The organism is Lysobacter sp. Root604 (genome assembly GCF_001427505.1).
GTDB lineage: Bacteria > Pseudomonadota > Gammaproteobacteria > Xanthomonadales > Xanthomonadaceae > Lysobacter.
Genome location: NZ_LMGS01000011.1, coordinates 133,175 through 243,506 on the forward strand (window position 1 = coordinate 133,175; position 110,332 = coordinate 243,506).

Annotated in this window: 116 protein-coding genes and 4 tRNA genes (2 of these 120 cut by a window edge); 74 read left to right on the forward strand and 46 right to left on the reverse strand. The window is 67.6% G+C overall.

The genetic code is table 11. The features are described 5' to 3' along the window. From ASD69_RS17915 to ASD69_RS17945, 10 genes are all read right to left on the reverse strand, one after another. Positions 1-733, reverse strand: partial view of an SOS response-associated peptidase family protein gene (locus ASD69_RS17915; RefSeq protein ID WP_056181591.1) — the 5' portion only. Its footprint begins 218 nt before the window's first position; the window shows 733 of its 951 coding nt (coding positions 1-733); it begins with the start codon at positions 731-733; the stop codon falls past the left edge of the window. 89 nt (positions 734-822) lie between these two features. After that, positions 823-1,413: a hypothetical protein gene (locus tag ASD69_RS22085; protein ID WP_157499301.1), complete on the reverse strand. Its 591-nt coding sequence runs from the start codon at positions 1,411-1,413 to the stop codon at positions 823-825. 230 nt (positions 1,414-1,643) lie between these two features. Further along, entirely contained in the window at positions 1,644-1,946 is a 303-nt protein-coding gene (locus ASD69_RS17920; protein WP_056181594.1) for a hypothetical protein, read from the reverse strand. A gap of 339 nt (positions 1,947-2,285) precedes the next feature. Continuing rightward, complete coding sequence (locus ASD69_RS22090; protein ID WP_157499303.1) at positions 2,286-2,909, reverse strand: hypothetical protein; 624 nt, start codon at positions 2,907-2,909, stop codon at positions 2,286-2,288. 10 nt (positions 2,910-2,919) lie between these two features. After that, positions 2,920-3,960 (reverse strand): DUF262 domain-containing protein, encoded by a 1,041-nt coding sequence (locus ASD69_RS17925; protein WP_162250673.1) that lies wholly within the window; start codon positions 3,958-3,960, stop codon positions 2,920-2,922. Between the two features lie 1,326 nt (positions 3,961-5,286). Continuing rightward, positions 5,287-6,159 carry a hypothetical protein gene (locus tag ASD69_RS17930; protein ID WP_157499305.1) on the reverse strand — a complete coding sequence of 291 codons (873 nt, stop codon included), beginning with the start codon at positions 6,157-6,159 and terminating at the stop codon, positions 5,287-5,289. A 211-nt stretch (positions 6,160-6,370) separates the two neighbouring features. Beyond that, positions 6,371-7,072, reverse strand: a complete 702-nt coding sequence (locus tag ASD69_RS17935) for a site-specific DNA-methyltransferase (protein ID WP_056181603.1) — start codon at positions 7,070-7,072, stop codon at positions 6,371-6,373. Beyond that, positions 7,020-7,244, reverse strand: coding sequence for a Com family DNA-binding transcriptional regulator (locus tag ASD69_RS21390; RefSeq protein ID WP_343123763.1), 225 nt, complete (start codon positions 7,242-7,244; stop codon positions 7,020-7,022). Before ASD69_RS21390 ends, ASD69_RS17935 begins: the two co-directional genes overlap by 53 nt. 2 nt (positions 7,245-7,246) lie before the next feature. Then, entirely contained in the window at positions 7,247-8,257 is a 1,011-nt protein-coding gene (locus tag ASD69_RS17940) for a phage portal protein (protein ID WP_056181605.1), read from the reverse strand. Beyond that, entirely contained in the window at positions 8,257-10,020 is a 1,764-nt protein-coding gene (locus ASD69_RS17945) for a terminase ATPase subunit family protein (protein ID WP_056181607.1), read from the reverse strand. Before ASD69_RS17945 ends, ASD69_RS17940 begins: the two co-directional genes overlap by 1 nt. Before the next feature lie 157 nt (positions 10,021-10,177). Between ASD69_RS17945 and ASD69_RS17950 the strand changes: the two genes are divergently transcribed. The 26 genes from ASD69_RS17950 (at position 10,178) to ASD69_RS18070 (ending at position 29,264) form a co-directional block, all read left to right on the forward strand. Next, entirely contained in the window at positions 10,178-11,056 is an 879-nt protein-coding gene (locus tag ASD69_RS17950) for a GPO family capsid scaffolding protein (RefSeq protein ID WP_056181946.1), read from the forward strand. A gap of 52 nt (positions 11,057-11,108) precedes the next feature. Next, positions 11,109-12,128, forward strand: a complete 1,020-nt coding sequence (locus ASD69_RS17955) for a phage major capsid protein, P2 family (RefSeq protein ID WP_056181610.1) — start codon at positions 11,109-11,111, stop codon at positions 12,126-12,128. Positions 12,129-12,141: 13 nt separating this feature from the next. Next, positions 12,142-12,864 (forward strand): phage terminase small subunit, encoded by a 723-nt coding sequence (gene gpM / locus ASD69_RS17960; RefSeq protein WP_056181613.1) that lies wholly within the window; start codon positions 12,142-12,144, stop codon positions 12,862-12,864. A gap of 99 nt (positions 12,865-12,963) precedes the next feature. Next, positions 12,964-13,428 (forward strand): head completion/stabilization protein, encoded by a 465-nt coding sequence (locus ASD69_RS17965; protein ID WP_056181617.1) that lies wholly within the window; start codon positions 12,964-12,966, stop codon positions 13,426-13,428. Beyond that, a complete protein-coding gene (locus ASD69_RS17970; protein ID WP_056181620.1) occupies positions 13,428-13,640 on the forward strand; it encodes a tail protein X in 213 nt (70 codons plus the stop codon). Before ASD69_RS17965 ends, ASD69_RS17970 begins: the two co-directional genes overlap by 1 nt. A gap of 3 nt (positions 13,641-13,643) precedes the next feature. Then, a complete protein-coding gene (locus tag ASD69_RS17975; protein WP_056181622.1) occupies positions 13,644-14,000 on the forward strand; it encodes a putative holin in 357 nt (118 codons plus the stop codon). Further along, complete coding sequence (locus tag ASD69_RS17980; RefSeq protein WP_056181625.1) at positions 13,993-14,268, forward strand: phage holin family protein; 276 nt, start codon at positions 13,993-13,995, stop codon at positions 14,266-14,268. The genes ASD69_RS17975 and ASD69_RS17980 overlap by 8 nt, the downstream gene beginning before the upstream one ends. Continuing rightward, entirely contained in the window at positions 14,268-14,903 is a 636-nt protein-coding gene (locus tag ASD69_RS17985) for a glycoside hydrolase family 19 protein (protein ID WP_056181627.1), read from the forward strand. The genes ASD69_RS17980 and ASD69_RS17985 overlap by 1 nt, the downstream gene beginning before the upstream one ends. A 1-nt stretch (position 14,904) precedes the next feature. Further along, complete coding sequence (locus ASD69_RS17990; RefSeq protein WP_056181630.1) at positions 14,905-15,423, forward strand: hypothetical protein; 519 nt, start codon at positions 14,905-14,907, stop codon at positions 15,421-15,423. A 160-nt stretch (positions 15,424-15,583) separates the two neighbouring features. After that, positions 15,584-16,078 carry a phage tail protein gene (locus ASD69_RS17995; protein ID WP_082576613.1) on the forward strand — a complete coding sequence of 165 codons (495 nt, stop codon included), beginning with the start codon at positions 15,584-15,586 and terminating at the stop codon, positions 16,076-16,078. A 2-nt stretch (positions 16,079-16,080) separates the two neighbouring features. After that, a complete protein-coding gene (locus tag ASD69_RS18000) occupies positions 16,081-16,527 on the forward strand; it encodes a phage virion morphogenesis protein (protein ID WP_056181634.1) in 447 nt (148 codons plus the stop codon). Between the two features lie 104 nt (positions 16,528-16,631). Continuing rightward, positions 16,632-17,630 (forward strand): baseplate J/gp47 family protein, encoded by a 999-nt coding sequence (locus ASD69_RS18005; RefSeq protein WP_056181637.1) that lies wholly within the window; start codon positions 16,632-16,634, stop codon positions 17,628-17,630. Continuing rightward, positions 17,623-18,171 (forward strand): phage tail protein I, encoded by a 549-nt coding sequence (locus tag ASD69_RS18010; RefSeq protein WP_056181640.1) that lies wholly within the window; start codon positions 17,623-17,625, stop codon positions 18,169-18,171. Before ASD69_RS18005 ends, ASD69_RS18010 begins: the two co-directional genes overlap by 8 nt. A gap of 8 nt (positions 18,172-18,179) precedes the next feature. Further along, a complete protein-coding gene (locus ASD69_RS22520; RefSeq protein ID WP_200944030.1) occupies positions 18,180-20,069 on the forward strand; it encodes a tail fiber domain-containing protein in 1,890 nt (629 codons plus the stop codon). Positions 20,070-20,071: 2 nt separating this feature from the next. Next, a complete protein-coding gene (locus ASD69_RS18020) occupies positions 20,072-20,749 on the forward strand; it encodes a hypothetical protein (RefSeq protein ID WP_056181643.1) in 678 nt (225 codons plus the stop codon). Between the two features lie 125 nt (positions 20,750-20,874). Beyond that, the gene (locus tag ASD69_RS18025; RefSeq protein ID WP_056181647.1) at positions 20,875-21,447 is read left to right on the forward strand and encodes a phage baseplate assembly protein V; all 573 of its coding nucleotides are present in this window, start codon (positions 20,875-20,877) and stop codon (positions 21,445-21,447) included. Then, entirely contained in the window at positions 21,444-21,803 is a 360-nt protein-coding gene (locus ASD69_RS18030; protein WP_056181649.1) for a GPW/gp25 family protein, read from the forward strand. The genes ASD69_RS18025 and ASD69_RS18030 overlap by 4 nt, the downstream gene beginning before the upstream one ends. Positions 21,804-21,819: 16 nt before the next feature. Further along, positions 21,820-22,989 carry a phage tail sheath protein gene (locus tag ASD69_RS18035; RefSeq protein WP_056181653.1) on the forward strand — a complete coding sequence of 390 codons (1,170 nt, stop codon included), beginning with the start codon at positions 21,820-21,822 and terminating at the stop codon, positions 22,987-22,989. Positions 22,990-23,019: 30 nt separating this feature from the next. Continuing rightward, positions 23,020-23,529, forward strand: a complete 510-nt coding sequence (locus tag ASD69_RS18040) for a phage major tail tube protein (RefSeq protein ID WP_056181655.1) — start codon at positions 23,020-23,022, stop codon at positions 23,527-23,529. A gap of 46 nt (positions 23,530-23,575) precedes the next feature. Then, positions 23,576-23,905 carry a phage tail assembly protein gene (locus ASD69_RS18045; RefSeq protein ID WP_056181658.1) on the forward strand — a complete coding sequence of 110 codons (330 nt, stop codon included), beginning with the start codon at positions 23,576-23,578 and terminating at the stop codon, positions 23,903-23,905. A gap of 8 nt (positions 23,906-23,913) precedes the next feature. Further along, complete coding sequence (locus ASD69_RS21395) at positions 23,914-24,027, forward strand: GpE family phage tail protein (protein WP_082576614.1); 114 nt, start codon at positions 23,914-23,916, stop codon at positions 24,025-24,027. Next, a complete protein-coding gene (locus ASD69_RS18050; protein WP_056181661.1) occupies positions 24,027-26,831 on the forward strand; it encodes a phage tail tape measure protein in 2,805 nt (934 codons plus the stop codon). Before ASD69_RS21395 ends, ASD69_RS18050 begins: the two co-directional genes overlap by 1 nt. Before the next feature lie 10 nt (positions 26,832-26,841). Then, positions 26,842-27,258, forward strand: coding sequence for a phage tail protein (locus ASD69_RS18055; protein ID WP_056181663.1), 417 nt, complete (start codon positions 26,842-26,844; stop codon positions 27,256-27,258). Further along, entirely contained in the window at positions 27,255-28,268 is a 1,014-nt protein-coding gene (locus tag ASD69_RS18060; RefSeq protein WP_056181667.1) for a phage late control D family protein, read from the forward strand. The genes ASD69_RS18055 and ASD69_RS18060 overlap by 4 nt, the downstream gene beginning before the upstream one ends. Positions 28,269-28,312: 44 nt before the next feature. Then, positions 28,313-28,567: a hypothetical protein gene (locus ASD69_RS18065; protein ID WP_056181670.1), complete on the forward strand. Its 255-nt coding sequence runs from the start codon at positions 28,313-28,315 to the stop codon at positions 28,565-28,567. 253 nt (positions 28,568-28,820) lie between these two features. Further along, positions 28,821-29,264, forward strand: coding sequence for a hypothetical protein (locus ASD69_RS18070; RefSeq protein WP_056181673.1), 444 nt, complete (start codon positions 28,821-28,823; stop codon positions 29,262-29,264). Here the strand turns inward: ASD69_RS18070 and ASD69_RS18075 are convergent. Both ASD69_RS18075 and ASD69_RS18080 read right to left on the reverse strand, forming a co-directional pair. Continuing rightward, positions 29,210-30,790, reverse strand: a complete 1,581-nt coding sequence (locus ASD69_RS18075; protein ID WP_056181678.1) for an MASE1 domain-containing protein — start codon at positions 30,788-30,790, stop codon at positions 29,210-29,212. The genes ASD69_RS18070 and ASD69_RS18075 overlap by 55 nt on opposite strands. 26 nt (positions 30,791-30,816) lie before the next feature. Continuing rightward, positions 30,817-31,431 carry a helix-turn-helix transcriptional regulator gene (locus ASD69_RS18080; RefSeq protein WP_082576624.1) on the reverse strand — a complete coding sequence of 205 codons (615 nt, stop codon included), beginning with the start codon at positions 31,429-31,431 and terminating at the stop codon, positions 30,817-30,819. A gap of 85 nt (positions 31,432-31,516) precedes the next feature. Between ASD69_RS18080 and ASD69_RS18085 the strand changes: the two genes are divergently transcribed. The 13 genes from ASD69_RS18085 to ASD69_RS18140 all read left to right on the forward strand — a co-directional run bounded on the left by ASD69_RS18085 (position 31,517) and on the right by ASD69_RS18140 (position 39,557). Next, positions 31,517-31,747: a DNA-binding protein gene (locus ASD69_RS18085; RefSeq protein WP_056181686.1), complete on the forward strand. Its 231-nt coding sequence runs from the start codon at positions 31,517-31,519 to the stop codon at positions 31,745-31,747. Then, complete coding sequence (locus ASD69_RS18090) at positions 31,747-32,073, forward strand: ogr/Delta-like zinc finger family protein (protein WP_056181689.1); 327 nt, start codon at positions 31,747-31,749, stop codon at positions 32,071-32,073. Before ASD69_RS18085 ends, ASD69_RS18090 begins: the two co-directional genes overlap by 1 nt. 9 nt (positions 32,074-32,082) lie before the next feature. Then, positions 32,083-32,370 carry a hypothetical protein gene (locus ASD69_RS22095; protein WP_157499307.1) on the forward strand — a complete coding sequence of 96 codons (288 nt, stop codon included), beginning with the start codon at positions 32,083-32,085 and terminating at the stop codon, positions 32,368-32,370. Then, positions 32,367-32,576 (forward strand): hypothetical protein, encoded by a 210-nt coding sequence (locus ASD69_RS22100; RefSeq protein WP_157499309.1) that lies wholly within the window; start codon positions 32,367-32,369, stop codon positions 32,574-32,576. The genes ASD69_RS22095 and ASD69_RS22100 overlap by 4 nt, the downstream gene beginning before the upstream one ends. Positions 32,577-32,580: 4 nt before the next feature. Beyond that, entirely contained in the window at positions 32,581-35,280 is a 2,700-nt protein-coding gene (locus ASD69_RS18100) for a toprim domain-containing protein (RefSeq protein WP_056181694.1), read from the forward strand. 314 nt (positions 35,281-35,594) lie between these two features. Beyond that, positions 35,595-35,816, forward strand: coding sequence for a hypothetical protein (locus tag ASD69_RS18105; RefSeq protein ID WP_056181697.1), 222 nt, complete (start codon positions 35,595-35,597; stop codon positions 35,814-35,816). Continuing rightward, positions 35,813-36,076 carry a hypothetical protein gene (locus ASD69_RS18110; RefSeq protein WP_056181700.1) on the forward strand — a complete coding sequence of 88 codons (264 nt, stop codon included), beginning with the start codon at positions 35,813-35,815 and terminating at the stop codon, positions 36,074-36,076. Before ASD69_RS18105 ends, ASD69_RS18110 begins: the two co-directional genes overlap by 4 nt. Positions 36,077-36,155: 79 nt before the next feature. Beyond that, positions 36,156-36,572, forward strand: coding sequence for a hypothetical protein (locus tag ASD69_RS21400; protein ID WP_056181703.1), 417 nt, complete (start codon positions 36,156-36,158; stop codon positions 36,570-36,572). Positions 36,573-36,733: 161 nt separating this feature from the next. Beyond that, positions 36,734-37,003 (forward strand): hypothetical protein, encoded by a 270-nt coding sequence (locus ASD69_RS21405; RefSeq protein ID WP_082576615.1) that lies wholly within the window; start codon positions 36,734-36,736, stop codon positions 37,001-37,003. Further along, positions 37,000-37,356 carry a hypothetical protein gene (locus tag ASD69_RS18120; protein ID WP_235567264.1) on the forward strand — a complete coding sequence of 119 codons (357 nt, stop codon included), beginning with the start codon at positions 37,000-37,002 and terminating at the stop codon, positions 37,354-37,356. Before ASD69_RS21405 ends, ASD69_RS18120 begins: the two co-directional genes overlap by 4 nt. Continuing rightward, on the forward strand, positions 37,349-37,729 hold the full coding sequence (locus tag ASD69_RS18125; protein ID WP_157499311.1) for a hypothetical protein: 381 nt from the start codon (positions 37,349-37,351) through the stop codon (positions 37,727-37,729). Before ASD69_RS18120 ends, ASD69_RS18125 begins: the two co-directional genes overlap by 8 nt. Positions 37,730-37,748: 19 nt before the next feature. After that, complete coding sequence (locus ASD69_RS18130) at positions 37,749-38,048, forward strand: hypothetical protein (protein WP_056181710.1); 300 nt, start codon at positions 37,749-37,751, stop codon at positions 38,046-38,048. A 510-nt stretch (positions 38,049-38,558) separates the two neighbouring features. Then, complete coding sequence (locus ASD69_RS18140) at positions 38,559-39,557, forward strand: tyrosine-type recombinase/integrase (RefSeq protein ID WP_056181714.1); 999 nt, start codon at positions 38,559-38,561, stop codon at positions 39,555-39,557. 69 nt (positions 39,558-39,626) lie between these two features. Here the strand turns inward: ASD69_RS18140 and ASD69_RS18145 are convergent. Both ASD69_RS18145 and ASD69_RS22105 read right to left on the reverse strand, forming a co-directional pair. Beyond that, a tRNA-Asn gene (locus ASD69_RS18145) sits at positions 39,627-39,703 on the reverse strand. 69 nt (positions 39,704-39,772) lie between these two features. Beyond that, the gene (locus ASD69_RS22105; protein WP_157499313.1) at positions 39,773-40,222 is read right to left on the reverse strand and encodes a hypothetical protein; all 450 of its coding nucleotides are present in this window, start codon (positions 40,220-40,222) and stop codon (positions 39,773-39,775) included. Positions 40,223-40,457: 235 nt separating this feature from the next. On the opposite strand from ASD69_RS22105, the gene uvrB reads away from it, so the two are divergent. From uvrB to ASD69_RS18215, 13 genes are all read left to right on the forward strand, one after another. After that, positions 40,458-42,491, forward strand: coding sequence for an excinuclease ABC subunit UvrB (gene uvrB, locus ASD69_RS18155; protein WP_056181952.1), 2,034 nt, complete (start codon positions 40,458-40,460; stop codon positions 42,489-42,491). 122 nt (positions 42,492-42,613) lie between these two features. Further along, positions 42,614-42,688: transfer RNA gene (locus ASD69_RS18160), tRNA-Val, on the forward strand. Positions 42,689-43,135: 447 nt separating this feature from the next. Beyond that, entirely contained in the window at positions 43,136-45,037 is a 1,902-nt protein-coding gene (gene thrS, locus ASD69_RS18165; RefSeq protein ID WP_056181721.1) for a threonine--tRNA ligase, read from the forward strand. Between the two features lie 102 nt (positions 45,038-45,139). Further along, the gene (gene infC / locus ASD69_RS18170; RefSeq protein ID WP_082576627.1) at positions 45,140-45,664 is read left to right on the forward strand and encodes a translation initiation factor IF-3; all 525 of its coding nucleotides are present in this window, start codon (positions 45,140-45,142) and stop codon (positions 45,662-45,664) included. A 341-nt stretch (positions 45,665-46,005) separates the two neighbouring features. Beyond that, positions 46,006-46,680 carry an ankyrin repeat domain-containing protein gene (locus ASD69_RS18175; RefSeq protein ID WP_056181956.1) on the forward strand — a complete coding sequence of 225 codons (675 nt, stop codon included), beginning with the start codon at positions 46,006-46,008 and terminating at the stop codon, positions 46,678-46,680. Positions 46,681-46,757: 77 nt separating this feature from the next. Next, positions 46,758-47,954 (forward strand): XVIPCD domain-containing protein, encoded by a 1,197-nt coding sequence (locus ASD69_RS18180; RefSeq protein WP_056181725.1) that lies wholly within the window; start codon positions 46,758-46,760, stop codon positions 47,952-47,954. 230 nt (positions 47,955-48,184) lie between these two features. Then, positions 48,185-48,382: a 50S ribosomal protein L35 gene (gene rpmI, locus ASD69_RS18185; protein ID WP_055902747.1), complete on the forward strand. Its 198-nt coding sequence runs from the start codon at positions 48,185-48,187 to the stop codon at positions 48,380-48,382. A 13-nt stretch (positions 48,383-48,395) separates the two neighbouring features. Next, entirely contained in the window at positions 48,396-48,755 is a 360-nt protein-coding gene (gene rplT / locus ASD69_RS18190) for a 50S ribosomal protein L20 (protein ID WP_056181730.1), read from the forward strand. Between the two features lie 157 nt (positions 48,756-48,912). After that, entirely contained in the window at positions 48,913-49,923 is a 1,011-nt protein-coding gene (pheS, locus tag ASD69_RS18195; protein ID WP_056181732.1) for a phenylalanine--tRNA ligase subunit alpha, read from the forward strand. Positions 49,924-50,018: 95 nt separating this feature from the next. Next, complete coding sequence (gene pheT / locus ASD69_RS18200) at positions 50,019-52,424, forward strand: phenylalanine--tRNA ligase subunit beta (protein ID WP_056181736.1); 2,406 nt, start codon at positions 50,019-50,021, stop codon at positions 52,422-52,424. A gap of 34 nt (positions 52,425-52,458) precedes the next feature. After that, positions 52,459-52,758 carry an integration host factor subunit alpha gene (ihfA, locus tag ASD69_RS18205; protein ID WP_055902738.1) on the forward strand — a complete coding sequence of 100 codons (300 nt, stop codon included), beginning with the start codon at positions 52,459-52,461 and terminating at the stop codon, positions 52,756-52,758. After that, the gene (locus ASD69_RS18210) at positions 52,739-53,095 is read left to right on the forward strand and encodes a MerR family transcriptional regulator (protein ID WP_055902735.1); all 357 of its coding nucleotides are present in this window, start codon (positions 52,739-52,741) and stop codon (positions 53,093-53,095) included. The genes ihfA and ASD69_RS18210 overlap by 20 nt, the downstream gene beginning before the upstream one ends. Before the next feature lie 147 nt (positions 53,096-53,242). Beyond that, a tRNA-Pro gene (locus ASD69_RS18215) sits at positions 53,243-53,319 on the forward strand. 59 nt (positions 53,320-53,378) lie between these two features. Here the strand turns inward: ASD69_RS18215 and ASD69_RS18220 are convergent. Then, positions 53,379-54,386 (reverse strand): TraB/GumN family protein, encoded by a 1,008-nt coding sequence (locus tag ASD69_RS18220; RefSeq protein WP_056181739.1) that lies wholly within the window; start codon positions 54,384-54,386, stop codon positions 53,379-53,381. Between the two features lie 222 nt (positions 54,387-54,608). On the opposite strand from ASD69_RS18220, the gene ASD69_RS18225 reads away from it, so the two are divergent. Genes ASD69_RS18225 through ASD69_RS18235 form a run of 3 tightly spaced genes read left to right on the forward strand, consistent with a single transcriptional unit; the run spans position 54,609 to position 56,853 of the window. After that, a complete protein-coding gene (locus tag ASD69_RS18225) occupies positions 54,609-54,944 on the forward strand; it encodes a hypothetical protein (protein ID WP_200944031.1) in 336 nt (111 codons plus the stop codon). A gap of 10 nt (positions 54,945-54,954) precedes the next feature. Continuing rightward, positions 54,955-56,514: a PepSY-associated TM helix domain-containing protein gene (locus tag ASD69_RS18230; RefSeq protein WP_056181742.1), complete on the forward strand. Its 1,560-nt coding sequence runs from the start codon at positions 54,955-54,957 to the stop codon at positions 56,512-56,514. A 9-nt stretch (positions 56,515-56,523) separates the two neighbouring features. Beyond that, positions 56,524-56,853 (forward strand): DUF3325 domain-containing protein, encoded by a 330-nt coding sequence (locus tag ASD69_RS18235; RefSeq protein WP_056181745.1) that lies wholly within the window; start codon positions 56,524-56,526, stop codon positions 56,851-56,853. A gap of 537 nt (positions 56,854-57,390) precedes the next feature. On the opposite strand, the gene dxs is transcribed toward ASD69_RS18235, so the two are convergent. From dxs to ASD69_RS18285, 10 genes are all read right to left on the reverse strand, one after another. Continuing rightward, complete coding sequence (dxs, locus tag ASD69_RS18240) at positions 57,391-59,298, reverse strand: 1-deoxy-D-xylulose-5-phosphate synthase (RefSeq protein ID WP_056181746.1); 1,908 nt, start codon at positions 59,296-59,298, stop codon at positions 57,391-57,393. 118 nt (positions 59,299-59,416) lie between these two features. Further along, positions 59,417-60,619, reverse strand: a complete 1,203-nt coding sequence (locus tag ASD69_RS22525; protein ID WP_200944032.1) for a hypothetical protein — start codon at positions 60,617-60,619, stop codon at positions 59,417-59,419. A 247-nt stretch (positions 60,620-60,866) separates the two neighbouring features. Then, positions 60,867-61,547, reverse strand: coding sequence for an HNH endonuclease (locus ASD69_RS18250; protein WP_235567265.1), 681 nt, complete (start codon positions 61,545-61,547; stop codon positions 60,867-60,869). Positions 61,548-61,684: 137 nt separating this feature from the next. After that, positions 61,685-63,475, reverse strand: coding sequence for an acyl-CoA dehydrogenase C-terminal domain-containing protein (locus ASD69_RS18255; RefSeq protein WP_056181751.1), 1,791 nt, complete (start codon positions 63,473-63,475; stop codon positions 61,685-61,687). 94 nt (positions 63,476-63,569) lie between these two features. Beyond that, positions 63,570-64,043, reverse strand: a complete 474-nt coding sequence (locus ASD69_RS18260) for an LEA type 2 family protein (protein WP_056181964.1) — start codon at positions 64,041-64,043, stop codon at positions 63,570-63,572. A gap of 278 nt (positions 64,044-64,321) precedes the next feature. Beyond that, positions 64,322-64,972 (reverse strand): response regulator transcription factor, encoded by a 651-nt coding sequence (locus ASD69_RS18265; RefSeq protein ID WP_056181754.1) that lies wholly within the window; start codon positions 64,970-64,972, stop codon positions 64,322-64,324. Positions 64,973-65,018: 46 nt separating this feature from the next. After that, complete coding sequence (locus ASD69_RS18270; protein ID WP_056181757.1) at positions 65,019-65,735, reverse strand: sensor histidine kinase; 717 nt, start codon at positions 65,733-65,735, stop codon at positions 65,019-65,021. A 9-nt stretch (positions 65,736-65,744) separates the two neighbouring features. After that, positions 65,745-69,056, reverse strand: a complete 3,312-nt coding sequence (locus tag ASD69_RS18275) for a serine/threonine-protein kinase (RefSeq protein ID WP_056181759.1) — start codon at positions 69,054-69,056, stop codon at positions 65,745-65,747. Continuing rightward, on the reverse strand, positions 69,053-69,931 hold the full coding sequence (locus ASD69_RS18280) for an FHA domain-containing protein (protein ID WP_157489539.1): 879 nt from the start codon (positions 69,929-69,931) through the stop codon (positions 69,053-69,055). The genes ASD69_RS18275 and ASD69_RS18280 overlap by 4 nt, the downstream gene beginning before the upstream one ends. A gap of 44 nt (positions 69,932-69,975) precedes the next feature. Then, positions 69,976-70,809, reverse strand: coding sequence for a DUF6689 family protein (locus ASD69_RS18285; protein WP_056181762.1), 834 nt, complete (start codon positions 70,807-70,809; stop codon positions 69,976-69,978). A gap of 227 nt (positions 70,810-71,036) precedes the next feature. On the opposite strand from ASD69_RS18285, the gene ASD69_RS18290 reads away from it, so the two are divergent. Then, a complete protein-coding gene (locus ASD69_RS18290) occupies positions 71,037-72,428 on the forward strand; it encodes a S8 family serine peptidase (RefSeq protein WP_056181971.1) in 1,392 nt (463 codons plus the stop codon). Positions 72,429-72,713: 285 nt separating this feature from the next. On the opposite strand, the gene ASD69_RS18295 is transcribed toward ASD69_RS18290, so the two are convergent. From ASD69_RS18295 to ASD69_RS18345, 11 genes are all read right to left on the reverse strand, one after another. Continuing rightward, on the reverse strand, positions 72,714-73,253 hold the full coding sequence (locus ASD69_RS18295; RefSeq protein ID WP_056181766.1) for a lipocalin family protein: 540 nt from the start codon (positions 73,251-73,253) through the stop codon (positions 72,714-72,716). Between the two features lie 20 nt (positions 73,254-73,273). After that, entirely contained in the window at positions 73,274-74,359 is a 1,086-nt protein-coding gene (locus tag ASD69_RS18300; RefSeq protein WP_056181769.1) for a cyclopropane-fatty-acyl-phospholipid synthase family protein, read from the reverse strand. Continuing rightward, complete coding sequence (locus ASD69_RS18305; protein ID WP_056181773.1) at positions 74,356-75,159, reverse strand: DUF1295 domain-containing protein; 804 nt, start codon at positions 75,157-75,159, stop codon at positions 74,356-74,358. Before ASD69_RS18305 ends, ASD69_RS18300 begins: the two co-directional genes overlap by 4 nt. Further along, entirely contained in the window at positions 75,156-75,713 is a 558-nt protein-coding gene (locus tag ASD69_RS18310) for a DUF2878 domain-containing protein (protein ID WP_056181775.1), read from the reverse strand. The genes ASD69_RS18305 and ASD69_RS18310 overlap by 4 nt, the downstream gene beginning before the upstream one ends. Then, complete coding sequence (locus tag ASD69_RS18315; protein WP_056181777.1) at positions 75,710-76,987, reverse strand: cyclopropane-fatty-acyl-phospholipid synthase family protein; 1,278 nt, start codon at positions 76,985-76,987, stop codon at positions 75,710-75,712. Before ASD69_RS18315 ends, ASD69_RS18310 begins: the two co-directional genes overlap by 4 nt. Then, on the reverse strand, positions 76,984-77,766 hold the full coding sequence (locus ASD69_RS18320; protein ID WP_235567266.1) for a DUF1365 domain-containing protein: 783 nt from the start codon (positions 77,764-77,766) through the stop codon (positions 76,984-76,986). The genes ASD69_RS18315 and ASD69_RS18320 overlap by 4 nt, the downstream gene beginning before the upstream one ends. Beyond that, positions 77,763-79,070, reverse strand: a complete 1,308-nt coding sequence (locus tag ASD69_RS18325) for an FAD-dependent oxidoreductase (protein ID WP_056181779.1) — start codon at positions 79,068-79,070, stop codon at positions 77,763-77,765. Before ASD69_RS18325 ends, ASD69_RS18320 begins: the two co-directional genes overlap by 4 nt. A 3-nt stretch (positions 79,071-79,073) precedes the next feature. Further along, on the reverse strand, positions 79,074-80,057 hold the full coding sequence (locus ASD69_RS18330) for an acyl-CoA desaturase (protein ID WP_056181782.1): 984 nt from the start codon (positions 80,055-80,057) through the stop codon (positions 79,074-79,076). 68 nt (positions 80,058-80,125) lie between these two features. Continuing rightward, positions 80,126-80,884 carry an anti-sigma factor gene (locus ASD69_RS18335; RefSeq protein ID WP_056181787.1) on the reverse strand — a complete coding sequence of 253 codons (759 nt, stop codon included), beginning with the start codon at positions 80,882-80,884 and terminating at the stop codon, positions 80,126-80,128. Then, positions 80,881-81,456, reverse strand: a complete 576-nt coding sequence (locus ASD69_RS18340) for a sigma-70 family RNA polymerase sigma factor (RefSeq protein ID WP_056181789.1) — start codon at positions 81,454-81,456, stop codon at positions 80,881-80,883. The genes ASD69_RS18335 and ASD69_RS18340 overlap by 4 nt, the downstream gene beginning before the upstream one ends. 167 nt (positions 81,457-81,623) lie before the next feature. Then, positions 81,624-82,436, reverse strand: coding sequence for a hypothetical protein (locus ASD69_RS18345; protein WP_235567267.1), 813 nt, complete (start codon positions 82,434-82,436; stop codon positions 81,624-81,626). 185 nt (positions 82,437-82,621) lie between these two features. On the opposite strand from ASD69_RS18345, the gene ASD69_RS18350 reads away from it, so the two are divergent. Then, positions 82,622-83,818, forward strand: coding sequence for an MBL fold metallo-hydrolase (locus ASD69_RS18350; RefSeq protein WP_162250676.1), 1,197 nt, complete (start codon positions 82,622-82,624; stop codon positions 83,816-83,818). Between the two features lie 186 nt (positions 83,819-84,004). On the opposite strand, the gene ASD69_RS18355 is transcribed toward ASD69_RS18350, so the two are convergent. Next, positions 84,005-84,080 (reverse strand) — tRNA-Phe (locus ASD69_RS18355). Positions 84,081-84,264: 184 nt separating this feature from the next. Between ASD69_RS18355 and ASD69_RS18360 the strand changes: the two genes are divergently transcribed. Then, positions 84,265-84,741 (forward strand): DUF6491 family protein, encoded by a 477-nt coding sequence (locus ASD69_RS18360; RefSeq protein ID WP_056181797.1) that lies wholly within the window; start codon positions 84,265-84,267, stop codon positions 84,739-84,741. An 18-nt stretch (positions 84,742-84,759) separates the two neighbouring features. Here ASD69_RS18360 and ASD69_RS18365 read toward each other — a convergent pair whose 3' ends face one another. The 4 genes from ASD69_RS18365 to ftsY form a co-directional block, all read right to left on the reverse strand. Next, entirely contained in the window at positions 84,760-85,032 is a 273-nt protein-coding gene (locus ASD69_RS18365) for an oxidative damage protection protein (RefSeq protein WP_056181800.1), read from the reverse strand. Between the two features lie 79 nt (positions 85,033-85,111). Beyond that, positions 85,112-86,224, reverse strand: coding sequence for an A/G-specific adenine glycosylase (mutY, locus tag ASD69_RS18370; RefSeq protein ID WP_056181804.1), 1,113 nt, complete (start codon positions 86,222-86,224; stop codon positions 85,112-85,114). Then, positions 86,221-87,507, reverse strand: a complete 1,287-nt coding sequence (locus tag ASD69_RS18375; protein WP_056181807.1) for a hypothetical protein — start codon at positions 87,505-87,507, stop codon at positions 86,221-86,223. Before ASD69_RS18375 ends, mutY begins: the two co-directional genes overlap by 4 nt. Positions 87,508-87,527: 20 nt before the next feature. Beyond that, positions 87,528-88,757 (reverse strand): signal recognition particle-docking protein FtsY, encoded by a 1,230-nt coding sequence (ftsY, locus tag ASD69_RS18380; protein ID WP_056181810.1) that lies wholly within the window; start codon positions 88,755-88,757, stop codon positions 87,528-87,530. 65 nt (positions 88,758-88,822) lie between these two features. Here ftsY and rsmD point away from each other — a divergent pair, with 65 nt between their 5' ends. The 8 genes from rsmD (at position 88,823) to ASD69_RS18420 (ending at position 95,305) form a co-directional block, all read left to right on the forward strand. Further along, complete coding sequence (rsmD, locus tag ASD69_RS18385; protein WP_056181813.1) at positions 88,823-89,419, forward strand: 16S rRNA (guanine(966)-N(2))-methyltransferase RsmD; 597 nt, start codon at positions 88,823-88,825, stop codon at positions 89,417-89,419. A gap of 188 nt (positions 89,420-89,607) precedes the next feature. Next, positions 89,608-90,114: a pantetheine-phosphate adenylyltransferase gene (gene coaD, locus ASD69_RS18390; protein ID WP_056181816.1), complete on the forward strand. Its 507-nt coding sequence runs from the start codon at positions 89,608-89,610 to the stop codon at positions 90,112-90,114. A 22-nt stretch (positions 90,115-90,136) separates the two neighbouring features. Next, positions 90,137-90,643, forward strand: coding sequence for a hypothetical protein (locus tag ASD69_RS18395; protein WP_056181819.1), 507 nt, complete (start codon positions 90,137-90,139; stop codon positions 90,641-90,643). Between the two features lie 164 nt (positions 90,644-90,807). Next, positions 90,808-91,056: a YfhL family 4Fe-4S dicluster ferredoxin gene (locus tag ASD69_RS18400; protein ID WP_056181822.1), complete on the forward strand. Its 249-nt coding sequence runs from the start codon at positions 90,808-90,810 to the stop codon at positions 91,054-91,056. 4 nt (positions 91,057-91,060) lie between these two features. After that, positions 91,061-92,785: a gamma-glutamyltransferase gene (ggt, locus tag ASD69_RS18405; RefSeq protein ID WP_056181825.1), complete on the forward strand. Its 1,725-nt coding sequence runs from the start codon at positions 91,061-91,063 to the stop codon at positions 92,783-92,785. Between the two features lie 104 nt (positions 92,786-92,889). Further along, positions 92,890-93,474 (forward strand): hypothetical protein, encoded by a 585-nt coding sequence (locus ASD69_RS18410; RefSeq protein ID WP_056181827.1) that lies wholly within the window; start codon positions 92,890-92,892, stop codon positions 93,472-93,474. A gap of 173 nt (positions 93,475-93,647) precedes the next feature. Then, the gene (locus tag ASD69_RS18415; protein WP_056181978.1) at positions 93,648-94,538 is read left to right on the forward strand and encodes an MBL fold metallo-hydrolase; all 891 of its coding nucleotides are present in this window, start codon (positions 93,648-93,650) and stop codon (positions 94,536-94,538) included. Continuing rightward, positions 94,535-95,305 (forward strand): TMEM43 family protein, encoded by a 771-nt coding sequence (locus tag ASD69_RS18420; RefSeq protein ID WP_056181829.1) that lies wholly within the window; start codon positions 94,535-94,537, stop codon positions 95,303-95,305. The genes ASD69_RS18415 and ASD69_RS18420 overlap by 4 nt, the downstream gene beginning before the upstream one ends. 120 nt (positions 95,306-95,425) lie before the next feature. Here the strand turns inward: ASD69_RS18420 and upp are convergent, their stop codons facing one another. The 4 genes from upp to ASD69_RS18440 all read right to left on the reverse strand — a co-directional run bounded on the left by upp (position 95,426) and on the right by ASD69_RS18440 (position 98,590). Next, entirely contained in the window at positions 95,426-96,061 is a 636-nt protein-coding gene (upp, locus tag ASD69_RS18425; RefSeq protein WP_056181832.1) for a uracil phosphoribosyltransferase, read from the reverse strand. 289 nt (positions 96,062-96,350) lie between these two features. Continuing rightward, a complete protein-coding gene (locus tag ASD69_RS18430; RefSeq protein ID WP_056181835.1) occupies positions 96,351-96,662 on the reverse strand; it encodes a hypothetical protein in 312 nt (103 codons plus the stop codon). A gap of 62 nt (positions 96,663-96,724) precedes the next feature. Continuing rightward, entirely contained in the window at positions 96,725-96,967 is a 243-nt protein-coding gene (locus tag ASD69_RS18435; protein ID WP_056181838.1) for a hypothetical protein, read from the reverse strand. A 126-nt stretch (positions 96,968-97,093) separates the two neighbouring features. Next, a complete protein-coding gene (locus ASD69_RS18440) occupies positions 97,094-98,590 on the reverse strand; it encodes an aminotransferase class III-fold pyridoxal phosphate-dependent enzyme (RefSeq protein ID WP_056181841.1) in 1,497 nt (498 codons plus the stop codon). Positions 98,591-98,982: 392 nt separating this feature from the next. Here ASD69_RS18440 and ASD69_RS18445 point away from each other — a divergent pair, with 392 nt between their 5' ends. The 8 genes from ASD69_RS18445 (at position 98,983) to secF (ending at position 109,415) form a co-directional block, all read left to right on the forward strand. Continuing rightward, positions 98,983-100,764, forward strand: coding sequence for a CIA30 family protein (locus tag ASD69_RS18445; protein ID WP_056181843.1), 1,782 nt, complete (start codon positions 98,983-98,985; stop codon positions 100,762-100,764). 135 nt (positions 100,765-100,899) lie between these two features. Then, positions 100,900-102,069 carry a sensor histidine kinase gene (locus ASD69_RS18450; RefSeq protein WP_056181848.1) on the forward strand — a complete coding sequence of 390 codons (1,170 nt, stop codon included), beginning with the start codon at positions 100,900-100,902 and terminating at the stop codon, positions 102,067-102,069. Continuing rightward, entirely contained in the window at positions 102,066-102,668 is a 603-nt protein-coding gene (locus ASD69_RS18455) for a response regulator transcription factor (RefSeq protein ID WP_056181851.1), read from the forward strand. The genes ASD69_RS18450 and ASD69_RS18455 overlap by 4 nt, the downstream gene beginning before the upstream one ends. A gap of 837 nt (positions 102,669-103,505) precedes the next feature. Beyond that, entirely contained in the window at positions 103,506-104,570 is a 1,065-nt protein-coding gene (queA, locus tag ASD69_RS18460; RefSeq protein ID WP_056181854.1) for a tRNA preQ1(34) S-adenosylmethionine ribosyltransferase-isomerase QueA, read from the forward strand. Between the two features lie 139 nt (positions 104,571-104,709). Further along, complete coding sequence (gene tgt, locus ASD69_RS18465; protein ID WP_056181857.1) at positions 104,710-105,816, forward strand: tRNA guanosine(34) transglycosylase Tgt; 1,107 nt, start codon at positions 104,710-104,712, stop codon at positions 105,814-105,816. A 349-nt stretch (positions 105,817-106,165) separates the two neighbouring features. Then, entirely contained in the window at positions 106,166-106,522 is a 357-nt protein-coding gene (gene yajC / locus ASD69_RS18470; protein WP_056181860.1) for a preprotein translocase subunit YajC, read from the forward strand. Between the two features lie 57 nt (positions 106,523-106,579). Beyond that, entirely contained in the window at positions 106,580-108,448 is a 1,869-nt protein-coding gene (secD, locus tag ASD69_RS18475) for a protein translocase subunit SecD (RefSeq protein WP_056181864.1), read from the forward strand. A 13-nt stretch (positions 108,449-108,461) separates the two neighbouring features. Beyond that, entirely contained in the window at positions 108,462-109,415 is a 954-nt protein-coding gene (gene secF / locus ASD69_RS18480) for a protein translocase subunit SecF (protein WP_056181866.1), read from the forward strand. 551 nt (positions 109,416-109,966) lie between these two features. On the opposite strand, the gene ASD69_RS18485 is transcribed toward secF, so the two are convergent. Then, a protein-coding gene (locus ASD69_RS18485; protein ID WP_056181868.1) for an inositol monophosphatase family protein crosses the window boundary here: on the reverse strand, positions 109,967-110,332 show its final stretch. Its footprint extends 453 nt past the window's final position; only the last 366 of its 819 coding nucleotides appear in the window; the start codon falls outside the window, past its right edge — the gene reads right to left on this strand; the stop codon is at positions 109,967-109,969.

The following is a 110,332-nucleotide window of genomic DNA, read 5'->3' on the forward strand; positions in this document are numbered from 1 at the left end:
CGCTCCAGTTCGCCCAGAGGCAGGCGACAAGCATTGGTTCGCCGGTGCGGGGCACGAACTGCAGGCGGATATTCTTGCCCTCTGGACCCTCCACGTTTTCCCAGAACGTGTCGACGATCATCAGTCCGTGCGTGTACCCGAACTGGTGTCGCCAGTAGCGATCGAGGTTGTCCCTTCGGGCGTTGTAGGTACCAGACAACCGCTTCCTGCCGGTCTTCTTGTCGACCACAAAGTCAGAACTCGCCGGAAGGCCAGGCTTGCGAAGCTGGTAGCGCATCGGGCGAATGACGTACTGGTCGCCGTCGCGCACGATCACGGGTGCCCACCACTGCGGGAAGAATTGCCAGTCGCGGTCGACCAGGTCGGTCCGCTTCACGTCGGCGATCCAGCGCTTGAGTTGATCGATTTTCCCGGTAGCGATGCGGACTTCACTCTCAGCGGTCTTCGTCGGCTTCGTGGCGAGCTTCCGCTCGTTGTCGGCCTTGCGCTTCGACTGTTTGAACAGCTCTTGCTGCCATGCCTGTTCGTCTTCGGCGAAGCGGGCATCCATCTCTGTCACGGCCTCGGCCGCGAGTTCCGATCGCAGGCCGTCGATCAGCGCCTTCGGGATCTTGTCCCGCTCCAGACCCTTCTCTCGCAACCACAATTTCGCGAATGCCTTGAGGTCCATGACGGGCCCCAGCTTGCGCAGCATCTTGCGATAGTCGGAGTGGATTCTGGCGGAGTAGCACATGGTCGGGGCCTCGACGGGGCTGGAAGAGATGATGGCTCCAGCGCCTGGTTGCGCGCTTTAGCGTAGTGCCATGCCCGCCTTTCGCATCATCACGAGTTTTTGCCTGTGACGTCTTCGATAAGGTCACCGTAAATCGAGACGTACGAGATGTGAAAGTCAAACATTCCAGGTATAGCAGCCAGCGGTGGCGACTTATCAGTTCTCTTTACGATATGCATTGAAAGCAATCTCGCAGTCTCGCCTGGAGCAATGGAAGTGCCAGATGCTAGCGCTGGGTAATGTCCCTTGGACTGGCAAACAATGTCCAGATCTCGGCAGATTGTTTCGAGGTTGACGGCATCGAGCGCCTTGTACGTAGCGCCCCCGAAAGTAGCCTCATACGACACAATCGTTGCAGGTCCGAGCCCTTCGTTCTTGACGATGAACTCGGCGTTGTCTTCGTCTTCGTCCAACATCCATGTCCCGAAGAGATTGGGCCGAGCTCTCAGGCGACGATCGCGATCAGCCTCGTCCCGTTCCTCGCGTCGCTGCGAATCGGCCGCCAAACGCTCAATGCGGCGTTCTCTCCGCGATCGCCTGCTTTCGGAAATAGTGAATGCGAGGGCCAGGAGCGCAACTAGCATCTGCGCCCATGCGGCCCATATTGACCAATCGAAACCACCGCTTCCCGGTGCGGCCATGTTCACTTCCTTCATCCCTGTGGATTACCGCAGGATAGCGCGAACGGACTTCGGGCGACCCCGAAGGTCCGACGCGGCAGGTGGCGGAGGGATGGTCAGCGTGCCGGCGTCGGCATCGATTGATCCAAACGCATTCAGCGACCGCTAGCTGCGCACCGTCGATCAGGTGCAGGCCAGCCGCGTTGACGGCCTGGATGGATTTTTCCAGTCCCTAAGTTGCCGGTTGAGAATCAATCTTGAGACGGTCGCCTGCCGCGCAACACGAACACTAGGACGAAGGCCGCCAAACCCAAAAGGATAGGAAAAGTAAACGGCCAGTGCGTGCCGGTTAGCGTAACGCTGCCCCAGCTCATCGTCGCGTTAAATGTTGAATCACCTAGGGCGCGTGCAATCTTCGAGGCGTCAGTCATGTCGACGGTGCCGCCCGCTGTGAAGTGACGAATCGTCGCGGAACCAACTAGGTAGAGACCAACCACCCACGCGGCCACAGCCGAGCCGATGGCCATGAGAAATGTCTTCGTGCCGCGAGTCATATTCGGGCTCCGTTGAATGTGAGCAGAATAGCGCCATGTCGCCCGCTAGTCGCGAAGCCGCGTTGCGATACATCACGGCCCGGGCCTGGAAGTACTCTACTTCATCAAAGACAAAAGGCAGCGTTTGATCGTGCTGGCGCCAGTCGCCGTCGCGATCGTGCTCCACTTCTTAAAAGGGTATCTGTATTGATAAGCACCGAGTTGTCGTAGCGCGCAACCTTCGCGACATCAACCAACCACGAAACCTTGCGATCACCTCACGCCGCCACTGCACTGGCGGCTTTTTTTGCCATGCGATCGCGCTTGCAGCAGGATGCGAGCGCCACCAGCGCTGACGGCTCAGCCTTGAGCGATTAGTACCGCGGCTGCCAAAATCTTGTCGCGCGCCCCAGAGTAAACGGTGCCTCCATCGGCTAGTCGCGGATCCAGGCTAGTCAGGAGCGTGTATAGCGTAATGCCCGGCTGGGGTGCGCCAAATATGCGTTGGGCTAGCCCTTCGAGTGCCGTCTGTGTTGTAGATGAAATGTGGGCCGACGCATTACGCATTGTTCGCATATCTGAAAGGTCGGAGCTAACGGAGTCGATATGCTGCTTGAATGGATATCCGCCCTCGAAGTAAATTCCAACCGCTTTCTTAATGTTCTCTTGATTCGAATAGTCAAAGTACTTATTGAGACCAATCACCATCTTCTTCGCTGCATCAATGCCGGGAGGGTTCGCATAACGAACTGGCGCCACGCCAGAGATGGTCGGGATGCCCAATAAAAAATGGGCGAATGTAGTTTCAACAAACTCTTCCCACGCGATGAAAAAATTGAGGAAAGCCGCAACCGTGATCTGCTCTCGATCGAGCGCCGAGAACAGTGGCGCGCCATCAGCATTCGCACGATGTCCGCTTGCTATTAAAGAATCGCATTGCGCAGCCTTAGCCTGAAAGACCGTGAGAGCAGTGGTGATGGGCACAGTCGATCACTCAATTCATCAGCTTCAATAGGAAAGCCGAACGTTGCACTCGAACCTTCTCGTCCGTGGTTGCGCGGCGCGAATCCTGTATAAAACCCTGCTCATCTTTAGTCAGGAACTTATCGTCTGGATCAGCAAATATGACCTCGACTCTCTCAAGCCCATTTCTGGCAACCTGCGGCGTCGAGTAACCAGGCGGTAGTGGAGGCGGTAAATTCGACACCCCAAACTCTCGGTGTGCTACGGCCACGAAGAGCGAATAGAAAAGGTGCGGCCGCCGAAACTCTGTATCGGACAAACCTTCAGGATAGATTTCGCCAATTGCGCCAATTATCCTGTCAAACCGAGCCTCCAGTTCATCAGCGTCGTGTTCGAACGTCGTTTCGTACTGATCGTAAAACTTCTTGACTTGCTTTTTTGATTTTATTCCTTCCAGCATTGCGATCAGCAAATCTGCAACCAAATTTACCTCCAACATGCGCATGATTTGATTGGAGGTTAATATCCCCTGATCGGTCCAATAGCTGTTGTACTTGTGGCCGATGCGGTCTGCTAGAACTTTGAACTGGCTGAAATGATCCGCGTTTATCTTTTCTTGCTCGTTTAACACTACGGCATATGAATTTAGACGGCTAAAAATATCTAGAATTTCGGGGTCAGGCAAGTTGATCAATAGATCCACAGATACTTCGTAAGCCAGAAGCTGCGCCTGTACTTCTTCATCGAGCTGGCTAAAGAGCAAGCCGCCATGCTCTGGATTCTGTCGCTTGCTTACTGTGAAGCCATCTTTCACGAATGAAAGAATCGTACGAAGACGCTGCTGGCCGTCAACCACTTCGCGGATGGACGTCTTGGTTGTGACGTTGATTTTCTGCCGAATGAAAACCTTGGGAATGGGCTTTCCGCGCAGAATCGTGTCCATCAGGAAACTCTTAGCTTTCGGCGTCCAAACTGGTCGCCGTTGAAATTTTGGATTCAGCTCTAGCTTTTTCTGAGTGTCCCATTCAACAAAGTCATTAATGCTGTATGTGCGCGAGTCATAGCTTTTCACAGACTTTCCTCTAAGGCGGTGGTGCGCATGGATCTGGACGGACCAGGTGCTGTCGAATTGATGTTACGCCGTAGATGAGCTGGATACTCCTTGGCGTTGCGATCGTAGCGGCCTAGGGTCCAGAGCGGTCGCGGCCGTCCAGGTGCTGAAGAGCGAACCTGATGCGGCCGCAATCGAAGTGGACGCACCTGCAGTGCCGTCGACCAGGTCCGGCTGGACTGCCTGCCGAGGTGCGATTGACCTGGCCAGGCCCTGCATGCGGCCGTTGCCGGCGACGTTGATCGCCGCGAGGGTTCGCATAGACCAAACGGAGACGGCTCCCTCACCCTTTATGACGATTTTTTCGGATGCCCACCGGAATCGGGTTACAAAGGTTATGGGGTGAAAATTGCGCCTATTTTTAGTTCTAAATCAATGATTTAGGCGGTAATTTTCAAGGTTACATTTGAGTAACGAAGAGGTAATTAGGTAACCTTTCTGAAGGGTTACATAGACGCATCAATAAAGCCTTTAATATCAAAGGCTTGAGTATCTATAACCTTTTGCGTAACCGTGGTGTTACCCCTGCGGGTTATCGGAAAATGGCTTTCAGATCAATCGGATAACCTTCAGTCGGCCAAGGTCGTAACCCATAACCGGGCTCCGATGGTCATCCGAAAAATTCGGCGCCGGCAGAGCAGCGTCGATCGCGCCTGTAGCGGCCGCAAAGGCGCGCCGACTTCGCAGGGTTCCGCAGGCCAGGCCAGCCCCGACGAACGCAACCAGCGGCCGCACAGGCACGGCATGACGGCATCCCGCAGAAGTGCGGAAAAAGAGGGGTACGTAGCCCGCAGGCGTGGTGGGGGGATGACTGCGCGCGCCAGGTCAAAGCCCAGGCCAGCCGGGTTGACCGATCTCGGGGTGATGGTCCGGGCCGTACGCCTCGCACGCGGCGCGCCAGCGGCCGTTCGGCGACCATCGCGGGGCGGGGCGGCAAAAAAAAGCCGCCCCTTGGGGCGGCTCAGCGGCGGGTTTAGCGATGGCGCGGATACAAGTCGGCCATGCGCTCGGGCGTTAGGACGGCGTGGTACTGGGTCAGCTCGCACCCGATCCAACCGTAGCGTTCAGCAGCGCGGAGACTAGCGTGGTGCCGGAGCCGGGGAGTGGGTCGAGGATCCGGCCGCCCTCTCCGAAGACCCTAATCTGTCACTACTCTCGCGGTGGGCGTCGTCGTGTGATGGCGATGATAACGGCGATCACGCCACCAATTGTGAGCAGGATCGACCAATGCCAAAGACTTAATCCCAACATGATCATGCCTCCCGAAGCCGCATTACGCGAAAAAACTCAGTGGTGAGAGCAGTCGAGCTTCTGACCATCCCACGTACAGTTGAGCCTGTTGGAGCCACTCGGAGCGCCAGTGATCGGGATGCCCGCCATCACGGCCGCATCCAACCACTTCTGCAGGCTGTCAGCATCGTCAAAATAAAACTGTCCCGCGAAAATGTCGCCGCCGTCCCCAGATGAAGCAGTAGAGTCAGGAATGGGATTGGTGTTGTCGTCCTTGCTCTCACCGGCAACGTACTTTGCCTGATTCGCACTTGAGGAGTCGATGGTCATCGAAGTCTTCGTTCCATCCCTCCAGGTAATTACGATCTTGTACCCGGTGGGGACTCCCATAGACATCATGAAGGAGTTCAGGGTCATGCCGAGGTTAGTCAAGACGCCGTTGCCGCTGCCGCCTGCGGACATCGCGCGGGCAATGTTCTCGCCTAATTGGTTCCGTACAGTTACCGACTTGACGACGTCATAGGCGCTGATGTTCGAGAAGCCTCCAAACGGATCATCGGTGAAGATCGTGCCGTTGTAGTTGTCGGGGCTAACATTCACCACAACCAGACTTTGGCCGCCCGCCTGCGCTTGCACGCTAACGTCTAGGAGATATAGGAATCGGTTGTAGGTTGCCGGGTCAACGGCTTCCTGGTCTGCGACCTTCATACGGAGTTCGCCGTCGTGCCTGACCTGCCAGAGGGTCAAGTTCGCGTTTGGATAGTCCACCAGATAGGTCCAACCTAACGGCGATGAAAGCGCTTTCGATCTTAGCTGCGCGGGGCTGCAATTATCACAGCGAAGAACGGTGTCGGCATGAGCGGCACCGATCATTCCAAGCTGCACAAGAATTGCTGCCGATCCTAGTAAAATTTTATTCTTCAGACTCATTCCTTTGGTCCTTAATAGATATTGATGGAAAGCTTGTTGCACTTAGAAACACAAGCCAGCGCATTCATTCAGCCGCTAGCAAACCTAGCATAAAGCTGCAGTTCAGGTTTACACAAGGCGCGAAACCGGTGAAAATCGGCACTTTAATCGAGCCTAGTACAAAAAAGCCGCCCCATGGGGCGGCTCAACATTGACTGCAACGACGGCGCGGCTACAACCCGGCCAGACGCTCGCGCGTCACGTCGGCGTAGTGCTGGGTCAGCTCGCACCCGATCCAGCTGTAACCCTCCAACTGCGCGGCGAGAAGGGTGGTGCCGGAGCCCGCGAAAGGGTCGAGGATCCGGCCGCCCTCTTCGCAGATCCGCACGATCTGGCGCATCAGGTCGGTGGGTTTGCCGGTCATGTGCAGCTTGTCATCCCTCCTGACCTTCGACCGGATCACACCGGGCAACACCGGCGCACGTCGCTTGAGCGGCATGGCGCCCTTGCTGCCCCAGACGATGTACTCGGCCTGTGAGCGGAAGCGGCCGAGCTGCGGCCGCACGCCTTCCGTCTTGTCCCAGACCGCCACGCCGCGCCAGGTGAAGCCAGCGGCCTGCAGCGCGTCGGTGGTGAGCGGCAACTGCCGCCAGTCGGTGAACAGGCACACCGGTGCGCCTTCCTTCAGCAGGCGAGAGCACTCCGACAACCACAGCACCATCCAGCGTAGATGCGATCGCTGATCGCGTTCGTCGCCGACGAACTCGGCGTGCAGTTTCGAGTTGACGTACTTCTCCGATGGTGCGCGCTGCCTCGCGCCGGCATGGACGCCGCCGCTTGCGTACGGCGGGTCGGTAATAACCGCGTCGAAGCTTCCCGCTTCAAGCGTCGGCAACAACTTGAGGGCGTCGCCCTGCAACAACTGGTTCTTCATCGATCGAGCCTTCTTCGAATCGCTCTTGGCGATCTGTCGGGAGGCTCGCGGCCTTCATATGATTGAGCGTGCCGCACCTTGGGCACTTGATCTGCAACTCTGCGTAACTCGCAGCCTTGGCCAGCAGGCGAGCGCACTCTCCGCAGCGAATTGGTAACAGGATCATCCGCATATTTATAGCGCCGGAGGTTCGTAGGGGCGGAAGCGGATCACTTCATCGCCGACCAGATTGTTCAACCGCTGCAGGCGGGCCTGCAACGGCTCCAACTCATTCGCCGCCCACACTACCGACGCGTCGCGGATCGACCCGAACCCGCCTGCATTCTGCGGAACGATGCCCATCAGCTGCGGCGGAACGCGGATCGACGCCAACATGTCGTCGCGCGTGATGTTTTTGATGCCGCCGAACTCGTCTTTCGCCGCCACCTCGCTGACCGGTATCAGCTGCAGGCCATCCTTCTTGCCGTTAGGCGAGTAGACGAACAGGTTGCGGAAGTTGCCCGGCCCCTTGGCCTGGCGCATCGCTTCGCGCAGCTTATCCACGTCGGTATCGGTAGCCTGCTGGTCCGTCAGATACAGGATGAAGCCGGCGTGCGAGCCGTTGTTGTAGTACTTCCGTCGGAACAGTGTCGCCGATTCGTTGAGCAACGCCGACTGCAGTGCCGCCAGCCATTCCGGGATGCCGTAGATCTCCTGATCGACGTCCGCTTCGCGCAGCTGGTACACCGTGCCCGGCTTGAACTCGTGCTCATCGCGCCAGCTGCGCACCATGTAGAACGATTCTAGGTCGACACCGCGGCGCATGTACTTCGCCAGGCACGGCTGCAGCGACATCGGTGAGCCGAGGACGGACTTTCGATTCTCGACGTAGCCCATGCCGAACGTGACCCAATCCAGCGCCAGCTGTTCGAACGCGTCCCGGGACAGCAGCCGATGCGGAACGAACGTGCGCGCCAGCATGTTCCGCTTGAAGGCCAAACCCGATTGCAGGTACACGTTGGAGCGCGTGGTGCGCGCAAGGCCGTCCAGCGATATCGGCGGCTCGTACCAGCGGCCGTTCTGCCAGCATTCCACGTAGTCGAGCAAGCCGCGCGAGTCGAGGACCGGCGTCGGATCGCCGAAGGTGAAGGCCTCGACGCGCGCAGGCGGTGCCGCGGCAACGGTGGTGGGTACGTCGTTCAACATCACATAATCTCCATGACGCCGGTATTGCGGCCGCTTTGGCCTTCCAGCGGTTCGTTGTGCAGGGCGTGAAAGAGTGCCCACGCCAGATCGGCGTGGCCGGTTTCATCGGTGCGGCCGGCGGTGTACGTCATCTGGCGCCCGCTCGCCGTCATCGTCTTGCGAATGGCCATCAGCGACTGGGCCACGTCGGTCCATCCGGCGTCGAACTCCAGGCGGCCGTTGTGGATCACGTCGAAGGCCTTCAGCACCAGGCGCGTTTTCACCTCCGGCGAGTAGCTGAAGGTGGTGAGGTTCGGGAAGAACTGTTTGACCAGCTGAGCGACGCCAGAGCCCATGCCGGTGGTGTCGATGCCGATGTAGGTCACCCAGTACCGCTGCGTGACCTTGCGGATCGTCTCGGCCTGGGCAGCGAAGTCCATCCCGCGGAACTGGTGCCGCTCCAGAAGCCGGAACTTTCCGCCCGGCACCAGCGGTGGCGCCACCACGACCATGCCGGCGGTGTCGCCGGTGTCCGCCGGGTCGTAGCCGATCCACACCGCCCGGTCGCCGTACGGGCGCTGCGCGAACGGCCGGTAGTCGTCAGCCCACTCGATCCAGCTGTCGACCATGCACGGCTGCAGCATCGTCAACGGGAAGATGCTGGCGCCGTCGTCCACAAACTCGCACATGAGCAAGTTCGCGAAAGCGTCGGCGCTGTACTCGCGGCGCAGCTCTTCGATGTCGAACAAGTCGCAGCCGCGACGCTCGGCATCCATGATCGTCACGATCTGGCGCCACAACCGGTCTTCGCAGAGCCGCCCGCTTGCGAGCGCGTCGTGGCTAACGTCGATCTTGAGATGCTGCGCGGTTGGCCTTCCCTTGTTGAACCGCTGACCGGTCCAGAAGGAATAGGCCTGGTGGGCCATGCTCGACGGCGTGCTGAAATAGGTCTTACGCCACTTCTTGTGCATCGCCATGCCCGAGGCGACTTTGTTCAGCTCATCGAACTTGCACGTCCAGAAGAACTCGTCAAAGTAGAAGTTGCCGTGATAGCCCTGCGCCGTGCGGGCATTGGTGCCCAGGAAGAATAGTTCGGCGCCGGTTGGCAACACGATGCTGTCGCCGCCGGAAAGATCCCTGTCCAACACCTCGCGCACGAACGATTGCATGTAGCCGCGAAACAAGAACGCCTGCGCTTTCGAGGCGCTTAAAAAAATCTGGTTGCGGCCCGTCTTCAGAGCATCGATTAGGGCCTCGCGCGCGAAATAGAACGTCGCGCCGATCTGACGTGACTTCAGGATCGCCCGAGTACGCTGGTTGCTCGCCCGGTACCAATCGCGCTGATAGTCGAAACAGCCGTCGATGAACGCCTGTTCGAGCCGTTCGACCTCGGCTTCGCTGAACTCATTGCGCTTGGGCTTCTTCTTCGGCGCGGCGTTCCGATTGGCGAGGTTCGGATTGAGGTCGGTTTCGGTGCCGCCGCCCTGGAAACGCTGGATCCGCGCTTGGCGCTCCAGCTGGCGATGCAGCAGGTCGATTTCCTTGTAGTCCCCACCGGACTTTCCGTCTTTCATGATGAGCAGGACCAGGCGCGCCTCCAGGGCGCCGCCGATCCGCTCAACGTTGTCAGCGCGGTCCCACTCGTCGCGGGCCTTCCAGCTGTGTAGAGTCTTGTCCTTCTCCCCGGTCGCGTCCGCGATCTCGCATATACGCCAGCCCATCCAGTACAGGAACTTGGCCTGTCGGCGCGTATCCATCGGGAGTTGGGCGGCAACGCTGTTCATGCGAACAGCGTGCCAACCGCCCCATCAACCAGACAGTTTTGGCCTGTGTATCGCCCGCGGCTACATGCTGGCCGCGTTGCTGCTGCTGTCGCTGCTGCCGACCATGAAACCTCTAGCGATGCATTCGCATCGAGCCCCGAAAAGCGCAGAGGACAGCATGTCGGACAAAGCCAAGAAGTTCCGTTCGAAGTGGTTTCGTGTCGCCGTCGAAGGCGCGACTTCCGACGGTCGGGTCATCGAACGCACGTGGCTGTCGGAGATCGCGAGCTCGTACGACCCGAACAAGTACGGCGCCCGCATCTTCATCGAGCACATCCGTGGCCTGAACCCCGACTGGGGCTTCCGCTGCCAGGGTGACGTGATCGCGGTCAAAACCGAGACCGTCAAGCTGGACGGCAAGGATTGCCTGGCTCTGTTCGCGCAGATCCAGCCGACCGACGAGCTGGTCGCGATGAACAAAGCCGGCCAGAAGATCTACTGCTCGATCGAGGTGGACCCCGATTTCGCCGGCAAAGGCTCCGCCTATCTCATCGGCCTCGGCGTGACCGACAGTCCGGCCAGCCTCGGCACCGAGATGCTGGAGTTCGCGGCCAAGAACCCCGACGCCAGCCCGCTGAAGGCGCGCAAGCAGAAGCCCACCAACGTGTTCAGCGTCGCGATCGAATCGGACATCGAGTTCGAGGAGTTCGAGGACAAGCCCAGCGTGGTCGAAGGCTTCTTCACGCGCCTGGAGAACCTGCTGAAGCCGAAGGCGCCGGAGTCCGCGCCGACGCCGGCGCCGACGCCGGCGCCGGGCGCATCCGTCGACTTCGCCCAGGTGGGGAGCGCCCTGACCGAGATCGCCAAGCACCTACGCGATCAGGAACAGCGCTTCGCAGTGTCCGAGCGCGAAAGAGTCGATCTCAAGAACGAACTGCAGAAGCTCGGCGGCGAGTTCAATTCGCTGAAATCCAAGCTGGAAGGCACCGCCGACCACAGCCAGGCGCGTCGCCCGGCGGCCACGGGCACGCAGTCGGCGCAACTGACCGACTGCTGAGCCACCGCTCCCCGCCCACTAACACATCCCGCCGAATTCCCCGGAGCACTCCATGCGTAACGACACGCGTCAGCAGTTCAATGCCTTCACCACCCAGATCGCACAGCTCAACGGCGTGGATTCGACCGCCGCGACCTTCGCCGTCGAGCCCTCGATCCAGCAGCGCCTGGAGACCCGCATCCAGGAATCCAGCGAGTTCCTGCGCCAGATCAACGTCCTTGGCGTGGACGAACTGCAGGGCCAGAAGGTCGGCCTGGGTGTGAGCGGCACCATCGCGGGACGGACCGACACCGACACCGGCGCGAAGCGTGAGCCGCGCAACGTGGCCGCGCTCGATGCGAATGGCTACCAGGCCGTTCACACCGACTTCGACACCGCGATTAAGTACGCGTTGCTCGACACTTGGTCGCGCTTTCCCGACTTCCAGAGCCGCCTGCGCGACGCGATCGCCATGCGCCAGGCGCTGGACCGCTTGATGATCGGCTTCAACGGCACCAGCGCCGCGGCCACCACCAATCGCGCCGCCAACCCGCTGCTGCAGGACGTGAACATCGGCTGGCTGCAGCAGTACCGCACGCACGCGCCGGCGCGGGTCATGAAGGACGCCGGCACCGTCGACAACAAGGTCACCATCGGCGCCGCTGGCGATTACAAGAACCTCGATGCGCTGGTGTACGACGCTGTCAGCTCGCTGATCGATCCGTGGCATCAGAAGGATCCGTCGCTGGTCGTGATCGTCGGTCGCCAGCTGGTGCACGACAAGTACTTCCCGCAGGTCAACAAGGACCAGCCGGCGACCGAGAAGCTGGCCACCGACATCATCCTGTCGCAGAACCGCGCGGGTGGCCTGCCGATGGCTGAGGTGCCGTACATCCCGAACGGTTCGATCCTGATCACCTCGCTCAAGAACCTGTCGATCTACTTCCAGATCGGCGGCCGCCGTCGCTACATCAAGGAAGAGCCCGAGGCCAATCGAATCGCGAACTACGAGTCGTCCAACGACGCGTACGTGATCGAGGACTACGGCCTCGGCTGCGTGGTCGAGAACATCGAAATCCTGCCCCAGCCGTAAGGACGGAACCGACATGGCCGATACCCCCGCCAAGCGTCATTTCAACCGCGTGCTGGCGGCCCAGGAGGCCGCCGGTAGGGCGCCGAACCAGTTGATGGCCGGCGCCACTGCCTACGAGCAGCATATGGCGATGCTGCAGCAAGACCGATTGCGCCTCAAGCAGGTGCAGTCGGACGAAGCGAAAGCGGAGCTCAAACGCCAAATGCTGCCCGCCTACGCCAGCTATGTCGGCGGCGTGATCGAGGGCGGACACGGCACGCCGGACGAAGTGGTCACCACGATGATGCTCTGGTGCATCGACGTGGCCGACTATCGGTCCGGGCTGGTCATCGCCGAGTACGTGCTGAAACACAACATGGCGATGCCCGACCGATTCGCGCGCACCACCGGCTGCCTGGTCGCCGAGGAGATCGCCGAGGCCGCGCTGAAGGCGCAACGGATCGGCGAGACCTTCGACGTGAGCGTGCTCGATCACGCCGCGACCTTGACCGTGGGCCAGGACATGCCCGACGAAGTCCGCGCCAAGCTGCGCCTGGCCCTGGGTCGAGCGCTGCTGGCCAACGGCACGGACGATGCGCCGCCGCCGGCCGCAGACCTGGCGGCCAGCATCGACCATCTGAAGCGGGCCATCGAGCTGCACGGCAGCTGCGGCGGCAAGAAGGATCTGGAGCGCGCCGAGCGCTTGCTGAAGAAACACGCTGCTGTGCCCCCGGCCAACGCCGGCGCCAGCAGCTAACCGAGCGTCCCCACGCACCCCGCCGGCTCGGGGCCGATCCGCACGGTTCTCTTTCCCGTGCGGTGACGCCCCGACCACCGGCGACCAACAGAGCATGCCATGAGCGGATTCATCGCCAACGGAAGCGCCAGCACCGAGGCTCCGATCGAGAACGACGGCTTCTGGCCGCCGATCGATCCGGTCGCGCTGCGCCAGCGGATCCGCCTGGACGGCAGCATCGCGTCCGAGCGCCTGCGCGCCGCTGTCGTCAACGCGGTGATCACGGTCAACGATGAACTGCCCGAGTGGAAGGCGAAGCAACTAGCCGGCGGCTACGCAGCGTTGCGGGACGTTCCTGCCCCTTCCATCGACGGCACATCGCGCTTGGTTCAACTGTACTTGCGCGCCGTGACGTGCGCAGCGGCCGCCGAAGTCGCCGAGCGCTATCGCTCTTACGACGCGACCGCGGCGGGGAACCAGCGTGCGGATGACCTGTCGCCGAGCATCGACGAGTTGCGCCGCGACATGCGCTGGGCCATCCGCGACTTGAAGGCCACGCCGCGCATGACCGTGGAGCTGATCTGATGCGCGTCCATGCGCGCCAGGGCGACACGCTGGACGCGCTGTGCTGGCGCCACCTGGGTCGCACTGCGGGTCTTGTCGAGCGCGCCCTGGAACTCAATCCCGGGCTGTGCGAGCACGGCCCGGTGCTGCCCCACGGCACCGCCGTGGATCTCCCCGAAATCACCACCACCGCCACGGCCGTCAACCGGCCGCTGGTCCAGCTATGGGACTGACTGATGGCCGAACCGACTTCCCTTTCCGGTGCCACTGCGCTGACCGCAGGTGTGGGCATCGCGGCGCTGTGGCCCGGCATCGACGGCAACGCGCTGATCGGTGCCTTCGCCGGCGCCACGCTCTTCGTCGTGTCCGCGAACTCGCTGCCGACCTGGAAGCGGGTCATCTACCTCTTGATCAGCGTCGTCGCGGGCTACCAAGCGGCGCCGGACATCGTGCGATGGATTCCGATTCGATCGACGGGCGTCGCCGCGTTCGTCGCGGCCGCGGTCGGCATCACGATCACGCTCGCCATCATCGAGAAGAGCCGCGCCTTCGATTGGAGCTGGCTGCGTCGCGGAGGGCCGCCCAATGCATAGCCTGGTTACGGCGCTGACGCTGATCGCCTGCGTCGCCATTTGCGTCCGCCTGCTGACCTACCAGCGCGGGCCGGACACCACGCACCGCCTGGGCGTCGGCCTGTGCGCCTGGCTCTTGATCGTGTGCACCGGTGGCCAGGCGATCCACATCGTCCTGGTCGGCGCCGCCGCTTGCTCCAGCCCGTGGCAGCTCGGCGTCCTCGCCGTGCTGGCCGTTCTCACCTACCGCGCTCGCGGCAATGTCGCGCGCATTCTGAGGGTCGATTGATGCTCACCGACGCACAACTGCAACAAGCTATGCGCTGCCCGGCCGCACGTGCAGCGCGCTGGAACCCCGCTTTGACCACGGCGCTGAACCGCTTCGGCATCACGACGCCGCGCCGTGTCGCCCATTTCATTGCGCAGGTGGGCCACGAAAGTCTCAGCCTGTCGCGCACCGAGGAGGGTCTGAGCTACAGCCTTCCGCGCCTGCTGGAGGTGTTCGGCAAGCGCATCCCGGCCGCCTCGGCGCAGCAGTACGTGCGCCAGCCCGAGAAGCTGGCCAACCTCGTCTATGCCAGCCGCAACGGCAACGGCAACGTAGCCAGCGGCGACGGCTATCGCTATCGGGGCCGCGGGCCGATGCAAACCACCGGACGCGGGAACTACCGGCGGGCGGGCGAGCTGATCGGCTTGCCGCTGGAAGAGCAGCCCACGCTGCTGCTGGAGGTCGAGGTCGGCGCGCTGGCGGCCGCCGCCTACTGGTTCGACAACGGGCTCAACAGCCTGGCCGACACCGGCGACGTGCTGACGGTCAGCCGCAAGATCAATCTCGGTTCGGCCACGTCCAAGCACACGCCCGAGGGCCTGCAGGACCGCATCGACCGCACCCATCGCGCCCTGGCGCTCCTGGGAGCCCGCTGACATGTCCCCCCGCGCCATCCTCGCCCTGATCTTCGTCGCGCTGCTGGCCGCCATCGGCTTCGGCGCCGCCTTCCAGCAGAGCCGTATTGCCGCCGCGAAGGCCGACACCGCCAAGGTGCAGCAGCAGCTGCTGGGCATGACCTCCGAGCGCGATACCGCGCTGCAGGAGCGCAACCATGCTCGGAGCAACGTCCTCGTCGTCACCAAGTTCGTCGACCGCGTGCAGAAGGTGCACGTCGCCGGCGCCACGATCACCAAGGAGATCCCGATCTATGTCACTCCGAAAGCTGACGCCGCTTGCACTCTTACTGCTGGCTTCGTGCGCATCCACGACGCCGCCGCCGGCAACGTCCCCCCGGACGCCTCCGCCGGAGATCCTGATGCGCCCGCCGCCGGCCTTACGCTCTCTGCCGTCGCAGACACCGTCGCCGGCAACTACACCGCCTGCCACGTCATCCGCGAGCAAGTGATCGGGCTGCAGGACTACGTGAATTCGCTACCCGCGAGCGCGCCGCAGTGACCGCCTTTGCGGTGGCCTGCTGCGTGTTGGTGGGCCTAATCGTCGGCATCGCCGTCGGCATGTTCATCGAAGCGCACAGCGGCGAGCCGCGGCCCGGGGGCGGATACCAGCCGCGCCCGGGCGCGAGCGGCGGGCAAGAGCTCCCACCGCCGAGGAAACCATGATCAAGCCCACCAGCCTCCGCGAGCACCTAACCGCGGCCATCCCGGAACTCGGCCGCGATCCCGATCGCCTGCTGGTGTTCATCAAGGACGGAAGCTTGGTAGGCACGTTTGCGCCCGGGCTGTCGTTTGAGTACCGATACACGCTGAATCTCATCATCACGGATTTCAGTGGCCACCCCGACGCGGTCATGGTGCCGCTGATGGTCTGGATCGAGCAGCAGCAGCCCGAGCTGCTGGCCAACCCGGCGCTACGCGAGCGCATCGCGTTCGACGCCGAGCTGCTGGCCAACGACAAGGTCGACCTGGAACTGAAGTTGCCATTGACCGAGCGTGTGGGCGTCCACGCCCGCGAGGCCGGCGGCTACGACGTGGTGCACTACCCCGAGCCCGAGCTGGAAACCGTGCTTCCGGGCGGCCGCTGGGACGTGTACCTCCAGGGCGAGTGGATCGGCGGCTGGGACGTGGTCGCGGCGGGCGGCGCGAAGACGTAGCCGTGGACGAGCTGCATCAGCTGGAAACCTGGGCCGCGCCCTTTCTGGCGAAGCTGAGCTCAGCCGAGCGGCGCGGGCTGGCGCGCCGGATCGGCACCACGCTGCGGCGCAGCCAAGCCCAACGCATCAAGGACCAACTGAACCCGGACGGCAGCGCCTACGCGCCGCGCAAGCGCGACCAGGCCGGAGAGATCAAGCGCCGCAAGGAAAGAATGTTCCAGCGCATCACGCAAGCGCGGCACTTGAGGGTGGAAGCAAGCGACCAGGCCGTGGCCGTGGGCTTCATGGGGCGCGTTGCACGCATCGCAATGGTGCACCAGGAAGGCCAGGCCGACCGCGTCACTCGCAAGGGCTCTTCGGTGCGATACGAGCGCCGGCAGCTGTTAGGATTCAGCGACGCAGAGCGGTCGACCATCCGCGACTTGATAGTCGAACACCTGGCCCAGTAGCCACGCCGTTCGCTGCGAATGTAGGCGTCCGCGATACAGAGCAACAGCATTGTTGCCCGCGACGGCCGAGGCGAACCTGACATAAGTCAGCGCCCGGCCAACCCATGCCTTCGTCCACCTATACCGCCGTCGACCTGTCGCGACTTCCGGCACCGGACATCGTCGAGACGATCGACTTCGAGGTCATCTTCGCGGCGATGCTCGCGGATCTCTATCGCTTCGCTCCGGAAGTCGATGCGCTGACGGAGTCGGACCCGCTGTACAAGGGCCTGCAGGTCGCCGCCTACCGAGAGATGCAGGTTCGGCAACGCGCAAACGAAGGCTGCCGCGCGATCATGCTGGCGTACGCCTCGCGCGCCGATCTCGACCAAATCGGCGTCATCGTGGGCGTGTCGCGCCTGCAGCTGGCGCCCGGCGACCCGGTCCAGGGCATCCCACCGACGATGGAGAGCGACGTTGAATTCCGGCGTCGCATTCAGCTGGCGCCGGAAGGATTCTCGGTTGCCGGCCCCGAGGGCGCCTACATCTTCCACGCGCTCAGCGCGGATCCACGTGTGCTGGATGCCAGCGCGACCAGCTCGGAACCCGATGACATTCGGGCCATCATTGCCGGTGTTCTCGCGGCGCACGGTGCGTCGCCGGCCCTGACGGACGCCATGGACGCCGCGCTCGATGCGGCGATCTGGCCGGGTGACGTGAAGGTGACCGTACTGGCGCGCGACGGCGACGGCTCGCCCGCGCCAGACCTAGTCACCGCGGTCTCGGGCGCGCTCGCCGATGACTCGGTACGTCCCCTGACCGACAACGTCGTGGTTCAGGGCGCGCAGATCGTGCCGTACGCCGTGCACGCGACCGTGTACACCTACGCCGGACCCGACGCCGCACTGGTACTGGCGGAATCGAGGCGGCGCCTGGAGCGGTACGTCGAGGAATCGCACCGCCTCGGCCGTGACGTGCCGCTGTCGGGCATTTACTCGGTGCTTCACTCCGAAGGCGTACAGCGGGTGGAGATCACTTCGCCAGCGGCCGGCCTGGTGATCGATCGCACCCAGGCGTCCTGGTGCACCGGGATTACCGTCGTCGCCGGCGGGGTCGATGAATAGCCTGCTGCCACCCAACGCGACCGCGCTGGAGCGCGCGTTCGAACGGGCAACTGCGCGCATCGGTGACGTGCCCACGCCGATGCGGGACTTGTGGAACGCCGACACCTGCCCAGAAGACCTGCTGCCGTGGCTGGCCTGGGCGCTGTCGCTCGACACCTGGCAGGCGTACTGGCCGGTGCACGTCAAACGGGCGCGGATTCGCGCCGCGCTGGACATACAGCGCCGCAAGGGCACCGCACAAAGCGTCCGCCAGGTCGTGGCGGCCTTCGGCGGCGCGGTGCAGTTGCGGGAGTGGTGGCAGATGGAACCACCCGGCAGGCCGCACACATTCGAAATGGTCCTGACCTTGTCCGGCGAGGGTGGAGAGACCGCCACCGCCCGCTACGTCGATGACGTAATCGGCGAGGTCGCGCGGACGAAACCGGTGCGATCGCACTTCACCTTCACGCAGGGCCTGCAGGCCATCGGCGGCATCGGCATCGGCACCGGCGCCCGAGCCGCGGTGTACCGGCGCATGCAGTTCCAAGCCATCGAACCCTAGGAGCGCCTGTGAGCGGACTTCCGATCAATGTCACCCCCGCCGGCCGCGCCGCTCTCGTCAATGCGGAGAATACGGGCACGGCGCCCGTACGAATCGCGCAGATCGGCGTGACCTCATCCGCCGCAGGGCTGGTCGCGGGCGCGCTCGCAGGCGAGCTGAAACGCCTTGTGACGTTTGCCGGCGCGGTGGTTGCGGCCGATACGATCCACGTCACGATCCGCGACGACAGCGCCGACGTGTACAGCATGCGCGGCTATGCACTTTACCTGGAGGACGGGACGCTGTTCGCCTGGTACGCGCAGCCCGGCGTGATCCTGGAAAAGTCGGCGCAGGCGATGATGTTGCTGTCTGCCGACGTGCGCTTCGTGGAGATTGACGCCACCAGCCTCACCTTCGGCGACACCAATTGGATCAATCCGCCCGCCACCACGACCGTTCAGGGTGTGGTCGAGCTGGCGGACAACCCCGAGTCCATCGCGGGCACGGACGGCACGCGAGCCATGACGCCCGCTGGCGCAAAGGCCCTGCTCGATGACCGACTCGGCGCCGGTGCGCCCAGCGCTTTCGTCAAGGGGCTGCTGGCCGTGGCCACGGCCGCAGCAATGCGGATCGCGATCGGCCTGGGTAACGTCGCTACGCGTAACGAGGGTCACAACAACGGCCTGGATGCAGACCTTCTCGACGGTCAACACGGTACCCACTACCTTGCCTGGGCGAACCTGACCGGAAAGCCGCTCACGTTCCCGCCGAGCGGGCACCAGCACACGTGGAGCGAGATCAACGACCCGCCGAGCACCGCGATCCGCTGGCCCGCATGGGGCGAGGTGACCGGCAAGCCGCTGACGTTCCCGCCGGGCGGGCACATCCATGCCGCCGCAGATATTCAGTCCGGCGTATTCGACGTGGAGCGGATTCCCGACCTCGCCATCGCCAAGGTCACCAACCTGACGACGGTACTCGCTGGCAAGGCCCCCCTCGCTAATCCGGGCTTCAGCGGAACAGCCACGGCGCCCGTGTTCACTGCGAACGCTGGCCACATGGTCGCGCAGGCCCTCCCCACCCAGAACGCGCACCTCTGGCTGCGCGACGAGACGGGTGTCAATCAGGGTCTGCTGATCTGGGATCGCGGCGATGGCGACGTTGTACGCCTCGCGCGCTACAACGCAGCCGGCACCGCGATCGAGGGGAGCCTCAGCATCTACGCCACGACCGTGACGTTCAACGGGTACGGGCTGTGGCACGCCGGAAATTTTGACCCAGGCAGCAAGGCCGCGGCGACGCACTACCACGACGAACGCTACACGCAGCTGTTTCCCGGCTACATCAGCGACGCAAACGGCGTCAATGGTTTCTGTTCGGCACCCACCTCCGAGCCCTCCACGAACACCCCGAATGGCAGCTGGAATCACCTGCTAAACCTCGGGGGTGGTGACTACGCCGCGCAGATTGCGAGCCCCTGGTTTGAGGACGCCTGGTACACGCGTTCGCGGCGGGCGGGATCGTGGGCGCCCTGGTACAAGCTGTGGAGTTCGTACAACTTCAATCCGGCAACGAAGGCGAACCTGTCTGGCGATACGTTCACCGGCAACGTCACGGCGCCGAAGTTCATCCGCTCGTCGAGCCTCCGCTACAAGCGCGGCATTCGCTCGATCAAGCCGAGCGAAGCGCTGCGCCTGCTGGCTTCAATCCGCTTTGTCGAGTACGTGATGCGTGCCGACGGCAGCCGATCCGCTGGCGTCATCGCCGAGGATCTTGCTGACGGTCCGCTGGACTTCGTAGTCCAGCGGACGGCCTCGGGCGCGCCGGAGGCCGTCGACTACGAACCCCTCTTCGTCATAGCGTGCAGCGCGCTGCAAGGCTTGGCGGAGGATGTGGCCGAGCTGAAGGCGAGGGCCTGACAATGCCCAGCGGATTCGCCAGCATAGTCGGCGGCGTCGAGAAGGACTTCGAGGACCTGTTCGATCCTGATATCGCCGGTGACGGCCCAGCGGCCCTGTGGCTGGAGAACGGCGGTGTCGCGCTCAAGTTCGCGGCCATCGCCTACGGCACGAAGGGACCAGACGTCGGTTACGACGATGGAGGCGTCGACGTGTCGAACCTGTGGGCGGCGAAGGGTACCGCGACGTACGTCATTGCCGGCCTGCAGGGTAAGGCGATGTTCTCCAGCGACGGCCCGTTCACCAACCAGCCGAGCGTAACCGCCACCGTCACGCTGACCCTGCTGACCAATGGCACCTGGACCGCGAGCGGCGGTAATAGTTTCGGTAACGTCGCCCAGCCGGCACCCACCTCGGGGACTTGGCTCACGCAGGGCGGTTCGGCGGGCGACTATGACGTGCGCTTTGACGTTGTGGACAGCGGTAACGCGAGCCGCCAGGTCATCAATGGCGCGCCGGACTGGACGTCTCTGGCCAACACGATAGCCGTCTCACTGCTGCTTCCAAGCGCACCCGCAAACAACGCAAACGAACGTGAGGCGAACGCGAATCTTCGAGTGCGCGTGCGCCGCCGCAGCTCCGGCCAGGTCGTGAGCGATACGACGTTGACCATGGGCGTCTGGACGACGGGCTGGCAGTGATGACGTTCGCGGGTGAGGATGGCAGCTCCGCATAGATTCATCGGACGCCACGTCGGTTGTTGTAGCCGTCGGCCATACAGTGCCAAGCCCATGCGCGCACGCGATCCCGCGCACACCATGGCAGCGTGGACTCCGTCTCCGAACTTCAGCGCCAGCTCGGCAACGCAATCCGCCTCGGCACCGTCGCCGAGGTGGATCTCGTCCTGGCGCGGTGTCGCATCGACACCGGCGAAGTCAAGACCGATTTCCTGCCCTGGTTCGTGCCGCGCGCCGGCGAGACGATTGAATGGTCGGCGCCAACGGTTGGTGAGCAGGGCGTGCTCCTGTGCCCGGGCGGCGACACCAACGGCGCAGTGTTCCTGCGCGGCATCTATTCCGATGCGTTCGCGGCGCCAGCCAACGCAGCAGGTCAACACTTGGTGCGCTTCCGCGATGGCGCACTGATCCAGTACGACGACGAATCGCACGCGCTTGCCGCCACGCTGCCCAGTGGCGGTACGGCGGAGATCACGGCGGACGGCGGCGTCACCATCAATGGCCCCCTGACGGTCAACGGCGACACCCAGATCAATGGAGATGCGTACGTGTCCGGCATGGCTACTGCGCAGACCGATGTGATCGGCGGCGGAAAGAGCCTCAAGAACCACCCCCACAAGAACGTGCAACCCGGCTCGGGCGTCTCGGGGCCGCCGGTATGAGGGGGATGGATGCCCGCACCGGTCGCGCGATCGATGGGATCGACCATCTTCGCCAGTCGATCGCCGACATCCTGACGACGCCCATCGGTTCCCGCGTCATGCGGCGCGACTACGGATCCCTGATTCCCGAGCTGATCGACCAACCATTCAACGGCGCGACCCGCGTAAAGCTCTATGGCGCTACGGCCACGGCGCTCATGCGTTGGGAGCCGCGAATTCGCCTGACCCGCATCGAGCTGAAGGCCGGCAGCGAGCCGGGCGCCTTCACGCTCGATCTCATTGGTCAGCGCACCGACGTGCCGCCGACCAACGACTACACCCGCCTGACCCTACCGCTCCGCACCCGCTTCGTCTGATTTCCAGGAGAGCACCATGCCCGACCTCTACCACCACGGCGTACGCGTCATCGAGATCAACAACGGCACCCGCAACATTCGCACCGTGTCGACGGCGGTGGTCGGTGTCGTTTGCACCTCCAACGATGCGGACGCCGCCGTGTTCCCGCTCAACAAGGGAGTGCTGCTGACCGATCTGCGCACCGCGATTGCCAAGGCCGGCACCAACGGCACCCTCAAAACGACCCTGCAGGCGATCGCCGACCAGTCCGATCCGTGGACCGTCGTGGTTCGCGTCGAGTCTGGCGCCGACGACAGCGCGACCACGTCCAACGTCATCGGCGCAAGCACGGGCGCCACCTACACCGGCATGCAGGCGCTGCTGGCGGCCCAGAGCCAGCTCGGCATCAAGCCGCGCATCCTGGGTTGTCCGGGCGTCGATACGCAGCCGGTGGCGGCCGCACTGGCCATCGTCGCCAAGAAGCTGCGCGGCATGGCCTATGTGAGCGCGGCCGCCAGCGCGGACAAGGAAGCGGCCGCGCTGTACCGCGAGAATTTCTCGGACCGCGAGCTGATGGTCATCTGGCCGGATTTCGTGGCCTGGGACACCACCACCAGCACCAGCAAACCGGCCTACGCCGTCGCCCGCGCGCTCGGTCTGCGCGCGAAGATCGACCAGGAACAGGGCTGGCACAAGACCCTCTCCAACGTCGCGGTCGCCGGTGTCACCGGCATCTCGCGCGACGTGCACTGGGATCTCCAGGATCCGACCACCGATGCGGGGTTCCTCAACGCCGCCGACGTGACCACGCTGGTGAACGCCAACGGGTTCCGTTTCTGGGGTTCGCGTACCTGCAGCGACGATCCGCTGTTCGCGTTCGAATCCTCCACCCGAACGGCGCAGATCCTGGCCGACACCATCGCCGACGCGCTGATGTGGGCGATCGACAAGCCGATGCACCCGTCGCTGATCAAGGACATCATCGAGTCGATCAACGCCAAGTTCCGCGAGATGAAGGCCAACGGCCTGATCATCGACGCGAACGCCTGGTACGACGAGACCGCGAACACGTCGGCCACGCTCGCCGGCGGGAAGCTGTTCATCGACTACGACTACACGCCGGTGCCGCCGCTGGAAGACCTCACCCTGCGCCAGCGCCACACCGACCGCTACTTGGCGGACTTCGCCAGTCGCGTCAACGGCTGATCACCCACCGCCTGAATCCCGGAGACGCACATGGCACTGCCCCGCAAACTCAAGAACCTCAACCTGTTCGGCGACGGCGAAAGCTTCCTCGGCCAGGTCGTGGAAGTGAAGCTGCCGACCCTGACCCGCTCGATGGAGGACTACCGCGGCGGCGGCATGAGCGGCCCGGTCAAAATCGACAACGGCAGCGAAGGCCTGGAGCTGGAATCGAAGTTCGGCGGCCTGATGCGGTCGATCCTTCGCCAGTACGGCCTAACTCGACACGACGCCGTGCAGCTGCGCTTCGCCGGCGCCTACCAGCGCGACGACACCGGCCAGGTCGACGCGGTCGAAGTCGTGGTCCGCGGCCGCCACTCGGAGATCGACATGGGCACGGCGAAAGCCGGCGACGACACCGAGTTCACCGTCAAGACCGCGTGCAGCTACTACAAGCTCACCATCAACGGCGTCGTGGTGATCGAAATCGACTTCGTGAACATGGTCGAGATCGTGGACGGCGTCGATCGCCTGGCCGACCAGCGCCGCGCAATCGGCGTCTGACCCTCTGGCCCGGCAACCCGCCGGGCCTACTTTCTGAGAGAGCGCTATGCCCAAGAATCCCGCCCCGTCGGTCGCTGCTCCGGTCCCTCCGACCACCATCCCCCTGGATTTCCCGATCGTTCGTGGCGAACAGACGATCAGTGCAGTGCAGCTGCGCAAGCCCGCCTCCGGCGAGCTGCGTGGCGTGGCCCTGTCGGACTTGCTCCAGATGGACGTCGTCGCGCTGCAGACCGTACTGCCGCGCATCACGTCGCCGACCCTGACCGCGCACGACGTGGCCCAGCTCGATCCCGCCGACCTGGTCGCACTGGCGGGAGGCGTCGTCCTTTTTTTGCTGCCGAAAGCGGCGCGGGAAGCGGCATCCCTCGACGCGTAGAAGACGCCATGGCCGACATCGCCGCGGTGTTCCACTGGACACCGCAGGCGATGGAGAACATGACGCTGAGCGAACTGATGGAGTGGCGCGAGCGCGCCCGGGAACGTAGCGGAGCGGAGTAATGGGTAACGATCTGAAGCTGCAGGTGCTGCTGAGCATGATCGACCGCGCAACCGGGCCGTTGCGCAAGGTCATGGGCGGCAGCAGCGCCACGGCCAAGGCACTGAAGGCGGCCAAGGACCAACTCCGCGAGCTGGATCGCGCGCAGAACCAGGTGCAAGGCTTCCGCCGCCTGAGTGCGCAGGCGTCCGAGAGCGGCATTGCGATGAAGGCCGCCTATCAGCACGTCGCCAAGCTCAAGGCGGAGATTGCCGGCACCGACCAGCCCACCCAGAAGATGGTGCGTGCCCTGGACCGCGCCGAGCGCGGGTCGGTCAAGCTGAAGAACGCTCACATCGGCAACCTGCGAGCGCTCAAGGAGGCAAAGGCCGGATTGTCGGCGGCTGGCATCGAGATCAAGAAGCTGGGCGACCACGAGCGCCGCCTGCGCACCGAGATGGCGCGCACCAGCGCCGTCATCGACAAGCAACAGCAGAAGCTGAAGCATTTGGCCACGCAGAGCGCGCGGGCGAGCGCCGCGCGCAGCCGGCTGGCCAAGGCCCAGGGCATGGCCGGCTCACTCGCCAGCGGCGGCGCCAGTCTGGCGGGCACGGCCATGGTCGCGGCCGCACCGGTGCTGGCGTCGGTCAAGGCCTACGCGAGCTGGGAGGACGCGATGCTCGGCGTCGCGCGCCAGGTGCAGGGCGCGCGCGACGGCGCGGGTAAGCTGACCCCGCTGTACTACGACCTGGGCGAATCGATCAAGCTCATGTCCGATCGGATCCCGATGGCGACGACGGAGATCGCCGCGCTGGTGGAAGCCGGTGCGCGCATGGGCATCCAGGGCAAAGAGAACCTGCTCGCGTTTGCGGAAACGACGGCCATCACCGCGTCGGCGTTCGATCTGCCCGTCGATGAAGTCGGCGAGAACATGGGCAAGCTGGCCGGCCTGTACAAGATCCCGATCAGCAGCATCAGCCAGCTTGGCGACGCGATTAACTGGCTCGACGACAATGCTCTGTCGAAGGGCGGCGACATCATCGACGTGATGCAGCGCCTGGGCGGCGTCGCCGACAAGCTGGATTTCCGCAAGGCGGCGGCGCTGGGCAGCACTTTCCTGTCGCTCGGTGCCGTACCAGAGGTGGCCGCCGCCGCGTCCAACGCGATGGTGCGCGAGCTGTCGGTCGCCACGATGCAGTCAAAGCGCTTCCGCGCTGGCCTGAAGTCGCTAGGCCTGGACGCGAAGCAACTGCAGCAGAGCATGGCCAAGGATGCGACGGGCACAATTATCTCGGTCCTGGACCAGATCAAGCGGCTGGCGCCCGATGACCAGATGACGGTTGCGACGCAACTGTTCGGCAAGGAGTTCGGCGACGACGCGGCGAAGCTGGCCAACAACCTCGGCGAGTACCGGCGCCAGCTGGCCCTGGTGAACCAGACCGAGGCGCGCGGCTCGATGCAGCGCGAATCGGCGGCCCGGCTGAAGAACCTCTCGGCCGGTTGGCAGATGCTCAAGAACAGCCTGTTCAACACCGCAGCCGACATGGGCGCCACGCTGGCGCCGGCCCTGGGCGAGATCATGGTGCGCGTGCGCAGCATGCTGTCGGTCGTCCGTGACTGGGTCCGCGCGAATCCCGAACTGGCGGGTGGCATCCTGAAGGCCGTCGCCGCCGGCGCCGCGCTGTTGGCCGTGGTGAGCGGCCTGGCGCTCGGCATTGCCGGCGTCCTCGGTCCGCTGGCGCTGGTGCGTTACTCCGCGACCACGCTCGGCCTGCAGCTACAGCCGGCCCTGGCGGCGATCCGTGCACTGGCGGCCCGTGCGCTGCCGCTGCTGGCGAACGGCGTGCGCATGCTCCTCCCGGTGCTAGGCGGGGTCAGCGCGCCCGTGCTCGCGATCATCGCGGTGGTGGCCGCGGCCGCGCTGCTGATCTGGAAGTACTGGCAGCCCATCAAGGCCTTCATGGTCGGGCTGTGGCAGGGCATCGCCGAGGCGGCCGCCCCGGTCGGCGCCATGCTGGCGCAGGCCTTCGCGCCGCTGCGACCGGTGTGGGATTGGTTCGTCGGCGTACTGGGCCGGGTCTGGAACTGGATCAAGGAGCTGCTAACGCCTCTCCAGGCCACCAACGCGCAGCTGCAGAACGCGACCAGCTATGGCCGCGCGTTCGGCCAGATCCTGGGGACCGTGGTCTTGACGCCGCTCCAGCTGACCATCACTGCGGTGCGCACCTTGTGGCAGTGGATGAAGACCGCTTTCGCGTGGACGCCGCTGGGGCTCATCGTGCGCAACTGGAACGCGATCACGGGCTTCCTCGGTGGATTGTGGGAGCGCTTCAAGGCCATCGGCGGCCAGCTAATGCAGGGCCTGGTGAGCGGCCTGCTGGGCGGCCTGAAGGCGGTGAGCGACACCATCGGCGGGATCGGATCCAAAGTCGTCGGGTGGATGAAGGAGAAACTCGGGATCCACAGTCCGTCGCGCGTGTTCGCCCAGCTCGGCGACTACACCATGCAGGGCCTGGCCGGCGGCCTCGATCGCAGCCAGGGCCTGCCGATCCGCTCGCTGACCTCGATCGCCGGCGCCATGCGCAAGGTCGGCGCCGGCATCGCGATCGGCGCCGCGGCGACGCCGGCGATCGCCATCGACAACCGGGCGCCGATCTCGCCGGCGACGGCGGGGCCGCTTGCGGCGGGAGCCACCTACCACATCACCATCAACGCCGCCGCCGGCGCGGCCGCGCAGGACATCGCGCAGCAGGTGCGCGCCGCGATCGAACAGTTCGAACGCGAGAAAGCCGCGCGCACGCGCTCCCGCCTCGGCGACTACGACTGAGCATGCCGCAATGATGATGGCCCTCGGAACCTTCGTTTTCTCTCTCCCCCAGCTCGCGTATCAGCAGCTGCAGCGCGCCGCGGCGTGGCGCCACAGCAGCAGCGAGCGTGTCGGTGCCCGCGCCGCCCACCAGTACCTCGGGCCCGGCGAGGAAACGATCGAGCTCAGCGGCTTGATCGCGCCGGAACTGACCGGAGATCCCGCATCGCTCGACACCCTACGCGACCTGGCCAATCAGGGTCGGCCGCTGTCGCTGGTCGACGGAACCGGGGCCGTTTACGGCGCGTTCGCGATCACGTCGATCAACGAGACCAAGACCCTGTTCTTCCCGGACGGCGCGGCGCGGCGGATCGAGTTCCAGCTCTCGCTGCTGCGGGTGGACGATGAGGACATGGCGGACGCCGCCGACCAGGGCGCCCAGCGGTGACCGAGAGCGCTAAGCCCTATCCGGTGCCCGCCTGGCGCGTGATCCTGGACGGCAAGGATCTGACCCAGCGCCTACGGCCGCGACTGCTGGATCTGACGCTCGCCGAGGCGCGCGGCGGCGAGGCTGATCAGCTCGACTTGGTCATCCACGACCACGATGGCCGAATGGCGTTGCCACGGCGTGGCGTAGAGCTGTCCGTCGCCCTGGGTTGGGAGGACGGCGGCCTCATCGAGAAGGGCACGTTCCGCGTCGACGAAGTCGAACACAGCGGGGCGCCGGACGTGATCACGGTCCGCGCACGCAGCGCCGACCTGAGCCGTCCCATGCGGACCCGGCGCGAGCGCAGCTGGCACCAGGTCACGCTGGGCGACGTGGTGCGCAGCCTGGCCGGCGAACATGGCCTCCAGGCGCGCATAGCGGCCTCCCTGGCGCGCGTCCCGATTGCCCACCTGGACCAGACTGGCGAGAGCGACGTGCACCTGCTGACGCGCCTGGGGACGCGCTACGACGCGGTCGCCACGGTCAAGGCCGGGAGTCTGCTGTTCATGCCGATCGGCAGCGGCACCACCGCGACGGGCCGGTCGTTGCCGACCGCGCAGATCACCCGCGCCGCCGGCGACAGGCACCGGTACGGGCTGGTCGACCGCGACACCTACAGCGGAGTGCGCGCGTACTGGAACAACAAGCCCGGGGCGAATCGGAAGTCCGTGCTGGTCGGCCAGAGCGGGAATGCCAAGCGCTTGCGCGACACCTACAACAGCGAGGCCGAAGCCCGAGAGCAGGCCAGCGCGGAGTGGAAGCGCATCCAACGCGGCGCCGCGAAGCTGGAGTACACGCTGGCGCTCGGCCGCGCTGACCTGTTTCCCGAACAGAAGATGCGCGTTCAAGGTTTCAAGCCGGAGATCGACGGCACCGCCTGGCTGATCGCGAAGACCACGCACACCATCACCGGCTCGGGTGGCTTCACCACGCAGCTGGAGTTAGAGACCGACGCTGGCGGCGGATCCTGATCCGTTGCCAGTTCCGCGGTGCCCACCCTCAGGAGGAAATCCACATGAAGTCCACGCTGTCCCTGCTGCTGTTCTTGATGCTGTCCCTGTTCACGTCGATCGCCCTGGCGTCCGGTTCGCCGACGGCCGGCGCCTCGGGTGGCGGCGCGCTGTTCGTGGTGTTGTTGCTGGTCGCCGGCGCGGCCTTCTACCTGTACCGTCGCCGGCGCAAGTTCAAGCCCGCCAGCGACGCCAGATTCGGCGGCGCCGGCGGGGGCCACGGCGGCACTGGCTCAAGGCCGCCGAACCAGCAGCAGTAACTTTACGCCGCACACGAATGACGACGGCCGCCGGCGCTTCCCGGCGGCCTTTTTCGTGCCGTGTCAGAATTTTCCTACGCGGACGCGCGGCGCTCTCCTACTCGGACGGCCCGGGTACCCTGCCGGTAGCCGCTCCCGTAACAAGCCGAGAGGCGGCGTGATCGTAATCACAGTACGGTACTGTCGTCGGGCAATATCCCGACCCGGGGAGGGGCCGGCAGGCTCATACCCCATTCAAGCCAAGGAGGAACGAATGCCCATCCGCTTCAAATTTGCCCTGGTCCTGGGCCTCGCGTTGATCGCGAGCCCGCTGGCCAGCTTCGCCTGCTGCCCTGGCGATGGAAACAGCCCGCAAAAGGCCGCCAGCGTCGGTCTCGGCGAAACGCACCCGATCGCTGTGGATCTCGCCGCGGACGCGACGTGGAGCGTCTACGAGTTCCAGCGCGACGGAATCCGCTACGTGCAGGCCAACGACAGCGCGGGCACGGTGAGGACCGCGATCGGCCGTATCGGCGACACGTTCTGGGTTCTGCCCGTCGGCACCGACGCCGATCGCGTGCAGGTGCCCGGCAACTCGACGGTGATTCCGGCCTACTGGAGCGCTCGACGGGTCTACGCCACCGATGCGCTCGAAGTGTGGGTCTATCGGACCGCCAGCGGCGACTGGTGGGCGGTGAAGGCAGCTTCCACGGAATGAGGCGCGCTGGTCGCGTCGATCGGCTCGACCAGCAGAAAGCTCACCTGGTTCACATGGCGGCGCTTCATCGCGCCGCCATGTGTTTTTACGCGGCCCTCAAGCTCCAACGCGGCCAGCATCGACGTCTGGTTCGGCTCCACGGCCTGGCCAGCCACCGCGATGACGGACACCACGATGCCGCGACGGCCGCCGCCGTTCCAAACGCGAGCACGTACAATCTGGCGGATCGGATCACCCTGGGAAAGCAGCGCCGCCGCGTTGCACGCGCAGCGATAGGCGGCCAGCTGCAGGTCGACCGAGAGCGAACGGGCCTTGCCGCGCAGCTTGAACCGCACGTCGCTACCGCCAGCCCATACGCTGGAAAACGCGACCGACTGCAGCACGTCGTATAGGCCTTGCTGCTCGATTCGAAGGGGATAGAGGGCAGCGGCGTGCTCATCGAACAGTTGCGCATCCTTAGTTCCGGCGCGCTTCAAGTCTTCCGCTGCAGCGCTGTGGCCCATGTCTTCCAGCCACTGGACCATCTGGTGCCGGGACTCGTCCCGATGCGACTGGATCTGCGCCATCGCCAACACGCGATCGCGCAAGTGCCGCTCGGTCGAAACGAAGCTGGTCTGGGCGATCCGCAATGCATGGTGCTCGGCGACGCCGAGCTTGCGAGCGCGGTCGAAGTGGGCAGAGATCACCGAGCCGAACACAAACAGCGCGGTAGCCGCCAATGCGAGCACCTGCTGCGCGACGAAGGCGACTGAGTCGTGCGCGCCGGCGGTGTCGAAAGCCGTCGTAGGAAGCCCGAAGGCAATGCTGGCCATGGCGATGCCGAGGGACGCACCGCGCCAGCCGTGTAGAAACGTCAGCACGATAGCGGGCACGATCATCAAGAGGAGCAACAGCTGGCGTAGGGCTGGCTCGCTTCCTCCCAGGTTCGCGGCGAAGTACGCAACGGCGGTCAGGCCTACGGCGATGCCCAGGTGCGCCAACAGGCGCCGAGGGTTGATCATCCCGTCGTTGCGGCGCATCCACACCATGAGCGCCGGAACGAAGATGAACATGCCGAGGTACTGGCCAACGCTGTAGCGCATGAAGTTTTCCAGCGTGTTGCTGGATGCCGGGCCGGATAGCCCGTAGTTCAACGACATGTTGACCAATGCCGTCCACACCGCGATCGACAGCGCGACGACGGGGAACCAGCGCTCGCGGCCGCCGATATCGCCAAGGTAGCGACGAAACAGCAGCGGCACCACGGAAATCAGGGGCGCGAGTAGGAACGGGCTCAAGTAGGCCCACTGTTCGCTGTATTGCTCGGCTTTAGGGCCGCGCAACACAAGGAAGGCGGCGGCGTCGCCGGTGAAGATGTAGGGCCAAAACCGTGTGGGTAGCAACAGCATCGCAGCTGCGCGAATGCCAGCCGGCAGGTACCACTGATCAACGGAAAGGCGCCATGCGCCAAGCATCAATGCGCCATAGACGACGCTAAAACCCAGGTCCTGAAGGATGGACCTAAAACGACTGCCAACAACTTCCATGCTGCCCCCTGTGTCCTTTCGTTTGATTACAGCACACCCACAACAGCACCGAAGATCTCCAAACTGCTTTGGTCATCTTTGTACACGTCCGTGGATTCGGCTCCTTTTCCGAATCCAACCACTGACCAATGGTCTCGCCGATGCAGCACGCGGCGGATGTCTGGCCGCCCCCACAGCGTGTACGCATACGTATTACCGTCGATTAAATCCGACAGCTGAGATTGCGTAACGTCCACCAGCACCAGTTGGTGTCGTTCGATCTCGGGCTCCATCGCACGCGACGGGTTGAAGGCCCAGCGAATGCTCGCGATCGAGGCCATGCCGATCTTTCGCTGCACCAGGAACTCCGGCAGCAAGATCGTCGTTGGGCCTTCGGTCGGCCCGAAGCCCGGCAGCGCCTCAAGCTCGATGTGCCCGGCGATCTCGCCGCCCTCGCGCTTGCCGCTGAACACGTACTGCACGTCCACGCCACGCGCGGAAACCAGCACCAAATAGGCCACGTCGGGTGCTGTCGCGCCGCTCTCGTAAGCGCTCTGCGTCTTTCGGCTGACTCCGCCGACCTCGGCGAAGTCCTGCTGGCTCATTCCGAGCCGGACGCGCTCTTCCCTGAGGCGTGCGCAGATTTGTGCCACGTCATCCATAAATATTCCCATCACCCTATTGACATGGGTAGTTTTCTACCCAATGATTCACCTAAGTTTCCCACTTCTTCACTTTATTTAACCAATGACCGACGCACAAGGGCCTGAATTGAAGACGCCAGAGGAAGCCCTGGCAGAGCTCGACCGGCACGGCACGTCGATCGCGGCGTTCGCCCGCATGCACGAGCTGAGCTACGCAACGGTCTACCAGGTGCTGCACGGCAAGAAGAAGGGGCTGCGCGGCGAGGCGCATCGCGCCGCGGTGCTGCTGGGCCTTAAGGCCGGCGTGATCGAAAGCCAGGGGAGAGCCGAGTAATGGGCGCCTTCAGTTCTACGAAGCGCGTGGTGTTCCGTTGTGAGGCGTGCGGTGGCGTGCTGATCAAGCGCACGAGCTACCTCTCGCACCATCACCTGCGCCACGACACCTACGTTTGCGATAACCCGGTCTGTTCGGCTAGCTACACCGGCCACACGGAGCTGACCGGCATCGCCAGCCCGAGCGGCATGCCCAATGCCCGACCGAGCGAATTGCCGGAAACGCCGGCCTACGCGCGCCACGTTGCGCTCCGGGCCTACCGAGAAGCCAACGCAGACCAGCAGCCCGACCTACTCGACAGCCTGCCGGCTACCGCCGACCACTGAGGCCCCCCAATGCTCCGTACGACCGAACTGGCGGCTCTGCCGTCGACGCTACAGCTTTGCCTGCAGTCAGCCGATCGCTGCGCCGGCCTGATCCAAACAGCCCATTTTCGGGCGTTTGTGCCGCGCAAGTTCCACGCCCAGGAAGTGGGCGCCAGCTACGCCCCTGCGAGCGTCAGCGCCCTGCTGCAGGTGGGGCTACTGGCTTGTAACGCGACCTTCAACAACATCGTCCACATCACCGACGACGGCGTCGAGATGCTGAATACCGGCTACTCCCACCGAGAGGTGATGCCATGAGGCCAGACACCGGTTGGTCCACCGTGCAGATGCCGGTCTACGTGTCCGTCAACCACCACCAGAAGCCGACCTACGTCGACCCCGTTCTGAAGGCGCAGGAAGCGGCCACGCTCCGCGCCCAGGTCGAGGCCTTCCTCAGCGCCGGCAACGAGATCGAGCAAGCGAGCACACCGCGTCCGTCAAAGCGCAACGGACGCAAGGCCTGATCACATGCAAGAGGATCTCCGCTCCCAGGTCCTGGACCGGCTGAAGCGCGACTACGGGCTCCAGCACCGACCCGGCACCGACTACATGCGCGGCGGGAAGTGCCCATCGTGCGGTAAGAAAGAGCTGTACACCGGCCACCTGAAGCCGTGGGTCGTGCGGTGCGGACGCCAATCCAAGTGCGGCCGCGAGCTGCACGTCAAGGATCTGTACGACGATCTGTTCGACGACTGGTCCAAGCGGTTCGCGCAGACGCCGGCAAGCCCTAACGCGGCCGCCGACGCCTATCTGGAGTTCAACCGCGGCTTCGCCCTGAAAGACCTGCGCGGGCTCTACACGCAGGAAACCTATTACGACCGCAAGCTGCAGGCCGGCACCGCGACTGTGCGATTCCCCCTGCAAAAGGGTGGCTATTGGGAGCGCCTGATCGACCGGCCGCATCGGTTCGGAAAGCAGAAGGCCCGCTTCAAGCCGGGCGAGAGCTACGCCGGGGTGTGGTGGGCGGTCCCGGCTGTCGATGTGCTGCTGGACACCGCCACAGAGGTCTGGATTGTCGAGGGCATCTTCGATTCGATCGCGCACATGCTGCACGGCAATGCCGCCGTGTCGGCTATGAGCAGCAACGCATTCCCAGAAGAGTCGCTGCGCGCCCTCGCCAAGCGTCGCGCCGGCAACCTGCCAACGCTTATCTGGGGCCTCGACAATGAGCCCGGCGCACGCGACTACATTCGCAAGCACGTCCGGCGCGCCGAAGCGCTTGGCTTCCGTTCACGCGCTGCGCAGATTCCGCAGCGCGATGGCAAGAAAACCGATTGGAACGACCTTCACCTGCGCGCCTGCGCAATCTCCGAAGCCGAAGGCGCGGCCAAGCAATGGGCCGGCGACATCGCCGAGGCGCGCTACCAGGGCGACGTGCTGCTGGCCAAGAGCGCGATCGAGAAGGGTCTGCTGATGTACGGCCACCATCAGCGCCCGGGCTTCCATCTGGAACATCGCTCGCGCCTGTACTGGTTCGAATTCGACAAGCTGCGCTACGAGAAGCTGCGGCGCGAATACTCGGCGGACAAGGGCGTCGAAGAGGACGAGCTGGAGGAGGACCAAGAGGACAAGTTGCGCCGTGCGGCGGCGACCGTGCACGAAATCGCCAACTGCTACCCCGAGGCACTGTACTTCCAGCGCAACGAGGTAACGGACGAGTCCTGGTACTTCTTCCGGGTCGATTTCCCGCACGACTCCCCAAGCGTAAAGGGCACCTTTACATCGTCCCAAACGCTCAACGGCCCCACGTTCCGGGACCGGCTGGCCAGCTTCGCGCCCGGCGCCGTGTTCGATGGCACCGCCGCGCAGTTGATCCACGTCATGAAGGATCAGCTGTTCAACATCAAGACCGTCGACGCGATCGACTTCATCGGCTACAGCAAGGAACACCGCGCCTATCTGCTAGGCGAACTGGCCGTGCGCGAGGGCGAACTGGTCCAGGTCAACGCCGAGGACTACTTCGACTTCGACAAGCTGCGGCTCAAGAGCACCCAGAAGTCCATCCGGCTGCGCCTGCAGCGCGACGCCGAGGCGTACCGCGAGGACTGGCTGCCGTGGCTGTGGCTTTGCTTTGGCACGCACGGCATCGTGGCATTGGCCTATTGGTTCGGGTCCCTGTTCGCCGAGCAGATCCGCGATGTGCACGAATCGTTCCCGTTCCTGGAGGCCACCGGTGAGGCCGGCGCCGGCAAGACCACCCTGCTGACCTTCCTGTGGAAGCTGCTGGGCCGCCAGGACTACGAGGGCTTCGACCCTGCGAAGTCATCGGTCGCCGGCCGTTCGCGCGCCATGGGCCAGATCGCCAACATGCCCGTCGTGCTGCTGGAAGCCGACCGCAGTCAGCCGGACAAGGCCCACGCCAAGAGCTTCGATTGGGACGAGCTGAAGGACTTTTTCGGCGGCGGCACCCTGCGCACGCGCGGCGTCCGCAACGGCGGCAACGAAACGTACGAGCCGCCGTTTCGCGGCACGATCGTCATCAGCCAGAACGCACCGGTCGACGCGTCCGAGGCGATCTTGACCCGTATCGTCAAGCTGCATTTCAAGCGCCCCAACGTCACCACCGAAAGCCGGGAAGCGGCCGACAACCTCAACGCGCTACCGGTCGACGCGCTGTCCCATTTCCTGCTGAAGGCCGTACGGGCGGAGGGCCAGGTCCTGGCCAAGTTCACCGAGCGCGTGCGCGTGTATGAGGCTGCGCTACGCGAGAAGAAAGACATCCGCATCGAGCGCGTGATCAAGAACCACGCGCAGATGCTGGCCCTGCTGGACTGCCTGCGGCTGGTTGTGGCGCTGCCGGCGGAAATGGTCGAGGCGACGCGCCAAGCGTTGGTCGATATGGCCCTGGACCGCCAGCGCGCCATCAGCGCCGACCATCCGCTGGTCGCTGAGTTCTGGGAGGTCTACGAGTTTCTGGAAGGCCTCACCGACAAGCCGGTGGTGAATCACTCGCGTGATCCGAACACCATCGCGATCAACCTGAATGAGTTCGCGGCAAAGGCCGCCTATCACTCGCAGCAACTGGCCGACCTGAAGGTCCTGCGCACGCTGCTGCGCGACTCACGGCGCCACAAGTGCCTGGATGCCAACGTAGCGGTGAACAGTCTGATACGCGCCGGAAACAATGGCGCCTCTAGCATCATCAAGTGCTGGACGTTCAAGAAATGAACGCCGGAATCGCGCTTGGCCGCGAGGACTTGACTACCGCCCCAGTTCGGAGCAACCTCTGGTCCGTTGCCGCCAAATCGGCGACCGGGCTTGGCAGCCCGAACACTCAGGCGCACCAGCGCCCATCGATCGATGACCGGCGCTTTTTTATTGCCCGCTGTGTCGTCGCGGGCGCATGCCAGCCAGCTCTACGGCGGGCGGTGTGCGGAGACCGTAAGGTCTGCCGGCTCCTGAGTCCGGTCTGCCAACCGCGCACCGTCCGTCACCTCGTTTGGCAGCGAGTGGGCGGACTCCAATCTACTCAGGAGCCCCGCATGTCGCACGACACCCCAGTTGCGTCCAGCAACCCGCGCCGCGAAATCGCCGCAGCGTTCGGCGAGATCGCCAACACCATCGACTGGAATCTCAACGCCTGGCTGGCGCTTATGGCGAAGCTGCAGGCGGTCGACAAACCCGTCCTGACGCTGACGCTGGCCGAGGTGGTCGCCGCAATCAACCAGATTCATGACCAACTCGGCCACGAGGTGCAGGGATGAGCGCGCGCAATCCGCCCTCACTGCCGGATGGCTTCAGTTACGTGTTCAGCGAGGAAGACATGAATCGCCTCTGGCGCGCCCAGCAGGCCACCACGCTACTCGCGGCCCTCTCCAACGAAGCTGTGCGCTTCGTCAACGTGAGCCGCGACAGTACGGCCGCCGTGGCCGAGTACATCGCACAGGACGTGATGGACGTTCTGAGCAAAGCGCAACGCATTGGCCCGATGCCACCACCACCCCGCGGCTCAGATTTGACCTGAGTCGAAACAGAGGGTCCGGCGGGCGGCGTTAGAGCGCCGCCCCTGGGCCTTCCCTCTACGAAGCCTAGGAGCTTTAGCCATGCAACAGCAGACCGAAGTTACGGCCGCCGCGACACAGTCGCAGGGGGCCGGCACCGGACCCGGCGCGGAGGCTACCACGCCCACCTTCATTGGCCACGAAGTCGCCCTGACCGGCGGCGAATGCTCGGTGGTGGTGATGCTGCAGATCCGCCGCAATCGCATCGCCCTGGTCGCCACGCTCGACATGGGCGGCCTGCGGACCGTGAGCCGCACCTGGTCGGCCGATGCCGACAGCGGCTGGCGCACGCGCGACCCGGAGTTCATCACGGCGGAAGACCGCATCGGCGTCGAGCTGGCCGAGTACCTGGACGGCCTGGAACTGCCGTCCCGGGTCGCGCAGATGCTGCCGAGGCCGCCAACCGCAGCCGGCGCCGCCGCCATGGCTGAGGCCGCCAAGGAGGTGCGTCGTGCTTGAGCTGGCCATCCTCTCGATCGCGCCGGCCGTAGGGGGCGCCTTGCTGTACCGGTTATGGATCCACCGCTCCCCACGCGCTGCCCACGTCGGCCTAGCCGTGGGCCAGATCCCCGTCGCCCTGCGTCGCCGACGCGTAATGGCCGTGCGCCGCGAGGTGACCCATGTCTAAGTCCATCGTCGTGTACGGCCCCATGGCCAGCGGTAAAACGCTGAACGCTACTGCGCTGTGCAAGGCCTACGGCCTGCGCCGCGTGGTTGAGCTGGACGACCGTCCGCTGGATGGAAAGCGGCAGCTCAGCGCCGAAGGCGTGCTGATGTTGACCTGCTCCCATTCACTTGCCGAGGAAACCGCACGCCGGCTCGGCGTAAAGCTGGTGAGCATCGCTGAAGCTCGCCAACGAGCGGGTAGCACGTGGAGGGCACCGCGATGAACACTCGCGTTCTGACTCGCGCAGAGCTGAAAGCTCTGTACCCTGCACCGGCGCCGCCGACACTCGATGAACTGGCCGCGATCGAACGGCTTCTCGCCATCGCCGAACGCGATACCGGTCAGTCACGCCGCGCCGCCAACTTCTTGTTGGCCTGGTGGAACGCGGACAGGGATGGAGGCTTCGATCTCACGGACCTATGGGCGGTCGACACCGCGCTCGCGCGCGACATGGTGACCGTCTTCGTCATGGTCGCGCGTGTCCATAGCTATCCCGACACGCTCGGCTACGGCTCTCGCTTTGAACCCCTGGTAGACGCCTGGCGCCCGAAGCGCGGCGGGGGTGACCGTGGCTGAGTCGATGATTCTTCAATCCCGCCAGATCGGTCGCTCCCATCGTGCCCGTGCCTTGGCCGCACGACGGAAGCTGCACGATGCTCAGCTCAAGCATGCGGACACGCTTACCGCCAGCGAAGTCGACCGCCAAGACCGCGAACTGTCGGACTGGATCAACCAATGCGAACAGGCTGGGGAAGAAAGCCTACGTTGGGCCGCTCGCTTCATCGGCGGTGCCGTCGATTCAGCGAGTAGCGGCTACGGCACTAGCAAGGCCGACACGCGCTACGTGGATCTCCGCATGCCCTTTTTAGAGTACGCGCGAGAAGCTCTGGGACGGCGGTTTCCGACCCCGCTGGAAAGCGAAGGGGAGCTAACCAATGACTGCTTCTGAGTCCGTTAGGGCGCCCCACATGCCTAAATGCGAGCCCCTCGACGCATGGGTGATTGTCGTCGGAGGAGGCTACGGCGCCTTCCTGTACCTCGGCACCGAAACTGAAGCCGAGGGCATGCGCGCCCACAAAGCCCGCTGGGAGCGCGCGATTGCGCGGAAACGACGAGCGACCGCCAGCGAAATTACAAGCGGCTGCGTGTCGCAGTGCCTGAATCATCCCGGCTTCAACAACCGCTCCGTCTACGACGACTGCCCCTGCCACGACGAATTCTGCGTTGCAGATGCCATAGCGCACATGAAACGCGAGGTGAAGCCGTGACTCAACGCCAGATCCAGCACGAGGACGCGCTGCCGGCCTGCAGGACCGGCCACGCCGCCCGCCACATCCTAGACTCGCGTCGGCCGGACGCCGGTGGTGGCCACTTGGTCGAGTGCCTCTGCAGCCAGACCCGCAAGCACGCCGACTTCGACGCCGCACTCGCGGAATGGAAGCGGGCTCACCAAATTCGCACGCCGCGGCCCCAGGTCCAACAGCCGACCACGAATCTTGTACAGCTGGGGCTGCGGCTCAGGGGAGGTCACGCGCGATGAGCAGCCAAAACGAATCGCCATGGCTTTCGGAGGCAGCTGTTGGCGAGCTGACCGGCCTGCAGCCGACCAGCTACAAGGCGCAATGCAAGAAGCTGGCGCGAATGAACATCAAGTTCGTTCCTAGCGCAACTGGGCGCCCGCTGGTCGAGCGGACGCAGTTGCTGGCAGGAAGTTCCACGCCAGCGGCACCGCGCGCTCGATCTAAGCCCAATTGGGGCGCGCTCAGGAGGGTTGGCTGATGGGGCGCCGCCGCAAGGTCAATGCGCATCTGCCGCTGGGGATTCGCCTTCGATTCGGAACGTACTGGTACGTGCGCGGGAGCGCGCCCTGGGTGAGGCTCGGCCGTGAGTATGGCCCGGCACTCGTCAAATATGCTGGCATTGTGGGCGCGAAGCCTGAGGTGCGCACGATCCAGCAGGCAGTCGCTCAGTACATGGAATGGGCGACCACGCGGAAGAAGAAGCCGTTGCGGGCTTCTACAGTAATTGGCTACAAGACCAGCGCTGCGAACTTGGCGCCGATCTTCGGGCACGTCGAGCTGCAGGATCTAGAAGCAAGCGATGTGTATCGGTACCTGATCGAGCGTGGTGACGTGCAAGCGAATCGCGATCGCGCCTTGCTGTCGGCGGCATACAGTCATGCGAGACGAATCGGCGCGTTTAAGGGTGAAGATCCCACCAAGAAGCTGCAGTTCCGCAACGAAGAGTTACCCAGAAAACGATACATCAACGACGGCGAACTGGCGGTGCTGCTGAGCACGGCGTCGCCTAAGCTCTCCTGCATCCTGCACTTTTCGTACCTGACCGGCCTGCGGCAGAGTGACGTAGTGCGTGTGAAGCTGAGTGATTTCGACGAGGTCGACGGCCTGCTCATAGAGACCGGCAAAACCGGTGCTGTGGTGCCGATCGGTTGGTCCGAGGACTTGCGTGCCTGTGTGGAAGAGGCAAGCCGTCTGTGGACCCGCAAGGAACGCCTCTACCTGTTCGAAAGCGCTCCGCGCGGCCGGCATGCGAAGCGTGGGGTCGGTCCTTACACCACAGGCGGCCTGAAGGCGCTATGGCGCGTTGCCAGGGCCAAGGCGGGCATTAAGGACGTGCGGCTCAACGATTTGCGCCGGAAGGCCGGCAGCGACAAGGACAGCGACGAGGACGCTCAGAATCTGTTGGGGCACGCCGACGTCAAGACGACCCGCCGTCACTACCGCGCGAAGCCCAAAAAAGCGACCCCAGCCCGGTGAAATTTGGGAGGATATGCCGAATTTGGGAGGAATGAAAAAGGCCGCGATTGCTCGCGGCCTCTTAAATTATGGCGCCCGAAGTTGGACTCGAACCAACGACCCCCTGATTAACAGTCAAGTGCTCTAACCGGCTGAGCTATTCGGGCGGGGACGCATATCCTAGGGGGAGGTCCCCGGAGGGTCAAGCCCTGGGCGCGCGTTCGCGCGCGGTGCGGTCACAGCGGGCAGCGATAGGGCTGTTGGGTCCGGGCGCGGCCAGCGGCGTCGATGCGCACTTCGGGCCGCAGGGTCTCGCCGAGACAGGCCGGCTGCCAATGGCTGCTGGCTGGATTCAGGCCGCTGTGGCCGAGCGCAGCGGGGTGGCCGCGAATGGAGCGAATACCCAGCGTGCGCCGCTCGTGGAAGGCCTCGCGCAATCTGGCGTCGGCAACGTCTGGGCGCCGATCACCGGCGCGGTCGGCGAAGGTCGGCCGGCACGAATCCCAGGGTTCATTCGACTGACAGTGTCGGTCGGCGGCGCGCAGGCGCCGCACGCCTTGAGTCCGGCGGGCGGCGGCCGCACTTCTTGCGTAGGCGGCGTCGGCGCCGAGCGCCTGCAGGGTGCAGGCCGGTTGCTGGCGCTCCAGCCTGCGCTCAGGCGTGTCGTCGATGGCCGCAGCGGCCAATCCAGGCCGCCGTTGAGCAGGCCCGGGACCCGCGGAAATTCCGTCGACGCGAGGCCGCGTGCGCGGCTTCGTTGCCCTGCATTCATCTCGCCCGATGCCATTCGGGCTGGACGCCAGCATCCATGCGGGCGTGATGCAGAACCATCGAAACGGCCCTCCGGGTCGTGCAGCAAAACCGCCCGATCGCGCTTCGCGCAGTCTGGGTACACTTGAGGATCGACCGCAGCCGATGACCATGAACGAGCTCATTCATCCCGCAGGTTTCCAACTGGTCGCGCCGTATTCGCCGGCCGGCGATCAACCGCTCGCGATCGACAGCCTGATCGCCGGTTTCGAGAACGGCCTGGCCCAGCAGACCCTGCTGGGCGTGACCGGTTCGGGCAAGACCTACACCATCGCCAACGTGATCCAGTCGGTGCAGAAGCCGACCCTGGTGATGGCGCCCAACAAGACCCTGGCCGCGCAGCTGTACGGCGAGTTCAAGGCCTTCTTCCCGCACAACGCGGTCGAGTACTTCGTCAGCTACTACGACTACTACCAGCCCGAGGCCTACGTTCCGTCCAGCGACACCTTCATCGAGAAGGACAGCTCGGTGAACGAGCACATCGAGCAGATGCGGCTGTCGGCGACCAAGGCCCTGCTGGAGCGTCGCGACACCATCATCGTGTGCACGGTGTCGGCGATCTACGGCCTGGGCGATCCCAACGAATACTTCCGTATGGTCCTGCACATGGTGCGCGGCGAGCGCATCGATCAGCGCGAGCTGATCCGCCGCCTGACCGAGATGCAGTACGCGCGCAACGATACCGAGCTGCGCCGCGGCACCTACCGGGTGCGCGGCGAGGTCATCGACGTGCATCCGGCTGAATCGGAGATGGAAGCGCTGCGCATCGAGCTGTTCGATGGCGAGATCGAGAACCTGACCGCGTTCGATCCGCTCACCGGCGAAACCCTGCGCAAGCTGCCGCGCTACACCATCTATCCCAAGTCGCATTACGTGACCACGCGCCGCACCGTGCTGGACGCGATCGACGCGATCAAGGATGAGTTGCGCCTGCGCCTGGAACAGCTCTATGCGCAGAACAAGTTGGTCGAGGCGCAGCGCCTGGCCCAGCGCACCCAGTTCGATCTGGAGATGCTGGCCGAGGTCGGTTACTGCAACGGCATCGAGAACTACTCGCGCCATCTGACCGGGCACATGCCGGGCGAGCCGCCGCCGTGCTTGTTCGACTATCTGGCGCCGGACGCGTTGCTGGTGGTGGACGAATCGCACGTGACCGTGCCGCAGATCGGCGCGATGTACAAAGGCGACCGTTCGCGCAAGGAAACCCTGGTCGAGTTCGGCTTCCGCCTGCCGTCGGCGCTGGACAACCGGCCGCTGAAGTTCGAGGAGTGGGAAGGCCGTTCGCCGCGCGCGATCTTCGTCTCGGCCACGCCCGGCCCCTACGAGCTGCAGAAGTCGGAAGGGCAGATCACCGAGCTGGTGGTGCGCCCGACCGGCCTGATCGATCCGGTGGTCGAGATCCGTCCGGTCGGCACCCAGGTCGACGACGTGCTCGGCGAGATCAACGAGCGCGTGGCCATGGGCGATCGCGTGCTGATCACCACCCTGACCAAGCGCATGGCCGAAAACCTCACCGAATACCTCGGCGAGCACGGCGTGCGCGTGCGCTATCTGCATTCAGACGTGGACACGGTCGAGCGCGTCGAGATCATCCGCGACCTGCGCCTGGGCAAGTTCGACGTATTGGTCGGCATCAACCTGCTGCGCGAGGGCCTGGACATGCCCGAGGTGTCGCTGGTGGCGATCCTGGACGCCGACAAGGAAGGCTTCCTGCGGTCGACCGGTTCGCTGATCCAGACCATCGGCCGCGCCGCGCGCAATCTGCGCGGCAAGGCGATCCTGTACGCCGACAAGGTCACCCGCTCGATGCAGGCGGCGATCGACGAGACCGACCGCCGCCGCGCGCGCCAGGTCGAGTACAACCTCGAGCACAACATCACCCCGAAGTCGGTGTCCAAGACCGTGGTGGACCTGTTCGAGGGCGCGCGCGCCGATCCGTCCGAGACCGCGCGCGGGCGCGGCAAGACCCGCAAGGTCGCCGAGTCCATGGCCGACTACGCCGCGCTCAGCCCGGCCCAGTTCTCGGCCAAGATCAAGGCGCTGGAGCAGCAGATGTACCAGCACGCCCGCGACCTGGAATTCGAGGAGGCCGCGGCCGTGCGCGACCAGCTGCGCAAGCTCAAGGACGCCGGTTTCGCGGCCTGAGCGCGGTGGTCGGGCCGGCACCCGCGCGCCGGTCGCGCGCGCGGCGCGGACGCTTGTCGGCCGCGCGCCGCTGGGCTACACTGCGCGCCCCTCGCCGGGGAGTTTCACGCAAGTTCGGCGACGGGCGATTAGCTCAGCGGTAGAGCACTACCTTGACATGGTAGGGGTCACAGGTTCGAACCCTGTATCGCCCACCAATTCGGTGACGAAAGGCCTGGCGCGAGCCGGGCCTTTCTGTTTCCGCGCTCCGGCAGGCTTCGGGCGCGCGGATGCGCTCCAGGGCCGGCCAGCGCCGCCGCCGGCGTCGCGCTCGTTGACTTGGCCCCCTTCCGTCCCCAACTATTAGCGGTATCGACGCGGCATCCGGCTGCGTCCCGCGAACAGGTGGCCCGCTTAACCGCCGGCCTAGCGTGCGACATGGACACTACCCGCGCCCATCGTTGAACCGCCCGAGGCAGCTGCGTACGCAGGCGCCCTCGCGGCGCTTTTTTCTTGCCGCCGCTCCCGAACCGCTTTGAACCGCCTTCCCTGAACGTCAGGGCGCCCGCGACCCGGGTCGCGCCCCCGCCGTCCAGGCGACGGCCCCCGCATCTCCCGGGCGCCACCGGCGCCGTTTCCCTACAAGAATCCAGATCCCGAACGCCATGATCGCCATTACCCTCCCCGACGGCAGCCGCCGCGAATTCGAACAGCCCGTATCCGTCATGGAGGTCGCCGCCTCGATCGGCGCCGGCCTGGCCAAGGCCACCGTCGCCGGCGAAGTCGACGGCAAGCTGGTCGACGCCAGCGACCGCATCGACCACGACGCCACGCTGCGCATCATCACGCCCAAGGATCCCGAAGGCGTCGAGATCATCCGCCACTCCTGCGCCCACCTGGTCGGCCACGCGGTCAAGCAGCTGTATCCGAGCGCGAAGATGGTGATCGGCCCGGTGATCGAGGAAGGCTTCTACTACGACATCTGGTACGAGCGCCCGTTCACGCCCGAGGACCTGGCCGCGATCGAAGCGCGCATGATCGAGCTGATCGACAAGGACTACGACGTGATCAAGAAGGTCACGCCGCGCGCGCAGGTGATCGACGTGTTCGCCTCGCGCGGAGAGGACTACAAGCTGCGCCTGGTCGAGGACATGCCCGACGAGCAGGCCATGGGCCTGTACTACCACGAGGAATACGTCGACATGTGCCGCGGCCCGCACGTGCCGAACACGCGCTTCCTCAAGGCCTTCAAGCTGACCCGCATCTCCGGCGCCTACTGGCGCGGCGATTCCAAGAACGAGCAGCTGCAGCGCGTCTACGGCACGGCCTGGGCCGACAAGAAGCAGCTGTCGGCCTATATCCAGCGCATCGAGGAAGCCGAGAAGCGCGACCACCGCCGCATCGGCAAGCAGCAGGACCTGTTCCACCTGCAGGAAGAGGCGCCCGGCCTGGTGTTCTGGCACCCCAAGGGCTGGTCGATCTGGCAGGTGGTGGAGCAGTACATGCGCCGCGTCTACCGCGAAAGCGGCTACGGCGAGGTGCGTTGTCCGCAGATCCTGGACGTGTCGCTGTGGCAGAAGTCCGGCCACTGGGACAACTACAAGGAGAACATGTTCTTCACCGAGTCGGAGAAGCGCACCTACGCGGTCAAGCCGATGAACTGCCCGGGCCACGTCCAGGTGTTCAACCAGGGCCTGCACAGCTACCGCGACCTGCCGATCCGCTACGGCGAGTTCGGTTCCTGCCACCGCAACGAGCCTTCCGGCGCGCTGCACGGCATCCTGCGCGTGCGCGGCTTCACCCAGGACGACGGCCACATCTTCTGCCTGGAGGACCAGATCGAGGCCGAAGTGACCGCCTTCCACCAGCAGGCGCTGGCGGTCTACGGCGATTTCGGCTTCGAGGACATCCAGATCAAGATCGCCCTGCGCCCGGACTCGCGCCTGGGCGACGACGCCACCTGGGACAAGGCCGAGGCCGCCCTGCGCAGCGCCCTGGGCGCCTGCGGGGTGGAATGGCAGGAGCTGCCCGGCGAGGGCGCCTTCTACGGCCCCAAGATCGAATACCACCTCAAGGACGCGATCGGCCGGACCTGGCAGCTGGGCACGATGCAGGTCGATTTCATGATGCCGGGCCGTCTGGGCGCCGAATACGTGGACGAGCACAGCCAGCGCCGGACCCCGGTCATGCTGCACCGGGCCATCGTGGGCTCGATGGAGCGGTTCATCGGCATCCTGATCGAGCACCACGCCGGCCAATTCCCGGCCTGGCTGGCCCCGATCCAGGCCACGGTGATGAACATTACCGACGCCCAGGCCGATTATGTGGATGAGGTCCGGAAACTCCTTGCAAATCAAGGGTTCCGGGTTCAGTCCGATTTGCGGAACGAAAAGATCGGCTATAAGATTCGCGAGCACACGCTGCAGCGCGTGCCGTACCTGCTCGTGGCCGGCGATCGCGAGAAGGAAAATGGCATGATTGCGGTACGCACTCGGGGAGGGGAGGACCTGGGGACGATGACCGTCGCCGAGTTCGCCTCGCGTTTGCACGACGAGAGCGTCGCTTAAGCGCGCAGCACCCAGTTTCAGACCAGCTTGTTCAGACTCCGTCCCGGTGTGATCCGGGACGGCCCGACACGGAAAGCCGTGTCTACATTGGAGATTGCAACAATCAGTACCCCCGAGAAGCCGAACCGTAAGAACCAGGAAATCCGCGTACCGCGCGTGCGCGTGATCGGCAGCGATGGCGAAATGATCGGCGTGCTCACGCGCGACGAAGCGTTGCGCCAGGCCGAAGAGGAAGGCCTGGATCTGGTCGAAATCCAGCCCAACGCCGATCCGCCGGTCTGCAAGATCATGGACTTCGGCAAGTTCCGCTTCGAGCAGCAGAAGAAGGCCAACGAGGCCAAGAAGAAGCAGAAGCAGGTCGAGATCAAGGAACTCAAGTTCCGTCCGGTGACCGACGAAGGCGACTACCAGATCAAGCTGCGCAACATGCGCCGGTTCCTGGAAGAAGGCGACAAGGTCAAGGTCAACATCCGCTTCCGTGGTCGCGAGATGAGCCATCAGGAGCTGGGTCGCGAGATGGCGGCCCGGATCGAGGCCGACCTGGGCGAGGACATCGTGATCGAGTCGCGTCCGCGCCTGGAAGGGCGGCAGATGGTCATGATGATCGCGCCAAAAAAGAAGACCTGATCCCCGGCCGTCGCCGGGTCGGTCCGAAAGCCCCCGCCTCGCGCGGGGGTTTTTGTTTGGCCCCGGCCCCTCCGTGCCGTCCGTCGCGCCGCGCGGCGAGACGGCAGGGGCAGGCCGCCGGAATTGTGATCGGCGGCGCAGTCGGCGCCCGCCGCCCCGGGCCACGACTTGTCCCGGTCATCCCTACACGGCACCATGCGGTGGGGTAGGTGCGCACTGCGCGCGCCACAGAGGTGCTGATGCGACTGGATCGCGCGAAGGCCCGAAGGATGGCGACGACCATCCTGCTGACGATCGCCGCATGCGCGGCATGTACGACTTGCGCCATGGAGAAGAACGCAATGCTCGCAACCCAAGCGCGCCCGCGCGCCCAAGACATCTTCGCCGACCCGGCGGTCGCGGCCCTGGCCGAAGCCGTCGCCGAGGGCGATACCGCGCGCGTCCGCACGCTGGCGCCCGGCGCCGACCTGTCCGCGCGCGGCGACAAGCAGGTGACCCTGCTGCAGTGGGCGCTGCTCAATCAGCGCCTGGACAGCCTGAAGGCGTTGCTGGACGCGGGCGCGGATCCCAAGCAGCCCGGCGTGGACGGCGACACCGTGGTGCACATGGCCGCGGCCGCCAACGATGCGTCTTATCTGACCGAGCTGCTCGCGCGCCGCGTCGATGCGAACGTGCGCAACCCCGAATCCGGCGCCGGCCCGCTGCGCTCGGCGCTGATGGGCGAGCGCGAGGTCCAGTTCCGCGCGCTGCTGGCCGCGGGCGCGGATCCGAACCTGGCCGACCGCGTTGGCAATACGCCGTTGCATATCGCCGGCCAGATCAACGATCCCGAGCGCGCGCTCGATCTGCTCCAGGCCGGTGCCGACGCGAACGCGCGCAACGCCCAGGGACAGACGTTCCAGCGCTATCTGTTCATGACCCGCGCCTCGCTGTTGAACGCGCCCACGCGCAAGCAGCGCGAGGCGGTCGAGGCCTGGCTGAGCGCGCATGGCATTGCATTGGAAGGCGCGCGCTGAGCGCGTGAGAGCAGGACAGGGCGTCGGCCGACCGCGGCCGGCCATATCCGGGGTGAGGGGTTAGGGGAGCGTCAAGGATGAATGCACAGATCGATCCGGACCGCGTGCGCGGACAGGCCCAGCGGCCTTCGTTCGCCGATGAGGTGCGCGGGCAGGGCGCGCTGCCGGTGGACATGACCCTGGCCAAGCTGATGCGCGACGTTTACGACTACGACCGCAGCGGTAGCCAGGAAGGTGTGGGCCCGTGGAAGCCGCTGGGCGAGGACGAGCTGCGCAAGGTCGGCATCGATCCGACCCTGCTGAAGAACCAGAGCAGCGGTTTCCTGGCTGTGGTCTACGGCGACGGCCAGGGCCGCCATGTACTGGCCTACAGCGGCACCGACGAGGCCAAGGACTGGCTGACCAACTTCGGCCAGGGCCTGGGCTTCGAGACTTCGCAGTACAACCAGGCGATGGCGCTCGCGCGCCAGGCCAAGGTGGCGTTCGGCCAGGACATGGTGATCACCGGCCACTCGCTGGGCGGAGGCCTCGCGGCCGCCGCAGCCGTGGCCACCGACACCCCGGCGGTGACCTTCAACGCCTCGGGCGTGCACGACAAGACCTTGGAGCGCGTGGGCCTGGACCCGGACGCGGTCAAGCGCGAAGCCGGGCAGGGGCTGATCCGCCGTTACGCGGTGGACAACGAGATCCTGACCGAGTTGCAGGAGAACAAGCCGATCATCCGCCACCTGATGCCGGACGCGCTCGGCCACAAGATCGAGTTGCCCGATCCGGATCCGCTGAGTTTCTGGCAGAAGCTCAACCCGGTGAAGTCGATCAAGCACGGCGTCGAGATGCACTACATCGACTCGGTGATCGAGGCCCAGGAGAAGGTGTTCGGCAAGGATTTCGAAACCCGCAACGCGCGCATGAACGATCCCGCGCATCCGGCCAATCCGCTGTATCGCCAGTCCTACGACGGCGTGCAGGGCCATGCCGCGGCGCGCGGCCTCAACGGCGCGCAGACCGAGCAGCTGGCCGGGGCGTTGGCGCTGGAAGCCCAGCGCGGCGGCCTCAACCGCGTCGACCAGGTGGTGTTCGGCGAGGACGGCCGGCGCGCATTCGCGGTCGAGGGCCAGCGCCCCGAATCGCAGCGGGTCGCCCACGTCGACGTCGCCAGCGGGCGCGAACAGCCGCTGGCCCAGAGCAGCGAGCAGTCCCTGCAGCTGGCGCAGCGCACGGCCGCGGCCGCGCCGGCCCTGGAACCCCAGCTCAGCGCCGCCCGCGGCCGCTGAGCCCGCGCCTGGGCGGGCCCCGCCCGGCGCCGACTAAACCGCTGATTTGCATCGGAATCCGCGGGTCTGCATAATGTGCGGCCCGGTTCGCCGGGTTTGTTGTGCGCAATACCCAGGACCTGTTGCTGATCTCGTTTCAGATCAATGACTTACAAGCCGGCAAGGGCAGGACGGAAAGAGTGGCCATGCCACCGCCCAGGCCAGTGACATAACTCCGAAAGGACATCGCAATGCCCAAGATCAAGACCAATCGGGCGGCAGCCAAGCGCTTCCGGAAGACCGCTTCCGGCAAGTTCAAGTGCGGCCACGCCAACAAGAGCCACATCCTCACCAAGAAGGCCACCAAGCGGAAGCGCAACCTGCGGCAGACGAACCATGTTCGTCCCGAGGACGCGGGCCGTCTGGTTCGCATGCTGCCGTATCTCTGAGGAGGACTGAACAATGGCACGAGTTAAGCGTGGTGTTACGGCGCGCCGCCGTCACAAGAAAATCCTGAAGCAGGCCAAGGGCTACTATCACGCCCGCCGCAAAGTCTTCCGCGTCGCCAAGCAGGCGGTCACGAAGGCGCTGCAGTACGCCTACATCGGTCGTAAGCAGAAGAAGCGCAATTTCCGTTCGCTGTGGATCACCCGCATCAACGCGGCGGCCCGCATCAATGGTCTGAGCTACAGCCGTTTCATGAACGGCCTGCTCAAGTCCGGCATCACCCTGGACCGCAAGGTGCTGGCGGACATCGCCGTGCACGATGCGACGGGTTTTGCGGCGCTGGCTGAAAAGGCGAAGAGCGCGCTCGCGGCGTAACCTGTTTCCATCCCCGTCCCGAGCCACGTGCCCCGCACTGGTTCGGTGCGAGGGACAACGTGGTTAAGGCATGGGGAAGGGCGCAAGTCCTTCCCCATTGCCGTTTTTGGGCTCCCGTAATCCGTTGCTGCGTAAGCGAACCAGGAAGCAGACCCCCATGGGTGAAATCGAGCAACTCAGCCAGCACTCGCTCGCGCAGATCGCGGCGGCCACCAGTTCCGACGCGGTCGAGGCCTTGCGCATCGCCCTGCTGGGCAAGTCCGGCAGCATCACCGCGCAGCTCAAGCAGCTGGGCGCGCTGCCGCCGGAGCAACGCAAGACCGCGGGCGAGGCGATCAACCGCGCGCGCGACGAACTGACCGCCGCGCTCAACGAGCGCAAGCAGGCCCTGGACAACGCCGCGCTCGACGCGCGCCTGGCCTCCGAATCGATCGACGTGACCCTGCCGGGCCTGGACGCCAGCGTCGGCGGCCTGCACCCGGTCAGCCGCACCATGGAGCGCATCGCCGACATCTTCGGCCGGCTCGGTTTCGCGCTCAGCGACGGCCCCGAGATCGAGGACGACTGGCACAACTTCGAGGCGCTGAATTTCCCGCCGCACCATCCGGCGCGTGCGATGCACGACACCTTCTATTTCCCGCCCGACCAGGCCGGCGTGGCGCGTCTGCTGCGTACCCACACCTCGGGCGTGCAGGTGCGCTACATGCTGCAGCACCAACCGCCGCTGCGCATGATCGCGCTGGGCAAGGTCTACCGCAGCGACAGCGACCAGACCCATACCCCGATGTTCCACCAGTGCGAAGGTCTGCTGGTGGACGAGCACGCCAGCTTCGCCGACCTCAAGGGCACGCTGAGCGAATTCGTGCGCGCATTCTTCGAGCGCGATTTCGAGATGCGCTTCCGGCCCAGCTATTTCCCCTTCACCGAGCCCTCGGCCGAGGTCGACATCGCCTGGCAGCAGCCGGACGGTTCGACGCGTTGGCTGGAAGTGCTGGGCTGCGGCATGGTCCACCCCAGCGTGCTGCGCAACGTCGGTATCGATCCGGAGAAGTACACCGGCTACGCCTTCGGCCTGGGCGTGGAGCGCTTCGCGATGCTGCGCTACGGCGTCGACGACCTGCGCAGCTTCTTCGACAACGATGTGCGGTTCCTCAAGCAGTTCGCTTGAGGAACGGGATTCGTGATTCGGGATTCGAGATTCGCAAAAGCGATCCGGCCCGCTCTACGAATCCCTAATCCCGAATCCCTAATCCCGGAATTTCAATGAAATTCAGCGAAAACTGGCTGCGCCAGCACGTGCCGACCGACGCCAGCCGCGAACAGCTGGCGGCGACGCTGACCGCGATCGGCCTGGAAGTCGAGGAAGTGACCGCCCTGGGCGACGGCCTGGATGGTGTGGTCGTGGCGCGTATCGTCAGCGCGCAGAAGCATCCCGAGGCCGACCGCCTGCAGGTCTGCCAGGTCGAGATCGGCGAAGGCGCCACGGTCCAGATCGTGTGCGGCGCGCCGAATGCGCGCGCCGGACTGAAGGCGCCGTTGGCGACCGTCGGCGCGAACCTGCCCGGCGGCATCGCGATCAAGGCCGCCAAGCTGCGCGGCGTGGAATCCTTCGGCATGCTGTGCTCGGCCAAGGAACTGGGCGTGGATCCCGACGCCTCCGGCCTGCTCGAATTGCCGGCCGACGCGCCGGTGGGCGCGCCGCTGGCGCAGTACCTGGGCCTGCCAGACGCCAGCATCGAAATCAAACTGACCCCGAACCGCGCCGACTGCTTCAGCGTACGCGGCATCGCCTACGACGTCGCCGCCGCCTGCGGTTCGCAAGTGGTGGCGTTCGACGCCACGCCGATGCCGGCCCTGATCGGCACCGAACTGGCGGTCGAACTGGACGCCGACGCCAAGGTGCCGCGCTTCGTCGGCCGCGTGATCGAAGGCGTGAACGCCGGCGCGGTCACGCCGGTGTGGATGGTCGAGCGCCTGCGCCGCAGCGGCGTGCGCCCGATCAGCTTCCTGGTCGACGTAACCCAGTACGTGATGCTGGAACTCGGCCAGCCCATGCACGCCTTCGACCGCGACACGCTGACCGAACCGGTGGTGGTGCGTCCCGCGCGCGCGGGCGAGGAAACCAAGCTGCTCGACGGCCGCACGGTCGCGCTGGATCCGGACTTCCTGGTGGTGTCCGACAGCCAGGGCGGTCGCGGCGCGCGCGCCGTCGCCCTGGGCGGCATCATGGGCGGCTACGACACCCGCGTCACCGACGCCACCCGCAACGTCTTCCTCGAGGCTGCGCACTGGATTCCGTCGGCGATCATCGGGCGCGGCCGCAAGCTGGGCCTGCACACCGACGCCGGCCACCGCTTCGAGCGCGGCGTCGATCCGGAACTGCCGCGCCAGGCCGTGGAAGTCGCGACCCGTCTGATCGTCGAGATCGCCGGCGGCGCGCCCGGCCCGGTCACCGAGGCCGTGCTGCCGCAGCACCTGTCGCAGCCGCAGCCGGTGCACCTGCGCCGCGATCGTCTGGCGCGTGTGCTCGGCCTGCGTATCGCCGATAGCGAAGTCGAACGCATCCTCACGGCACTGGGCCTGGCGGTGACCGCCGCCGCCGACGGCTGGAGCGTGACCGCGCCCAGCCGCCGCTTCGACATCGCGATCGAAGAGGACCTGATCGAAGAGATCGCACGCATCCACGGCTACGACGCCATCCCGACCACGCTGCCGGGCGGCAACACGCGTCTGATCGCGCCCAGCGAAACCCGCGTCGAGGCCGGTGTGCTGCGCCGCCAGCTGGCCGCCCGCGACTACCTGGAAACGGTCAACTACGCCTTCGTCGACGCCGATCTGCTCGCGACCTGGCAGCTAGGCGAGGGCGCGGTGGCGTTGGCCAATCCGCTCAGCGCCGAACTCGGGGTGATGCGCACCGGCCTGCTGCCGGGCCTGGTCGCCGCCCTGGGTCGCAACGCCGCGCGCCAGCAGTCGCGCCTGCGCCTGTTCGAACTCGGCAACGTGTTCGCCGCACGCGCCGGCGAGGCGCCGCTGGAGATTCAGCGCATCGCCGCGGCCGCCTGCGGCGACGCCGGCCCCGAGCAGTGGAACGGCAAGGGCCGCGCGGTCGGCTTCCACGACCTCAAGGGCGACCTCGAAAGTCTGGCCGCTCTGGCCGGCGCCCGTCTGGAATACCGGCCCTCGCAGCCGGCCTGGGCCCACCCGGGCCGCTCGGCCGACGTCTACCGGGCCGATGAGACCGGCCAGGCCCAGCGCCTGGGCTGGATCGGCCAGCTGCACCCGCGCCTGCAGCGGGCCCTCGACCTGGACGTCGAGGTGGTTGCGTTCGAGCTGGATTTGGCACCGCTGTCGCAGCGCGCCGTGCCGCGCGCCGGCACCCTGTCCCGGTATCCGTCCGTCCGCCGCGATCTCGCGTTCGTCGTCGCCGAGGACGTCGCCTGGGCGGCGATTTCGGCCTCCGTTCAGGCGGCCGCGGGCCCGTCCCTGCGCGATCTGGTGCTGTTCGACCGCTACCAGGGCAAGGGGGTGGAAAACGGATTCAAGAGTCTCGCTATGGGCTTGATTCTGCAGGATGAATCACGCACCCTGACTGACCGCGATGTAGAGGAAGTGGTGGCTGCGGTGATGGCGGCGATCGAGCGCGAACACGGCGCCAAGATCCGCGCCTGAGGCGCGCATCGCGGGTTCAAACAGGGGAAACGATGTGGCATTGACCAAGGCGGAAATGGCGGAGCGGCTGTTCGACGAAGTCGGACTTAACAAACGCGAAGCCAAGGAATTCGTCGACGCGTTCTTCGACGCGTTGCGCGAGGCGTTGGAGCACGGCCGACAGGTCAAGCTGTCGGGCTTCGGCAATTTCGATCTGCGCCGCAAGAACCAGCGGCCGGGGCGTAATCCGAAGACCGGCGAGGAAATTCCGATTTCGGCGCGGACGGTGGTGACCTTCCGTCCGGGACAGAAGCTCAAGGAGCGGGTGGAGGCCTATGCTGGATCCGGGCAGTAATCGCGAACTTCCGCCGATTCCGGCGAAGCGCTACTTCACCATCGGTGAGGTCAGCGAGCTGTGCGACGTCAAACCGCATGTGCTGCGTTACTGGGAAACCGAATTCCCGACTCTCAACCCGGTCAAGCGCCGCGGCAACCGTCGTTACTACCAGCGCCACGAGGTGCTGATGGTGCGACAGATCCGCGGCCTGCTGTACGAACAGGGCTACACCATCGGCGGCGCGCGCCTGCGCCTGGAAGGCGAGGCCGCCAAGGACGAGTCGGCGCTGAGCTCGCAGATCATCCGCCAGGTGCGGATGGAGCTGGAAGAAGTGCTGCAGCTGCTGCGGCGCTGAAAGGCCGGGATTCGAGATTTGGGATGGGGGATTCGTCGAAAGCGCCGGCCTTCCCGATCGACGAATCCCCAATCCCGTATCCCGAATCCCTGCCTTAAGGCTATACTTGCCGCCCGCTCGCAAGGGCGGGGGACATCGAAACACGTTCGGGGCGTAGCGCAGCCTGGTAGCGCATCTGCCTGGGGGGCAGAGGGTCGTCGGTTCAAATCCGGCCGTCCCGACCATTCCGATGTCACCGCAACGCCCGGCCCGCGCCGGGCGTTTTGCGTTTCAGGGGCGCCGCTTACGGCGCCTCGACGGTGTAGCCGCGCGCCTGCAGCCGCGCCAGGTAGCCGTCGGGTTTGAACAACTCGGCGACCGGCAGGCTGGCGAAGCTGACCCGGTTATTGAGCAGGGCGCGGTCGGCATTGGCCAGCCAGGCCTGGATCACGCGCTCGCGCAGGTCGCCGAAGCCCAGCCGCTGGGCCACGCCGGAGGCGGTGACCGCGCGCAGGCAGACTTCGTATTGATCGCCCTGCGGCAGCGCGCGCAGCGCTTCGATGTCGCCGATCGCCCAGGCGTTGGCGCGCGCGCGCATGGTCTCGATGTCGCCCTCGATCCGGCTTAGGGTCTTGGCGAAGCAGTCGGTGTCGCTGAGGGTGGTGTGGGCGAAGTCCTTGAGCACGGCCTTGGGGTCCTTGATCTTCATTTCGATCTTGGACGGGGTGATCTTGACCTCGTGCTGCTTGGCGCTGCGCTCGACCATCGGCCAGACGATGCCCTTGAGCGACAGGTCGGAGCGACGCATCGCCGCTTCGTAAAGCTCCTGGGCGGCGAATACTGGGCGCCATTTCTCGACGCCGCGATCGCTGCCGATGTAGCGCGCCTTGAGCGGCAGCCAACGCGCGTACAGGTCGGCGGGCACGACGTCGCGCAGGGTCTTGTCGTCGGGGTTGCGGCGCGCCTTCAGCGCCGAGGGGATCAGCAGCATGCTGCGGAACATGCCCAGATCGGTGCCGATCGACACCGACGGCGGCTCCAGCACTTCCTGCGATTGCGCGATCGTCGCTTCGACGTCGCGCGACAGCCATTGCATGTTCTTGGGCACCGGGCTCAAGGTGCCGAGGATCCACAGCACGTGTTCGCCGCGGCTGACCTTCCACATGCCCGGGCCCGGCTGCACGCCGGAGACCACGACGGTGTCGATGTCGCGAATGGTTTCCTGCGCCGGCGCCAGCGGCGGCGTTTGTGCGTACGCGGGCGATGCGAGCGCGAGGGAGAGCGCGAGACAGGCGAGCAGGGCAGGGCGCATCCGTTGCGTTTCCGTGGTGGGGGATCGAGCCCGGAGCCTGCCAGATTCGCGCGACGCGGCGCAGTGCGGATCGGTGGCTGCGCGGCCTGCCGTGCGGAATCCGTTCAGGCGGATGCGGCCACAGTTGCTAATGAGAACCATTAGCAAATAGACTGCGACTCCAGTCCAAGGCATGTGCGAGCGACCCGCACGCGTCGTGCCGCCACTCCAGCCTGCCGCCGCATGAGCCCGACCTCGACCACCGCCGCGCCCGCGCGCAAAGCCAAGACCGTGCCGCTGCGCCATCGAATCGAGGTGGGCGTGCGCGCGCTCGCGGCCGTCGTGGTGGGTTATCTACTGGCCTACGGCTCGACCGCGTTCCTGACCGTGGTGCTGCCGTTCTCGCGCAGCGATCGCGTGGTCGCCGCCAGCTTGCTGTGCTTCGCGGTCTGGTGCGCGGCCGCGATGTACGCGTTCGCGGCCAAGAGCGCGGCGCGCGCGGTGCTCGCGCCGCTGTTGCTCGCGCTCGCCTTGTACGGCGTGGCCCTGGCCTTCCCCGAATTCGCCGCCCGGCCGTGAGCGCGCAGGCATGAAGAACACGTTCTCGCAGGCGATGGCCTGGTTGCATACCTGGGCCGGGTTGATCATCGGCTGGCTGCTGTTCGTGATCTTCGTCGGAGGCACCCTGGCCTGCTTCGACAAGGAGATCGGCGACTGGATGCGCCCGGCCCTGCACGACGCGCCGCGCGCCGAGCTCAGCTTCGCGCCGGCGATCGCCTCGGCCCAGCGCGACGCCAAGCCGCACGCGCACGCCTTGTACGTGACCGCGCCGACCCAGCGCGAGCGCGCGACCTCCGCCTACGTTTACTACGACGACGGCAGCTACGACGAGCGCGCGTTGAATCCCGCCACCGGCGAGCGCCTGCCAGATACCGCCGGCGGCGATTTCTTCTTCACCCTGCACTACAACCTGCACGCGGGCACGATCGGCATGTACCTGGTCGGCGTCGCCGGCATGTTCATGCTGGTCGCGATCCTTACCGGCATCGTGATCCACAAGCGCGTCTTCAAGGACTTTTTCACCTTCCGGCCCAAGACCGGCGGCCAGCGCGCCTGGCTGGACGGGCACAACCTCACCGGCGTGCTCGGCCTGCCGTTCCATCTGATGATCGCCTACACCGGCGTGGCGATCTTCGTCGCCTCGTACATGTTCGCGGGCGTGCAGGTGGCCTACGACAGCGATGCCGAAAAGTTCTTCGCCGAGGCCGGCGACAGCTACGAGCGTCCGGAGACCGGCAAACCATTGCCCAGGCTGTATCCCGTGGACAGCCTGATTGCCGACGCGACCCGTCGCCTGGGCGTGCCGCCGACCTGGGTCAACGTGCATCACCCCGACGACAGCAGCGCCACCATCGCCTTCGGTGGCGACCACAGCCGCCACGTGGCCTGGAATTTCGACCAGGTCGTCTACGACGCCAACGACGGCAAGCTGCTGCACGTGTCCAAGCCGTCGGCGACCGGCTACAAGGTCTACACCTTCCTCGGCGGCCTGCACATGGCGCAGTGGGGCGGCAGCGCGCTGCGCTGGCTGTATTTCTGCATGGGCCTGGCCGGTTGCGTGATGCTGGCCAGCGGTATGCAGGTCTGGGTCAACAAGCGCGCCAGGAAGGTCGCCGAGGCCGGCGCGGTGTCGGGCTATGGCCTGGTGCAGAGCCTCAACCTGGGCGTGGTCGGCGGCATGCCGCTGGGCTGCGTGGCGATGCTGATCGCGAACCGCGTGCTGCCGGCCGGCCTGGCCGAGCGCGCGAGTTGGGAGATCGGCGCGTTCTGCGCGGCCTGGATCGCGGCCGCGCTGTACGCGCTGATCCCGTCGGTGCGCCGGCGCGGCTGGGGCCGCTACTTCGCCTTGAACGCGATCGCGTTGGCGGCGTTGCCGTTGGTCAATCTGGCGACCGCACCCAAGAGCCATCTGTTCGCGACCCTGGCGCGCGGCGATTGGGCGCTGGCCGCGGTCGACCTGACGGCGTTGGCGCTGGCGCTGGGTTTCGCGCTGCTGGCGTTGCGTGCGCGTGCGGCTGCGCGCCGTCCCGTTTCCGAACCCGCGCGCGTGCGCGGTGGCGAGCGCCGCGCCGCGCTCGCCGAGCGCTGAGGAGCTGCGATGCTGTGGTTGGGATTCGCGGTGTCGTTGCTGGCCTGGTGCCTGCTCAGCCTGGGCATGGAGAAGCATTACGCGCAGGCGTGCGCGGGGCGCTACGACGCGCGCCGCGCACGCGTCTGGCGCGGCCTGGGCTGGGCGTTGCACGCGGCGGCCTTCGCCGGTTTCGCGGCCTGGAAGGGCTGGGAGTTCGGTCCGATCTTCTGGGCGGCGGTGCTGATGCTGTCGGCGCTGGCCTGGTCCTTGAGCCTGACCCTGTGGCCGAAGGCGAGCGCGAAGCTGGCCGTGGCGGTGTTGCTGAGCGGCGTGGCGACGGCGCTGCTGTCGGGCTGAGGCGCGTGCGGCGTCAGCGTGCGTCGATGATGCGGTTCGCTGCGCTCACCGCATCCTAGGGTGCGTATCGCTGGCCCCGTATCGGCGCTTGGCTCTCTGTGGGAGCGGCGTAAGCCGCGATTGAACTCCATCAGATCCGCGCGGCTCGGCGACCGAGGTCGCGACTTAGGTCATTTCGTAGGGTGTGGTGAGCGCAGCGAACCGCACCATGTGCAACTCCGGCCAAGCGCGCGATGCGGTTCGCTGCGCTCACCGCATCCTACGTTCGCGTCGTCGACCCGCGTCACTGCCTGGCACCCTGTGGGAGCGGCGTGAGCCGCGATTGAACTCCATCAGATCCGCGCAGCTCGGCGGCGTGGTCGCGACTTGCGTCGCTCCTACAGGGAGCTGGTCGTAAATTCGCGTGCGAGAGAGGCGACGTCAGCTATCGAGTAGGGTGTGGTTAGCGCAGCTAACCGCGCCATGCGCAGCTCCGAGCGCGGGATGCGGTTCGCTGCGCTCACCGCATCCTACGGCGACGGAACTTGCGCGTGTGCCTCAAAGCGCCGCGCTGCGCGGCGGCGCTTCCTGCAGTTCGGGCCAGCGCGCGAGCACGGCGCGGCGGATGCCGGCGGCGTCGAGGCCGGCTTCGGCCAGCAGTTGTTCGCGGCTGGCGTGGTGCTGGAATTCGTCGGGCAGGCCCAGGTGCAGGAGGGGCAGGGCGATGCCTTCGGCGGCCAGCAGTTCGGCCACGCCGCTGCCGGCGCCGCCAGCGACCACGTTGTCTTCGAGCGTGACGAAGCCGCGGTGGCTCTTGGCCAACTCCAGGATCAAGGTGCGATCCAGCGGTTTCACGAAGCGCATGTTGACCAGGGTCAGGCCGAGCTCGTTGGCGACTTGTTCGGCGGCCGGCACGATCGCGCCGAACGCGAGCAGGGCGATGCGGCTGCCGCTGCGGCGCAGTTCGGCCTTGCCGATCGGCAAGGTATCGAGGTTGGGCTGCACCGGCACGCCGGGGCCGGTGCCGCGCGGGTAGCGCACCGCGGCCGGGCCTTCGTAGCGGTGACCGGTGCTGAGCATCTTGCGGCACTCGTCCTCGTCGGCCGGCGCCATCACCAGCATGTTGGGCACGCAGCGCAGGTAGGACAGGTCGAGGTTGCCGGCGTGGGTGGCGCCGTCCGGGCCGACCACGCCGCCGCGGTCGATCGCGAACAGCACGTCCAGGTTCTGGATCGCGACGTCGTGCACCAACTGGTCGTAACCGCGCTGCAGGAAGGTCGAATAAATCGCGACCACCGGCTTGGCGCCTTCGCAGGCCATGCCGGCGGCCAGGGTGACCGCGTGCTGCTCGGCGATGGCGACGTCGAAGTAGCGCGCCGGGTATTCCTTGCTGAAGCGCACCAGGCCGGAGCCTTCGCGCATCGCGGGGGTGATGCCGAGCAGCTTGTCGTCGGCCGCGGCCATGTCGCACAGCCACTCGCCGAACACGTCGGTGTAGGTCGGCTTCTTGGCGCCGGGCTTGCTGACCAGGCCCTTCTCGGGATCGAAGGGGCCGACCGCGTGGTAGCCGATCTGATCGCCCTCGGCCAGTTCGTAGCCTTTGCCCTTGGTGGTGATGATGTGCAGCAGCTGCGGACCCTTGAGGGTCTTGAGCGTCTTCATCGCGCCCAGCAATGCCGGCAGGTCGTGGCCGTCGATCGGGCCGGTGTAGTGGAAGCCGACCTCCTCGAAAAAGGTCGAGGGCACGAACATGCCCTTCCAGTGTTCTTCCCAGCGGCGCACGAACTTGGCCGCCGGCTTGCGCTTGTCGCCCAGCAGCTTCTTGCCGCTTTCGCGCAGCGCGTTGAGGGTGCGGCTGCCGGTGAGGCGGCCGAGCATCTTGGTGACGCCGCCGACGTTCTCCGAAATCGACATCTGGTTGTCGTTGAGGATCACCAGCAGGTTCGGTTCCGGATCGGTCATGCCGCCGGCGTGGGCCAGGGCTTCGAAGGCCATGCCGGCGGTCATCGCGCCGTCGCCGATCACCGCCACGACCTTGCGATCGTCGCCGGCGCGCTGCAGCGCGATGGCCATGCCCAGCGCGGCCGAGATCGAGGTCGAGCTGTGGCCGACGCCGAAGGTGTCGTACTGCGACTCCTCGCGCTTCGGGAACGGCGCCACGCCGTCCTTCTGCTTGACGGTGTGGATCTCGTCGCGGCGGCCGGTGAGGATCTTATGCGGATAGCACTGGTGGCCGACGTCCCAGACCAGGCGGTCCACCGGCGTCTCGAACAGCCAGTGCAGGGCCACGGTCAGTTCGATCACGCCCAAGCCCGCGCCGAAGTGGCCGCCGACCAGGGCGACCTGCTCGATCAGGTAGGCGCGCAATTCCTCGGCGATCGCCGGCAGTTCGTCTTCGCCGAACTGGCGCAGGTCGGCGGGAACTTGGATGCGGGAAAGACGCGGGTAGCGCTGCGGATCGATCATTACCGACGGGTTCTGGCGTTCAGTCGGTCATTGTCCCGCCCCTGTGTGAGGCGGGCAAGAAGCGGATGCGTGGCGGGTTCAGGCGCGGCGGCCGGAACCGCGCCCGGAACGCGCGCGGTCAGCGCCCGCGCAGGCGTCCGAACAGGCCGCCGGCCTTGGCCGGTTCGACCGGATCGGGCTCGGCCTCGGGCTCGGCGAAGCCGGTAGCGAGGTTGGCGTTGACGAAGTCGGCGACGTCCGCGGCCGGTACGCCGCTGGCCTCGGTGATCTCGGCCAGGGTCGCCGGGCCCTTCATCATCACCGTGGCGATGCGGAAGTGCTTGGGGAACTCGCGTTCGGTCTGCGGCCACTTGACCATCTGATAGCGGCGCTGCGGGTCGTAACCGGGCGCCAGGGCGCCGTGGCCGGCGAGCAGGCTGCCGAACCAGACCAGGCGCGCGAGCGGCATGGGCTCGCCCAGCGGTGCCACGGTCATGGCCCAGGTCTTGTCGTCGACGGCGATGAAGTCGGCCGCCGACAGGCTCTTCTCGAAATAGGCCGACAGCGGCTTGAGCGCCGAGGGGCCGTGGTACTGGCGTTGATCGGCGTCGATCAGCAACGGTTCGTCGCCGCGCAGGCGCAGGTGGCCGCGCAGGCGGCCGGAGGTCAGCCAGACCAGCAGGGATTCGCCGGCGGCGACGGCAAGAGCGGGGGCGGGCGCAGGTGAGGCTGGAGCGGGTGCGGGTGCAGGTGCGGGCGCAGGTACAGGCGGGGCCGGAGCGGGCGCCGGTGCGGCGGCGACCGGTGCGGGAGCCGGCGCTGCCGGAGCAGGGGCTGCCGGAGCAGGCGCCGGCGCTGGCGTGGGCGTGGGCGCCACGCCCAGCGGAATCTCGACCGCGCGGTCCAGGGTCGGCACAGGTTCGGCCGGCGCGGGCGCGGGTTTGGGCGCGGCTGGGGCCGGGCTCGGCGCCGCGGGCGTCGGATTGGGCGCGCTCGCCATCGTCGGCGGGGCCGGCGCGGCCTCCAACGGCTGGCCGGCCTGGGTCGCGATCTCGCGTAACAAATCGCCGATACCGTTGGCGTCGAAGGGCTGACCGAGGCGGTAATCGGCCTGGGTGCGCTGGGCATTGGTCAGCGCGATCACGCTCTTGCCCGCGGCATGCAGGCGCAGCCAGCTCATCGGGCCGTACATGCTGTCCATGTCCACGACGACGTAGTCGGCCTGGCTCTCGGGCAGCAGCTGCCAGCGTCCGCCGAGGCGGGAGTTGGCATCCTTGAAGGCCGCCTGCAGTGCGGTCTCCGTCGCCGGGTCCATTCCGGTCAGACCGAGGGTCAGGGCCATCGTTGCGTCCATCGTTGCGGTGGTGGACGAGTGTTGCGGACCGCAATCACGTCGTCAACGCGCGCAACGCGTCGCAAATCAGCGTTCTTCGGCAGGCGCGCGCTCAGGTGGCCGGCAGATCGCGACCGGCGTCACGGCTTGATGCGCAAAGTCCCGGCGAAACGGCGGTTTCGGGCCCATGGCCGGATCGTGCGCAAGCGCGCGCGATGTGCGATTCACAAGCCGCCGCGACCGGCGTGAGCAGGCGTCAACCGCTAAGACGAGCGTTCTTGGGCAGCTGATTGCGCAGGAATGCCATCTGGTCGGCGAGGATGTTGCGGTTGGACAGGATCAGATGTTCGACCCAGCTGGGCCGGTACGGCACCGCCAGCAGCGGCATGCCGGCCTGCTGCGGGGTGCGGTTGCCCTTGCGCGAATTGCAGTGGAAGCAGGCCGCGACCACGTTCTCCCAGATATCGCGACCGCCCTTGGACACCGGGATCACATGATCGCGGGTCAGATGCGGGCGGTTGAAGTCGCGACCGCAGTACAGGCACAGGTAGTCGTCGCGCGCGAACAGCGCGGCGTTGGTCAGGGCCGGGGTCGGGGCCAGCGCATGCGCGCGCGCATGGCCGCGCGCGGCCACGATCGGGTGCAGTTCGATCAGGCTTTGTTCGCCGCTGAGGCGGCTGGTGCCGCCGTGCACGCGCAGGCAGGGATCGCCGAGGGTCCAGGCCACTGCGCCGCGCACGTACAAACAGGTCGCTTCCTGCCAGTTCATCCAGTCGAGCACGCGGCCGTGCGCATCGAGCGACAGCAAGCGCACCGCGTTGAGGCGGTCGACGGGCGGGCGGGGGTGCGCGTAGCGCTGGGCGAGGTCCAGTCCGGAGACGCCGAGGATTTCCGGCTCACGCAGCAGTCGCTCTGCGTGGGTTCCGGTTCGGACCAAGCGTAGGCTCGCTCTATCGGTCTCCATCGGGATATCAGCTTATACCCGTTTGATGACGATTTGGGTAGCCGATGCGGGCGGCGGACGGCCGCGCCCGCGGCGCGGCCGTCCGTGGCCGCGCGGGTGCTGGCGTCGGATCAGACGTCGAAGGCGTCGGCGTCCAGCGCGGTCAGGGTCGACAGCGGCGCGGCGATCGCTTCGGCATGCGCGCGCGTGCGCGGCAACAGACGCGCGAAGTAGAAGCGCGCGGTCTCGCGCTTGCCGGCCTTGAAGCGTTCCGACTGCGACGAGGCCTCGCTGGCGGCGACGCTGCGCGCCCACCAATACGCCAGCGCGACGTAGCCCGAGTACATCAGGTAGTCGTAGGCGGCCGCGCCCACCTCGTCGGCGTCGGCGACCGCGCGCTGGCCGATCCGCAGGGTCAGCTGCTGCCATTGCGCGGCTTGCTCGCGCAGCGGGGCGATGAACTCGGCGACCGCGGCGTTGTCGGCGTTGGCGGCGCAGAAGGTCTCGATCTCCTCCAGCATCACGCGCAGGCCGGCGCCCTGCAGCTGCATGACCTTGCGGCCGAGCAGGTCCAGGGCCTGGATGCCGGTGGTGCCTTCGTACAAAGTGGTGATGCGGGCGTCGCGCGCGAGCTGCTCCATGCCGTGTTCGGCGATGTAGCCGTGGCCGCCGTAGCACTGCAGCGCGTGGTAGGTGCATTCCACGCCCCATTCGGTGAGGCAGGCCTTGACGATCGGGGTCATGAAGCCGACCAGCGCGTCGGCGCGTTCGCGTTCGGCGGCGTCCGGCGCGTTATGCGCGACGTCGACCAGCAGGGCGCCGTGATAGCCCATCACGCGGCCGCCTTCGACCAGCGCCTTGCAGGTCAGCAGCATGCGCCGCACGTCGGGGTGGACGATGATGGGATCGGCCGGCTTGTCGGGGAACTTCGCGCCCGACAGCGCGCGCATCTGCAGGCGCTCGCGCGAGTAGGTCAGCGCGTTCTGCAGGGCGCGGTCGGACAGGCCCAGGCCCTGCAGGCCGACCGCGAGGCGGGCGGTGTTCATCATGGTGAACATCGCCATCAGGCCCTTGTGCGGCTGGCCGATCAGATAGCCCTGCGCGCCATCGAAATTCATCACGCAGGTGGCCGAGCCGTGGATGCCCATCTTGTGTTCGAGCGCGCCGCAGCGCACCGCGTTGTCGGCGCCGATCGCGCCGTCGCGGCCGACCTTCACCTTCGGCACCACGAACAGCGAAATGCCCTTGCTGCCGGCCGGCGCGTCCGGCAGGCGCGCCAGCACCAGGTGGACGATGTTGTCGGTGAAGTCGTGCTCGCCGGCGGTGATGAAGATCTTGGTGCCGGTGATCGAATAGCTGCCGTCGTCCTGCGGTTCGGCGCGGGTCTTGAGCAGGCCCAGGTCGGTGCCGCAATGCGGTTCGGTGAGGCACATGGTGCCGGTCCAGCGGCCCTCGATCAGCGGCTTGAGGAAGACCTCCTGCTGCCAGGCTTCGCCGTGGTGCAGCAGGGCTTCGGTGGCGCCGTGCGAGAGCAGGGGGAAGTTGCCCCAGGCCAGGTTGGCGGCGTCGATCATTTCCTTCAGCGGCACGCCGGCCGCGTGCGGCAGGCCCTGGCCGCCGAACTCGCTGGGCGAGACCAGCCCGGCCCAGCCGCCTTCGACGTACTGCGCATAGGCCTGCTTGAAGCCCGGCGGCGTGGTCACCGCGCCGCTGGCCTTGTCGTAGCTGCAGCCGATCTCGTCGCCGACGCGGTTGAGCGGCGCCAGCACGGTCTCGGTGAAGCGCGCGCCTTCGTCCAGCACCGCGTCGAGCACATCGCGCGTGGCCTCGGCGAAGCCCAGGCGTTGGAAAGCGGCTTCGGCGCCGAGCACGTCGAACAGGGCGAAACGCATATCGGCTAGGGGGGCTTTGTAGGTGCTCATGGGCAGGGATTCGTGATTGGGGATTGGTAAAAGCGAAGGCGAAGGGGCGGGACAGGGTTGCGAATCTCTAATCCCGAATCCCTAATCTCGGCCGTTAGCGCAGCACACCGGGCAGGCCGGGCGCCGGACTCAGCGCGCTGCTGCGATCGATCGCGAAGTTGCGTTGCTTCTTTTCGTCGGGCGTGGCGTCGATGCTGCCCTTGAGCGTGTAGGACAGGCTCCGGCCGCTGACCAGCGCATCGGCGACGGCGAGCTTGGCCGCGCCGCTGGGGCGCAGGTTCACCGCGATCACGTCGGCCGACTCGGGGCCGATCGACACCGCCGGGGTGCCCTGCAGGCGGCCGGCCTCGTCGCTGCCCAGGCTCAGGACCAGATCGAAGCGGTCGAAGCGCATGGGGATGCTGCTGAAGTTTTCGATCCGCAGCTCGGCCGACCAGCTGCCGTCGGCGCGCACGGTCAGCTGCTGGATGCGCGCGGAGGGCTCGGACACGCGGCGCACCGGCCCGCCGACGCAGGCGGCCAGCAGCAATACGCAGCCCGCCAGGGCTAAACCACGAGTCCAACGCATCGCCTTCATGCTGCCGCTCCGCCGTAAGCCGTAATGGGGAGCTGAGGATACTACGGCGTAGGGTGGGCTTTGCGGGGGCTGGGAAGGCAAGAGCAAATCCCCCCTGGCCCCCCTTTTCCAAAGGGGGGAACAAAGCGCGTTTGAGAGGGAGGAGGCGCGCGGATTCGATCGCCTCCGCACTCCCATGCGCCTCTGTGTCCCCGTGGTTGAGCCCTAGGACTCGATGCGGTTCCCCCCTTTGAAAAAGGGGGGCTAGGGGGGATTTGCTTTACCGCCCCTCAGTCCACCAAGCCCTTGCGCAGCGCATACCGCACCAGCTCGGCGGTGTTGCGCACGTCCAGCTTGGCCAGCACGCGCGCGCGGTGGTTCTCGGCGGTCTTGACGCTGATCGTCAGTTCGCGCGCGATTTCCTTGGTGGTGTGGCCCTCGGCGATCAGGTGGAAGACCTCGCGCTCGCGCGCGGTCAGGCGGCCGTAGGGGTCGCCGAGGTCGCGTTCGGGGTGCTGCAGTTGCTCGGCCAGCGCGCGCGCCGCCTGCGGGCCGAAGTAGCCGTGGCCGGCGTGCACGCCGCGTACCGCGGCCAACAACTCGGAGGCCGCGCTGTCCTTGACCATGTAGCCGGAGGCGCCGACCCGCACCGCCTGCAGCACGTACTCGTTTTCCTGGTGCATGGTCAGTACCAGCACGCGGGTGTCGGGCAGGGCCTCGCACAAGCGGCGCACGACTTCGATGCCGTTCAAACGCGGCATGGAAATATCGGTGATGACCACGTCGGGCCGGGTCGCGACCGCCTTCTCCAGCGTTTCCAGGCCATCGGCGGCCTGGGCCACGACCTGGACGTCGCCTTCGGCCTGCAACAGGCCGACCAAACTCTCCCGGACCATGGTGTGGTCGTCTGCGATCAGTACCCGCACGGTCTTGGTCCCCATGGCGCTTACGCTGCTCGTGTGTCCGGCGCTCGTCAAGCGCCGGTGTTCAGGGAGGCGACAGGGGCACGCGCGCGCTCAGGCGCAAGCCCTCGCCGGGCGCGCCGCGCAATTGCAGCACGCCGCCGTACAGACGCAATCGCTCGCGCATGCCGCTTAGACCGCTGCCGCCCGCTTGCAGCGCTTGTTCGGGTTCGCAGCCGCGGCCGTCGTCGTGCACGCGCAACTGCAATCCTCCGTCGCGCGTGGTCAGCTGCACGTGAATATGCGCCGCGCCGGAATGTTTGGCGGCGTTGTTGAGCGCTTCCTGGGCGACGCGGAACAACAGAGTCTGCAATTCGCCATCCAGAGTGGGTAGCGAATCCACATCGAGGTCGATGCGCGCGCCACTGGCTTCGGCCTGGCTGCGCACCAGCCAGCGCAGCGCGGCTTCCAGGCCCAGATCGTCGAGGATGGGCGGGCGCAACAGGCGCGAGAGTTCGCGCGTGTCCTGCAAGGTGTCGCCGCACAGCGCCAGCGCGGTGGCCAGTGCGGCGCGCGCGTCGACGCGGTCGGCGGGCAGGGCATCGTCGAGTTGACCCAGGCGGTGCTTGAGCACGGTCAGGTTCTGGCCGATGCCGTCGTGCAGTTCGCGCGCCAGGCGGCGACGCTCGTCCTCCTGCACGCGCCACACCGCACGCCCGAGGCGGCGGAATTCGCGCTCGTTGCGTTCCAGCCGTTCCAGCAGTTCACGGTATTGCTGACGCAAGCTGGAGAGCTCGTCCATGGCCGCGGCTCAGGGTTTGCGCGCCGGATCCAGCCGGGCGATCTGCGGCGCGGCTTCGAAGCCGCCGAGCAGGTTGGCGGGCATGCGTTCGCGCACGCGCCGCAGCGCGGCCACCGCGTCGTCGCGTGCGTTCGCGGCGGCGCCGGCGTCGCCGGCCTGGCTCAGGGCTTGCGCGCCCAGTTCGTGCAGACGGAAGGCGCCGGCGTAGTCGCCGCGCCGTAGCAGCGGCAGCACTTCGCGGTAGCGCTTGGTCGCGCCGTCCGGATCGCGCGCGGCCAGGGCCTGGGCGATCGCGACTTCGGACCAATCCAGGCGCAGCGCGACGTGGCCCAGCGCCGCGACTTCGATGCCGAGCGCGGAGGCGTTGGCGCCGGCCTTCACCGCTTCCAGACCGACCTGCAGACGCAGCAGGCGCACACCGGATGCGTCCGCGTAGCGGCGCGCCTGGGCCAGGTGCTGCGCGGCCGCCTTGGCGTCGCCGCCCTGGCGCGCGAGTTCGGCGCGCAGCAGGCCGTCGATGCCGCGCTGCTCGGCCGGCGCCTGTGCCACCGATGCGGCGATCGCGTCCAGGGCCCGCAGCGCGTCGGCATCGGCGCCGGTGGCGATCAAGGTTTGCGCGCGCAACAAGCCGGCGTCGGCGATGCCGCGCGGATCCTGGCGCTGACGGAACAGCGCTTCGGCCTTGCCGGCCTGGCTCAGCGCTTCGTCGTAGTGGCCCTGCATCAGCGCCAGTTCGGCCAGGTTGCGGCGGCTCACCGCGGCTTCCTCGATCATCTGCTCGCGCTCGGCATCGGTCAGCGCGCGCTCGAGTTGTTCGCGCGCGGCGCTCCATTGGCCGCGCGCGATCGCGAGCAGGCCGAGGTTCTGCAAGGTGCGGATGCGCCCGGTCTGGTCGCCGAGTTTTTCGTAGGCGCCGGCCGATTGCGAGAGATAGGCCTGGGCGTCGTCGTAGGCGCCGAGTTGGTAGTGGGCGAAGCCGATATCGTTGAGCGCCTGAGCGGTGCCCTGGGCGTCGCCGGTCTGCTGCCAGCCTTGCAGGGCGAGCCGGAACGCGGCCAACGCGGCCGGGTAGTCGCCGCGTTCCTCGGCGAGCAGGCCGAGTTCGTTGTCGACCGCGGCCAGGCCGTGGCGGTCGTCCAGGGCCAGGTGCAGTTTGCGCGCCTGCTCCAGACTGGCCGCGGCTTCGTCGTAACGGCCCGACAGCGACAGCACGTTGCCGAGGTTGCGCAGGCTGGTGGCCAGGCCGCGCCGGTTGCCGACCGCGCCGCGCAGTTCGACCGCCTTGCGGTATTGCTCCTGGGCGTGGTCGTTCTGGCCCAGGCGGCTGTAGCCGATGCCGAGCGCGTTGACGGTTTCGGCTTCGCCGTAGCGATTGCCGCTGCGCTTGTAGAGCACCAGCGCGCGCACCAGGTAATCGTCGACCGCGCGCCGCGCTTGACCGTGCAGGATCGAGAATTTGCCCAACTCGTACCAGGCGCGCGGATCGTTGGCATCGCGCGCGGTCAGCGCCTGCAATTGCGCGACCGCGCCGGCGAGGTCGCCGCCGGCGCCCAGGGCGCGCCCGAGTTCGAGCTCGGCGCGGGTGTCGTCGGGTGTGGACTGCAGCTGCGCGCGCCACTCGCGTATCGCGCTTTCGGTATCGCCGTCGAGCAGGGCGCGTTCGGCGGCGAAGCGCCGGCGCAGCGCCTGCGGCGCGTCGGCCGCGACGCGTTGGCCGCGCTCGATCGCCTCGTAGGCGGCGTCGAGGTCGCCGATCGCCTGCGCCGATTCGGCCGCGCCCCACCAGGCCGACGCGAATCCGGGCGCGCTATCTGCGGATTTGCGGAACGCCGCCAGCGCTTCCACCGGCGCGCTGTCCTGGCGCGCGCGCAGGCCTTCGCCGTAGGCATCCAGCGCGGCCGCGGACGGCAGGTTCAGCGCGAGCGCGGCGCGCAGGCCCAGGTCGGCGCGGAAGCCCGGGTCCGCCGGCAGGGCCGCGAACGCGGCCTGCGGATCGGCGCCGCGGCCGGCGCTGCGATGGGCGACGCCGCGTTCGTCCGACAGTTCGGCTTCGGCCCGCCAGCCCTTCGCATCGGCGCGCAGGGTCACCCGCAGCACGCGGTCGGCGCCGACGGTGCGGCGCAGCGCGGCCGGATCGAGGCGGGCGCTGCCGGTGGGATCGAGTTGGCGCAGGGCTTGCTGGGTGCGGTCTTCGTCGACCACGGCCAAGCCGGGCACGCCGGACAAGGCGCTGCGCAATTGCGCGGCCAGGGCGGCGCGACGCGCGGGCGCGAGCGCGGCCTGGTCGGGCGCATCCAAGGGCAGCACCAGCAGGCGGTGCAGCGGCGCGACCGCGGCCACCCCTTCGGGCACCGGCGGAGTTTGCGCGCGCCACCATCCGATCCCGCCGACCGCGGCCAGTGCGAGCGCGGCGGCAGCCAGCCACAGCCGGCGACTGGGCCGGTAGTCGCGTGCGAGCTTGCGCTGATCGAGCACGCGCACCACCTCGTCGGCGCTGCGCAGGCGGTGCGCCGGTTGCGGGCGCAGCAGGCGATCGACCAGGCGCGCCAACCACGGCGGCGTCTGCGGCCGTTGCCGGGTCACCGGCGCGGGCGCGCGCAGCATGCGCTGGGCGAGCACCTCGTGCACGGTGCCGCCGGCGAACGGCTGGGCGCCGGCGAGCATTTCGTAGAGGATCAGGCCCAGCGCGTAGAGATCGCTGCGCGCGTCCACGGTCTCGCCGCGCGCCTGTTCCGGCGACAGGTAGTCGGGCGTGCCGACCACCGCGCCGGACTGGGTCAGGCCGGTGCTGGCCAGCGAGCGGGCGACGCCGAAGTCGGTGATGCAGGCGTCGCCGGCGCGGTCCACCAGCACGTTGGCGGGTTTGAGGTCGCGATGGATCACGCCGCGCGCATGCGCAGCGCTCAGGCCTTCGGCGACTTGGCGCGCGATCCGGATCGTGTCTTCGATCGGCAGCGGGCCTTCGCGGTCCAGCTTGCGGTCCAGCGCCTCGCCGTCGATGTAGTCCATGCCGATCAGCCATTGGCCGTCGTGCTGGGCGAGGTCGTGGATGCGCACCACGCGCGGGCTGGAGACCTGGCGCGCCATCAGCAGTTCCTGGCGGAACCGCTCGAAGGCATCGGCGCGCGTGGCCAGTTCCGGACGCAGCAGCTTGATCGCGACCGCCACGTCCAAGGTGAGATCGGTGGCGCGATAAACCACGCCCATGCCACCGACGCCGAGCACCGCCTCGATTCGGAAGCGGCCGGCCAGCACCGTGCCGGGCGTCAGCCGCTGCTGCGCGTATAGCCCGGTAGCGGTCGGCGCGGAGGAATCGGTCATGGTGTGTTGCCGTGCGGGCCCGCCACTATCGTGCTCCAACGCGGGGCATCGTCCAATGCCTCCACGGCGCTGCGCGCGAGCAGCCACAGGGCCGCGCTCTCGGCGAAGGCGCTGAGCAGTTCCAGGTCGAACTGGGTGATCGGCTCGCCGGGGGTGCGGCGATCGGCGTAGATCGCGCCCAGGGTGCGCGGCCCGTCCAGCAAGGGCAGGCAGACCAGGCTTTTCAGGCCGCTGTCGACGATCGAGGCGCGTTCGGCGGCCCAGTCGCTGCGCGCGACCTCGTTGACCACCACCGGCAGGCGTTGGGCCAGCGCGCGTTCGACCGCGCCCAGGCTGCCGGAGAACACCCGCGCGCGCAGCGCGGCCGGGTCCAGTTCCACGCTGGCGCGTACCGCGTAGTCGCCGCCGCTGGCCAGCAGCAGGAAGCCGCGGCTGCAGTCGGCCAGTTCGACCACGCCGCGCAGCACTTCCTCGGGCAGGCGGGCATGATCGGATTCGGCTTCGACCCGGCGCGTGAGCGCGAGCGAGAAATCGCGGCGCTGCTGCTGGCGCAGGCGCAGGCCGTTGCTTTGGGCTTCGTTGAACTCGGCGAAGTCGCAATGCACGTCGCCGAAGCGCAGCCAGGACGGTACCGCCAGCGCCGCCGAGTCCTCGACCGCGATGCCGTCGACGTAGCTGCCGTTCTTGCTGCCCAAGTCGCGCAGCTGCCAGCGCTGGCCGTCGTGGCTGAGCTCGGCATGGGCGCGCGAGACCGAGGGATGTTCCAGCACCAGATCGCAATCGGCGGCGCGGCCGATGCGCAGACGCCCGCCCGCGGCGATCCAACGGGTGATCGCTGCGGTTTCGGGCGGGTAAGCGATCAGGCGCGCCGGCATGGGCGCATCTTAAGCGCGGCCGGCGACCCTATTGCGAATGCGCATCACTGTCCGTAGTCGCGCTGGTAGATCACGCTGAAGCGCAGGGTCGCCGCACCCGCGATCAGCTCGCCGGCGTGGTTGGTCGTGCTGTGGTCGGCGCGCCATTCGTTGGACAGGGTGGTGCCGGCCTGTGACTGGGCCAGGCTGCGGATGCCGTCGACCGCGGCGATCGCGGCCGGGTAGTCGTCGTCGTCCAGCGCGTCTTCGGCGTCGTCCAGCAACGTGGTGTAGGCCGGCCGCAGCGCCACCGGTAGCAGCGCGACGCGGTTGCGCAGGCGCAGGATCTTCTCGTCGATGACCATGCCGGTCGGGCGCAGGTCGATCAGGATCAGGAACTGCGAAAAGCCGCCGTAAGTGCCGCGCGCACGCACGCTGCCCTGGGCGATCTCGTCGGTGATGTCCTGGAACGGCCCGCCCAGCGGCGCCTTGAACAGGCGCAGCGAACTGCCCAGCGCGTAGGGCAGGACGTGGGTGTGCAGCTCGAAGCGGCCGGTGCCCTGGAAGCGCAGGCCGCCGTTGGCCGGCGGCTCGACGGTGATCAGCACCGGCAGGGCCGCGGTCAGCGAGGTCAGGTTGAGATTGGGCAGCCGCCCCTGCAGCAGCGGGCTGAGCGGGCTGACTACCTTGGCGCCGATGCCGAGGCTGTTCGCGCTCAGGCCTTGGGCGTTCTCGAACTCCAGGCTCAAGTCCAGGATGGTCAGACCGGGCAGGCCGACGTAGGCGCTGGCCTCGTTTCCCGAGATGGTGACGTTGACCGGTAGCGATTGCGCGCTCGCCGGCCCTAGTCCGCTCCACAGCACTGCCGCCAGCAGCGCGCTCCACGCCCACTTCGCCATGTCACACCCCCCGTGGACCGTGGCCCAGGTCGGCGTCCGCCGTGGGCGCAGACAGAGCAACGGCATGCGCCGAGCGTACTCCGCGTGGACCCCTCGCGTCTCTAGGGATTTTCCCCCATGACCTTTGGGCGTTCATCCGGATGGCCCGCTTCTGGGCCGGCCCGCCATGGTGCCGATGCCGGCCCGAACTCCGGCGCCGACCCGCCGAATTCATGGAGATCCGCCGCATGCATCGCAACCGCCGCAACTTCCTCAAGCTGTCCGCACTGGCCGTAGGCATGATGGCCAGCGGCATGGCCCTGGCCGGCGCCCATATCGACGCGGCCCTGAACCGCGTGCTGGGCACCGCCTCCGCGCTCGACAAGCTCGAGGTCGTGGTGTCCTACGACCAGGCGGGACCGGTGCGCAGCACCCAACTGCAGGCGCTGCGCGCGCTCGGCATAGGCCAGGGCATCAGCATGCGCAACCTGCCGGTCGCCGGCGCCCTGGCCACGCCGGCGCAGGTCCGCGCCCTGGCCCAGCGCAGCGACGTGCGCGCGATCCACCTCAACCGCAATCTGGAGTACTACAACCAGGAAGCGCGCGAACTGTCCGGGGTCAATCGGGTCCAGGCCAATCCCGGCGATTTCGGCCGCACCACGCCCTACACCGGGCGCGGGGTGACGGTGATGATCAACGACTCCGGCATCGACGCCACCCACGCCGATCTCAAGTACGGCGTGCGCGTGGTCCAGAACGTGCAGGCCCTGACCAACCTGCATTCGCGGCTGGATTTCCTGCCGGTGGTGGTGCTGGAGAACCAGCTCAACACCGACCTGGGCTCCGGCCACGGCACCCACTGCGCAGGCACCGTCGGCGGCAGCGGCGCGCAGTCGGCCGGCCTGTATCGCGGCGTCGCCACCGGCGCCGATCTGATCGGCTACGGCTCCGGCGCGGTGATCTCGATCCTGGACGCGGTCGGCGGCTACGACTACGCGATCAGCAAGCAGAACAGCTTCGCCTCGCCGATCCGGGTGATTTCCAATTCCTGGGGCAGCTCGGGCGCGTTCGATCCCACCGATCCGGTCAACGTGGCCAGCTACGAGGCCTACAAGCGCGGCATCGTCAGCGTGTTCGCGGCCGGCAACGACGGCCCGGGCGCCAACACCCACAACCCCTACGCGCAGGCGCCGTGGGTGATCTCGGTCGGCGCCGGCAACAAGGACGGCACCCTGGCCGACTTCTCCTCGCGCGGCAATCCGGGCGAAAGCGCCAGCTTCACCATGCCCGACGGCGTCAGCTGGACCTACACCAACCAGCCCAGCATCGTCGCCACCGGCGTGGACATCGTCTCGACGCGCGCGCTGACCGGGGTGCTGCCCTTGCTGGCCGCGCAGCAGGATCTCTCGCTGGGCGCCAAGGCGCTGTCGTATACCCACATGAGCGGCACCTCGATGGCGACCCCGCACGTGGCCGGCATCGTCGCCCTGCTGCTGGAGGCCAATCCGTCGCTGAACCCGGCCGAGGTCAAGCAGATCCTCACCGCCACCGCCAATCCCATGCCCGGCCGGCTGCCGTTCGAGGTCGGCAGCGGCCATGTCGACGCCTACGAGGCCGCGCAGGTCGCGCAAGGCTACTGATCCCCCGGCTTTCCCGGCCAGGGACGGCCTGGGAACGCCTGCGAGCGTTTCTCTCCCACTCGCACTCTCCGCCGATTTAATCGGGGGCATCCGGGTCGTAGCGGATGCCCATTTTTTTGCCCGGGTTCGCCTTGCCGCGCGCCGCCCCGCGCGGCATGGCCGCCCGCGGGCGCCCGCCGCGTTGGCGCCTCTAGAGCAGACGTGAACCTCATCGCATCCCCCTCGCCGATCCGGCGAGACTGGGCCCGGCCTACGCCGGGCCCTTTTTTGTCCGCCGGTCCGGGGTCAGGGCGTAGCGGGTTCCGGCCAGGTCTGCGGCACCTTGCGCAGATCGTCCAGGCGGTAGCCCAGCTCGCGCAGACGCGCCAGATGGCGCTGGTAGTCCGGCTCGGAGATGCTGGGGGTGCGCGCCATGATCCAGGCGTAGTCGCGCTTGCTGCGGCCGATGATGGTCTGGGAGTAGTCCGGGCTCAGGTAAACCACCACGTACTCGGCCTGGATCGGCCAGATGAACTGCATGCCCCAGATCGCGTTGCCGGTGCCGGCCTTGACCGTGCCGACCGGATGCATGGTTTCGACCGGGCGGTCGTAGCCGCCGTCGCGGTAGCGGAAACGGGTCAGGATCTTGCCGTCGTCCGCGCGCCGGTAGTTCTCGATCGCGTTGTAGGCCTCGCGCTCGGGGCGCGAGGGGATGTGGGCGATCACGTACCAGTCGCCCATGAAGCGATCCAGGTCGACCTCGGCCACCGGCGTGATCGGGCGTACGTTGCCCGAGCAACCCGCGATCAGACTGGCGAGGATCAGCGCTATTCGATGTGCGGCCATGTATGCATGCCTCGTGGCGTTCAAGTGGAGGGTTCGCGTACGAATCGGTAGTGCGCCACCAGCCATTCCTGGCCGTCGGCGTAACCGAACATTTCCGCGCAGGCCATCCAGAACATGCGCCAACGCTGGAACCACAGCCCGGCCTGGGCGCCGTAGGCCTCGCGCAGCGTCGCCATGACCTCGTCGCGGCGCAGGTCCTGGTTGCGCAGCCAATGGTTGGCGGTGCGCTGGTAGTGGCGGCCATCGACCTGCCAGCGCTGCTCGATGCGCAGTTCGTTCTGGAACCACAGCAAAGTATCCGCGGCCGGCATCAAGCCGCCGGTGAAGAAATGCCGGCCCATCCAGTTGTCCTCGCCCTGGGTCTCGAACGGATACAGCAGTTCGTGGTGGGCGAAGATGTGCACGAACAGCTTGCCGCCGGGCGCCAGCCAGCGCGATATGCGCCGCATCAGCAGCTCGTAGTTGCGCATGTGCTCGAACATCTCCACCGACACGCAGCGGTCGTAGCGGCCTTCGGGCAGCTCCAACCGATTGACGTCCTGGGTCAGCACTTCGACATTGAACAGGCCGCGTTGCCGGCACTGCGCTTCGATATGCGCGCGCTGCGCCTGCGAGTTGGACACCGCGGTGATGCGCGCGTTCGGATAGCGTTCGGCCATCCACAGCGTCAACGAGCCCCAACCGCAGCCCAGCTCGAGGATGCGCTGGCCGTCGCGCAGCTCGGCGCGTTCGCCGTACAGGGCCAGCATCGCGTCCTCGGCCTGGTCCAGGCTCTCGTCGCCGCGTTCGTAGTAGCAGCCCGAGTACTTCAGGCGGCGCCCCAGGCAGAGCTGGAAGAATGCCGGCGGCAGTTCGTAATGCTGGGCGTTGGCGGCGTCGGTATGGATGGCCACCGGGCTGCGTCGCAGCTGGTCGATGCGCTGCTGGTAGCGCTGCGCGCGCTGCTCCAGGCCGCCGCCGCGCTCCTCGCGCAGGCGCTGCGCGCACAAGCGACGGATGCCGGCGCGCAGCAGCGCGTCGGGCACCCAACCGCGTTCGGCCCAGCCCAGCGCGCCCGCGGCGGGCAGATCGTGTTCGAGTTCGTCGGCGACGGCGCTGCGGTTCATGGGGCGGTCCTCTTGTCGTTGTCGTCTTTGCGCGGAAACCAGGGAATCAGCATCGGCGTGCTGCGTTGATAGGCGCGGTAGTCGTCGCCGCGCGTGCGCAGCGCCTGCGCTTCGGTGTACGGCACGCCGCTGATCCAGCGCAGGAACACGTACATCACCACCGGCCCGCTCCAGGCCAGCCAGGCCCAGGGCGAGCCCACGGCCAGAGCCACGTAGGCGAACCAGTGGGTCCATTCGAAGAAGTAGTTGGGATGACGCGAGTAGCGCCATAAGCCGGCACGGCAGGTGCGGCCGCGGTTGCCGGGATCGGCGCGAAAGCGCGCGAGTTGACGGTCGGCGAGGGTTTCGCCGGCCACGCTCAGCAGCCAGATCGCCACGCCCAACGCAGACCACGGCGTGGGTTCGGTCACCGGGTTGCGCGCCACCGCCGCGAACGGCAGCGCGAACAGCACCACCAATGCGGCCTGGAACTGGAAGAACAGCCAGAACTTGCCCTGATGGCCCTGCCAATGCGCGCGCAAATGCCGGTAACGGCCGTCCTCGTCTTCGCCGCGCACGCGCTGCCACAGGTGCCAGGCCAGACGCAGTCCCCAGACCCCACCCAGCACGGCGAGCAATACGCGCGGCAGCGCGGCGCCATCGCCAAGGGCGGCCAGCAGCACGGCGCCGCCGCCCACGCCGGCGGCCCAGATCGCATCGACGATGCCGGCGTTCTCGCGCCGGCGCTGCCAGCGCCAACCCGCGCTCATCGCCAGCGCGGCGCCCAGCCATACCATCGCCAGCGGCCACCATGGATTCATCGATCCCTCCTTAGCACCGGCGCGGTGACCGCGCCGTGGCTGCGTTCGATTCGTCGCGCCCAGCGCGCCAACAGCGTCAGCGCCACGGCCCAGCCGATGGCCAGGGCGAGCACGCCGGGCCAGACCGGCGGGGCGAAGGTCATCGCCTGCCAGCCGCGCGCCGCGCCCAGGTAGGCCAGCGGCGCGCCGATCGCGCCCAGCAGCGGCGCCAGCCACGCCCGCGTACGCAGGGCCGACAGCGACTGGGTCAGGGTCAGCGCGAACGCCGACCACAGCGCCAGGATCCACAGCGGGGCGCCGCCGGCCGGTAGCGCCGGCCGCGCGGCCGCGTAGACCGCCAGACCCGAGCCGGCCAGTCCGCCATCGACCAACACGCCCGCGACCACCGCCGCGACGACCAGCCGCCACTCGCGCGCGCGCCCCGGCATCGACAGCTGCCAGGCGACGAACAGCGCCGCGGCGATCGTGCCTGGCCACGGCGTGCCGCGACCGGCGCCGATCACGGCGGCGAACCAGACCAGTTGGTAACCGATCAGGTTGCTCCAGAAACTCACGCCGGCGTCTCCGCATGGCGGTCGTCCTGGCCCGGCCCCGGGCGGGCGAACAGCATCTGGGCGACGCCGATCGAGGCTTCGCGGAAGCCGCCTTCGCAATAGACCAGGTAGTACTCCCACATGCGGATGAAACGCTCGTCGTAGCCTTGCGCGCGCACTTGCGCGAGCTGGGCGAGGAAGCGCTGGCGCCAGGCCTGCAGGGTGCGCGCGTAGGAGTGGCCGTAATCGTCCAGACGGATCAGGGCCAGATCGCTGCTGCGCGCCTTGGCCGCGAGCAGGGCGGCGATCGACGGGATGAAGCTGCCGGGGAAGACGTGGCGCTTGATGAAGTCGACCGAGCCCAGGGCCTGCGCATAGCGGTGGTCCTCGATCGTGATCGCCTGGACCAGCGCGCGCCCGCCCGGACGCAGCAGCCGGCCGATCTGGGCGAAGTAGCTGTCCAGGTAGGCCGCGCCGATCGCCTCGACCATCTCGATCGAGACCAGCTTGTCGTATTGCCCGCGCAGGTCGCGATAGTCCTGGCGCAGCACTTCGACGCGATCGCCCAGGCCGGCCTCGGCCACGCGCGTCTGAGCCAATGCGTATTGCTCGCCCGAGATCGTGGTGGTGGTGACGTGGCAACCGTAGTGGCGCGCCGCATGCACGGCGAAACCGCCCCAGCCGCTGCCGATCTCGATCACGCGGTCGCCCGGACCCAGTTCGAGCTTGCTGCAGATCAGGTCCAGCTTGCGCGCCGATGCGACTTCGAGGGTGTCGTCGTCGCCGTCCCACACCGCCGAGGAGTACATCAGGTCCGACGACAGGAACAGGGCGAAGAACTCGTTGCCGAGGTCGTAGTGAGCGGCGATGTTGCGGCGGCTGCCGGCGCGGGTGTTGCGGCGCAGGGCATGCCAGGCGCGCATCGCCATCCCGCCCAGGCGCGCGCCGCCGCGCTCCATACCGTCCAGGCGTTCGCGATTGCGCACCAGCAAGCGGATCAGCGCGACCGGATCGTCGCAGTCCCAATAGCCTTCCATATAGGCTTCGCCCGCGCCGACGCTGCCATTGCTGGCGATCGCGTGGTAGAAGCGCGGATCGCGCACGCTCAGGTGTACCTGCAATTGCGGCCGCTGCGCCGCCGGCAGGCCGAACTCGACGCGACCTAGCGCGTCCTCCAGCACCAGTCGGCCGTGTTCCAGGCCGCGCATCTGGGCGAGCAAACGCTTGCGCAGGAAGCGCGTGCCGGCGCCGTAGCCCGCGGCCGGGCGCTGGAGTGCGGATGCGGTGGTGTTCATGGCGGTCCTCGCTGCAAATCGGGATGGTCGTAAACGGGGTTGCGCTTCAGCCACAGCCGCAGCGCCTGCCAATGGATCGCGCCGACCACGCTGGCGGTCATCAGCGGGTAGCGCCACAGCACGCGCGCGAGTGCGCCTGCGTCCAGGGCGCGGCGCTGCAGATGCAGGCCGGCGTCGAACTCGACGCCGGCCGCGTCGCGCACCTGCATGCGTACATGCAGATCGCTGGCGGGCGGGGTGAAGCGCCAGTCGTAGCGGCGCTGCATCGGCATGAAGGGCGAGACGTGGAAGCGCTTGTCGAAGGCCCAGCTCAGGGCGCGTCCGCGCTGCTGCGCATCGCGCACCGGCAGCACATAGGCATGGCGCTCGCGCCAGGGCGTGTTGGTGATCTCGGCCAGCACGCAATCCAGCGCGCCGTCGGCGTCGTGGCAGTAGTAGAAGCTGACCGGGTTGAAGACGTAACCGGCGTAGCGCAGGTGGGTGAGCAGGCGGATCGGTCCCAGCGGGCGGCGGCCGCCGACCTGTTCGACGCGTCGGCGCACGGCTTCGTCCAGCGGCAGGGCGGCGGGCCCGAGGTAGTCGCTGCGGCGGAACTCGGCCAGGTTGCGCCGCCCCACCGACCACAGCCGCCGGCCGGCGAACACGCGGTCGAGTTCGGACAGGTCCAGGTAGAGCTGGGCGATGCGGTATTCGAAGCGATGCGCATGCGGACGAAAGCGGCGATGGCGCACCACGCCCTCGTAAACCGCGCTGTGCAGGGGCGCGTCGGCGCTGTTCACGCGGCCAGCTCCGCCATGACCGGCGCATCGACGGCGCTGTTGACTGCCTCCGTCGCTGCGGTTTCCCAGGGCGCATCCAAGGCCTGCGCAACCTCGACCGCGCTGCGCATGCCGTCTTCATGAAAGCCCCAACCCCAGTACGCGCCCGCGAACCAGGTGCGGCGGCGGCCCTGGATCTCGGCCTTGCGCGCCTGCGCGGCGACCGAGGCGTGGCTGTAGACCGGATGCGCGTACCGCAGCCGGCGCAGCACGCGCGCGGGATCGATCGCGGCGCTGCGGTTGAGGGTGACCACGAACGGCTCGGGCGAGTCGATGCCCTGCAGCAGGTTCATGCAGTAGCTGACGGTGCAAGGCTCGCCGGGGTCGCGCGGCACGCAGGCGTTCCATGCGGCCCAGGCTTTGCGATGGCGCGGCAGCACCGCGGCATCGGTGTGCAGCAGGGCTTCGTTGGCCTGGTAGGGAATCGCGCCGAGGATCTCGCGCTCGCGCGGATCGGCGTCGGCGAGCAGGGCCAAGGCCTGGTCGCTGTGGCAGGCCAGCACGGCGTGATCGTAACGCTCGCTGCCGTGGATGCTCTCGATCTCGACCGCTTCGGCATCGCGGCGCAGGGCGCGTACCGCGCAGCCCAGGCGTTCGCGCACGCGCCAGCCGGCGCGCATGGCATCGACGTAACGCGCCGAGCCGCCGCGCACCACCGCCCACTGCGGCCGTCCCGCCACTTGCAGCATCTGGTGGTTGGCCATGAAGCGAACCAGATAGCGCGCGGGAAACGCCAGCACCGCCGAACTCGGCGCCGACCACAAGGCCGATGCCATCGGCACCAGATGTTCGTCGCGGAAGGCGGCGCCGTAGCGGTGCTCGGACAGATACTCGCCCAGCGTCGGTCCGTCGCCTTCGCCGTCCAGCAGCGCCGGCGCCTGCCGGTAGAAGCGCAGCAGGTCGGCGACCATGCCCAGGAAGCGCGGCGATGCCAGGTTGCGGCGCTGGCAGAACAGCGCGTCCAGGGTCGAGGCGTTGTATTCCAGCCCGCTGGCTTCGTTACGCACCGAGAAGCTCATCGTGGTCGCCTGTGTCGCCACCCCGAGTTCGCCGAACAGCCGGGTGAGCAGCGGATAGTGGCGCGGGTTGTGGACGATGAAGCCGCTGTCGATCGCGTAGCGGCGACCGTGCAGCTCGATGTCGTGGGTATGGGTATGCCCGCCGAGATAATCGTTGCTCTCGAACAGGGTCACGTCATGCCGGCGCGACAGCAGCCAGGCCGAAGCCAAGCCGGCGATGCCCGATCCGATCACCGCGATGCGCACGGCTCAGCCCCGCGCCTTGGCCGCGACCCAGGCCGGAATCGGCTTGAGGTCGCGCACCAGGCCCAGCGCGGCCATCGTGCGCAGGGCGTACCAGGTCAGATCGATTTCCCACCAGCGAAAGCCCTGGCGCACCGTGCCGGGAAAGAAATGGTGGTTGTTGTGCCAACCCTCGCCGAAGGTGATCAACGCGAGCCAGAAGTTGTTGCGGCTGTCGTCGGCGGTGTCGAAGCGGCGCGTGCCGTAGCGATGGGCGAGCGAGTTGATCGTCACTGTGCAGTGGAACAGCACCGTGGTCGAGACGAGGAAGCCCCAGACCAGCATCTGGCCGCCGCTGGTGCCCAGGCCCGGCGCGTAGCGCTGCAGCAGCGCGCCCACGCCGTACAGCGCGGCCGCCAGTGCCACCGGTACCGCGGTGTCGTAGCGGTCCAGCCAGCGCAGTTCCGGGTAGCGCGCCAGGTCGGGTACGCGCGTCAGATCGGTGCGGAACGCGTGCGGGGTCAGGAACCAGCCGACGTGGCTCCACAGGAAACCGTGCACGCGGGGCGAATGCGGATCCAGCGCGGTCTCGGTGTGGCGATGGTGGTTGCGATGGTGCGCGGCCCACCACAGCGGCCCGCGTTGCACGCAGGAAGCGCCGATCAGGGCGAACAAAAATTGCACCGCGCGCGAAGTGCGGAACGTGCGGTGCGAGAAGTAGCGGTGATAGAACGCGGTCAAGGCGAACATGCGCAGGGCGTACAACGCCGCCGCCACGACCAGCGCGATCGGCGAGACGCCGACCCAGAACACCGCCACACAGGCCAAATGCATGGCCAGAAACGGCGAGGCGCGCAGCCAGTCGATGCGCTCCTCGCGATTGTGCGGGTCGCCGTCGTCGCCCGCGCTGGTATCGATCCAGCGCCACAACACCGACCAGCGACGCCGGGGCGCGGGCGTGTCCGACGCTACGGCGCTGGCGGTGGAAGACGTGGACGGCGGCTGCGGCATGGAACTCTCCCGATGAGCGTGTCATCAGGAGGTACGGGGCCGCGCCCGCGGCGGATGCACCGCCGCGATCAGATCGTCTGCAGACCGCCCTTGGCGACGATGGGGCCGGTGGGAATGCCCTGCGGCGCGCCGCCCGCCGGTTCCAGGGTGATGGCCAGGGTCGAGCCGGGCTTGAGCGCGCGCAGCAGGTCGCTGGGCACCGCGACCGTATGCGCCTTGTCGATCGAGACCAGGCCCAGAGAGCGCGGCGCTTCGCCGGCGGGGATCAGCCACAGCTCGGGCACGCGGCCCTGGGCGTCGGCGGGCGCGGGCACCGGCACCATCAGGACCTTGCCCTGCTTGATGTCCAGCGAGGCCAGCCAGCCCGGCGAGCCGTCGTCGTGGGCCAGAGTGGTGACGGGCTTGGCCTGCTCGGCCGGCTCCACCGCGATCGGCGGCGTCGGCGTTGGCGTCTGCGGCACGCGGCCCACGAATAGCGCCGCCAGCGCCGCCGCGGCGGCGACCGCGGTCGCGGCGCGCCAGAAGCCGAGGTTCTGCCAGACCCCTCGGGGTTGCTCGCTTACCGGCGACCAGCCCAGGTGCGTGCGCAGGCGCGGCCACAGGTGCGCCGGCACGTCGACCGGTGCGATCTCGTCCAACAGGGTGGCCAGGCGCCGCTCCCAATCCGCCACCGCGCGCGCGAACTCCGGGTCGGCGGCGATGCGCGCTTGCGCTTGCCTACGTTGCTGCGCATCCAGCACGCCCAGCACGTACTCGCCGGCGTGCACATCCGAATCGGGCGGCTCCGGCCCGGTGTCGTCGTCGAAGCGGGGGTCTTGGGCGCTCATGATTCCAGGCACGCCCGCAGTTGGCTCAAACCGCGCCGGATCCAGCTCTTGACCGAACCCAGCGGCGAGCCGATCCGGGCCGCCAGCTCCTCATAGGTGGCGCCGTCGAAGAAGGCGGTGCGGATCAACGCGCGACGGCGCGATTCCAGCCGCTGCATGCAGAGTTCCAGCCGGCTCTGATCGTTCGCGGCCTCGGCCTGCTGCAGCGGCGTGGCGGCGTGATCGACGATTTCGTCGGCCAGTTCGATCGGGGCCATACGTTGCGGCGCCGGCAGCGTGCGGGCGCGGTCGATGGCCTTGTTGCGCGCGACCATCGCCAGCCAGGTGATCGCGCTGGCGCGCCCGGCATCGAACTGCACGGCCTTGCGCCAGACGCTGGCGTAGACCTCCTGCAACACGTCTTCGGCTTCCGCGCGGTCGGCCAACACGCGCAGGCAGACCCCCAACAGCTTGCCGGAGGTGGCGCGGTAGAGCGCTTCGAACGCACCGGTATCGCCGCCGGCGACCTCGCTCAGCAGGCCGTCGAGGCGTTCGCTTTCCGGTGTGCGCTGGCGTTGCGGAGACTCGGGCATTCCTGCACCTGTGGATACCAAGCTGATCGGAGTCGCGGCGCCAACCGCATCGCCAGGCGACATGCGGCGGCTACGCGCGGAGGGGAGCGGCGCGACTATATGCCATCGACGCCGGCCTCGCGGTGAAGGCGGCGCGCAGGGCAAGGCTTGGCTGGGCAGGGCGCGCCTCATACCGAGGGCGATCCCGCGCCGCAGCTGCGCACCAGGGGCATGGCGGCGGCGCGCTCGATTTCGGCGCGGGTCGCGTCGCGGGCGACGGTGTCGGCGGGGAAGGCGATGCGCACATCGAGATAGCGGCCGCGACGATCGCGGATGGTGCCGATGCCGCGGAATTCCAGCAGGCGCCGGTCCGCGTCGGCGTAGGTCAGTTCGATGGCGGGTATCGCGAAGCCGTACCAGCGGTCCAGCGTCATGCGCAGGCGCTGCGCCGCGCGGCCGTCCACGCGCACCGGCTTGGCGGCGGCGAGCTGGAGGTCGAGGAACTCGAAGCGGCTGGGCAGCAGGAACGGGATCGCGATCGCTCGGCCTTGCGAGAGCGCGTCCCAGCGCGACCGCACCATGGCGTCGAATCCGGCGTCGATGACCGCGTCGCGCGGCAGTTTCAGGGCCCGCGTGCGCAAGGGCGCGCGCGCGTCGTCCTGCACGTACACCTCGCGGCCGCCGCCCCGGCTGCGCACGCCTTCGCGGTAGCCGTCGCGGCCGTCGTTGAAGTCGAAATCGGGCGCCGCGGCCTGGGCGCCATCGATCACGCGCTTGCGTGCGAACGCTTGGCCGTCGGGGCAGCGGTACAGCACCAGCCGCTGCGCGGTCTGGTCGTCGGCATAGCGCCAATGGGTCTCCCGGTAGAGCAGGCGGGCGCCGTCGCGGGCGTAGGCCAGACCGTCGTAGCGCTCGATCGGGCCCGCGCCGGCCGCGCCGCAGGCGCAGCCCAGCAGGCCGAAGACGGCGATACGCCGCAAAGGGTGGGGTCGACGGGCCATGGGCGCTCGCTCGTTGGAAGCCATGCGGGTCTATACGAGGCGGGGCCGGAAATTGATGCAGGCGGCCGGGCCCGGCGTTGGCGGCGTGTCCAGCTGTGGATAAGTGCCCCGGGGGCCGTTTCGATCCGATGCCCGCGGAGGGCATTTCGTCGTACATCGCAGGCGCAGCGCAGCGGGTTCGGCCGATGGATCGGATCGGACGGGCTATAGCGAAACTGGACATTTCGCCGCGATCTGCGATTCATTGCGGATGCGGCACGCGCCCTGTTTTCGAAGGCTGTGCCAACGATGTTCGAATCTTCCACAAGAACGGTGACCTAATGCATGCGTGGCGAATCCTGGCCGCTTCTTTGATCGGCAGCCTGCTGCTGCTGGGCTGCGCCGCGCAGTTGGTCGATTCCGAGGATATCTGGGGCGACATCCGGCCAGGGCAGAACTATGCGCCCGCCTCCAGGATGATCGACGGCTGGTACGCGGTCGAAGCGATCGACGAGCGGACGTTCGCCATCAACGAGCCGAAGTCCGAGCAGTACAACACCTCCTATCTGATCGTCGGCAGCACCCGCGCGATCATGTTCGACGCCGGTTGCGGCGAACGGCCCGCCGGATCGAAATCCATGCGCGAGGTGGCCGGGCGTCTGACCGACAAACCCGTCACCCTGATCCTGTCGCACCACCATTACGACCACACCGGCGACGCGGCCACCTTCGAAGACGGCGTCACCCTGGTCGACCGGCCGGAGATACGCGCACGCATCGACAACGGCCGCTACACCATCGGCGCGCTCGAGAGCGGCGGCGCGGTTCCGCCGCCGTTGAAAATCGCGGGCTTCGTCAAGGATGGCGACACGATCGATCTCGGCGACCGCCAGCTGTCGGCGTACAACCTGCCGGGCCATACCAACGAGAGCGTGGTGTTGGTCGATCGCGTGCGCAATCTCGCCTTTACCGGCGACCACGTCTACCAGCACCTGGGCGGGATCGTGGCGATGACGCCGCAGTCTGATCTGCCGATCTACAAGGCGAATGTCGACCGCCTGTTGGCGCTGACCGATGCCAAGACGCGCTACCTCGGCGCCCACGGCGATCCGCACTTCGATCGCGCCTGGGTGAGCTTGATCGACAGCGAGCTGGGCAAGATGGTGGCCGGCACCGCGACCTACCGCTACGCCAGTCACTACCTGGTGCCCGGCAAGATGCCGCTGCGGGTGCTGCAGAACGGGGACCTGTACATCTACACGACGCCCTTGGTCGACCCGTCGCTGTTCTGGTCCAAATGGAGCTTGCTGGCGATCGCAGCGGCGCTGTCGCTCGCGCTGTATCTGGTGGCGCGGCTGTTCCGGCGGCTGCGTGGCGGATCGCGATCCCGTCCGGAGACCTGATCGCCCTGTCGACGGGCGCGGCAGCGCCTGTCGCGGCGCGATGTCGGGAGTGGTTGCGAGACCGCCGGCCGGGCAGGGGATAGGGCGTGACGGGCGAGGTCGGAGCCATCGGCCGATCCGGCCCCACAAACAGAAAACCCCGCAGGGCGGGCGCCATGCGGGGTTGACGGTTCAAGGCTTGCGAAATGGTGGCCGGGGAGGGAATCGAACCCCCGACACGGGGATTTTCAATCCCCTGCTCTACCAACTGAGCTACCCGGCCATTTCACGGCAGGCCGTGATGAGGAGCGGCATGATACGGAGCGCCGGACGATCTGGCAAGCCGCATGTGCGCTGAACGGTTTGCGCGGGGCCCCGCGCAGCGTGCCGGCGGCGGCGCATGATGGTGCCAGGCCTTCAGGCAAGGACTCGTAGGCATGGACTGTACGCCGCAAACAGGAGCCGCCATGAAACGCATTCTCTACGCAGTATCCGCCGCGCTGACGCTGTTCGCGATGAGCGCTTGCGCGACCGATCCCAAGATGCGCGACGCCGATCGTCTGGCCTTGTATCGCGCCCATGCCGGCGAGCCGGTGCCGGCGTTCCAGTACTACGGCCGCCTCGACGGCTGGACCCCGTTGGGCGACAGCGCGCTGGCGGTGTGGACGCGGCCAAATCAGGCCTATCTGCTGGAACTGCAGGGCCGCTGCTCGGACCTGGACTTCGCCTCGGCGATCACGGTCAGCAGCCAAGCCGGGCGGGTCTATTCGCGCTTCGACAAGGTGATGGTGCTGGGCCAGGGCGCGCTGCCGTTCCCCTGCCATATCGGCCAGATCCGCCCGCTCGACGTCAAGGCGATCAAGCAGGCGCAGCGCGACCGGCGTTCGGCCGGCTCGATGCCGGAAAGCCGCGACGACGGCGTGACGCCGCAGGACGGCAAGTAAGCCGGGCAACGGCGCCGGTCAGCTCTCCGGCGCCACGTAGCCGGCCGGCTTGTCGGCGCCGCCGGCGAACAGGAACTTCTCCATCTCCGCTTCCAGGAAGGCGCGGTGCTTGGGGTCCAGCGGCGACAGGCGGTTTTCGTTGATCAGCATGGTCTGATGCGCGAGCCAGGCGGCCCAGGCGGTCTTGCCGATGTGCGCGTACACGCGCTTGCCGAGTGCGCCGGGCCAGGGCACGAAGTCCAGGCCGTCGGTGTCGCGGTGTTCGTATTCGCAATGGACGGTGCGTGGCATCGAAGTTCCTGATTGGCGGCTCGCGGCGCAAGCCGCGGGCGTGAAAGGATGGAGCGGGCCGGATTCGAACGCGCGCGCGTCAGGCGTCGCTTTCCAGCAGCTTGCGGATCGGCGCGGGGATGCCCAGTTCGGACAACTCGGCGCGCGCGACCCAGCGCAGGCCGTCATTGTCGCCCACCGCGTCGCGCAGGGCGATGCCGCGCCAGCGCAGCGGCTGCAGTTCCAGCTTGTAGTGGCTGAAGGCGTGCGCGATCGGCGCCAGGCGCTGGGCGGCGGCGAAATCGCCGTGCGCGTGCGCGCCGAACCAGGCCTGCGCCGCCGCGTCGTCCTCGGCTTGTGGCAGCGTCCACAGCGAGGCCCAGATACCGACCGGCGGGCGCCGCTGCAGCAACACGCGCGCCTGCGCGTCCTGCAGCCACAGCACCTGCGCATGGCGTTGCGGCACGGCCTTGCCGGGCTTGGGCGTGGGCAACTCCGCGACCCGGCCTTCGCGGCGGGCGACGCAGTCGTCCTGCAGCGGGCACAGCACGCAGGCCGGATCGGCGCGCGTGCACAGGGTCGCGCCCAGGTCCATCTGCGCCTGGGTGTAGTCGGCCAGGCGCGTATCCGCCAGATCGGGACTGGCGACGTGGCGTTCGGCCAGCGCCCACAGCTGTTTTTCCACCGCCGGCAGGCCGGGATAACCGTCGATGCCGTGGTAACGGCTGAGCACGCGTTTGACGTTGCCGTCGAGAATGGCGTGGCGGTCGTTCCAGGCCTGCGACAGGATCGCCGCGGCGGTGCTGCGGCCGATGCCGGGCAGGGCGGTCAGCGCGTCGAGATCGCGCGGCAGTTCGCCGCCGTGCAGCTCGACGCAGCGTTGGGCGGCCGCGTGCAGATTGCGCGCGCGGGCGTAGTAGCCCAGCCCCGACCACAGCGCGAGGACTTGGTCCTGCGAGGCGGCCGCGAGTTCCGGCAGGGTCGGCAGGGCGGCGACGAAACGTTCGAAGTAGGGCGCGGCGGTCTTGACCTGGGTCTGCTGCAGCATGATTTCCGACAGCCACACCCGGTACGGCGTGCGCGGATGCTGCCAGGGCAGGTCGTGGCGGCCGCAGACGTCGAACCAGCGCAGCAGGCGGCTCGCGAATGCATCCGTGCCCGCGCCCGCGGCAACGGGCGCGGCGGCGGATTTGGCGCGCGCGGCGCGGCTCACGGCAGCTCCTCGTCGCCGAGTTCGATCTCGACCGCTTCGAGGGTGGCGCCGGAGATTTCCAGCTTGGGCGTGCGCAGCTTGGCGCGCAGCGGCGGCAACGGCGCGCCGCGTTCGCCGGCCTCGATCCAAGCCAGCACCGCGGGCAGGCGGAACTCGCTGTCGGCCTGAGTCTGGCCGCGGCTAAGGCGCAGGCCGATGGTTTCCGACAGGTCCGGGCGGCCGACGTAGCGCAGTTCGAACGGCAAGGGCGCGGAGGCATCGTCCAGCGGCGCCGGCAGCGCCGGCCAGGCCTGCGGCCACTGCGCCAGCCGACCGTCCAGTTGCAGCACCAGGCGCCGACCCAGCGCGAGCGCGCCGGTCGCGTCCAGCGTCGGGATCGGATTGCTCGCGTCGCCGCGCGCGCGCAGCGCCAGCGCCACGGGTTCCAGCGACCACACCGCCTCGTCGAACTTGAGCGGGCCGTGCAGGCCCAACGCGAACGGCAGGCGGGTATCGCCGGATTCGTAGCTGGCCGCCGCGCCCAGCAACGCCGGCACGATGGTGAGTTCGTCGTCGCCGATGCGCAGCGGCCCGGACAGGGCTACCGTCGCCGGCAATCGCCAGCCGCTTTGCTCGATCGCGATGCGACCGTTGGCGCCCAGCCCGGCCGCCGGCGCGGGCCGCGACAAAGCGACCGCGAGATCGAACGGGATCGCCATCGGCGCGTCCAGATAGCGGCCGCGCAGACGCGCGCGCACGAGACGATCCGGATACAGCGCGGGCAGCTCGGCCTGGATGCCCTCGATGCGCCAGTCGTGGTTGACGATGCGGCCGTCGGCGATGCGCAGGCCGTCGGTGAGGGTGGGAATGCGGGTTTGCGGCGACGGCGGCCGGCTCGCCAGCCAGTGCTGCAGCGCCGGCAGATCCAACAGCGGCGCGTCGAGTTCGATGCGTTCGACCGTGAGCTGATCGCCGCGGCTGCGCAGGGTCGACCAGGGCAGCGACAACTGGATGCGTTTCGCGCTGAGCAGCGGCGTGGCGGCGCCGGGCTCGCGCACGATCACCTCGCGCACCAGCAGCATCGGCGTGCCGCGCAAGCGGTATTCGCTGACGCCGGCGGCGCTGATCTCCAGCCCCAGCGCGGCGCCGGCGCGGTCGAGGATCAATGCCGCCGCACGCTGCGGGCGCGAGATCCAGACCAGCGCGAGCACGCTCAGCAAGCCTAGAACGGCGAACGCGAGCAACCAGCGGCGCGCGCGGCGCGGCGCCGGTTTGGCGGCGGGGTTGGCGGTGTCGGCGACCATGCGCGCGCCGGCGGCCGGGCTCAGGCGCCTAGCGCTTCGGGCAGCAGGGCGTCGACGAAGGCCTCGGCGTCGAACACGCGCAGGTCTTCCGGGCGCTCGCCGATGCCGGCGTAACGGATCGGTATGCCGAACTCGCGCGCCAGCGCGAACACCACGCCGCCCTTGGCGGTGCCGTCCAGCTTGGTCACCACCAGGCCGGTCACGCCGACCGCGGCATGGAACTGGCGCAGCTGCGACAAGGCGTTCTGGCCGGTGGTGCCGTCGATCACCATCAATACTTCGTGCGGCGCGTCGGGATCGACCTTCTGCAGCACGCGCTTGATCTTGCCCAGTTCGGCCATCAGGCCCTGCTGGGTGTGCAGGCGGCCGGCGGTGTCGGCGATCAGCACTTCGGTGCCGCGCGCCTTGGCCGCCTGCAGCGCGTCGAACGCGACCGAGGCCGCATCGGCGTTCTGGCCCTGCGCGATCACCGGCACGCCGTTGCGCTCGCCCCAGGCCTGCAACTGCGCGACCGCGGCGGCGCGGAAGGTGTCGCCGGCGGCCAGCATCAGGGCGCGGTTCTCGTCGCGGAAACGCTTGGCGAGCTTGCCGATGGTGGTGGTTTTGCCGACGCCGTTGACGCCCACGGTCAGCAGCACGAACGGGCGCGCGGCGGGGTCGATGCGCAGCGGTTGCGCGACCGGGCGCAGCAGGGCGATCAGGTCGGCGCGCAGAGCGGCGAGCAAGGCCGGGGCGTCGGCGAATTCGCGCGCCTTCATGCGCCGGCGCAGGCTTTCGATGAGCTGGGTGGTCGCGGTCACGCCGACGTCGGCGGTGATCAGCGCGGTTTCGATCTCGTCCAGCAGGTCGTCGTCGAGCTTGGGATTGCGCGAGAACAATCCGCCCAGGCTGCGCGCGAACGCGCTGCCGCGCAGGCGCTCGCGCCAACCGGGCTTGCCGGCGCTGGCGGGCGGGGTGCCCGGTTCGGCCGCCACCGCCTGGGCGACGTCGGCGTCGACCTCGAGCGCGGCGGCGATCACTTCGGCCGGCACCGGTTCGACGGCGGCGGCCACGGGCTCGACCGCGACGGGTTCGGCCGCGACGGGTTCGGCCGCGATGGGCTCGACCGCGGCGGGTTCGACCGCGGCGGGTTCGGCAGGAGCGGACGCGTCGGACTGCGCGGACGGGAATGCGGCGGCCAGTTCCTCGGTGCTGAGGCGGGGTTGGCTGGCGGAGGTTTCGGGCTTCTTGCGGCGGAAAAAACCGATCATCGGGGGGAAGCGTCACGAATGCGCGAGAATGCGCACATGCTAGCACCGGCCCCCGCACGCTCCCGATGAACAAACCCACCGCAGGCCGGCCCACGCGCGCCGGCGCAGCCCCTGGGCGCATCCGCATCATCGGCGGCCGCTGGCGCGGCACCCGTCTGGACGTGGCCGATGCGCCGGGCTTGCGCCCGACCTCCGACCGCGTGCGCGAGACCTTGTTCAACTGGCTGGGCCCGGTGTTGCCCGGCGCGCGCGTGCTCGACCTGTTCGCCGGCACCGGCGCGCTCGGCCTGGAGGCGTTGTCGCGCGGCGCGGCCGCCGCGACCCTGGTCGAACGCGACCCGGCCCTGGCCGCGGCCCTGCGCGCGACCGCGGCGCGCCTGCCCGGCGGCGAAGCCGCGCAGGTGGTGCAGGCCGATGCCCTGGCCTGGCTGGGCGCGCAGGCCGACGCCGGCTACGACCTGGCCTTCGTCGACCCGCCGTTCGCGGCCGGTTTGTGGGACGCGGTCTGGCCGGCGCTGTTGCCGAAGCTGTCCGCCGGCGCCTGGCTGTACGTCGAGGCCCCGCAGGGCACGACGCCTGCGCTGCCGCCGGACTGGCAGCGCCATCGCGAGGGCGGCACGCGCGAGGTCAGCTACGCCCTGTACCGGCAGCGTTCGGCCTAGGCGCGGGTCCGCAGCCGCCGGCCCGGAATGCCGCGGCGCCCGGTCGCGGTCGCAACGGGCCCTGCGAATGCGCCCGACTGCTACACTTCGTTCCGTCCCGACGGACGCGTCGCGACGGTAGCGTTGCCCCAGGGCCCGCGCCGGCGCGCCTCCGCCGCCTTCCGCCAGCAGACGCGAACGATCACTCCATGAGCGTGGCCCGTACTCGAATCGCCGTCTATCCCGGCACCTTCGATCCGATCACCAACGGCCACATCGACCTAGTCGACCGCGCCGCCCCGCTGTTCGAACGCATGATCATCGGCGTGGCCGCCAGCCCCGGCAAAGGCCCGGCGCTGTCTCTGGAACTGCGCGTGGAACTGGCGCGCCAGGCGGTGGCCCATCACCCGCATATCGAAGTCCGCGGTTTCGACTGCCTGCTCGCGCATTTCGTCGCCGAAGTCGGCGGCGGCGTGCTGCTGCGCGGCCTGCGCGCGGTGTCGGACTTCGAATACGAATTCCAGCTGGCGAGCATGAATCGCCACCTGATCCCGGAGGTGGAGACGTTGTTCCTCACCCCGGCCGAGCAGTACGGATTCATTTCCTCGTCGCTGGTACGCGAGATCGCCCGCCTCGGCGGCGACGTCTCCGGGTTCGTGCCACCGGCGGTAGCCGAAGCGTTGCAGGCCGAATGGCAGCGCAATCAGAAACGATGACTTCCAACACACGGGGATCCCGATGAACACCACCTCCCGCCTGATGCTGATCGCCTGCCTCGCGCTGCCCTTCGTGGCCGCGTGCAAGAAGGAAGAAGCCGCGCCGGCCGCAGCCGTGCAAGCCCCGCTGACCGCGCCCACCACCAGCGGCGACGCCGAGTGGAGCAAGTACCTGACCGACGTGGTCAAGCGCAAGGTCGACGCCGAAGGCATCTCCGTCAGCCCCTACCTGTACTACCTGCCGGCCGAGACCAGCCCGGACTTCCAGGGCTACTACGACCGCCAGGTCGAGAAGGCCAAGCTCGATATCGCGCGCGGCATCGTCGAAGGCAACCTGCTGGCCTATGGCTCGCCGGCCTCGGCCAAGATGGCCGACCTGATCGTCGCCTCGTTCCCGGCGCCGACCAAGGAAACCCCGCCGATGAAGGGCGTGAAGGTGCTGTTCATCGGCGCCGCCGCCGACAGCGAGCGCGTCAAGGCCGCCGTCACGCCGTACGGCGTCGAGTACTCGTTCATCGAAGTCAAGTAATGCCCGCTGGCACGGTCGCCGTACGGCGACCGTGCCCCGCGACACAGGTACGGTCAGCCCAGGCGGCCGTGCCGGCACCGTCGCAGCGCCTGAGCGCGGCGACGGTTTCGCGATTCGCGACCGCGCCGGTTCTCAAGCGCGCGTTCCGCCCCCATGATGTCCTCATGTCCCTGCGCATCAACGAGCTCTGCGTCAACTGCGACGTCTGCGAACCGGCCTGTCCCAATCAGGCGATCGCGCAGGGCGAGACCATTTACGTGATCGATCCGGCGCGCTGCACCGAATGCGTCGGACACTATGACGAGCCGCAGTGCGTGGTCGTCTGCCCGGTCGAATGCATCGACAACGATCCGGCCCATCCCGAAACCCACGAACAGCTGCTGGCCAAGCTGCAGCGTTTGCAACAGGAGTGACACGATGCGCAAGGCGCCCGCGATGCACGCAGGTCTGATGTCCCTGGTGTTGGCGAGCGCCTGGCTGCTCGTGGCGCCCGCGCAGGCCGCGCAGGCGCCGCAGGCCGGCACCGCGCATCCGCCGGGCGCGGCCATCGCCAGCGCTCATCAGCTGTCCACCGATGCCGGCCTGGAGATCCTGGGCCAGGGCGGCAACGCCTTCGACGCCGCGATCGCGGTGTCCTCGACGCTGTCGGTGGTCGAGCCGATCAGCTCCGGCATCGGCGGCGGCGGGTTCTTCCTGCTGCACGACGCCAAGAGCGGGCGCGACGTGTTCGTGGACGCGCGCGAGACCGCGCCGGCCGCGGCCACGCCGGCCGCGTATCTGGACAAGAACGGCGAGCTCGACCGCGACCGCGCCACCAACGGCCCCTGGTCGGCCGGCATCCCCGGCCTGCCGGCGGCGCTGGTGCACCTGGCCGAGCGCTACGGCAAGCTGCCGCTGAAGACCTCGCTGGCGCCGGCGATCCGGATCGCGCGCGAGGGTTTCCCGATCTATCCGCGTCTGGAGAAGGGCTACGCCAGCCGCCGCGAGGTGATGGAGCGTTATGCCGGCACGCGCGCGGTGTTCCTGGCCGACGGCAGCCCGCCCAAGGCCGGCGAGATCCTCAAGCAGCCCGAACTCGCCCACACCCTGGAACTGCTGGCCGGCAAGGGCTACGACGGCTTCTATCGCGGCGAAGTCGCCAAGAAGCTGCTGGCCGCGGTCAAGCACGAAGGCGGGCAATGGCGCGCCGACGAACTGTCCGGTTACCAAGTGCGCGAGCGCGAGCCGCTGCGCCTGAAGTACCGCGGCTGGGACATCGTCACCGCGCCGCCGCCGTCCTCGGGCGGCGTGGCCCTGGCCGAGATCCTGCAGATGCTGTCGGGCTGGGACCTGTCCAAGCTCGACGACGCCCACCGCGTGCACATCGTCGCCGAGGCCATGCGCCGCGCCTATCGCGACCGCACCCTCTATCTGGGCGATCCGGATTTCGTGAAGGTGCCGCTGGCGCGTCTGACCAGCGCCGACTACGCCGCCGGCCTGCGCGCCACCATCCACCCCGACAAGGCCACGCCCAGCGATCTGCTGTCGGGCACGCCGGCGCCGCTGGAAGACGACGAAACCACCCACTTCTCGATCATCGACGCCGAAGGCAACCGCGTCGCCGCGACCCAGACCGTGAACCTGCTGTACGGCTCGGGCATGGTCGCGCCGGGCACCGGCGTGCTGCTCAACAACGAGATGGACGACTTCGCCCTGCGTCCGGGCACGCCCAACGCGTTCGGCGTGATGGGGTTCTCGGCCAACGCACCCGCGCCGGGCAAGCGCATGCTCAGCTCGATGACGCCCAGCTTCCTGGAGTCCAAGGACAAGGTGATCGCGGTCGGCGCCCCCGGCGGCAGCCGCATCATCACCCAGGTCCTGCTGGCGATCCTGGCCTACGACGCCGGCCTGGCGCCGCAGCAGGTCGCGGCGCTGCCGCGCTACCACCACCAGTGGATGCCCGATGCGATCTCGGCCGAGGCGGGTGCGCTGGACGCCGCCACCGTCAGCGCGCTGCAGGCGATGGGGCACAAGGTCAACGCCGGCGAGGCGAGCTGGGGCAATCTGCAGACGGTGATGTGGGACAAGGCCGCGGGCACCCTGTCCGGCGGCACCGATCCGCGCAATCCGGTCGGCAAGGCCGCGGTACTCGCGCAGCCCTGAGCGGCGCCGCGCGATCGGGACGCGCGCGACGCTAGAGCCGTCGCGCGCAGTGCAGTAGATTGCGCCTTCGACACAACGGTGCGACGGACAGGGGCGGGCGGACAGTGACGGATCAACAGGACAAGCCCTGGTATGCACGCGTGCCGGCGATCTCGGTCGCGTTGCTCGCGTTCCTGGTCGGCCTGACCACCCTGGTCAACAACGTGCGCGACTGGCTGAGCGACGACGCGCCCGCGCCGGCCGCCGCCGCGGCCAAGCCGGCCGCGCTGCCGGCGACCGCGCCCGTGCCGCAGGCGCCGCGCAAGACCGCGGTGCTGTTGACCCTCAAGCAGATCGAGGTGATCGACGACGGCACCAACGGCAGCACCGCCTGGTCGTTCGAGATCGAAGGCGGCGGCGAGGAGCTGTTCGCGCTGGCCGCGCGCGATTACGTGGACACCGGCGCCGACGCGATCGCGCTACCGCGCACCAGCGACCCCTCGATCGCGCGCGTGGTGCTGGTGCCCGGCCAGGAGATGACGATCAAGATCACCGGCCGCGCCTCGGGCCTGATCAGCAGCACGGTCGCGCGCGGCAGCGCCAAGCTGCGCGCCGACGGCGGTCTGGCGCCGATCCGGGTGCTCGCCGAGGGCGGCAAGGCCGGCGAGTTCGTGTTCCATTTCGCCACCGTGGCCACGCCGCAGGACTGAGCGCGGCGGCGGCTGTCGCGACCGCCGCGCTGCCGCCGCACCGCGCTATCGCGGCGCTAACGCTCGCGGAGTTACCCTATGCGGGCGCTGAGGCGACGCCGGCGCCGCGCTTGCGAGCGCGTACCGGCGCCCGCATCTCTCACTCGTTCCCGCTGATCCGTCGGATGGCCGCGATGAAACTTTGGTCCGTATTGGGCAATAGCCAGAAACTCGACGGCGGCGCCATGTTCGGCAACGCGCCGCGCGCGATGTGGGCGAAGTGGTCGCCGCCGGACGAACAGAACCGCATCGACCTGGCCTGCCGCGCCCTGCTGGCCAGCCCGCTGGCCGGCAAGACCGTGCTGTTCGAGGCCGGCATCGGCGCCTTCTTCGAGCCCAAGCTGCGCGAGCGCTACGGAGTGGTCGAAGAACGTCATGTCCTGCTGGAGTCGCTGGCCGAAGCGGGCTTCGCGCCGGAAGACATCGACGTGGTGGTGCTGTCGCATCTGCACTTCGATCATGCCGGCGGCCTGCTCGCGTCCTGGGCCGAGGGCGAGGCGCCGCGGCTGGCGTTTCCGAACGCGAGCTATCTGGTCGGGCGCGCGCATTACGAGCGCGCGCGCCAGCCGCATGCGCGCGATCGCGCGAGTTTCATTGCCGAATTGCCGGACCTGCTGGAGGCCACCGGCCGTCTGGAGCTGGTCGACGGCGAGTATTCGCAGACGCTGGGCCACAGCGTGCGTTTCCACTACAGCGACGGCCACACGCCGGGGCTGATGCTGGCCGAGATCGTCGGCCCCGAGACCGTGGCCGGTCGTCCGCACGGCGGCGTGGTGTTCTGCGCCGATCTGATTCCGGGCCGGCCCTGGGTGCACGTGCCCATCACCATGGGCTACGACCGCAATGCCGAGTTGTTGATCGACGAGAAGAAGTCCTTCCTGGCCGACAAGCTCGAGCGCAACGTGCATCTGTTCTTCACCCACGACCCGGGCTGCGCGCTGGCCCAGGTGGTGCGCGACGACAAGGGCAAGTTCGGCACCGCGCACGAAGTGCCGGCCTTGCACGCGCGGGCCCTGGCTGCATGAGATCGGCGCGGGCGGCGCTGGCGCTGCCGATCGTCTTGTTCGTCGCCGCGGCCGCGGCGCGGACGCCTGCGCCGGCCGGCGATGCGGCGCCCAGCGCGACCGTGCCGGTCGAGGAGCCGCGTGCCGCCCGCGCGCTGCGCGACCGCGAGTTCGGCGTGACCAGCCGTCAGTTCGGGCTCGATCGTAGGGTCGAGATGTACCAATGGCGGGCCACGGCCAGCGGCTACGAGCGGGTCTGGAACGCCGCGCCCATCGATTCCCAGGGCTATGCGCCCGGACACCAGAACCCGCCCACGCTGCCGCTGGAGAACCGGCGCTGGTGGTCGGACTCGGCCAGCTTGGACGGGCGCCCGATCGAAGCCGGCGTACTGCATGCGCTGGGCGAATGGCGGGTGTTCCGGCCCAATTTCTCGCGCCTGCCGGCCAACCTGGCCGCGACCTTCCAGCCCGAAGGCGACGGCCTGGGCAGCGCCGAGAATCCGCTGGACCCGCAGATAGGCGATCTGCGCGTGAGCTGGCGCGAACTGCATCTGCCGCCGCTGGAAGGCAAGCTGGAACTGGTCGACGGCCGCTGGCGCATGTCGGCGGCGACCGCGGCGGCGGCCTTGAACGCGGCGCCGGTGCCGGCGCCCGTGGCCGCGCCCGAAGCCGAGGGCGCGCGCCGGATGTGGCCGTGGTTCGGCGGCGGCGCACTGGTGATCGTCATCGCGCTGGTCGCGCGTCGCCGCCGGCGCGTCAAAGCCAAAGCCAACGCGGCGGCGGAGTAGGGCGGAACGCCCCCGCTTTCTCCCCCTTTGCAAAAGGGGACTAAGGGGATTTGCTTCTGCTTCAACGGCAGTAGCGACAGCCCGGAGCTTGGACGTTCGCGCCGCGTACCGCCGCGCGCATCAACCGTCGTGCTTGGTACCGAAGATCTTGTCGCCCGCGTCGCCCAGGCCCGGCAGGATGTAGCCGACTTCGTTGAGGCGTTCGTCGACCGAGGCGGTGTAGACCTCCACGTCGGGGTGCTTGGCCTCCAGCGCGCGCAGGCCTTCCGGCGCGGCGACCAGGAACAGGCCCTTGATGCGGCGGCAGCCCGCGGCCTTGAGCATGTCCACGGTCGCGATCAGGGTGCCGCCGGTGGCCAGCATCGGGTCGAGGATGAGCGCGGTGCGCTCGTCCATGCGGCCGGTGAGTTTTTCGTAGTAGCCGACCGGCTGCAGGGTGCGCTCGTCGCGCTGCAGCCCGACCACGCCGACCTTGGCCGAGGGGATCAGCTCCAGCACGCCGGTGAGCATGCCCAGGCCGGCGCGCAGGATCGGCACCAGGGTGACCTTGGCGCCCTTGATGCGGCGGATGGTGACCGGGCCGGCCCAGCCCTGGATCACCGCTTCCTCGGTCTCCAGATCGGCGGTGGCCTCATAGGTCAGCAGGGTCGCGACCTCGGAAGCGAGTTCGCGGAATTCCTTGGTGCTGTTGCCGGCGCGTCGCATCAGGCCGAGCTTGTGCTGGACCAGCGGATGGCGGACTTCGACGATCTTCATGGGCGACCTTGTCTGTGTTGCGCCGGCGCGCGATGCCTGGCGCAAGCATTGATGGTTGGCGTGCGCGACGCAAGCGCCGCTTGTAGCCCCCTTGGAAAAAGGGGGCGGCGGCGCGTAGCGGCGCGGGGGATTTGCTTTTGCTTTGTGGCGTCGAGCAAAAGCAAATCCCCCCTAACCCGCCCGGCCAGCAGGCATAGCCTGCCGGCGTTCACCCGTGCACGAACCTGCGGTTCGTAAGCCGCACGGCTTCACCCTTTTCCAAAGGGAGGACCGCGTAGCGGCACGCGGCTCAGTCGGCGCAGGCGTACAGGTTGTTGCCGTCGGCGAGCGCGGTTTCGACGAAGGCTTGCAGCGCGCCTACCTGCGCCGGGTCGGCGCAACGCACGGCCACGCGCGCCAGCTCCGCATGCAGGCCGCGCAGCTCGCCCAGCAGGAACGTGGTGTCGGCGTAGTAGTCGCGCATCTTGTGCAGCAAGGGATAGTCGACGCGCGGCTGCGCGGCGGCCAGCAGCTGCGCATGCAGGGATTCGTCGAGGGCGAAACCGCGATGCGAGTAGGGCGCGTCGCGGTCGTGCCGGGCCTGGATCAGGTCGAGCGCCATGGGCGTGGCGAGTGTTCGCGCAGGACCGCGGCGTCGCCGCCGCGGCCGCTGCGAGGGCCGGCTCAGGCCGTGCGCACGTACTGGATTTCGACGCCGTCGCTGCCGCCGATCGCCGCGCGCAGCACGGTGATCAGCGAGCCGGCGTTGAGGTGATCGATCTCGATCATGTCGACGGTGGCGTGGTCGATCCAGTAGTTCTGGTCCTTGCTGTCCTCTTCCTCCAGCGCGGCGACCAGGATCTGCAGCTCTTCCTCGCTGATCTCGCCGATATCGGCGCCGGTGTCCTTGTTCGACAAACGAATCATTCCGCGACTTCCTTGGATCAGTAGTGAAAAGATGAGGAGTGAGAAGCGAGAAGCGAGGAGTGAGCGAAGGCGGAGGCAGGCAGCGGCTTTCGCTCGCTCCTCACTCCTCCACGCTCACTCCCGACTTTAAGCGGCGGCCTGCTGCTGCGCGCGCGGGCCTTCCTTGAGCGCGCGGCCGACCATCGACACCAGCAGGTCGATCTCGGCGCTGGTGATGGTGAAGTTGGGGGTGAAGCGCAGCGAATTGACGCCGCCGTGGATCACGCCGATGCCGCGCTCGCGCAGCCATTCCTCGGTGGAGCCCGCGCCGTAGCACTTGAACTGCGGCGCCAGCTCGCAGGAGAACAGCAGGCCGGTGCCCTGGACCTTGGTGATCAGGCCGCCGAGCTCGTTCTTGAGTTGCTCCAGCTTCTGCAGGGCCTCGGCGCCGCGCGCGCGGATGTTCTCGCGCAGTTCCGGGGTGACCTGGGCCAGCACCGACACCGCCACGTCCAGCGCGCGCGGGTTGGTGGTCATGGTGTTGCCGTACAGGCCCTTGCGGTACAGCGAGGCGGCGCGTTCGCCGACCGCGAGCACCGACAGCGGGTACTGGCCGGCGTTGAGCGCCTTGGAATAGGTTTCCATGTCCGGCGCGTCCAGGCCTTCGAAGCCCGGGTAGTCGACGATCGACAGCACGCCGTGCGCACGCAGGCCGGCCTGGATCGAATCGATCAGCAGCAGCGAGCCGTGGCTGCGGGTGAGTTCGCGCGCGGCGGCGTAGAACGCCGGCGGCACGCCGCGGCCCGGGTCGCCTTCGCCCATCACCGGCTCCAGAAACATCGCCTCGATGAACCAGCCATTGGCGTCGGCGTCGGCGAAGATCTTGTTGAGCGCTTCGATGTCGTAAGGCTCGACGGTGATCACCGAGTCCTCGTTGCGGAAGCTGGCCAGATACTGCACATAGGCCTTGCGCGAGGAGTCCGAGTACAGCGCCGGGCGCTCGGTGCGGCCGTGGAAGCTGCCCTTGACCACCACGCGCTTGATCGCGCGGCCGGCGTACTTGGCGCCGGGGTCGGTCATCAGCTTGGTGTTGACGTCGGCGATGCGCGCGGCCAGCGACACCGATTCCGAACCCGAGTTCAGGCACAGGAAGCGGGCGTAGGGGCAGCCGCCGCGCGACACGCCGATCGCGCCGCGCAGGGCGCGGTCGAAGCGCAGCTGCGACAGCGACGGGGTCATGATGTTGGCCATCGCCTGCGGCTTGGCCATGGCCGCGATCACCGCGTCCGGGGTGTGGCCGAAGCCGAGCATGCCGTAGCCGCCGGAGTCGTGCAGCACCGCGCCCTTGAGGGTCACGATCCAGGGGCCGCGCGCGACCAGGGCGACATAAGGATTGACGCCGTCGTCGGTGTAGAAATTGACGTAGCCGTGCTGGACGGCGCGGATCTGCGCGTCTTCGTCCAGGTCCAGCAGGTCGGCGATATCGGCGCGCACGGCCGCGTATTCGGCGGCGGCGGCCTCGATGGCCTCGACCAACTCCGGATGGCTGGCGGCGAAGCGGGTCGCGGTGGCGTCGTCCAGGCCGAGGGTGCGGCGCGCGCCGGCATGGGCACGCAGCGGCGCGAGAGGGGCGAGCAGGGTCATCACAAGATCTCCAATGGTCGTCGGCAGTCCGGCCGAAGCATCGTGGGATGAAGAACAGGCCCGGCCTCCGTGGCCGGGCGCTCGCAGTTGCAGCGCCCCGGGGTGGTTCGGGTCGCCAAGCGCCGCCCTTCATGCAAGTCGAAACACGCATGTCAGAAACGAAGATCGCCGCGGCCGCCCGTGAAACGGCTGCCAGCGGTTGTTTTTCGTTTCAATTCAATAGCTTGTGCGAGTTTATCACGTCCGGAGCACGGCGATAACCCCCAGCCGGGCGGGGCGGGTGACAGCTGTCATCCGGGGCCGGTGACGGCGCCCACTGCCGGGCGGGGGCGCGGATCGCGACAGTGGCGTCACCCCGAAGCCGGCCGCGACGGCCCCCATGGAGCTACACGATGAAGATTCCCCAACCCACCTGGCTGAGCGCGCTGATGCTGGTCGCCCTGAGCGGCGCGGCGGTCGCGGCCGAACCGGGTGGCGCCGACGGCGACGATGTCGCCATCCGCGACGTACGCGTGTTCGACGGCGAACGCATGCTGCCGGCCACCACCGTGCTGGTGCGCGACGGCCTGATCGCCGCGGTCGGCGCCAAGCTCGCGATCCCGGCCGGCGTGCCGGTGGTCGAGGGCCGCGGCGGCACCCTGCTGCCGGGCCTGATCGACGCCCACACCCACAGCTTCGGCGAGGCGCGCCGCGACGCCCTGCGCTTCGGCGTGACCACCGAGCTGGACATGTTCACCGACCACCGCCTGCTTGCCGATGCGCGCAAGGAGCGCGAAGGCCACGCGCGCACCGATCGCGCCGATCTGTGGTCGGCCGGCACCCTGGTCACCGCCAAGGGCGGGCACGGCACCGAATACGGCCTGGCGATCCCGACCCTGGACGACCCCGCCCAGGCCGAGACCTTCGTACGCGATCGCATCGGCGAGGGCTCGGACTACATCAAGCTGGTGGTCGACAACGGCGCCGCCTACGCCGGCCGCGCGCGCATTCCGACCCTGAGCGACGAAACCACGCGCGCCGCCATCGACGCCGCGCACCGCCAGAACAAGCTGGCGATGGTGCACGTGGCCCAGGTCGCCGATGCCGAAAAGGTGATCGACGCCGGCGCCGACGGCCTGATCCACGTCTACAGCGACCGCGTCGCCGACGCCGCTCTGGTCGCCGCTATCAAGGGCCGCAACGCTTTCGTGACCCCGACCCTGAGCGTGATGGCGACCCTGTCGCGCGCCGGCGAGGGCGCCAGGCTGGCCGCCGATCCGCGCATCGCACCGATGCTGCAGCCGGCGCAGAAGGACGCGCTGGGCCAGACCTTCCCGCTGCCCAAGGAGATCGATCATCACCTGCCCAACGCGCTGGAGAACGTGCGCCGCCTGCACGCGGCCGGGGTAACCCTGCTGGCCGGCACCGACGCCGGCAACCCCGGCACCGCTCATGGCGCCAGCCAGCACGCCGAGCTGGCGCTGCTGGTGAGCGCGGGCCTGAGCCCGGTGGAGGCCTTGCGCGCGGCGACCTCGGCGCCCGCGCGGCGCTTCGGCCTGCACGATCGCGGCCGCATCGCGCCGGGCCTGCGCGCCGATCTGATCCTGGTCGACGGCGACCCCGGCACCGACATCACCGCCACCCGCGCGATCCGCACGGTGTGGAAGAACGGCTACGCCGTGGCCCGCGTCGCCGACCAGCCGGCGCCACGCCTGAGCGCGGGCGCGGTCGAACTGCTGCGCGGCGATCAGCCGGCGCCGAACTGGGCCGCCAGCACCGACCAGATCATCGGCGGGCGTTCGCAGTCCAAGCTCGCCGCCGCCCAGGGCCAGAGCGGCGGTCCGGCCCTGCAGGTCGCCGGCGAAGTGGTGGCCGGCGCGCCGTCCACCTGGGGCGGCCTGATCCTGTTCCCGGGCGGCGAGCCGATGGCCGCCACCGACGCCAGCGGCGTGCGCGAGCTGGTGCTGCGGGTGCGCGGCGACGGCCAGGCGCTGACCCTGCTGGTGTTCTCCGGCGCCGACATCAACGGCCGCCCGGGCATGCAGCGGGTCGAGACCGGCAGCGACTGGCGCGAGGTTCGCGTGCCGCTGGCGACGCTGGCCAACGTCGATCTGACCCGTTTGCGCGGTATTTCGTTGGCGGCGATCGCGCCGGGCCCGTTCGCCTTCGCTATCGAGGCGGTCGAACTGCGCTGAGCCGCAACGCCGGTCGCGCGCATCGGGCCCCTCCCTCGGCCCGCTGCGCGCGACCGGTTTTTTCGTTTCGGTGCGCAAGCCCGAACTTTTCGTCTTCGGATTACTTACAGTCGCGGCAGCGAAGGACACATCCGCATGCGCATCAAGGCCTTCATCCAAGCCCACGAACACCCGCCCCTCTGGCGCTGGGTGTCGCTGCTGTACCTGATTTTCGCGTTCCTGCCGATGTTCTACTGGCCGACGGTGCCGCTGCGCGCGGTGTTGTTGTTCGCCGCCGCCGCGCTGACCTTCGTGGTGCTGTACTTCGCCCATCACTACGCGGCCTCGCGGCGCCGGCGTCTGGCCCTGACCCTGGCGGTGGCCGCGCTGGGCTTCGCCACCATGCCGATGGGCGCCGGCGCGGCCTACGTGATTTTCGCCGTCGGCATGGCCGCCGCCACGCTGTCGCCGTGGCGCGCGCTGCCGCTATGCGTGGTGCTGATGGCGATCGAGGCGGTGTGCTTCTACCGCTTCCTGCCGGCCGAGGCGATGCCGGTGTCGACCTACCTCATCAACGTGATCGTGGCGGCGATGGTGTTCGTCGGCGTCGTCAGCATCCGCAATCGCGAGCTGCGCAACGCCGAGCTGCGCCTGACCCAGGACGAAGTGCGGCGCCTGGCCAGCCTGGCCGAGCGCGAGCGCATCGGTCGCGATCTGCACGACGTGCTAGGCCACACCTTGTCGCTGGTGGTGCTCAAGACCCAGCTCGCCGCGCGCCTGTTCGAGCGCGACCCGCAGGGCGCGCGCGCCCAGATCGGCGAGGTCGAACGGGTCGCGCGCGAAGCGCTCACCCAGGTCCGCGAAGCGGTGGCCGGCATCCGCGCCAACGGCTTGCAGGCCGAACTGGCGGCCGCGCGCCTGGCCCTGCTCAGCGCGGAGATCAGCCTGGATCACCGGCTGGCGCCGGTCGAGATCCCCGAGAAGGTCGAAACCGCGCTGACGCTGGCGCTGCGCGAATCGGTGACCAATGTGCTGCGCCACGCCGGCGCGACCCGGGTTGAGGTCGAGTTGTTCGGCGAGAGCCGCGGCGGCCTGAGCCTGCTGATCGCCGACGACGGCCGCGGCGGCGCCGGCCGCGAGGGCCACGGCCTGACCGGCATGCGCGAACGCCTGCGCGAGGTCGGCGGCAGCGTCGAGATCGACAGCCCGATCGGCGCCGGCACGCGCCTGCGCCTGATCCTGCCGCGCGAGGCCCTGGCCGCCGCGCGCCGCGACGACGACACGCCGGCCTTGGCACGGACCTTCAGCGAGCGGGGCGCGGCATGATCCGACTGGTGCTGGCCGAGGATCAGGCGATGGTGCGCGGCGCGCTGGCCGCGCTGCTGAACCTGGAATCCGATCTGGAAGTGGTGGCCGCGGTCGGCGACGGCGAGGCGGCCTGGACGGCGGTGCAGCGGCTGCAACCCGATCTGCTGGTCACCGATATCGAGATGCCGCACATGACCGGCATCGAGCTGGCCCAGCGCCTGCGCGAATCCGGGCTGGAGACGCGGGTGGTGATCGTGACCACCTTCGGCCGCAGCGGTTATCTGCGCCGCGCACTGGATGCCGGCGTGCGCGGCTACCTGCTCAAGGACGCGCCCTCCGAACAACTGGCCGAGGCCTTGCGCCAGGTCCACCGCGGCGGCCGCGCGATCGATCCCCAGCTCGCGGTCGCGGCCTGGGGCGAGGAAGACCCGCTGACCGAACGCGAGCGCCAGGTCCTGCGCCTGGCGGGCGAGGGCGTGTCCACCGCCGAGATCGGCCAGCGCCTGCACCTGAGCCAGGGCACGGTGCGCAACTACCTGTCCGAGGCGATCGGCAAGCTCGGCGCCGGCAACCGCATCGAGGCCTATCGCCAGGCCCGCCAGAACGGTTGGCTGTAGCGCGGCGGGTTTCTTCTCTCGGCGCTGGTGCGGCTGGGACGCGTCGTCGATCGATGCGCAGGCTGTTTGTAGGAGCGGGGCGGGCTGCGACCGCGAATCCCAGCCACGTTGCTCGTTCCGGATTGGCCCGGCCTTCTGTGGGAGCGGCGTAAGCCGCGATGGCGAACTCCGGCTACGGCGCTGGCTGGGGTTTTGTTGAGATCTGCTGGTATCGGACTTCGGCTTTGGACCAAGGCCCTCCGCCTGCTGCGCGTGCGGGTCACTATGCTTTTGCTACTAGCTGCCTCCTTTGCTCCTAGCTCCCTCCTTTGTCAAAGGAGGGTTGGGGAGGATTTGCTGTTGCTTTGCTTTCGTCTTTTCCGACCGAAGGTCAAAGGCTTCCGCCTGCTGCGCATGCGGGTTACTTTCTCTTGCTAGCCCAAGAGAACGTAACCAAAGAGAAGGGCTAGCGTGACCAACCCTCCCCTGCGAGTTCGAGGCTTTCGCCGGGATTTTTCGAATGGACGTCCCTGTCCATTCGAAAAACKGAGCGCGGTGCTTTTGGACTTCAATGCCGCGGCAACGGCAACGGCAACGGTTGCGGGAGCAGGGCAGGGCAGGGCAGGGCAGGGAGGCGCCACGCCTTACGATGGGTGCCCCGAACGCTGGCTGCCCGGGGACCAGCGCCGGGCTTCTGAACCGGCCTCTGCGCCCGCTTTTGCCCCCGGGGCCTCTGGCGGCCGATAATGCCGGGCTTCCGGCGCCGTTGGCTGCCGGGGCCCAGCGCCCTCGACCGATGTCCGGTCTTATCGCTCCCGACCGCATAGCGGCTCTTCGCCGCCGACCAAGACCCGTCCGTTGAAAAAATCCGATTTCCATTACGAGTTGCCGCCGGAACTGATCGCCCAGGCCCCGCTGCCCGAACGCTCCGCCAGCCGCCTGCTGCTGGTGCCGCCGGCGCCGGCCGAGCTGGCCGACCGCAGCTTCCGCGACCTGCCCGAGTTGTTGGCGCCCGGCGACCTGCTGGTGTTCAACGACACCCGCGTGATCCCCGCGCGCCTGTACGGCCACAAGAGCAGCGGCGGGCGGGTCGAGATCCTGATCGAGCGCCTGCTAGGCGGCGCCCAGGCGCGCGCCCAGTTGGGCGTGAGCAAGTCGCCCAAGGCCGGCGCGCGCATCGCCCTGGATGCCGGCGGCGAGGCCGAGGTGCTGGACCGCGAGGGCGAGTTCTACCGCCTGCAGTTCCACCTCGACGGCCAGCCGCACGGCGATTCGCTGGAGAACTGGCTGCTGCACGCCGGCCGCCTGCCGCTGCCGCCCTACATCCAGCGCGAGCCCGGCAACGACGACGACGAGCGCTACCAGACCGTGTTCGCGCGCGAAGTCGGCGCGGTCGCGGCGCCCACCGCCGGTCTGCATTTCGATGAGGAGTTGCTGGCGCGCCTGCGCGAGCGCGGCGTCGAGTTCGGGCACGTCACTCTGCACGTGGGCGCGGGCACCTTCCAGCCGGTGCGCGTGGACAGCCTCGAGCAGCACGTGATGCACAGCGAATGGCTCAACGTCGGCGCCAGCCTGATCGAACAGATCCGCCGCACCCGCGCCGCCGGCGGCCGCGTGGTCGCGGTGGGCACCACCGTGGTACGCGCGCTGGAATCCGCGATGCGCCACGGCGGCGGCGCCGACGGCGAACTGCTTCCCTACGCCGGCGAGACCCGCTTGTTCATCCTGCCCGGCTACAAGATCCGTTCGGTCGACGCCCTGATCACCAACTTCCACCTGCCGGAGAGCACCCTGCTGATGCTGGTTTCCGCCTTCGCCGGCCGCGAACGCGTGTTCGCCGCCTACGCGCACGCGATCCGCGAGCGCTATCGCTTCTTCTCCTACGGCGACGCCATGCTGCTGCAGCCGGAGGTGGACGCGTGAGCGCTTTCCAAGTGGCGTGCCCGTCTGAATCGGCACTCGCCTTCCCCCCCTTTGAAAAAGGAGGGCAGCGGGGATTTGCTCCTACCCCAAACAAAAGCAAATCCTCCCCAACCCTTCTTTTCCAAAGGAGGGAGCGGAAATGAGCCGGATGTCCTTCGAATTGCTGGGCAACGACGGCGCCGCGCGGCGCGGACGCCTGACGTTTCCGCGCGGCACGGTGGAAACGCCGGCCTTCATGCCGGTGGGTACCTACGGCTCGGTCAAGGGCATCATGCCCGAGCACGTGCGCGCCCTCGGCGCCGAAATCATCCTCGGCAACACCTTCCATCTGTATCTGCGCCCGGGCCTGGACGTGATCGGCGACCACGGCGGCCTGCACGGATTCGCGCGCTGGAACGGCCCGATCCTGACCGACTCCGGCGGCTTCCAGGTGTTCTCGCTCGCGCACCGGCGCAAGATCACCGAGCAGGGCGTGACCTTCGCCTCGCCGGTGGACGGCAGCAAGGTGTTCCTGGGGCCGGAGGAGAGCATGCACATCCAGCGCGTGCTCGATTCCGACATTGTGATGATCTTCGACGAGTGCACGCCGTACCCGGCCACCGAGGAGGTCGCGCGCAAGTCGATGGAGCTGAGCCTGCGCTGGGCCGAGCGTTCCAAGAAGGCTCACGAGGGCAACGACGCGGCGCTGTTCGGCATCGTCCAGGGCGGCGTCCACCACGCGCTGCGCACGCGCTCGGCGGCCGGCCTCAAGGACTTGGGCTTCGACGGCTACGCGGTCGGCGGCCTGGCCGTGGGCGAGCCCGAGGCCGAGCGCAACGCCATGCTCGAGCACACCTGCCCGCAGCTGCCCGAGGACCGCCCGCGCTATTTGATGGGCGTGGGCCGGCCGGAGGATCTGGTCGAGTCGGTGGCGCGCGGCGTCGACATGTTCGATTGCGTGATGCCGACCCGCAACGCCCGCAACGGCCACTACTTCACCGCCGCCGGCACCGTGCGCGTGCGCAACGCCAAGTACGAGCGCGACCTGCGCCCGATCGAGGAGGGCTGCGACTGCTATGCCTGCGCCAACGGTTTCAGCCGCGCCTACCTGCGCCACCTGGACCGCTGCAACGAGATGCTGGGCCCGATGCTGGGCACCCTGCACAACCTGCGCTACTACCAGCGCCTGATGGCGCAGATGCGCGCGGCGATCGAGCAGGGAACCTTTGCCGCCTTCCGCGAGTCCTTCTACGCCGCACGCTTATAGAACACCGTTCGCCCGCAAGGCGGGCGAACCCTCTTTCCCCYTCTCCCGCTCGCGGGAGAGGGCAGGGGTGAGGGCCGCCCAAGGCRAGCGAACTCCGCTTCCCCGTCTCCCGCTCGCAGTGCGATCGGGCCGGGATGGGCAGGGGGAAAGGCTACCCGCCAGCGATCCTGAAGCCCCTCTACCGGGCCACCAGGACCGTCCGGCGGCAGCGGTCGCCAGGACGCTCGGGCCCGTCCCGGTCCCCTCGCGGCTCGCCAAAGCGTGCGCCAGGGCCCATTTCGGGCCCGCCCATGGCCGCCAGCCGGCCATGGCATAATCCCCGGCTATTTTCGTTTCAGGACTTTCGTAGATGAACCTGCTCGACCTTCTGATCGCCCCCGCTTACGCCCAGGCCGCGGCCGGTGCGCCCGCCGGCGGCGGACTGTTCGGCGGCGGCCTCGGCGGCCTGCTGATGCCCGTCGTCCTGATCGCGATCATGTACTTCCTGATGATCCGCCCGCAGATGAAGCGCGCCAAGGAACACCGCGCGATGCTGGAAAAGCTCTCCAAGGGCGACGAAGTGCTGACCAACGGCGGCATCGCCGGCACCGTGTCCGAGATCGGCGAGAGCTTCATCACCGTCGAAATCGCCGACAACGTGCGCATTCGCGTGCAGAAGGGCGCGATCGGCAACGTACTGCCCAAGGGCACCTTGAAGTCGGCCTAAGCCGACGCCACGACACATGAAGCACGGCGGCCGGGGTGGCCGCCGCAGGGGCAATCGATGCTGACTTACTCGCGCTGGAAATATCTGGCCATCCTCGTAGTGTTGCTGCTCAGCGCGCTGTATGCGTTGCCTAACGTATTCCCGCAGGACCCCTCGGTGCAGATCTCCTCTGCCCGCGGCGCCGCGGTGGACGAAGCGCTGCGCAAGCGCGTCGCCGACGTCCTGAGCAAGGCCAGCGTGCCGGCCAAGTCGGTGGCGATCGAGAAGGAAGGCACCCTGCTGGTGCGGCTGACCAACAACGACAGCCAGAACAAGGTCGCCAGCCTGTTGCGCGATCCGCTCGGCAGCGACTACGTGGTCGCGCTGAACCTGGCTTCGACCGTTCCGGGCTGGCTGGAGAAGATCAAGGCCAAGCCCATGCAGTTGGGCCTGGACTTGCAGGGCGGCGTGCACTTCCTGATGCAGGTCGACCAGAAGGCCGCGTTGGACAAGCGCCTGGATGCGACCGCCGAGGACGTGCGGGTCAGCCTGCGCGACGCCAACGTGCGTTACGAGTCGGTCGAGCGCCGCGCCAACAACAGCATCATCGCCACCGTCGGCAATGCCGCGGACGCCGACAAGGCGCGCCAGATCGTCGCCAAGGGCCAGCCGCTGCTGGTCCAGAACGTGGTCGGCAACACCGTCGAGATCCAGGTGCCCGAGGCCGAGCTGGCGCGCATGCAGGCCGAGGCGGTCGAGCAGAACGTCGGTACCCTGCGCAACCGCATCAACTCGCTGGGCGTGGCCGAGCCGATCATCCAGCGCCAGGGCACCGACCGCATCGTGGTCCAGCTGCCCGGCATCCAGGACACCGCCCAGGCCAAGCGCATCCTCGGCGCCACCGCCACGCTGGAGTACCGCGGCGTGGTCGAGGGCGACGCCCAGGAAGCGCTGCGTAGCGGCAGCGTGCCGCCGGAGGCGCGCATCTACTTCCGCCGCGAGACCGGCCCCGACGGCAAGCCGATTCCGATCCTGCTCAACAAGCGCGTGATCGCCTCCGGCGACCAGCTGATCGGCGCCACCGCCGCGTTCGACTCGCAAAGCGGCACTCCCGCGGTGCAGATCCGCCTGAACGGCGTCGGCGGCCAGCGCATGTTCGACTACACCACCGAGCACGTCGGCAAGCCGATGGCGGTGGTCTACATCGAGCGCATCCCCGAGGTGCGCACGGTCGACGGCAAGGAAGTGCGCTCGACCCGGATCAGCGAGGAAGTGATCAACGTCGCCACCATCCAGGGCGTCTTCAGCAAGGAATTCAATACCAACGGCCTGGAGAGCCAGCAGGAAGCCTCCGACCTGGCCCTGCTGCTGCGCGCCGGCTCGCTGGCCGCGCCGATGGACTTCATCGAAGAGCGCATCGTCGGCCCCAGCCTGGGCGCCGAGAACGTCGCGCGCGGCCTGAAGGCGGTGAGCTTCTCGTTCGCCTTCGCCCTGATCTTCTTCCTGATCTACTACCGCATGTTCGGCGTCATCACCTGTCTGGCGCTGCTGATCAACCTGCTGATGGTGGTCGCGCTGATGTCGCTGTTCGGCGCCACCATGACCTTGCCCGGCCTGGCCGGCATCGCCTTGACGGTGGGTATGTCGGTCGACGCCAACGTGCTGATCAACGAACGAATAAGAGAGGAGCTGCGCGCCGGCTTGCCGCCGCAGGCGGCGATCGCCAGCGGCTACGAACACGCCTCGGGCACCATCATCGACGCCAACGTCACCGCCTTCCTCGCCGGCCTGGCGATGGCGGTGTTCGGCACCGGTCCGCTGCGCGGTTTCGGTATCACCCTGATGCTCGGCATCGCCACCTCCGCCTACACGGCGGTGTCTGTGTCGCGCGGTATCGCGACGCTGATCTACGGCGGTCGTCGCAAGCTGAAAACGATCGCGATCTGACGGAGCACGCGACATGAAACCCTTCAACGTGTTCCCTTATGGCAGCAACATCGATTTCCTGCGCCTGCGCTGGGTGTCGATGGCGGTTGCGGGCCTGATCATGCTGGTCGCGATCGGCGCGATCGCGGTCAAGGGCTTCAACTTCGCCCTGGACTTCACCGGCGGCACCAGCGTCGAGTTGAGCTTCGCCAAGCCGGTCGACGTCGACGGCATCCGCACGCGCCTGGACGAAGCCGGCTACGCCGGCGCCCAAGTCCAGACCTTCGGCACCGGCAACGAGCTGCTGATCCGCCTGCAGCCTAAAAGCGGCAGCGCCAAGGACTCCAACAACACCATCAACGAAGTGCAGTCGATCGCGTCCACGCCCGGCAACCCGGGCAAGATCAAGGGCGGCGGCTACGTCGGCCCGCAGGTCGGTCGCGATCTGGCCGCCAACGGCATCTGGGCGCTGCTGTTCGTGGTGGTCGGCTTCCTGATCTACATCTCGTTCCGCTTCGAGAAGAAGTTCGCGGTGGCCGCGGTGCTGACCACCCTGCACGACGTGGTGGTGGTGGCGGGCTGGTTCGCCCTGTTCGGCAACGAGTTCGACCTGACCGTGCTGGCCGGCATCCTGTCGGTGATGGGCTACTCGATCAACGACACCATCGTGGTGTTCGACCGCGTGCGCGAGAACTTCCGCACCATGCGCGCCGATCCGGAAACCATCCTCAACAAGTCGATCAACCAGACCCTGTCGCGTACGGTGATCACCTCGTTCGTGGCTTTCCTGACCGTGTTCGCGTTGTACCTGTACGGCGGCGGTTCGCTGGAAGGCATGGCGATCTCGCAGATGCTGGGTATCGTGATCGGCACCCTGTCGTCGATCTTCGTGGCCTGCCCGCTGCTGACCATGGGCTGGCTCAAGGTCACCAAGCAGGACCTGATGCCCAAGGCCAAGGACGAGGCGGCGCTGGCGCGTCGTCCCTGAGTCCCGCGTCGGGGCTTCGGCCCCAGGCAACGAAAAGGCCGCGCAGATGCGCGGCCTTTTCGTTTGCGTCGAGGCATAGCGTCTAGGCATAGCGGCGGGCGTCGCAGAGGGAAGGCGTGAGCGAGTGACGCGCGCCTCCGGGGCTTTCTGTGGGAGCGGCGTAAGCCGCGATAGCGAGAACGCGCGCGGCCGCGCGACTGGCATCGCCATGCGAGGCAGGCCTGCGGATGCCATCGGCTCTATGCGGCTACGCCGGCAATCGATCGCGGCTTACGCCGCTCCCACAGGAGGCTGCGCCGCTCCCACAGAAGGCGTGAGCCGGCTTTGGGGTAGGAGCGGCGTGAGCCGCGACCTGGAGCTGCGACAGCATCGAAACCCGCGCGCTGGTCGGAATTCGCGATCGCGGCTTACGCCGCTCCCACAGGAGGCTGCGCCGCTCCTACAGGGGGCATGGGTCGAGAGGGAGCAGGCGGGCTGCGGCTATCCTTGCGGCAACGAAAAAGGCCGCGCAATCGCGCGGCCTTTGCGTTCGCGGCTTTGCGGCGCCGGGTTCAGTCGAACGCGGCCGCGTATCCGGTGTTGACGATGCGGTTCTGCAGGGCGTCGCAGACCTTGAGGTTGCCGGCGACCAGCTGGCGGCCGATGGTGCCGCGCGCGTCCATGGGGCCGGTGCCGCGACCACGGAAGTCGCAGACCTTGCCGCCGGCCTCGCGCACCATCAGGGCGCCGGCGGCGATGTCCCAGGGCTTCACCCCGGCCTCGAAATAGGCGTCGGCGCGGCCGCAGGCCACATAGGCCAGGTCCAGCGCGGCCGAACCGGTGCGGCGGATGTCCTCGGCCTCGGTCAGCAGCGAGTCCACGCACTTGAGGTGGGCGCTGGCGCGCGGGCGCTCGCGCGGCGGGAAGCCGGTGACGAT

Excerpts from the sequence above, each read along its gene's own strand:
- ASD69_RS22085 (WP_157499301.1), bottom strand. The coding sequence starts at position 1,413 with ATGGCCGCACCGGGAAGCGGTGGTTTCGATTGGTCAATATGGGCCGCA.
- ASD69_RS17920 (WP_056181594.1), bottom strand. The coding sequence starts at position 1,946 with ATGACTCGCGGCACGAAGACATTTCTCATGGCCATCGGCTCGGCTGTG.
- ASD69_RS17930 (WP_157499305.1), bottom strand. The coding sequence starts at position 6,159 with ATGAGTCTGAAGAATAAAATTTTACTAGGATCGGCAGCAATTCTTGTG.
- ASD69_RS17935 (WP_056181603.1), bottom strand. The coding sequence starts at position 7,072 with ATGAAGAACCAGTTGTTGCAGGGCGACGCCCTCAAGTTGTTGCCGACG.
- ASD69_RS21390 (WP_343123763.1), bottom strand. The coding sequence starts at position 7,244 with ATGCGGATGATCCTGTTACCAATTCGCTGCGGAGAGTGCGCTCGCCTG.
- ASD69_RS17940 (WP_056181605.1), bottom strand. The coding sequence starts at position 8,257 with ATGTTGAACGACGTACCCACCACCGTTGCCGCGGCACCGCCTGCGCGC.
- ASD69_RS17945 (WP_056181607.1), bottom strand. The coding sequence starts at position 10,020 with ATGAACAGCGTTGCCGCCCAACTCCCGATGGATACGCGCCGACAGGCC.
- ASD69_RS17950 (WP_056181946.1), top strand. The coding sequence starts at position 10,178 with ATGTCGGACAAAGCCAAGAAGTTCCGTTCGAAGTGGTTTCGTGTCGCC.
- ASD69_RS17955 (WP_056181610.1), top strand. The coding sequence starts at position 11,109 with ATGCGTAACGACACGCGTCAGCAGTTCAATGCCTTCACCACCCAGATC.
- gpM (WP_056181613.1), top strand. The coding sequence starts at position 12,142 with ATGGCCGATACCCCCGCCAAGCGTCATTTCAACCGCGTGCTGGCGGCC.
- ASD69_RS17965 (WP_056181617.1), top strand. The coding sequence starts at position 12,964 with ATGAGCGGATTCATCGCCAACGGAAGCGCCAGCACCGAGGCTCCGATC.
- ASD69_RS17970 (WP_056181620.1), top strand. The coding sequence starts at position 13,428 with ATGCGCGTCCATGCGCGCCAGGGCGACACGCTGGACGCGCTGTGCTGG.
- ASD69_RS17975 (WP_056181622.1), top strand. The coding sequence starts at position 13,644 with ATGGCCGAACCGACTTCCCTTTCCGGTGCCACTGCGCTGACCGCAGGT.
- ASD69_RS17980 (WP_056181625.1), top strand. The coding sequence starts at position 13,993 with ATGCATAGCCTGGTTACGGCGCTGACGCTGATCGCCTGCGTCGCCATT.
- ASD69_RS17985 (WP_056181627.1), top strand. The coding sequence starts at position 14,268 with ATGCTCACCGACGCACAACTGCAACAAGCTATGCGCTGCCCGGCCGCA.
- ASD69_RS17990 (WP_056181630.1), top strand. The coding sequence starts at position 14,905 with ATGTCCCCCCGCGCCATCCTCGCCCTGATCTTCGTCGCGCTGCTGGCC.
- ASD69_RS17995 (WP_082576613.1), top strand. The coding sequence starts at position 15,584 with ATGATCAAGCCCACCAGCCTCCGCGAGCACCTAACCGCGGCCATCCCG.
- ASD69_RS18005 (WP_056181637.1), top strand. The coding sequence starts at position 16,632 with ATGCCTTCGTCCACCTATACCGCCGTCGACCTGTCGCGACTTCCGGCA.
- ASD69_RS18010 (WP_056181640.1), top strand. The coding sequence starts at position 17,623 with ATGAATAGCCTGCTGCCACCCAACGCGACCGCGCTGGAGCGCGCGTTC.
- ASD69_RS18020 (WP_056181643.1), top strand. The coding sequence starts at position 20,072 with ATGCCCAGCGGATTCGCCAGCATAGTCGGCGGCGTCGAGAAGGACTTC.
- ASD69_RS18030 (WP_056181649.1), top strand. The coding sequence starts at position 21,444 with ATGAGGGGGATGGATGCCCGCACCGGTCGCGCGATCGATGGGATCGAC.
- ASD69_RS18035 (WP_056181653.1), top strand. The coding sequence starts at position 21,820 with ATGCCCGACCTCTACCACCACGGCGTACGCGTCATCGAGATCAACAAC.
- ASD69_RS18040 (WP_056181655.1), top strand. The coding sequence starts at position 23,020 with ATGGCACTGCCCCGCAAACTCAAGAACCTCAACCTGTTCGGCGACGGC.
- ASD69_RS18045 (WP_056181658.1), top strand. The coding sequence starts at position 23,576 with ATGCCCAAGAATCCCGCCCCGTCGGTCGCTGCTCCGGTCCCTCCGACC.
- ASD69_RS21395 (WP_082576614.1), top strand. The coding sequence starts at position 23,914 with ATGGCCGACATCGCCGCGGTGTTCCACTGGACACCGCAGGCGATGGAG.
- ASD69_RS18050 (WP_056181661.1), top strand. The coding sequence starts at position 24,027 with ATGGGTAACGATCTGAAGCTGCAGGTGCTGCTGAGCATGATCGACCGC.
- ASD69_RS18055 (WP_056181663.1), top strand. The coding sequence starts at position 26,842 with ATGATGATGGCCCTCGGAACCTTCGTTTTCTCTCTCCCCCAGCTCGCG.
- ASD69_RS18065 (WP_056181670.1), top strand. The coding sequence starts at position 28,313 with ATGAAGTCCACGCTGTCCCTGCTGCTGTTCTTGATGCTGTCCCTGTTC.
- ASD69_RS18070 (WP_056181673.1), top strand. The coding sequence starts at position 28,821 with ATGCCCATCCGCTTCAAATTTGCCCTGGTCCTGGGCCTCGCGTTGATC.
- ASD69_RS18075 (WP_056181678.1), bottom strand. The coding sequence starts at position 30,790 with ATGGAAGTTGTTGGCAGTCGTTTTAGGTCCATCCTTCAGGACCTGGGT.
- ASD69_RS18080 (WP_082576624.1), bottom strand. The coding sequence starts at position 31,431 with ATGGATGACGTGGCACAAATCTGCGCACGCCTCAGGGAAGAGCGCGTC.
- ASD69_RS18085 (WP_056181686.1), top strand. The coding sequence starts at position 31,517 with ATGACCGACGCACAAGGGCCTGAATTGAAGACGCCAGAGGAAGCCCTG.
- ASD69_RS18090 (WP_056181689.1), top strand. The coding sequence starts at position 31,747 with ATGGGCGCCTTCAGTTCTACGAAGCGCGTGGTGTTCCGTTGTGAGGCG.
- ASD69_RS22095 (WP_157499307.1), top strand. The coding sequence starts at position 32,083 with ATGCTCCGTACGACCGAACTGGCGGCTCTGCCGTCGACGCTACAGCTT.
- ASD69_RS22100 (WP_157499309.1), top strand. The coding sequence starts at position 32,367 with ATGAGGCCAGACACCGGTTGGTCCACCGTGCAGATGCCGGTCTACGTG.
- ASD69_RS18100 (WP_056181694.1), top strand. The coding sequence starts at position 32,581 with ATGCAAGAGGATCTCCGCTCCCAGGTCCTGGACCGGCTGAAGCGCGAC.
- ASD69_RS18105 (WP_056181697.1), top strand. The coding sequence starts at position 35,595 with ATGTCGCACGACACCCCAGTTGCGTCCAGCAACCCGCGCCGCGAAATC.
- ASD69_RS18110 (WP_056181700.1), top strand. The coding sequence starts at position 35,813 with ATGAGCGCGCGCAATCCGCCCTCACTGCCGGATGGCTTCAGTTACGTG.
- ASD69_RS21400 (WP_056181703.1), top strand. The coding sequence starts at position 36,156 with ATGCAACAGCAGACCGAAGTTACGGCCGCCGCGACACAGTCGCAGGGG.
- ASD69_RS21405 (WP_082576615.1), top strand. The coding sequence starts at position 36,734 with ATGTCTAAGTCCATCGTCGTGTACGGCCCCATGGCCAGCGGTAAAACG.
- ASD69_RS18120 (WP_235567264.1), top strand. The coding sequence starts at position 37,000 with ATGAACACTCGCGTTCTGACTCGCGCAGAGCTGAAAGCTCTGTACCCT.
- ASD69_RS18130 (WP_056181710.1), top strand. The coding sequence starts at position 37,749 with ATGCCTAAATGCGAGCCCCTCGACGCATGGGTGATTGTCGTCGGAGGA.
- ASD69_RS18140 (WP_056181714.1), top strand. The coding sequence starts at position 38,559 with ATGGGGCGCCGCCGCAAGGTCAATGCGCATCTGCCGCTGGGGATTCGC.
- uvrB (WP_056181952.1), top strand. The coding sequence starts at position 40,458 with ATGAACGAGCTCATTCATCCCGCAGGTTTCCAACTGGTCGCGCCGTAT.
- thrS (WP_056181721.1), top strand. The coding sequence starts at position 43,136 with ATGATCGCCATTACCCTCCCCGACGGCAGCCGCCGCGAATTCGAACAG.
- ASD69_RS18175 (WP_056181956.1), top strand. The coding sequence starts at position 46,006 with ATGCTCGCAACCCAAGCGCGCCCGCGCGCCCAAGACATCTTCGCCGAC.
- ASD69_RS18180 (WP_056181725.1), top strand. The coding sequence starts at position 46,758 with ATGAATGCACAGATCGATCCGGACCGCGTGCGCGGACAGGCCCAGCGG.
- rpmI (WP_055902747.1), top strand. The coding sequence starts at position 48,185 with ATGCCCAAGATCAAGACCAATCGGGCGGCAGCCAAGCGCTTCCGGAAG.
- rplT (WP_056181730.1), top strand. The coding sequence starts at position 48,396 with ATGGCACGAGTTAAGCGTGGTGTTACGGCGCGCCGCCGTCACAAGAAA.
- pheS (WP_056181732.1), top strand. The coding sequence starts at position 48,913 with ATGGGTGAAATCGAGCAACTCAGCCAGCACTCGCTCGCGCAGATCGCG.
- pheT (WP_056181736.1), top strand. The coding sequence starts at position 50,019 with ATGAAATTCAGCGAAAACTGGCTGCGCCAGCACGTGCCGACCGACGCC.
- ASD69_RS18210 (WP_055902735.1), top strand. The coding sequence starts at position 52,739 with ATGCTGGATCCGGGCAGTAATCGCGAACTTCCGCCGATTCCGGCGAAG.
- ASD69_RS18220 (WP_056181739.1), bottom strand. The coding sequence starts at position 54,386 with ATGCGCCCTGCCCTGCTCGCCTGTCTCGCGCTCTCCCTCGCGCTCGCA.
- ASD69_RS18225 (WP_200944031.1), top strand. The coding sequence starts at position 54,609 with ATGAGCCCGACCTCGACCACCGCCGCGCCCGCGCGCAAAGCCAAGACC.
- ASD69_RS18230 (WP_056181742.1), top strand. The coding sequence starts at position 54,955 with ATGAAGAACACGTTCTCGCAGGCGATGGCCTGGTTGCATACCTGGGCC.
- ASD69_RS18235 (WP_056181745.1), top strand. The coding sequence starts at position 56,524 with ATGCTGTGGTTGGGATTCGCGGTGTCGTTGCTGGCCTGGTGCCTGCTC.
- dxs (WP_056181746.1), bottom strand. The coding sequence starts at position 59,298 with ATGATCGATCCGCAGCGCTACCCGCGTCTTTCCCGCATCCAAGTTCCC.
- ASD69_RS22525 (WP_200944032.1), bottom strand. The coding sequence starts at position 60,619 with ATGGCCCTGACCCTCGGTCTGACCGGAATGGACCCGGCGACGGAGACC.
- ASD69_RS18255 (WP_056181751.1), bottom strand. The coding sequence starts at position 63,475 with ATGAGCACCTACAAAGCCCCCCTAGCCGATATGCGTTTCGCCCTGTTC.
- ASD69_RS18260 (WP_056181964.1), bottom strand. The coding sequence starts at position 64,043 with ATGCGTTGGACTCGTGGTTTAGCCCTGGCGGGCTGCGTATTGCTGCTG.
- ASD69_RS18265 (WP_056181754.1), bottom strand. The coding sequence starts at position 64,972 with ATGGGGACCAAGACCGTGCGGGTACTGATCGCAGACGACCACACCATG.
- ASD69_RS18270 (WP_056181757.1), bottom strand. The coding sequence starts at position 65,735 with ATGGACGAGCTCTCCAGCTTGCGTCAGCAATACCGTGAACTGCTGGAA.
- ASD69_RS18275 (WP_056181759.1), bottom strand. The coding sequence starts at position 69,056 with ATGACCGATTCCTCCGCGCCGACCGCTACCGGGCTATACGCGCAGCAG.
- ASD69_RS18280 (WP_157489539.1), bottom strand. The coding sequence starts at position 69,931 with ATGCCGGCGCGCCTGATCGCTTACCCGCCCGAAACCGCAGCGATCACC.
- ASD69_RS18285 (WP_056181762.1), bottom strand. The coding sequence starts at position 70,809 with ATGGCGAAGTGGGCGTGGAGCGCGCTGCTGGCGGCAGTGCTGTGGAGC.
- ASD69_RS18290 (WP_056181971.1), top strand. The coding sequence starts at position 71,037 with ATGCATCGCAACCGCCGCAACTTCCTCAAGCTGTCCGCACTGGCCGTA.
- ASD69_RS18295 (WP_056181766.1), bottom strand. The coding sequence starts at position 73,253 with ATGGCCGCACATCGAATAGCGCTGATCCTCGCCAGTCTGATCGCGGGT.
- ASD69_RS18300 (WP_056181769.1), bottom strand. The coding sequence starts at position 74,359 with ATGAACCGCAGCGCCGTCGCCGACGAACTCGAACACGATCTGCCCGCC.
- ASD69_RS18305 (WP_056181773.1), bottom strand. The coding sequence starts at position 75,159 with ATGAATCCATGGTGGCCGCTGGCGATGGTATGGCTGGGCGCCGCGCTG.
- ASD69_RS18315 (WP_056181777.1), bottom strand. The coding sequence starts at position 76,987 with ATGAACACCACCGCATCCGCACTCCAGCGCCCGGCCGCGGGCTACGGC.
- ASD69_RS18330 (WP_056181782.1), bottom strand. The coding sequence starts at position 80,057 with ATGCCGCAGCCGCCGTCCACGTCTTCCACCGCCAGCGCCGTAGCGTCG.
- ASD69_RS18335 (WP_056181787.1), bottom strand. The coding sequence starts at position 80,884 with ATGAGCGCCCAAGACCCCCGCTTCGACGACGACACCGGGCCGGAGCCG.
- ASD69_RS18340 (WP_056181789.1), bottom strand. The coding sequence starts at position 81,456 with ATGCCCGAGTCTCCGCAACGCCAGCGCACACCGGAAAGCGAACGCCTC.
- ASD69_RS18345 (WP_235567267.1), bottom strand. The coding sequence starts at position 82,436 with ATGGCCCGTCGACCCCACCCTTTGCGGCGTATCGCCGTCTTCGGCCTG.
- ASD69_RS18350 (WP_162250676.1), top strand. The coding sequence starts at position 82,622 with ATGGATCGGATCGGACGGGCTATAGCGAAACTGGACATTTCGCCGCGA.
- ASD69_RS18360 (WP_056181797.1), top strand. The coding sequence starts at position 84,265 with ATGAAACGCATTCTCTACGCAGTATCCGCCGCGCTGACGCTGTTCGCG.
- ASD69_RS18365 (WP_056181800.1), bottom strand. The coding sequence starts at position 85,032 with ATGCCACGCACCGTCCATTGCGAATACGAACACCGCGACACCGACGGC.
- ASD69_RS18375 (WP_056181807.1), bottom strand. The coding sequence starts at position 87,507 with ATGGTCGCCGACACCGCCAACCCCGCCGCCAAACCGGCGCCGCGCCGC.
- ftsY (WP_056181810.1), bottom strand. The coding sequence starts at position 88,757 with ATGATCGGTTTTTTCCGCCGCAAGAAGCCCGAAACCTCCGCCAGCCAA.
- rsmD (WP_056181813.1), top strand. The coding sequence starts at position 88,823 with ATGAACAAACCCACCGCAGGCCGGCCCACGCGCGCCGGCGCAGCCCCT.
- coaD (WP_056181816.1), top strand. The coding sequence starts at position 89,608 with ATGAGCGTGGCCCGTACTCGAATCGCCGTCTATCCCGGCACCTTCGAT.
- ASD69_RS18395 (WP_056181819.1), top strand. The coding sequence starts at position 90,137 with ATGAACACCACCTCCCGCCTGATGCTGATCGCCTGCCTCGCGCTGCCC.
- ASD69_RS18400 (WP_056181822.1), top strand. The coding sequence starts at position 90,808 with ATGTCCCTGCGCATCAACGAGCTCTGCGTCAACTGCGACGTCTGCGAA.
- ggt (WP_056181825.1), top strand. The coding sequence starts at position 91,061 with ATGCGCAAGGCGCCCGCGATGCACGCAGGTCTGATGTCCCTGGTGTTG.
- ASD69_RS18415 (WP_056181978.1), top strand. The coding sequence starts at position 93,648 with ATGAAACTTTGGTCCGTATTGGGCAATAGCCAGAAACTCGACGGCGGC.
- ASD69_RS18420 (WP_056181829.1), top strand. The coding sequence starts at position 94,535 with ATGAGATCGGCGCGGGCGGCGCTGGCGCTGCCGATCGTCTTGTTCGTC.
- upp (WP_056181832.1), bottom strand. The coding sequence starts at position 96,061 with ATGAAGATCGTCGAAGTCCGCCATCCGCTGGTCCAGCACAAGCTCGGC.
- ASD69_RS18430 (WP_056181835.1), bottom strand. The coding sequence starts at position 96,662 with ATGGCGCTCGACCTGATCCAGGCCCGGCACGACCGCGACGCGCCCTAC.
- ASD69_RS18435 (WP_056181838.1), bottom strand. The coding sequence starts at position 96,967 with ATGATTCGTTTGTCGAACAAGGACACCGGCGCCGATATCGGCGAGATC.
- ASD69_RS18440 (WP_056181841.1), bottom strand. The coding sequence starts at position 98,590 with ATGACCCTGCTCGCCCCTCTCGCGCCGCTGCGTGCCCATGCCGGCGCG.
- ASD69_RS18445 (WP_056181843.1), top strand. The coding sequence starts at position 98,983 with ATGAAGATTCCCCAACCCACCTGGCTGAGCGCGCTGATGCTGGTCGCC.
- ASD69_RS18450 (WP_056181848.1), top strand. The coding sequence starts at position 100,900 with ATGCGCATCAAGGCCTTCATCCAAGCCCACGAACACCCGCCCCTCTGG.
- ASD69_RS18455 (WP_056181851.1), top strand. The coding sequence starts at position 102,066 with ATGATCCGACTGGTGCTGGCCGAGGATCAGGCGATGGTGCGCGGCGCG.
- tgt (WP_056181857.1), top strand. The coding sequence starts at position 104,710 with ATGAGCCGGATGTCCTTCGAATTGCTGGGCAACGACGGCGCCGCGCGG.
- yajC (WP_056181860.1), top strand. The coding sequence starts at position 106,166 with ATGAACCTGCTCGACCTTCTGATCGCCCCCGCTTACGCCCAGGCCGCG.
- secD (WP_056181864.1), top strand. The coding sequence starts at position 106,580 with ATGCTGACTTACTCGCGCTGGAAATATCTGGCCATCCTCGTAGTGTTG.
- secF (WP_056181866.1), top strand. The coding sequence starts at position 108,462 with ATGAAACCCTTCAACGTGTTCCCTTATGGCAGCAACATCGATTTCCTG.